Origin of the sequence: Pseudomonas sp. St316, assembly GCF_018325905.1 — a bacterium.
Lineage (GTDB): Bacteria > Pseudomonadota > Gammaproteobacteria > Pseudomonadales > Pseudomonadaceae > Aquipseudomonas.
The window spans coordinates 5,717,414-5,832,756 of sequence record NZ_AP021901.1; the positions used below are offsets into that span (position 1 = coordinate 5,717,414).

Here is a 115,343-nt window from a genome sequence, read left to right on the forward strand (position 1 = left end):
GCAGCCGCCGGGCCGGATGATTGCCGCGGCTGAAGAAACTCTTGTCCTGCACCGCGACCTTGAGCATCGGGATCTGCAGGCGGCCGATCAGGGCCTTGAAGGAGTCTGGCAGGTTATGGTCGTCGAGGATGAATTCGAACATCATCGAGATCAGGTTGATCACGTCTTCATCGGTGCCTTCAACCACGCGGGACTTGCCACTCCTGACGCTGACCCGGGTCAACAGTTGTTCGAGCTGACTACGCAAATCGAATTCGTCGTGAACGGTAGGCGCCGGCACGTATTGCTGCAAATGAGAGAGCAGCCGCAGCAGGTCACGGGTAGAGATCGGCTGGGGTGGCACGCTGGGCTCCAGGGTCGGCGCGACAGTACCACGCACCTGCATCAACAGCTTCTGCAAGGCGGCGAACACTTCCTGCACGCTGTCATCCACCTCGGCATCGCTGGGCTTGGCAGCCATCTCGGCGTTGGGCCTGGGGTTATCCTCGGTGCGATCCGACGCCCGGCGCGCCAGCGTAACCTTGAGCTCTGGCAGGATGCCTGTGGCGGCCAACAACTGGTTGGCCTCGGTATAGATTTGGTCGCAATCGCTGAGCACATAACGCTCGAACAGCTTGAGCAGGATCAGCTTGACCTTGATTCCCACGCCCAGGTTGCGCCCGGCCTGCAGGAATTTCTCGCACAGCAATGCCGGGCTCAGGGGGTTGTGCTGAATGGCCAGCGGTCGGGCCAGCAGCACACCGAGCCGGGCCGTCAGTTGCTCCAGCGACGCGCCATCGCGCCTGAGCACCCGAGTGACCATCGCCTCGACCGCCAGATGCCGCTCCAGTTCGTCCTGGGAACGCTGGGCTTGGCTGTCTGGCGCCAGGTTCGGCGCCAAGGTGGCGCGGGTCAGGTCGTATTGGGCGAGACTGACGAAGGTCTCGAAAAACTGCTCGATAAATTCACGTTCGATGCTTTTACGCTTCAGGCGCAGGTCCCGCATGGCCTCGAAGTACAGGTTCTGCTCGACGTCGTCGCGTGCCCGGTCGGCCATTTCAAACAAGGTGTCGTCGGCGTTATCGAACAACCCTTGCAAACCCAGGCGCAACTGTTGGGCGGCTTTATCACGAACCTGAAGCAGAATCACAGGCAGGCGGGCGAGCGGCGAGGAATTCGCCTGATCGGTAGCGACTTTGTGCAAAGGCACCACATTCCCGTCGTTGTGCATCCTGGCCTCCTGAAACGGCTTTGTGCGGCTCGTAACGTCAAAGCTATGACGTCAATCGAAAGGCGGATTATCGGGTAAAACAACCCTGTCGTACCAGCACACTCTGTGATCCATCTCGAAAGACGGCGCAATAAGTGACCTGGGAAATGAGGAAATGTTGCGAGGACACGACCAAATGCAGGTTTCGACACCCTATAATCAGGCCACTTTGTTTGTGGAGCCCGTTATGCCGAATCTACGTCTCGCCGATCTGACCGCCGAAATCGAAGCCAACGTGCGCCGTGCGCTGCTTGAAGACATCGGCAGCGGCGACATCACCGCGCAACTGATCCCCGCCGAACGCCTGGCCAAGGCCACCATCATTACCCGCGACGCGGCGATCATCAGTGGCACGGCCTGGGTCGATGCCGTGTTCCGGCAACTGGACCCGCGTGTCGCGGTGCATTGGCAAGTGCGCGACGGCGACCGGGTCAACCCCAATCAAGCGCTGTTCCATTTGGAAGGCCCGGCACGCTCGCTGCTGACCGGTGAACGCAGCGCGCTGAACTTCCTGCAAATGCTTTCCGGCGTTGCCACGCGGGCCCGTTACCTGGCCGACTTTGTCGCCGGCACCCAGGTCAAGCTGCTGGACACTCGCAAGACACTGCCCGGGTTGCGCCTGGCCCAGAAGTACGCGGTCACCTGCGGTGGCTGCCACAACCACCGCATCGGCCTGTACGATGCCTTCCTGATCAAGGAAAACCACATTGCCGCCTGCGGCGGAATCGCCCAGGCCATCGCTGCCGCCCACAAGATTGCCCCGGGCAAACCGGTGGAAGTCGAAGTGGAAAGCCTGGGGGAATTGAAAGAAGCGCTGGCGGCCGACGCCGACATCATCATGCTCGACGAACTGAGCCTGGACGACATGCGTGAAGCCGTGCGCCTCAATGGCGGCAAGGCTAAGCTGGAAGCCAGCGGCGGGATCAACGAAAGTACGTTGCGCCCGATTGCCGAGACCGGGGTGGACTACATCTCGATCGGCGCGATGACCAAGGATGTGAAGGCAGTGGACCTGTCGATGCGCTTGAGCCTCTGACAACAAAAAACGCCAGCCTCGAAAGGCTGGCGTTTTTTTCAGACCACCAGATTGTTCATCTCGCAGTACTCATCCCATTCCACGCCCAGCACCTCGGCCGCTTCCTTGTGCAGCGCAAGGCGCTGCACCTCGAACTCTTCAGGTGTGCTGGTGTACTTGAGCGTCAACTCCCAAGGCTGCAGGCCCTGGGCCTCGGCCTCGTCCTCGAACGCCCATTGGATCTGGTCTTTTTGATCATCGGCAGACAAGTCCTTGATCTCTTCCAGCAATTGGGGCGCATCCAACACGTACTTCTTCAGCGCTTCTTCGTGCCTGGCTTCCTGGGTCAATGCTTTAACAGTCATGGCGTTCTCGTTGATCTGGGGAATGGAAGATGGATCTGGATCATCAAGGATCTCTCTGACGCAAAAAACCGTTAAAAGCCCGGTTTATCTGGCCTTCAGAACCATTCGGGGATCATCTGAAAACTGCTGGGCGATGCACATGCAGGCAATGAATATAGGACGTTTTGTCGACGATTTACACGGTTCTTTACATCTATCCCACAAAAAACCATTCGCATCAGAAACCAGGGGAGCCTGGGAACATCTGTCAAAATAACCAGTCATAGCCATGTGCCATGCCGGCACTTCACAAGGAACCCCAGTGATGCGCAGCTTTTCGAAACGTTCGTTGACCCGGCTTGCTACCGCGACCTTGCTGCTTGGCAGCCTGACCTTGGCCGGCGTTGCCCAAGCGGCTGTTGAAGTCTCCTCCGATGGGCCATCTTCCGACGACGCCATTGCTGCCCTTCATCATGTAGATTTTGATAAGTACAAACTCCTCAAGACCAACGTCACCGCCAGCACCCTGGAAAACCTGCCAAAAGCCGTGAAGAACAACGCTGACGAACTGGAAAACCAGAAACGCACCCTCAGCGAACAGGCCCGCCAGATCGAAGAACTCAAGCGCAACGGTGGCTCCAGCACCAGTTCCAGCAAGGAGATCGAAGATCTCAAGCGCACGGTCAAGGAACAGGAACGCGACCTGAACGACCTTGGCAAGCAAGTGGAAGAACTCAAGCGCAACAGCGGCTCCAGTTCGAGTTCGAGCAACAGCGAGATGTCGTCCCTGAAACGGGAGCTCAGCGATCAGGATCGCGAGATGGATCAGCTCAAACGTACGGTCGAGGAGCTGAGCAGGAAAGTGAAATAACGAGGGATGGTGCCCGGGACAGGACCCTTACTCAGCGCACATGCCCAGCATTTACCGGGCATTACCGATGCTGTTCAGAAATGATGTGCTAGCTAATGTACTTTTTCATTGGCCCTGGGCGACATCAGGGGTGATGATTTTGGAGTCTACCAGACCACCGCCCTGCTAACTGCATCCTTGGCAAATGCCTTGAGGACGAAATCTGGCGTATTGCTGACCGTTCAACCCATTGCATGCCTGACCCCATTCAAAGCAGGCACGTGATCCGGTATGATTCGCCGCCTGTTATTTCCTGAGGCGACCGCTATGATGCGATCATTGCCGGCAATGGAATAGCTTGCAGATAGCGCCTGACAAATCAGGCTAATGTAGTCGACTGCCTGGTTTATGAAAGCTCAAAAAGGAGCGATTTGGCTTATGCATATATTTAATAACACAACGAAAAAAATAGCATTGATATTAGTTGGGCCACTTGGATGCTATATCACTTATCAGATACTTTTCATCGGCCGGTATCTCAGCATTGAAAAATACCCGGTACTGACTTCAACTTACATGAATGGCGCGACGATCATAGACTCGGTCTGCGCGCTTGCTGTCGCCGTACTTGGATTTTTACTTTCTCGTCGCCTAGGTCTTCTCGACGAATTCTCACCAAAATTTGAACGTCTATCAACACTGTCCCTTGCACTGATAACAACGGGAACTCTGGCTCTTCTGGCGCTGAGCATGTATCGAGTTTTTGGGACTCTCTCCCCAGGCCATGTCGTTAAAAACTACCACACGTACAGTTTCATGGTAACTAACGGCGGCGCCTGGATAGTTCTCGCAATGTATTCCGCACTGCTTCTTCAGCTAATGAACATGTACTTCAGTGGCGTCACTTTGAAGAATGGCACTTTCCTGCTACTGAGCCTGCTTATCGTGTCGTTCAGCGGTGGGCGCGGAATCCTAATTCTATTCGCGCTGATGTTCATTGTCATGCTGATGTTCCAGCGCGTGAGCCTCTTGAAGTTTTTGATCGCCTCCATTCTTGCAGTTGCCTCGATGGGAATCTCCTACGTTTTCATCACCAACATGCGTGCCCCCGTGGAGCCTATTGTGATTGCTCCCGTGGCGCCAATTGAGGCCATGGCGCGCGGAGATAAGCTCTCCGGATCCAAAAAATCGGTAGTAGTGGACCCCACGAACAGTTTTGAGGACCTGAACTACAATGCCGCATTCATTTCAGAGGATGTCTTGAGTGCAATCCGGAACAACAAGATTGAACCCAGGGCATATGCCATTGAAGATGCGATGACGCTATTCATACCTCGTCAGCTGATGCCAAGCAAACCAATCTCCACAGCTGAGACCCGCGCACTTTATCCTCAAGTGGCTATCCGTGGCACGAATATCACTTTCCCGCTTAAGGCGAACGTGCTGATGCACCTGGGAGGCTGGGCGTTCTATGCGGACTGGATCGTAGTATTGATCTGTCAGACTCTGATGATATTGGGCGTTTCCCGGCGCACTAGGGCGCCGAGCATTCTTGGTTTCGCCATGCTGTTCTGCGGTATCGGATTCACGCTAATCGCTCGCGGCGGAATATTCAACGCCCGTCTACTGGTGATCGTGCTGTGCGTATTCGCAGCCTATGCGGGATACCGCGCTTTGCTGCGCATCCAGACAGCTTTGTATGCGAGCAAACGCGATCGCCTTGCTGGCCCGCTTTCGCCCACCTGATGAACATCAGCCACAAAGACATGGGTAGCCACTGTCTTTGTGGACCTCTTCGCATAAGACCAGCCCACAGAATACGGAAAAACCTCTAGCGCCTTATCAGCATTACGTGAGTGCTAGTATCTGCGACTTCTTTTCCAGCCTGAAAAGGCCAGAATGAAACCGACAACAATCATCATCACTCCGGGAATTTCAATCTCTTTCGATCTCAATAAAAAGTTGATTGTTATCCCCATTCCGGCTAATGAAAGCAAAACTCCAGATATAAATACTCCACTTATAGGCGTCTTATACATTTCAATCCCCTTCCATGATTTTCCCCATTGTACACAAAGCAACTATTATGCAACCCGATAGCTGAAACTTACGGTCAGAGTAGTGTCCGAAAGCTGAGCGTTGGTCACGGGGACGCCGATAGTTGAGTAAAGCCATATGCCCCCAGGACTCGAGCATGCGCCGCTACGGCAGCGCTGGTGAATGAGATATTTGCCCCGCCCGTTTCTGGAAACCCTAATCCAGGCAGCGGCAGATCACCAAGTTTGAATGTAGCACCATCGGCGGTTGTCGGAATGGTAACCCTCATGTATCCAGAGACCCATTTCCCGTGCTGAACGTAATAGCCGCTTGTGCTGGTGAAGACCAGGCCAGCCCCGCTCGCGTCCACAGGGGTAACGGTGCCTTCGACGGCCTGCCGACCGCATATACCTATTCCATTACCCGATGAGAAGACATTCGATAGAGTACGAATCCCGGATGACCTGAATGCTTGATCGCTCAAAGAAAGATCCAAGGTTGCTTGGGTGATTCCAGCAACATCGACAATCCCACCTGGTGTTGCAAGCGCACTGTCAATTGCATCTGAAAACGGCAGGCCCCGAAGCGACCAGACGCCCCGTCAGATTTGATTACATAATCACGGTTCCCAAGGAATTTCACTCCCTCAACGATGATCTGATTAGGCCAGTTTGCAGTGCAGGGGGCTCCGAATCCTGGCGCAGTGAAATCGATTGGAGCCGTAACCGATGAGCCTTGAAAGATCACGTCCTTGAATACGCACGCGAACAACGTGCCTCATACGATTGCGCCGATTCCTCGATAAATGAGCGTGTTGTAAATACGGGCACCGAACACATTAAGTCCATAGCCTCGGTCGCCGGAAAATATCCCTCCCCCGAACGCTCCACTGCTTCCTGAAAAAGTGAGCTTGCCGCCGTTGAAGCTGCTGAAATTGAAAACGTTCGTCGAGCCATTGAGGGGCGAGCCGTTTTGCGGGTTTGAAAATTGCCCATCGATATTTAACGGGACGTCGACGTTACGCATCACCGGGTTGTGATAGTCGCCTTTTCCCAGGCGCCCGGCTCGATGATTGCCATGTTGGTTTCGTCCAGAATCGTGCCCAGCAGCTTGGTGGCGGCCTGGTCTTTGAGCCGTTGAGGGGTGGTTTTAAGCTGCTGCGCCAGCAGCACCAGATCAGCGCTCTGGATGCGGTAAATGCTGTTCGCGGTCAGCCCGTGTCGCCTGCTCCTGGCAAGTCCTCAGGCCGCGCCAGGCGCCCCACCGCCCAGTCCGTTTCGGTGACGCCCTGCCCGAGCAATCGCTTGCTGCCTGCTGGGTGCATGGCGGCAAGGGTGAGCGACTCTCCGCTGCCGGCATCGGGACTGATCGAACTTCCCCACTCGGTGATTCAGGAGCCTTACAACGCTGTCCTGGAGCCTGATGAGGAAGGGTTGTCGATACGCGCCAATCCACTGGTGACGATCGCAGAAGCGCTAGGTTACTTCGGTGGTGCGGGCGAGGTTGAGCACTGGCGAAACAGATCCGCGCGGTGGAAAGACCGCGTGTCGCAGCCAACCAATGAAAAAGCAGCCTGGATAGGCTGCTTGTGGGCGAGGGCGGACCCCTTCAGGAAGTGCTGGAACTTAGTCTGGTGCCCGAGACAGGAATCGAACCTGCGACCTTCGCGTTACGAGTGCGCTGCTCTACCGACTGAGCTACACGGGCGGAGGCTAAACCTAGCATCGTCCCCTGTGGCCCGGCAACCGGCGCCGGAAGATTTTTCGACCCACAGCAAAACGCCCCGAACCAGTCGGGGCGTTTGCTTGTTCAGCGCTCAGGTCACGGGGTGATTAAACGCCCGAAGCCTTGGCGGCTGCCACGTCCTTGATGGACAGCTTGATACGGCCGCGGTTGTCCACGTCCAGTACCAGCACTTCCACTTCCTGGCCTTCTTTGAGGATGTCGGTCACTTTCTCGACGCGAGCATCGCTCAGCATGGAGATGTGAACCAGACCGTCCTTGCCCGGCAGGATGTTGACGAACGCGCCGAAGTCGACGATGCGCTCGACCTTGCCGACGTAGATCTTGCCGATCTCGGCTTCTGCGGTGATGCCCAGGACGCGCTGGCGAGCAGCCTCTGCCGCTTCCTTGGTTTCGCCGAAGATCTTGATCGAACCGTCGTCTTCGATGTCGATCGAAGCCTTGGTTTCTTCGCAGATCGCACGGATGGTCGCGCCGCCTTTACCGATGACATCACGGATTTTGTCGGTGTCGATTTTCATCGCGATCATGGTCGGAGCGTTTTCCGACAGTTCGGTACGGGACTGACCGATGATCTGGTTCATCTGACCGAGGATGTTCAGGCGCGCTTCCAGGGCCTGGCCCAGGGCGATTTCCATGATCTCTTCGGTGATGCCCTTGATCTTGATGTCCATCTGCAGTGCGGTGACGCCTTTGGCGGTACCGGCCACTTTGAAGTCCATGTCGCCCAAGTGGTCTTCGTCACCGAGGATGTCGGTCAGGACGGCGAATTTCTCGCCCTCTTTAACCAGACCCATGGCGATACCGGCAACCGGCGCCTTCATCGGCACACCGGCGTCCATCAGGGCCAGGGAGGCGCCGCAGACCGAAGCCATCGAGCTCGAACCGTTGGACTCGGTGATTTCCGATACCACGCGAATGGTGTACGGGAACACGTCAGCGGCAGGCAGCATGGCCTGGACCGAACGACGGGCCAGACGGCCGTGACCGATTTCGCGGCGACCGGCGCCACCCATGCGGCCACACTCGCCCACCGAGAACGGAGGGAAGTTGTAGTGCAGCATGAACGGGTCTTTCTTTTCGCCTTCCAGGGTGTCCAGCAGTTGCGCGTCACGGGCGGTGCCCAGTGTTGCAACGACCAGCGCCTGGGTTTCGCCACGGGTGAACAGTGCCGAACCGTGGGTCTTTGGCAGAACGCCGACTTCGATGTTCAGCGGACGCACAGTGCGAGTGTCGCGACCGTCGATACGTGGCTTGCCGTTGACGATGTTTTCGCGAACGGTGCGGTATTCGATTTCACCGAAAGCAGCTTTCACTTCAGCGGAAGACGGCTGGCCTTCTTCGCCGGACAGCTTGGCAACGACCTGGTCTTTCAGCTCGCCCAGGCGTGCATAACGGTCGGCCTTGACGGTGATGGTGTAGGCCAGGGAGATCGCTTCGCCGAACTCGGCACGGATCGCGCCCAGCAGTTCGGTGGCTTCGGCTTGAGGAGCCCAGGTCCAGGTTGGCTTGGCGGCTTCGGCGGCCAGTTCCTTGACGGCGTTGATCACCACCTGGAACTCGTCGTGGGCGAACAGCACGGCGCCCAGCATCTGGTCTTCGGTCAGCTCTTTGGCTTCGGATTCAACCATCAGCACGGCTTCGGAAGTACCGGCCACGACCATGTCCAGGCTCGAGGCTTTCAGTTGCTCGTAGGTCGGGTTCAGCAGGTAGCCGGTGCTTTCGTGGAAAGCGACACGGGCAGCGCCGATCGGGCCATCGAAAGGAATGCCGGAGATCGCCAGGGCAGCCGAGGTACCGATCATCGCAGCGATGTCCGGATCGGTTTTCTTGCTGGTGGAAACGACGGTGCAGACAACCTGCACTTCGTTCATGAAACCTTCTGGGAACAGCGGACGGATCGGACGGTCGATCAGTCGGGAAGTCAGGGTTTCTTTCTCGGAAGGACGGCCTTCACGCTTGAAGAAACCGCCAGGGATCTTACCGGCAGCGTAAGTCTTTTCCTGGTAGTGAACAGACAGAGGGAAGAAGCCCTTGCCTGGATCGGCTTGCTTGGCACCGACAACGGTCACCAATACGCTGACGTCGTCGTCAACGGTGACCAGCACTGCGCCGGAGGCCTGACGGGCGATACGGCCAGTCTCGAGGGTAACGGTCGACTGACCGAACTGGAATTTTTTGATTACCGGGTTCACGGTGTCCTACCTTCTTTGTGGCTCTTGGGGAACTTGTCTTCTTGCGAAATTCTTGGGCAATGGCGGGAATCGGCCCGACGCCTGTCCAGGGTAAAACGTGTATCCAGATAAAACTTGAGGCTGGGAGCCTGCCATGCGCCAGCGGGAAACCCTCTGGCGTACGACAGACAACCAACCTCTAGCGCAATCGCTGATTAGCGACGCAGACCCAGGCGAGCGATCAGAGCGCTGTAACGGCTCACGTCCTTGCCTTTCAGGTAGTCCAGCAGCTTACGACGCTGGTTTACCATGCGGATCAGACCACGACGGGAGTGGTGATCTTTACCGTTGGCCTTGAAGTGACCTTGCAGTTTGTTGATGTTGTGGGTCAGCAGTGCAACTTGCACTTCTGGCGAACCAGTGTCACCAACAGCTTGCTGGTAGTCAGCTACGATTTGAGCTTTTTCTTGAACGTCGAGAGCCATGAGGCAATCCTTTTAGTCAGGAAACTGTTTCAAGGAAACAGCTTCAACAGGCCAGGGACAAATCCCTGTATCTATAAATGAGTAGTGACCGTGCCTGTTAACAGCCACACTCGCCAACCTGCTGTTACACAGGCTGGTTCCGGTCATTCCGACCGAATCAGTCGACGCGGCGCAATGCGCCCGTCTTCGCTCACTTCACCGATACCGATGAAGCGACCGTTATGATCCTGCACCCGGACCATGCCGAACTTCGGCGCATCCGGGGCACGTACCGGCTGGCCGTTGAGCCAGTAGAACGCACTGTGTTCCGAGAACTGCAACAGCGGCCAATCCAGCAACCCGCTGTCCGATGGCATCAGGAAACGGTCGACCGCTTCGTTGCCGCCTTCGGCATGTACCGCTTCAAGCTCTTCCAGCGTAACCGTCTGGGCCAACGTGAAAGGCCCGGCCTGGGTCCGTCGCAATTCTGCCACGTACGCGCCACAGCCGAGCTGTTCACCAATATCCTCCACCAGGGTCCGGATATAGGTGCCTTTGCTGCAATCCACGGCCAGCCGCGCAGTATTACCGTCAAAGGCCAGCAATTCCAAGCGCGCAATAGTAACAGAACGCGGTTCACGCTCCACTACTTCGCCTGCACGAGCCAGTTTATACAGCGGCTGGCCATCACGCTTCAGAGCCGAGTACATCGGTGGTATCTGACTGATTTGCCCGCGAAATTTCGGCAACACCGCTTCGACATCGGCCTGACCAACGGTCACCGGGCGCTCAAGCAAAACCTCACCTTCAGCATCCGCCGTGGTGGTGGTCTTACCCAGTTGCGCCAGGGTTTCATAACCCTTGTCGGAATCGAGCAGGTACTGGGAAAACTTGGTCGCCTCGCCAAAGCACAGCGGCAGCACGCCGGTGGCCAGCGGATCGAGGCTACCGGTGTGCCCGGCCTTTTCGGCATTGAGCAACCAGCGAACCTTCTGCAACGCCGCGTTGGAAGTGAACCCCAGCGGCTTGTCGAGCAGGATGATACCGCTGACGTTACGACGGATACGTTTGACCTGAGCCACCGACTACTCCTTGGTGTCTTCGGGTTCAGCGGCAACCGGGTGCTGACTGTCTTCAGCCACGGCGCGTTCGATCAGGGCCGACAGATGCGCACCACGCACGACGCTCTCGTCGTAGTGGAAATGCAGCTGTGGGACGCTGCGCAGCTTCATTTCCCGGGCCAACTGCATACGCAGGAAGCCGGCGGCCGAGTTGAGCACCTTGATGCTCTGGGCGATTTCTTCGGCGCTGTCCTGGCCCATCACGGTGATGAAAATCTTGGCGTGACCGACGTCACGGCTGACTTCCACTGCGGTAATGGTGACCAGGCCGACGCGCGGGTCTTTGACTTCGCGACGGATCAGTTGGGCCAGCTCACGCTGCATCTGATCGCCGATTCGTTGGGTACGGCTGTATTCTTTTGCCATGTCTTGTTACCTGTTACTGCCCCACGGTGAAACCCGCGAGGTCTGAAAGCGGCAAACGCCCGGCCTGGCAAAAGCCAGACCGGGCGTTGCGTTTAGAGTCCACCAGCCAGGCAGCGCATGTTCATGCGGCTACCCGGTGCAGCTCTTGAAGTGCGCGAGTCAGAGGCTGCGAGCAACCTGGACCTTCTCGAAGACTTCGATCTTGTCGCCGACCTTGACGTCGTTGTAGCTCTTGACGCCAATACCGCATTCCATGCCGGCACGTACTTCGGAAGCGTCATCCTTGAAGCGGCGCAGGGATTCCAGCTCGCCTTCGAAGATCACGATGTCTTCACGCAGTACACGGATCGGACGGTTACGGTGAACAACACCCTCGATCACCATGCAACCGGCGATGGCACCAAACTTCGGCGAACGGAATACGTCGCGAACTTCGGCCACACCCAGGATGTTCTCCCGGACGTCGCTGCCCAGCATACCGGTCAACGCTTTCTTGACGTCTTCGATGATGTCGTAGATCACGTTGTAGTAACGCATATCCAGGCCTTCCTGCTCGACGATCTTGCGAGCGCCGGCATCGGCACGCACGTTGAAGCCGAACAGTACAGCGTTGGAGGCCAGTGCCAGGTTGGCGTCGGACTCGGTGATACCACCGACACCGCCACCGACCACACGCACTTGCACTTCGTCGTTACCCAGGCCGTTCAAGGCACCGTTCAACGCTTCCAGCGAGCCACGGACGTCGGATTTGAGGACGATGTTGAGCGTCTTCTTCTCTTCCTGGCCCATGTTCTCGAAGATGTTTTCCAGCTTGCCAGCGTGAGCACGAGCCAGTTTGACTTCGCGGAACTTGCCTTGACGGAACAGAGCCACTTCACGGGCTTTCTTCTCGTCAGCCACAACGCTCATCTCGTCGCCAGCGTCCGGGGTGCCGTCCAGGCCGAGGATCTCGACCGGGATAGCCGGACCGGCTTCCTTGATTGGCTTGCCGTTCTCGTCGAGCATGGCGCGCACGCGGCCATAGTTGGAGCCGACCAGTACCATGTCGCCTTGACGCAGCGTACCGTCCTGAACCAGGACAGTCGCAACCGGGCCACGGCCCTTGTCGAGGCGCGATTCAACAACCACACCACGGCCAGGAGCCGAAGGTGTCGCGGTCAGTTCCAGGACCTCGGCTTGCAACAGAACGGCTTCGAGCAGTTCGTCAACGCCGGTACCCATCTTCGCCGAGACCGGAACGAATGGAGTGTCGCCACCCCACTCTTCGGAAGTCACGCCGTGAACCGACAGTTCGCTACGGATGCGATCGAGATCAGCGCCCGGCTTGTCGATCTTGTTCACCGCAACCACCAGAGGCACGCCAGCAGCCTTGGCATGCTGAACGGCTTCGATGGTTTGCGGCATCACGCCGTCGTCCGCTGCAACCACCAGGATCACGATGTCGGTCGCCTTGGCACCACGGGCACGCATCGCGGTAAACGCAGCGTGACCCGGGGTGTCGAGGAACGTCACCATGCCGCGGTCGGTTTCAACGTGGTAGGCGCCGATGTGCTGGGTAATACCGCCAGCCTCACCTGCCGCAACCTTCGCACGACGGATGTAGTCGAGCAGGGAAGTTTTACCGTGGTCGACGTGGCCCATGACGGTCACGACCGGAGCACGGGAAACCGCCTCACCTTCAAACTTCAGGGACTCGGCCAGGGAATCTTCCAGGGCGGTGTCGCTGACCAGGGTCACTTTGTGGCCCAGCTCTTCAGCAACCAGTTGGGCAGTTTCCTGGTCCAGTACCTGGTTGATGGTGGCTGGCGTACCCAGCTTGAACATGAACTTGATGATTTCAGCAGCCTTGACCGACATCTGCTGGGCCAGATCGCCCACAGTGATGGTCTCGCCGATCTTCACTTCACGCACGACAGGGCCGGTAGGGCTCTGGAAACCGTGGGCGTTGCGTTTTTTCAGCTTGGCCTTGCCGCGACCGCCGCGACGGAAGCCATCGCTTTCTTCATCGGTAGTACGTGGCGCAACACGGGGTGCTGGCGCCTTTTCCTTGACCGAAGCACGATGAGGCGCGTTCTTGCGCTCGCCATCGCCGCTGCCACGACGGTTGTCGTCGGCACGTGGTTTGTCCGGACGACGCTGTTCGTCGCGCTTGCGAGCGTCGGCTGGCGCCGGCGCTGCTGCCACCACTGGCGCCGCTTCGCGCACAGGTTCGGCTACCGGGGCCGCAGCCTCGACGGCTGCTACCGGAGCGGATTGCGCAGCAGCAGGCTGGCGACGCGCTTCTTCTTCGGCGCGACGCTTGGCTTCTTCTTCAGCCTTCTGACGTGCAGCATTTTCTACTGCGCGACGTTCTTCCTGTTCGCGTTTGCGCTCGGCTTCGATTTCTTCCGGGCTGCGCTGTACGAAGACTTTCTTCTTGCGTACTTCAACGCTGATGCTTTTACTACCGGCAACACGCAGGGTGCTGGTGGTTTTACGCTGCAGAGTAATCTTGCGTGGTTCTTCCACTTTCGCCTTGTGACTGCTCTTCAGGTGAGTCAGCAGGGACTGCTTCTCACTGTCGGTCACATGTTCCTCGGCGGCGGTGTGCGGCAGACCTGCCTCACGCATCTGCTGCAACAGGCGCTCTACCGGTGTTTTGACCTCATCGGCCAGTTGTTTCACCGTGACTTGCGTCATGCACTTCTCTCCTCAGGCCGCGCCTAATTACTCGAACCAGTGGGCTCGGGCGGCCATGATCAACTTGCCGGCACGATCATCGTCAATGCCGTCGATGTCGAGCAGATCGTCAATAGACTGCTCGGCCAGGTCTTCGCGGGTAATTACGCCGCGCACCGCCAGTTCCATCGCCAAATCCTTGTCCATGCCCTCAAGCGAGAGCAGGTCTTCGGCCGGATGGGCGTCTGCCAGCTTTTCCTCAGTAGCGATGGCTTTGGTCAACAAACGATCCTTGGCCCGAGCGCGAAGCTCGTTGACGATTTCCTCGTCAAAGCCGTCGATGTTGAGCATTTCCTCCACCGGTACGTAGGCAATCTCTTCCAGGCTGGTAAAGCCTTCGTCCACCAGCACCTGCGCCAGCTCTTCGTCGACTTCAAGCTCGTCGATGAAGTTGCGCAGGATGTCGCCGGTTTCAGCTTGCTGCTTAGCCTGGATGTCCGATTCGGTCATCACGTTCAGGGTCCAGCCAGTCAACTGGCTGGCCAGACGTACGTTCTGACCACCGCGACCGATGGCCTGAGCCAGATTGTCTGCGCCAACGGCGATGTCCATGGCGTGGGCATCTTCGTCGACGATAATTGCCGCCACTTCAGCAGGCGACATGGCATTGATCACGAACTGAGCCGGGTTGTCGTCCCACAGGACGATGTCCACGCGCTCGCCGCCCAACTCGCCGGATACGGCCTGGACACGCGAACCACGCATGCCGATGCATGCACCTTGCGGGTCGATGCGCTTGTCCTTGGAGCGGACCGCGATCTTGGCACGCGAACCCGGATCACGGGAGGCGGCCATGACTTCGATCAGGCCTTCAGCAATTTCCGGCACTTCGATGCGGAACAACTCGATCAGCATTTCCGGCGCTGTACGCGACAGGATCAGCTGTGGGCCGCGGTTCTCGGTGCGGATTTCCTTGAGCAGCGCACGCAAACGCACGCCAACCCGGAAAGTTTCGCGAGAGATGATGTCTTCGCGAGCCAGCAACGCTTCGGCGTTGTTGCCCAGGTCGACGATCACGTTGTCGCGGGTGACTTTTTTCACGGTGCCGGAGATGATTTCCCCCAGGCGCTCGCGATAAGCGTCAACGACTTGCGCGCGCTCGGCTTCGCGAACTTTCTGCACAATAACCTGCTTGGCAGTCTGTGCAGCGATGCGACCGAACTCAATGGACTCGATTTTTTCTTCTACTACATCACCAACCTTGGCGCCCGGATGCGTTTCTGCAACCTTGCTCGGCCAGGTTTCGATAGCAGGATCGTCCAGGTCGGCTTCCTCGACTACCGTCCAGCGACGGAAAGTCTCGTAGGCACCGGTGTGGCGATTGATTTCCACACGCAAATCAACTTCGTCTTCAAACCGCTTCTTGGTAGCAGTGGCCAGAGCCAGCTCCAGCGCTTCAAAAATAACGTTAGCCGGTACGCCCTTTTCATTGGATACCGACTCAACAACCAGCAGTACTTCTTTGCTCATCGTACGCCTCGCCTTTCGCAAGCCATTGGATCCGCGGGATCCGCAGTATCTGGCACGTATCAGTCAAAACTGGGAATAATGTTGGCCTTGTCGATCATATCGATCGGCAACAGGAACTCATGGTCATCTACCTGCACCACGACGTCCTGCTCTTCTACACCGCGCAGAAGGCCTTGGAAGTTGCGTCGACCTTCGAAAGGCGAGCGCAGCTTGATCTTCACTTGTTCACCGGCAAACGAAGCGAACTGTTCAATTGTGAACAGGGGGCGCTCCATGCCAGGCGAGGAAACTTCAAGGGTGTATTCGGAGGTGATTGGATCTTCAACATCCAGTACACCGCTGATCTGACGGCTGACGATGGCGCAATCATCCACCAACACGCCGCCTTCCTTATCGATATAAACGCGCAACAGTGAGTGGCGACCTTGAGCCGAGAACTCAATACCCCAGCATTCATAGCCAAGGGCCACGACCACCGGGGCCAACAAGGCCTGCAACTGTTCTAGCTTGCTCGACACCTGAACCCCCTCGTGCATGTTTGTGCATGCTGTGCAAATAAAAAAAAATGGGCGAATCGCCCATCCCTGAAACGCCGTCGAACAGCGGCGTTATAAAGTGTCCAGCTAACAAAAAGCCCCTTGGAAGGGGCCCCTGAAACTGGTTGCGGGAGCCGGATTTGAACCGACGACCTTCGGGTTATGAGCCCGACGAGCTACCAGACTGCTCCATCCCGCGACAAAGCTGGGGCGGAAGTATACGACCGATCCCTTACAGGGTCAATGTAACCCTTCCACCTACAAGAAAGCCCGCAATTGCGGGCTCTCCTGATAATTGGTACCGAGAAGGGGACTCGAACCCCTACACCCTATGGGCACAACCACCTCAAGGTTGCGTGTCTACCAATTCCACCACCTCGGCAATACAACGTTTGAAACCTTCTTACTTCTGCTCTTGAGCTGGAGGCACGTCAGTCGCCGGGTTGGCCGACTTTTGCTCTTGAAGCACCGGGACATCATCAGAAGCCGGTTGTTGCTTTGGCGCTTCCAGTACCGCTGGGTTTGGCAAACCTACTTGAGTCAGCTCGTGAGCTTTCTCTTTAGCAAAGTAACCTAACCCTAAGCTGGTCATGAAGAAACCGGCGGCAAGTATAGCAGTAAACTTACTAAGAAAGGTAGAGGAACCTTGGCTTCCGAACACAGTATTTGAAGCACCTGCACCGAAAGACGCACCAGCGTCCGCACCTTTACCCTGCTGCAGCAATACGAGAGCAACTACGCCCAGTGCACCCAGCAGATGAAAAACGACTACGACTGTTTCCAGCATTTTTTCAGTTTCCCGCGGCGCGACAAATCGCACCGAACTCATCTGCATTCAGGGACGCTCCACCAATGAGCCCCCCATCGATATCCGGCATGCCGAACAGTTCGACCGCATTGGCCGCCTTCACGCTGCCGCCGTATAGAAGCCGCACACCTCGTGCCACTTCAGAATTCTCTGCCGCCAACTGTGCGCGGATGGCTGCGTGCACATCCTGCGCCTGTTGCGGCGAAGCAGTCAGTCCGGTGCCAATGGCCCAGACTGGCTCGTAAGCAATGACTGCCTTTGCAAAAGCACCGACACCCAGGTCTTCGATGATGCTGCCCAGCTGACGCCCGACAACTTCAAGGGTCTTGCCGGCTTCACGCTGTTCGAGGGTTTCCCCTACACACAACACCGGAATCAGACCACAGGCCTGGGCCGCAGCAAACTTGCGGATCAAGGTCTTGTCCTGCTCGCCCATGATCTGGCGACGCTCGGAATGCCCGACCAGGACCAGGGAGCAACCTGCATCCACCAATTGACTCGGCGCAATCTCACCGGTCAATGCACCTTGCATGGATTCCACCGCAGAGTTCTGCGCGCCGACCGAAATCGACTTACCCTTCAAGCCATCAATCACTTGATTGATATACAAGCAAGGCGGGAATACCGCGACATCAACACCGCTTGGCAAGGCCAGATGACGAAGGCCATTGATCAGCTCAGCGACGCTGGCGCGGGTACCGTGCATCTTCCAGTTACCAGCTACCATAGGGCGACGCATGCTGTACCTCGTCGGTCAAAGTGGGCGCAGATGTTACCCAACCGATTCATGACTGGCAAGCCGAATTCAGGCAGAAACTTCAGTAACCAGTTTTGCCAGCTCTTCGGCATAACCGCGAACTTGCGTTTCATCCTCTCCTTCGACCATGACACGCACCAAAGGCTCTGTGCCGGACTTGCGCAACAACACGCGACCACGCCCGGCCATCGCCTGTGTCACACGTTCACTGGCCTGCTTGACCTTCGCGTGCTCGAGAGGATTTACACCGCCCCCGAAACGCACGTTGATCAACACTTGCGGGCATTTGCGCAATGCCTGGCGCGACTGTGCGAGCCCTTCGTTGCGCGCCTTGAGTGCCATCAGCACCTGCAGGGCCGCAATGATTGCATCACCCGTGGTGGTATGGTCGAAGCACACGATGTGGCCGGAGTTCTCGCCCCCGATCACCCAGTTGCGCTCCAGCAGCTCCGAGATCACGTAGCGGTCACCCACGTTAGCCCGCACGAACGGGATATCCAGGTCAGCCAGGGCCAGTTCAAGCCCGAGGTTGCTCATCAACGTACCGACCACGCCGCCCTGCAGCTTGCCGCGCCCATGCAAGTCGCGAGCAATGATGAACAGCAGCTCATCACCATCGACAACCGTGCCGGTGTGATCAACCATCAGGACCCGATCACCGTCGCCATCGAAGGCAATCCCGAGATCCGCCTGCTCAGCCAGCACCGCAGCCTGCAACGCCTCGGTATGGGTGGAGCCACAGTTATGGTTGATGTTCAGGCCATTAGGCTGGGCGGAAAGTACCACCACCTCGGCACCCAGCTCGCGAAAGACACTCGGCGCAACTTTATAGGTTGCCCCATGGGCGCAATCGACGACGACTTTCAGGCCGGAAAAACTGGTACCGGTCGGCACACTGCCCTTGCAAAATTCAATGTAGCGACCCGACGCATCGTTGATCCGCGACACTTTGCCGATCTTGCTCGACTCAACCACAGTCATCGGCGTGTCCAGCAGCTCTTCGATCATCAGCTCGATATCATCCGGCAGCTTGGTACCCTGGCCGGAGAAGAACTTGATGCCATTGTCATCATGAGGATTGTGCGAGGCACTGATCACGATACCTGCCTGGGCCTGGAACGTTCGCGTCAGGTAGGCAATGGCTGGCGTCGGCATCGGGCCCAGCAGCATCACATCGGCACCCGCCGACGTCAGGCCGGCTTCGAGCGCCGATTCGAACATATAGCCGGAAATTCGTGTGTCCTTGCCGACCAGCACCTTGCACGCGCCCATTTTGCGGAACGCCATGCCGGCCGCCCAGCCGAGCTTGAGCATGAAATCAGGGGTAATAGGGTATTCGCCGACCCGACCACGAATACCGTCGGTGCCAAAGTATTTCTTGCTCATAAGTGCTCCGTCATTCTTATTCGGCTGAATCCACAGCTGCGATCATCCGAACGACATCCATCGTTTCGGCTACATCATGCACGCGCAATATGCGTGCACCTTTGGCAAGGGCCAAGGCCGCAAGGGCGAGACCGCCATACAGGCGCTCACCCACCGGGCGGCCCAAGGCATTGCCTATCATGCTCTTTCGCGAGACCCCAACCAACAGGGGCCGCCCCAGGGCATGCAAGGCTTCCATATGTTTGAACAGGCTCAGGTTGTGAGCCAGGGTCTTGGCAAAGCCGAACCCGGGGTCAAGAATGATCCGCTCGGCGGGAATACCCGCGGCGGCACACTGGCCCAGACGCTCCACCAGGAACTCACCCACCGCCCTGGTCACATCCTCATAATGCGGGTCGTTCTGCATGGTCCCCGGCTCGCCGAGCATATGCATCAGGCACACCGGCAATCCGGTGGCCGCCGCCGCGTCCAGGGCACCATCGCGCTGCAAGGACCGAACATCATTGATCAGGCCCGCCCCCAGCCGCGCAGTCTCACGCATGACCGCAGGTGTGGACGTATCGACTGAGATAATGACATCAAGTTCGCGATGGATGCGCTCGACAATCGGCGCCACTCGCTCCAGCTCTTCGGTAGGCGAGACCGCACGTGCGCCCGGCCGGGTCGATTCGCCACCCACATCGATCAGCGTTGCGCCCGCCGCCACCATGGCCTCGGCATGCCGCAGCGCAGCATCGAGCTGGCTGAATCGACCACCGTCGGAAAAGGAATCAGGCGTGACATTGAGAATGCCCATGACATGCGCATGGGCCAAATCAAGAACCCGGTTGCCGCAAGGCAACCGGGTCGAGGACTGAACAGAAGTCATTTCAAGCCTTAGACATCAGCGGCCGGACCGCCAATTGGTGTTTCCGGACGCTCACCCTGTACCGCCGGAGGCGTACCGGAGGTGCCGGTACCACCCGACCAGTCACGAGGCTCGCGAGGTTCGCGACCCGACATGATGTCGTCGATTTGCTCGGCGTCGATGGTTTCGTACTTCATCAGGGCATCGGCCATGGCATCGAGCTTGTCACGGTTGTCCGTGAGAATCTGCCGGGCAGTGCCGTAGCACTGGTCAATGATGCTGCGCACTTCGGAATCGATCAGCTTGGCTGTCTCGCCGGAGAAGCTTGCATGCTGGCCACCGCCACCACGACCAAGGAACACCTCCCCCTCTTCTTCTGCATACATCAGCGGCCCCAGCTTCTCGGACAAGCCCCACTTGGTGACCATGTTCCGGGCGATCTGACTGGCACGCATGATGTCGTTGGACGCGCCGGTGGTCACACCGTCGAAGCCAAGCGTCATCTCTTCAGCGATACGACCGCCGTACAAGGAACAGATCTGGCTGATCAAGGCACGCTTGGACAGGCTGTAGCGATCCTCTTCCGGCAGGAACATGGTCACGCCAAGGGCACGACCGCGCGGGATGATCGAGACCTTGTAGACCGGATCATGCTCGGGCACGACACGACCGACAATCGCGTGACCGGCCTCGTGATAAGCGGTGTTCTGCTTTTCTTTCTCCGACATGACCATGGATTTGCGCTCTGCGCCCATCATGATCTTGTCCTTGGCCAGCTCGAATTCCTTCATTTCCACGACGCGCTTGCCGGTGCGAGCAGCGAACAGCGACGCCTCGTTGACCAGGTTTGCAAGGTCAGCACCGGAAAAGCCCGGCGTACCACGCGCGATGACTGCCGGAGCGACGTCGTCACCCATTGGCACCTTGCGCATATGAACCTTGAGGATCTGCTCACGGCCGCGAATATCCGGCAGCCCCACCACGACCTGGCGGTCGAAACGACCTGGACGCAACAGTGCGGGGTCGAGCACGTCAGGACGGTTGGTGGCGGCAATCACGATGATGCCGTCGTTCATTTCAAAGCCGTCCATCTCGACCAGCAACTGGTTGAGGGTCTGTTCACGCTCATCGTGACCGCCACCCATGCCGGCGCCACGGTGGCGACCGACGGCGTCGATTTCGTCGATGAAGATGATGCATGGCGCGTGTTTCTTGGCCTGCTCGAACATGTCGCGAACACGACTGGCGCCCACGCCGACGAACATCTCGACGAAGTCGGAACCGGAAATCGTGAAGAACGGCACCTTGGCTTCACCGGCGATTGCCTTGGCCAGCAAGGTTTTACCAGTACCTGGCGGGCCCACCATCAGCACGCCGCGCGGAATACGACCACCCAGGCGCTGGAACTTGCCCGGATCACGCAGGAACTCGACCAGCTCACCCACTTCTTCCTTGGCTTCGTCGCAACCCGCGACGTCAGCCAGGGTGGTTTTCACCTGGTCTTCGGAAAGCAGACGGGCCTTGCTCTTGCCAAAGCTCATCGGCCCGCCCTTGCCTCCACCGCCGCCCTGCATCTGGCGCATGAAGAACATGAACACGGCGATGATCACCAGGATCGGGAAGCTGGCGACCAGGAGCTGGGTCCAGATGCTTTGCTGCTCAGGCTGCTTGCCTTCGACCACGACATGGTTATCCACCAGGTCGCCGATCAGGCCATTGTCCTGGATCGCCGGACGAATGGTCTTGAAGCTGTCGCCATCGGTGCGCTTGCCGGTAATCACATAGCCATCAACGGCTACACGCTCGACCTTGCCATCCTTGACCTGCTGGATGAAGTCGGAATAGTTGAGGGTCTGCGGCTCGTTAGGGCTGGAGAAGTTGTTCATCACGGTCACCAGGACAGCGGCGATGATCAACCACAGGATCAGATTCTTTGCCATATCGTTCAATTAACTACCCTCTGAAGCAAGCTCCGCTACTGGCGCGCGCTTCGCATGATATTCACCGGCCTAACTTACTACATTACCTACGACTCTGGCAGGCGCCGTCTGTAACCCTTTGTGAAACACTTTCTACACAATATTCGCTAATGCTCACGGGACGAAATACGAAAAACCTATCGCCCCGGTCGAAAAACCTCTTATTCCTCACTGCGACCACGGAAGCCACGGCCCAGCAGGTACTGCTCACGGGAGCGATCACGCGATGATTTCGGCTTGCGCGTCGTGACCTTCTCGAACTGCTTGCGCACGCTCTTGTGGTATTCGTCGAAGCCTTCACCCTGGAAGACCTTGATCAAAAAATCACCACCTGGCTTCAACACCCGAGTCGCAAGATCCAGTGCCAACTCGCACAGGAACATCGATCGCGGCATATCAACAGATGCCAATCCACTCATATTGGGGGCCATATCGGAAATCACAAGGTCCACCTCGTTTTTTCCAACCGCCTCAAGGATCTGCGCCAGTACGGCGTCCTCGGTAAAGTCGCCCTGAATGAAGGTCACATCCGGGATGCTGTCCATTTCCAGGATATCGGAAGCGATCAGCGTGCCTTGCCCACCAATCAGACGACTGGTCACTTGGGACCAGCCACCCGGGGCGGCGCCCAAGTCGATCACGCTCATGCCTGGACGGATCAAACGGTCTCTTTCCTGAATCTCCAGCAGCTTGTAGCTGGCACGGGAACGATACCCGTCTTTTTGCGCCATTTTCACGAATGGATCGTTGAAATGCTCTTGCAGCCATTTAAGACTTGTCTTGGAACGGGCCACGGGCCACCTCAAAAATAAAACGGGTCGTGATTAAGTGGGCGGTCCCGGACTTGCTCGGGTAAACTGGCCGCCGCTTTTTACAAGATCAGACGCAGGGGTCAGATTATGCCGCTCACTCAAGAGCAGAAGAAACAATACAAATCCATTGGCCACCATCTGAAACCGGTTTTGACTGTGGCTGACAACGGTTTGACTGAAGGTGTCCTCGCCGAACTGGAACGCGCCTTGAGCGATCACGAGCTGATCAAGATCAAGCTCAACATCCTCGACCGCGAAGCCCGCCTGGCTGCCGTTGCCGAACTGTGCAAGACCGGCAAGGCAGACCTGGTGCAGGTCATCGGCAAGATGGCGCTGATTTATCGCAAGAATTTCAGCGTCAACAAGCAACTGTCGAACGTTCACCGCTTCAAGTGATGTCAAAGGGTCAAGGGTGTGCCTCGCACACCCTGCCGCTCCACCCGGGAACCGGCTGCAACACCAGTACCAATCCGGAAAAACCCAGCACCAGGTAACTGAATACCTGCCACTGGGTAGCCTCTGGCCAGCCGAGACGCACTGCAAAGAACATCCCGCACGCGTACAACGACATGAGCAACAATTGCCCACGAATGTCGCGCCATAGACTGGCAAGGCCCTCGGCCTGAACCAGCACCAAAGCCTGAAACATTACGCACGCCGCGCAAAAGCCCACCAGCAGCGTCGTCAGCATGCCTGCGATTTCATCGATGAGCAGCGGTGCCAGGCCGACTCGACCCAGCACCGGCAGCAAACCGACGTGCAACAACCAGACGCCGCCCACCCACAACATCTGGGTGAGCTGCCAGATCATGGCGCCCGCTCGCAGCGGGCGCCTTCGTTCAGATGTGACGGACTTCGACAATCTCATACTCGATGACACCACCTGGCGTCTTCACCACCACCACATCACCCTCTTCCTTGGCAATCAAGGCGCGAGCGATGGGCGAACCAACGGATATCTTGCCGAGCTTGATGTCTGCCTCGTCCTCACCAACGATCTGGTAAGTGACGCTTTCATCGGTCTCGACGTTGGCGATTTCCACGGTCGTGCCAAAGATCACCTTGCCGGTGTGCGGGATCGTCGTGACATCGATGATCACCGCATTCTGCATGCGACCTTCGATATCACGGACTCGCGCCTCGACCATCCCCTGCTCCTCTCGGGCAGCATGGTATTCAGCGTTTTCCTTGAGATCGCCCAGCTCACGCGCTTCACCAATCGCCTGGCTCAAGCGCGGGCGCTCGACCTTGGTCAGGAAAGCGTGCTCTTCTTCCAGGGCCTTCGCGCCCTGAACGGTCATCGGGTACTTGGTTATGCTCATGCCTTCAATCCTGCATGTAGATCCTGCAAGCGACGCACGGTCTTCTCGGGACCGAACTTGAGCGCTTCGCAGATCGCTTCGCCCGCAGCAATGGTCGTGGTGCAGTAGATCTTGTGCTGCAGCGCATTGCGACGAATGGAGTAGGAATCGGCGATCGACTGGCGACCTTCGGTGGTGTTGATGATCAGCGTGACTTCGTCATTCTTGATCATGTCGACCACGTGCGGACGCCCCTCAGTCACCTTGTTCACGCGGCGCACTTTCAGGCCTGCCGCTTCGATCAGCCTAGCAGTACCGGCAGTGGCGACCACTTCGAAGCCCAAGTTGATCAGATCACGGGCTACGCCTGCAACCAGTGGCTTGTCGTCATCACGCACGCTGATGAACGCCGTGCCGCCGGTCGGCAAGACTTCGCTGGCACCCATCTGGGCCTTGGCGAAGGCTTCACCGAAGGTATCGCCCACACCCATCACTTCACCGGTGGACTTCATCTCAGGGCCGAGGATCGGATCGACGCCAGGGAACTTGGCGAACGGGAACACCGCCTCTTTCACGCTGTAGAAGTTCGGAATGATTTCCTTGGTGAAATTCAGTTCCTTCAGGGTTTTACCCGCCATGACCCGTGCAGCGATCATCGCCAGGGAAACGCCGATGCACTTGGAAACGAACGGCACGGTCCGGGAAGCGCGCGGATTGACTTCGATGACGTAGATGTCTTCGCCCTGCAGGGCCAGCTGCACGTTCATCAGGCCGATAACGCCCAGTTCCAGGGCCATTTTCTTGACCTGCTCGCGCATCTCGTCCTGGATGTGCGCCGGCAGCGAGTAAGGCGGCAGCGAGCAAGCGGAGTCACCGGAGTGAACGCCCGCTTGTTCGATGTGCTGCATGATCGCGCCAATCACCACGTCCTTGCCGTCGCTGACCGCGTCCACGTCCATTTCGATGGCGCAGTTGAGGAAGTGGTCCAGCAGCACCGGGCTGTCGTTGGAGACCTGGACCGCTTCACGCAGGTAGCGCTTGAGCTCGTCTTCTTGATAGACGATTTCCATCGCACGGCCGCCCAGTACATAGGACGGACGCACCACCAGCGGGTAACCGATCTTGGCGGCGGCACGAATCGCTTCGTCTTCGCTGCGCACGGTGGCGTTTGGCGGCTGGCGCAGGTTCAGGCGCTCGACCATCTGCTGGAAGCGCTCACGGTCTTCGGCGCGGTCGATCGCATCCGGGCTGGTACCGATGATCGGCACGCCAGCGGCTTCAAGGGCGCGCGCCAGTTTCAGCGGGGTCTGGCCGCCGTACTGGACGATGACGCCTTTTGGCTTCTCGACGCGGACGATTTCCAGCACGTCTTCCAGGGTTACTGGTTCGAAGTACAGGCGATCGGAGGTGTCGTAGTCGGTGGACACGGTTTCCGGGTTGCAGTTGACCATGATGGTCTCGTAACCGTCGTCACGCAGAGCCAGTGCCGCGTGTACGCAGCAGTAGTCGAACTCGATACCCTGGCCGATCCGGTTAGGACCGCCACCCAGGATCATGATCTTGTCCCGGGTCGATGGTGCCGCTTCGCACTCTTCTTCGTACGTGGAGTACAGGTAGGCGGTGTCGGTGGCGAACTCGGCCGCGCAGGTGTCGACGCGCTTGTAGACCGGGAATATCTCCAGCTTATGACGATGAGCCCGCAGGCTCTTCTCGGTCACACCCAGCAGCTTGGCCAGGCGCATGTCGGAGAAACCCTTGCGCTTGAGGCGGAACATCGTGTCGTGGTCGATGCTCGACATGCTCAGTGTCTTGACCTTCTCTTCTTCCTTGATCAGATCTTCGATCTGCACCAGGAACCAAGGGTCGATCATGTTCATGCCGAAGATCTGCTCGACGGTCATGCCGGCACGGAAGGCGTCAGCCACGTACCAGATGCGCTCGGCACCCGGCACAGTCAGCTCGCGCTTGAGCACGCCCATGCTTTCCGGGTCGTTCAGGTCCAGCTTCGGATCGAGGCCGCAAACGCCCACTTCCAGGCCGCGAAGGGCTTTCTGCAGGGATTCCTGGAAGGTCCGGCCGATGGCCATGACTTCACCAACCGACTTCATTTGAGTCGTCAGGCGGGCATCGGCCTTGGCGAACTTCTCGAAGGCAAAGCGTGGCAGCTTGGTAACGACGTAGTCGATGGACGGTTCGAAGGACGCCGGGGTCTTGCCGCCGGTGATGTCGTTCGACAGCTCGTCCAGGGTGTAGCCCACGGCCAACTTGGCAGCGACCTTGGCAATCGGGAAACCGGTGGCCTTGGAGGCCAGGGCCGACGAACGGGATACCCGTGGGTTCATCTCGATGACCACCATGCGACCGGTGTTCGGGCAGATGCCGAACTGGACGTTGGAGCCACCGGTTTCCACGCCGATCTCACGCAATACCGCCAGGGAGGCGTTACGCAGGATCTGGTATTCCTTGTCGGTCAGGGTCTGGGCTGGTGCGACGGTGATCGAGTCACCGGTGTGCACGCCCATCGGGTCGAAGTTTTCGATAGAGCAGACGATGATGCAGTTGTCCTTTTTGTCACGGACAACTTCCATTTCATATTCTTTCCAGCCGATCAGGGATTCGTCGATCAGCAGTTCCTTGGTCGGCGACAAGTCGAGACCACGGGCGCAGATTTCTTCGAACTCTTCACGGTTGTAGGCGATGCCGCCACCCGTGCCGCCCATGGTGAAGGACGGACGGATGATGCACGGGAAGCCAAGGCGTTCCAGGACGGCGTTGGCCTCTTCCATGCTGTGGGCGATGCCCGAGCGTGGGCAGTCCAGGCCAATGGATTTCATCGCTTTGTCGAAGCGCGAACGGTCTTCGGCCTTGTCGATGGTGTCGGCGTTGGCGCCGATCATTTCCACACCGAACTTCTCCAGGACGCCTTCGCGCTCAAGATCCAGGGCGCAGTTCAGTGCGGTCTGGCCACCCATGGTCGGCAACAGCGCGTCCGGGCGTTCCTTCTCGATGATCTTGGCAACGGTCTGCCACTTGATCGGCTCGATGTAGGTGGCGTCGGCCATGGCCGGGTCGGTCATGATGGTGGCCGGGTTGGAGTTCACCAGGATGACGCGGTAGCCCTCTTCGCGCAGGGCTTTACAGGCCTGGGCGCCGGAGTAGTCGAATTCGCAGGCCTGGCCGATCACGATCGGGCCAGCGCCGAGAATCAGGATGCTTTTTATGTCTGTACGTTTTGGCATGGGTTTGTCACTCAAATCCGCAGGTCAGTCGGCTAGGCCGTCGAACAATCTTTGAAGCGCCCGAAGGGGCCGCCGTGCTCGGGGCCGCCCTCGGGCTTCTCGCGGTCAGCGTCGCTTGGCCATCTCGTTGATGAAGCGATCGAACAGCGGAGCCACATCGTTCGGGCCCGGGCTGGCTTCAGGGTGGCCCTGGAAGCTGAACGCGCTCTTGTCGGTACGCTCGATACCTTGCAGCGTGCCGTCGAACAGCGACTTGTGAATCGCGCGCACGTTGGCCGGCAGGGTGGCTTCGTCCACCGCGAAACCGTGGTTCTGGCTGGTGATCATCACCACGCCGGTATCCAGGTCCTGCACCGGGTGGTTGGCACCGTGGTGGCCGTGGCCCATCTTCAAGGTCTTGGCGCCCGAAGCGAGGGCCAGCAGTTGGTGACCGAGGCAGATACCAAATACCGGGATCTCGGTTTCCAGCACGTCCTTGATCGCCTGGATCGCGTAGTCGCAAGGCTCCGGGTCACCCGGGCCGTTGGACAGGAACACGCCGTCGGGCTTGAGGGCCAGGACGTCGGCGGCCGGGGTTTGGGCCGGCACCACGGTGACGCGGCAACCACGCTCGACCAGCATGCGCAGGATGTTCAGCTTGACGCCGTAGTCGTAGGCCACCACGTGGTAAGGCAGCTCGGAAGCTTCGATCGTCGCGTGACTGTCGGTCTTCAGGTCCCAGACCGTGGAGCGCCACTCGTACGGCTTCTTGGTGCTGACGACTTTCGCCAGGTCCATGCCCTTGAGGCCAGGGAAACCCTGGGCAGCCGCGATGGCGGCCTCTTCGGAAATGTTGTCGCCGGCCATGATGCAGCCGTTCTGCGCGCCTTTTTCCCGAAGGATGCGGGTCAGGCGACGGGTGTCGATACCGGCGATCGCCACGACGTTGTTGGCTTTCAGGTAATCGGACAGGGACATCGTGTTACGCCAGTTGCTCGCTACCAGCGGCAAGTCACGGATGACCAGGCCGGCGGACCAGACACGATCAGACTCGGCGTCTTCCGGCGTGGTGCCGGTGTTGCCGATGTGTGGGTAAGTCAGGGTAACGATTTGTTGGGCGTAGGAAGGATCGGTAAGAATTTCCTGATAGCCGGTCATTGCGGTGTTAAACACCACCTCACCAACGGTTTGACCGTCGGCTCCAATGGCTTCGCCGCGAAAAATGCTGCCATCAGCAAGGGCGAGTATGGCTGGCTTAGTCAAGAAGACCTCCCGTAAATAAAGCCTGAAAGGGCGATCGCAGGTTGTAAAAAAGCGGAGTGACGTATGGACACGTCACCCCGCTTGTTCACTGAATTATTCTGCGCGCTTTTAGTGGACACACTAAAGCTGTAGCTTACAGAAAAAGGCTTTTTTGGTCCACCGCTAATGAGCCTTAAAGGCAGGGGAATGCGACAGGCCGTCGCGAAGCGGTGTAAAACGGGGCTCAGTATAACCTGAACCCCGCGCTTAAGGGCATCAACGCAGGTCGAGAACGTCCTGCATGTCGTACAAACCAGGCTCGCGGCCATCCAGCCACAGCGCGGCACGTACAGCGCCCTTGGCGAACGTCATCCGGCTTGACGCCTTGTGGGTGATCTCCAGGCGCTCGCCTTCGGTGGCGAACAGCACGGTGTGGTCGCCCACCACATCACCGCCACGCACAGTGGCGAAACCGATGGTGCTGCGCTCACGAGCACCGGTGTGCCCCTGGCGCCCATACACAGCCACTTCCTGCAGATCGCGACCCAGCGCATCGGCAATCACTTCGCCCATGCGCAAGGCCGTTCCCGAAGGCGCGTCGATCTTGTGCCGGTGATGCGCCTCGATAATCTCGATATCCGCATCGTCACCCAAGACCCGGGCCGCCATGTCCAGCAGCTTCAGCGACAGGTTCACGCCGACGCTGAAGTTTGCAGCGAACACGATCGGAATGTCCTTGCCCGCATCGGCCAGCAATTGCTTTTGCGCGGCATCCAGGCCCGTCGTACCGATCACCATGGCTTTGCCGTGCTTGCGGCAGATCGCGAGGTTTTTCAGCATCACTTCCGGCAGGGTGAAATCGATCAGTACATCGAACTCGTCGAGCACTTTCTCCAGGCCGCCGGACATCGGCACGCCGATACGCCCCAGCGAGGCCAACTCGCCCGCATCGGCGCCGACCAGCGTGCTGTCGGGCCGAACGATGGCCGCGGTCAGGCCGGAAAGCGGCGAGCGCTGCTGCACCGCCTCGACCAGTGCCTTGCCCATGCGCCCCGCAGCGCCCATCACAGCTATACGTCGCATGCGAACTCCTTACAGGTCGCCGAAGAAGCGCTTCACGCCTTCGAACCAACCGGTGGTTTTCGGGGAGTGGCTGTTGTCATCCGCCAGCGAGTTGCGAAATTCCTCCAACAGCTCACGCTGACGCCGCCCCAGGTTGACCGGAGTCTCCACCGCCACACGGCACATCAGGTCACCCGCACCACCGCCACGCACTGGCGCGACACCTTTGCCGCGAATCCGGAACTGCTTGCCGGTCTGGGTGCCCTCGGGGATTTTCAGCTTGACGCGACCGTCCAGGGTCGGGATCTCAAGCTCACCACCCAAGGCCGCATCGACGAAGCTGATCGGCACTTCGCAGAACAGGTGCTTGCCGTCGCGTTGGAAAATTGCATGCTCGCGCACGTTGATGACCACATACAGGTCGCCAGTTGGGCCACCCTGGGCACCCGCCTCGCCTTCGCCGGACAGGCGAATGCGATCACCGGTATCGACACCGGCCGGCACTTTGACCGACAGCGTCTTGTACTCTTCGACACGCCCTTCGCCGTGGCAGGAGTCGCACGGATCGGAAATGATCTTGCCTTGGCCATGGCAACGCGGGCAGGTCTGCTGCACCGAGAAGAAGCCCTGCTGCATGCGGACCTGACCGATGCCACCACAGGTCGGGCACGTAACGGGCGAGGAGCCCTTCTTGGCACCCGAGCCATCGCACGGCTTGCAATTGACCAGTGTTGGAACACGGATATTGACGGTGGTACCACGCACCGCCTCTTCCAGGTTCAACTCCAGCGTGTAGCGCAGATCACTGCCACGCTGGGCGCCGCCACGGGCACCGCCACGACCGCCACCAAAGAAATCGCTGAACACATCACCGAAAATATCGGAAAAGTTCTGACCGCCGAAACCGGCACCGCCGCCGCCCATGCTTGGGTCGACGCCGGCATGACCATACTGGTCGTAAGCCGCGCGCTTGCTCGAATCGGACAGTACTTCGTAGGCCTCGTTGGCCTCCTTGAACATCTCTTCCGACGCTTTGTCGCCGGGATTACGGTCCGGGTGGTGCTTCATCGCCAGGCGACGATAGGCCTTTTTCAGGTCTGCCTCGCTGGCCCCCCGCTCGACACCCAATACTTCGTAAAAGTCACGCTTTGCCATTAGTCTTTGCACTCTTATAGGACGTCCGGCAAACCTCTCCTGAACCTTGCCAAACTCGTTGAGCCCCAATACAGGCCCGGACCCAACATACGTCAATTCAACGATCCTGGTCTTGGGCTTGCAGGAGAAGTGCCTGCGCGACGATCAGGCGGCGTTGAAAGCAGGCTCGAAATGCTCATCTACTAAAGTAAACTCCGCTTTCTCGCCTGCTTTCGCCTTGCCTGATCGCCGCTCGGCGACTTCTCCTACAAACCCTTATCTTTCAGCCAGGGCTCCGGCCAAAACGCGGCGTCCGTTGCTCGGAAAGCAGGAGCATTCCCGATCACACCGCCAGCATCCGAGCGTTGTCGCATGCTGTAAAAATTCACTGACTCCAGACACGCCAACGCGGGAGCAAGCTCCCGCGCGGCGACATCCTACCAGCCACCGCACAAATGCAGTCAACCGGCCGACCAACAAGCGATTACTTGTGGTCTTTCACTTCTTCGAACTCGGCGTCAACGACGTCGTCGGCTTTCTCGGCCGATTCGCCCTGCGCAGCCGCGCCTTCTGCAGGCTGAGCCTGTTCGGCGTACATCTTCTGAGCCACTGGCGCGGAGACCTTGGACAGCTCTTCGATCTTCGCTTCGATGGCGGCCTTGTCGTCGCCTTTGACGGCAGCTTCCAGGGCAACCACGGCCGCTTCGATGGCAGTTTTCTCTTCTGCAGTCACTTTTTCGCCAGCATCAGCGATCATTTTGCGAGTCGAGTGCACCAAGGCATCGCCCTGGTTGCGAGCACTGGCCAGCTCTTCGAACTTGCGGTCTTCCTCGGCGTTGACTTCAGCATCGCGAACCATCTGCTGAATTTCTTCCTCGGACAGACCGGAGTTGGCCTTGATCACAATCGACTGGGTCTTGCCAGTTGCCTTGTCCTTCGCGCCGACGTGCAGGATGCCGTTGGCGTCGATGTCGAAGGTCACTTCGATTTGTGGCACGCCACGTGGTGCTGGTGGAATCTCGGCCAGGTCGAACTTGCCCAGGGACTTGTTCTGTGCGGCTTGCTTACGCTCACCTTGCAGTACGTGAATGGTCACTGCGCCCTGGTTGTCGTCGGCCGTCGAGAACACTTGGGATTTCTTGGTAGGAATCGTGGTGTTTTTCTCGATCAGCGCGGTCATTACGCCGCCCATGGTTTCGATACCCAGGGTCAGCGGGCTGACGTCGAGCAGCAGAACGTCTTTCACGTCACCGGCCAATACCGCGCCCTGGATAGCAGCACCCATGGCAACAGCTTCGTCAGGGTTGACGTCTTTACGGGCTTCTTTGCCGAAGAAATCGGTCACCAGCTTCTGAACCAGTGGCATACGGGTCTGACCGCCAACCAGGATCACGTCGTTGATCGAGCCAACGTCGATACCGGCGTCTTTCATGGCGATGCGGCAAGGCTCGATGGTGCGCTGAACCAGGTCTTCCACCAGCGCTTCAAGCTTGGCGCGGGAGATTTTTACGTTCAGGTGCTTAGGACCGGTGGCGTCTGCAGTGATGTACGGCAGGTTCACGTCGGTCGACTGGCTCGAGGACAGTTCGATCTTGGCTTTTTCAGCGGCTTCTTTCAGGCGCTGCATGGCCAGCGGGTCACCCTTGAGGTTCATGCCGCTTTCTTTCTTGAACTCGTCGACGAGGTAGTCGATCAGGCGGATGTCGAAGTCTTCACCACCGAGGAACGTGTCGCCGTTGGTTGCCAATACTTCGAACTGATGCTCGCCGTCGACTTCAGCGATCTCGATCACGGAAACGTCGAAGGTACCGCCACCCAGGTCATAAACGATCACGGTGTGATCGCCCTTGGCCTTGTCCATACCGTAGGCCAGGGCAGCCGCGGTCGGTTCGTTGATGATACGTTTTACGTCCAGGCCCGCGATGCGGCCGGCGTCTTTGGTCGCCTGGCGCTGGCTGTCGTTGAAATAGGCAGGAACAGTAATGACCGCCTCAGTCACCGCTTCGCCGAGGTAATCTTCGGCGGTTTTCTTCATTTTCTTGAGGATTTCAGCCGAGATCTGTGGCGGCGCCATTTTCTGGCCATTCACTTCAACCCAGGCGTCGCCGTTATCAGCCTTGGCGATTTTGTAAGGCACCATCTTGATGTCTTTCTGGACGACGTCTTCGTCGAACTTGCGACCGATCAGACGCTTCACCGCGTACAGGGTGTTATGCGGATTGGTCACTGCCTGACGCTTGGCCGACTGGCCAACCAGAATCTCGCCATCATTGGCGTAAGCGATGATCGACGGCGTAGTACGCGCGCCTTCAGCGTTTTCGATGACTTTGGCCTTGCCGTTTTCCAGCACGGAGACGCACGAGTTGGTGGTCCCCAGGTCGATACCGATAATCTTGCCCATGTTAACTCTCCCGAAACTTGGATTTTGTTGCCGCAGCAGTGGTGGCTAACTGCGGTAGCACTTAAACGCTTGACTTATAGATGGGGCCGCTATGACCGATTTCAAGCCTGCTCATCAATAGAAGGCGAAACCGGCGCCGGCGCCTTGCTGACCACGACCATGGCCGGGCGCAGCAAACGACCGTTAAGCAAATAGCCCTTCTGGAAAACCTTCAGCACACTGTTTGGCTCGACGTCGGCACTTTCCTGCATCGCCATGGCCTGGTGGTGCTCGGCGTTGAAGGGTTCGCCATGCGGATCAAGGGTTTCGAGCTGATAACGCTTGAGGGTGTCCTGGAACATTTTCAGGGTCAGCTCGATGCCTTCACGCATCGGACGAATATTTTCGTCATCCGGGTTGGACAGCTCCAGGCCACGCTCCAGGCTGTCGATGATCGGCAGCAGATCGCCAGCGAAACGCTCCAGGGCGAATTTATGAGCCTTCTCTACATCTTGCTCGGCGCGACGGCGGACATTCTGCAGGTCGGCTGCTACACGCAACGCCTGATCCTGCGCACCGGCCAGTTGCTCCTCGAGCACTTGTACACGTGCCGCCAGGTCTTCACCGGAATCCTGGGAAGCCTGATTGGCGTCTAGATTTTGCGTGTCCTGCGTCTGTTCGTCAGCCATAGATTTCTCCTCTCAACTTCGTCCGCGAGCTCAACTCGCGCTTCTGCCCCGGTATATGGGGTCGGGTTTTGCAGCTTCAAGGGGCATCTGACGAATTAACCTTACAAAAAACAGCTGCATAACCATTCCCCGCCGCGCTAAGAAAATCACTTATCCAAGCAAATCGAGCTAAGCGAGGGCATTGTCAGGCCAAAACAAAACACTGTATAAATAACCAGACCTAAAGCCTGGGAGCGGCCTTTATGCTGGTGCACCTGTCCGTACACAACTACGCCATCGTCGAACACCTCGACCTCGAACTTGATCGAGGCATGAGTGTGATCACCGGTGAAACCGGCGCGGGCAAGTCGATCATGCTCGATGCCCTGGGCCTGACGCTGGGCGACCGCGCCGACAGTGGCGTGGTGCGCCCCGGAGCGGACAAAGCCGACATCCTGGCGACGTTCGACCTGGTCGACATCCCCGAGGCCAGCGCCTGGCTGGCCGAACGCGACCTGGACACCGACGGCCTGTGCATCCTGCGCCGGGTCATCACCGCTGAAGGCCGCTCCCGAGGCTACATCAACGGCACCCCGTGCCCATTGGGCGACCTCAAGGCCCTCGGCGAGCTGCTGATCGACATTCACAGCCAGCATGAACATCAATCCCTGCTCAAGACCGATACCCACCGTCGCCTGCTGGATGAGTACGCCGGCGCCACGGACCTGGCCCGACAGGTCCAACTGGCGGCCCAACGCTGGCGCCAAACCCGACAGGAACTGGATCGCCTCTCCAACTCCGGCGACGAACAGCGCGCACGTCACCAGTTATTGAGCTACCAGCTCGAAGAGCTGGAAAACCTGGCCCTGGGTGAAAATGAACTGGAAGAACTGGAGCAGGAACACAAGAACCTGACCAACGCCGAAACCCTGCTGGGCATTTGCCGGCAAGTGGTCGAACAATGCAGCGAGAGCGATTCAGGCAATGTGCTCAATGCCCTGACGGCGAGCTTGAACCGACTTTCCAGCGTGAACAATTCGGTAGGCGCCCTGAACGAAGCGACCAACCTGCTGACGAGTGCGCAGATCCAGGTCGAAGAAGCCGTCGGGGAACTGAACCGCTTCCTCGATCATTTCGATGCCGACCCCGCCCGCCTGCAGTACCTGGAAGAGCGCCTGGACACCATCTATACACTGGCGCGCAAGCACCGCATCCAGCCGACCGATGTTGCCGAACTCCAGCAGCGGCTGCTGGAAGAACTGGAAACCCTGAACGCCAACGATGAATCCATCGAGCGCCTGGCGGATGAACTGGCTTCTTATGCCCGTCATTACCAGGAAAAGGCCAAGGAGCTCAGTGAACTGCGGCAGCACGCCGCAACAGGGCTGGCCAGCGCCGTGGAGCAGGAAATCCAGCGCCTGGGCATGCCCGGCGGGCGCTTCACCATCGAATTGCGCCCCAACGCTGGCGACGAACTCCAGCCCAATGGCCTGGAGCAAGTGGAACTACTGGTCAGCGCCAACCCCGGGCAACCGCTCAAGGCCCTGGCCAAAGTCGCCTCCGGCGGCGAGCTGTCACGGATCAGCCTGGCCATCCAGGTCATCACCGCACAGACCTCTCGCGTGCCGACGCTGGTATTCGACGAAGTGGACGTGGGTATCGGTGGCCCAACCGCGGAAATTGTCGGCCAGTTGCTGCGCCGGCTGGGGGAGCGGGGCCAGGTGCTGACGGTGACTCACCTGCCCCAGGTCGCCGCCCAGGGACACCAGCATCTATTCGTGCACAAGGTGCGCGGCGAGGATGCCACTCGCACGGCCGTGTCCAAGCTCAACAAAAACGAGCGCGTGGAAGAAGTGGCGCGAATGCTCGGGGGCATCGACCTCACCAAGGAATCCCTGGCCCACGCGAAAAAAATGGTCGTTACCGCGAAAATCTGAGAACGGCGGAAAGCACGAAGGCGACCCGGGGGTCGCCTTCGTTCGTTTCGCGAACCTTGATAGTCCGCGCGACATGCTTACTTTTTCTTGCGTACGTACAGCACAAGATTGTGATCAACCATCTCGAAGCCATACTTGTCGACGATTGCTTTCTGCAGCCGCTCGATTTCTTCGTCGAAGAATTCAATCACTTCGCTGGTCTCGACGTTGACCATATGGTCGTGATGCTTGCCGTCGTCCAGTTCGAAGACCGCATGGCCTCCGTCGAAGTTGTGCCGCACCACAAGGCCAGCTGCCTCGAACTGAGTCAGAACACGGTAAACCGTGGCCAGACCGACGTCCTCACCAGCCTCCATCAGCGCCTTGTAGACATCCTCGGCACTCATGTGGCGTTGCTCGGCGGAGTCGAGCATTTGTAGAATCTTGACCCGTGGCAGGGTCACTTTGAGGCCGGCTTTGCGTAGTTCGCTATTTTCAACCATGGTCAGCTTTCTCGCGATGCTGCTTCGCAGCTTCTCTTAATGCGGGTATGATCGGCGTTTACGTTGTCCCAGCCAAGATAGTGGAAGTCGCCCACCGATGCAAAACACCAAGCTCTTGCTAACCAGTTTCACCTTTGTGGGACTGCTCGCACTCGCCGGTTGTTCATTCCCCGGGGTTTACAAAATCGACATCCAGCAGGGCAATGTCGTCACGCAGGACATGATAGACCAGTTACGCCCGGGAATGACCCGCCGGCAAGTACGGTTTATCATGGGCAACCCCCTGCTGACCGACACGTTCCATGCCGATCGCTGGGATTACCTGTACAGCTTGCAGCCAGGCGGCGGTGAGCGCCAGCAGGAACGCATCAGCGTTATCTTTAGCCCCAACGACCAACTCGTCAGCCTGTCGGGCGATTTCATGCCTGGCGTGAGCCGTGACGAAGCCATCCTGGGCAAGGACAGCGGCACGACCGTTACCGATCCGACCCAGAATACCGAACAGCCGAAACCGGAAAAACCGGCCAAGCCAGGTTCGCTGCTGGACCAGATCCAGAAGGACGTGGACAAAGTCGAGACCGTACCCGTCCCGACACCAGAGCCCCTGGACACCTCGCCGCAATAAATTGCGGCCTAAAAAACCCGGCATGCCGGGTTTTTTATTGCCTGCCATTCAAGCCAGGTTATTGCTCCGATTGACGCGCCTGGGCAGCCTTGGCCGCGCGCAAGCGACGAATTTCCTTCGGATCGGCCAACAGCGGTCGATAAATCTCCAGTCGATCAGCCGCCTGCACCACCTGGTGATCAGGATCGGCAACCACTTTGCCAAAAATCCCCACAGGGCAAGTCGCCAGATCCAGTTCCGGAAACACATCGGCAATACCCGATGCCGCCAGTGCGGCGCGAACACTCGTGCCTTCCTGCACCACGCAGGTGTGCAAGACTTGACGCTCCGCCGAGGCATACACCACTTCTATCTCAATCAACGCTTGAGCTCTGCATTCTGCTTGGCCCGCTGGCAGAACGCATCGACCAGTGTATTGGCGGCCTGATTGAACAGCGGCCCTAACGTCGCCCGCACCAGAGGACCGGCGTAGTCGAACGACAGGTCCAGGCTGATCTTGCAGGCCTTTTCACCCAGCGGCTTGAACACCCAGACACCGTGGAGCTGGTTGAAAGGCCCTTCTTCCAGGTTCATCTCGATGGACTGCCCCGGCACCAGCGTATTGCGCGTAACGAAGCGCTGGCTCAAGCCGCTCTTGGCAATGTTGAGGCTGGCGCGCATATGGGTTTCAGAGCTCTCCAGCACCTCGGCCGACGAGCACCACGGCAAAAACTCCGGGTAGCTCGCCACATCGTTGACCAGGTCATACAGCGCCTGCGCCGGGTAGGGCAGCAAGGCCGAGCGTTGAATATGTGTCGTCATGTAAGCGTCACTTCCACAGCTGGGCGGCAAACACTACAAGAATGCCAATGGGCGCCACGTAGCGCATCAAGAACAGGCTCAAACCAAACAATACCGGGCTGCGCAGCGACAGTTCATCACGCACCGCTTCACGTCCCATGATCCATCCTGCAAACACTACGAAACACAAACCACCCAATGGCAGCATGATTCGTGAGGTGAAGAAATCAATCACTCCGAAGAAGTCCAGCCCTCCGGTTGCTCCCCACTGGTAGAGATGGAACAGCCCACCTTCGTTCACGAAAAACTTCGCTTGTTTCCATATATTGAAGGAAAACACCGTACCCAGGCCGACAAACCAACAGGTGAAGGCCAACCAGAAGGTTACCCAGGCGCGGCTGAGCCGGGTCCGCTCAACCAGGTAAGCCACCATGGGTTCCAACAGGGAGATGGCGGAACTCCAGGCGGCGATCGCCACCAGCAGGAAAAACACCACGCCCATTATCTGGCCGAACGCCATGCTGCCGAAGGCAAAAGGCAGGCTGACGAACATCAGCCCCGGCCCCTCACTCGGGTTCAGGCCGGCAGCGAACACAATCGGAAACAATGCCACACCCGCCAGCAGCGACACGAAGGTGTCCAGCAGTGCGACGCCGAAGACGGTTCGGGTCAGGGAGGCATTCTTGGGCATGTAGGCGCCGTAGATCATGATCGAACCGACCCCGACACTCAGGGAGAAAAACGCATGCCCCATGGCCGGCAGCAGGCCGTCCAGGACTTTCTCCGGCTGGAAGTCGAACATGAAATGCACGCCTTCCATGAAATGCCCAGTGGTTATGCTGTAGCCCAGCAGCACCAGGATCATCACGAACAGCAGCGGCATCATGATCCGCAGGCTGCGCTCAAGCCCGGCCACCACGCCTCGGGCAATCACCACCGCCGAGAGCACCATGAAGATCGTGTGCCAGAGCGTCAGCCTCCAGGGATCGGAGATGACGTTGCCGAAGTAGGCGCCCACCTGATCTGGCGTGGCCCCTTGGAAATCCCCGCGCCCCATGTCGATGATGTAGTCCAGCGACCAGCCACCGACCACACTATAGAAAGACAGGATCAACAGCGCCGTGATCATCCCGGCGAAGGCGCCCCACGACCATTTGGCCGAATGCCCGGCTTCCACCGCCAGCACTTTCAGGGCATTGGCCGGGCTTTGCCGGGCCCGACGACCGATCAGGGTTTCGGCGAGCATCACCGGTGCGCCAATGAGCGCAATGCACGCCAGGAACATCAGTACGAAGGCGCCGCCACCGTAGACGCCAACCATGTAGGGGAATTTCCAGATACTGCCCAGCCCCACCGCTGAACCGGTTGCAGCGAATATAAAGACCCAGCGGCTAGCCCAACTGCCGTGGACAGAAACCTTGTCTGTCGACATCGTGATCACGCCCAGCGTTCGAAAAAGAGGCCGCATTGTCCGGGATTCACTCAACGTGCTCAAGCACGCAGCTTCACCGTAGCCGACACGCACGCAACTGCCTATAATGCCGCCCCTATGGCTAAACAGAAGAAACACCCCACAGGGACCATCGCGCAAAACAAAAAGGCGCGACACGATTACTTCATCGAACAACGTTTCGAGGCTGGCATGGTCCTGGCCGGCTGGGAAGTAAAGAGCTTGCGTGCCGGCAAGGCGCAACTGGTCGACAGCTATGTGCTGCTCAAGGACGGCGAAGCGTGGCTGCTAGGCAGTCATATCACGCCGCTGACCACCGCCAGCACTCACGTGATTGCCGATCCAGTACGTTCGCGCAAACTGCTGCTTAACAAGCGCGAGCTGGAGAAACTCTTCGCCTCCGTGCAGCAGAAGGGCTATACCTGCGTCTGCACGTCGTTGTACTGGAGCAAGCACTTGATCAAGTGCGAAATTGCCCTGGGCAAGGGCAAGAAGGAATACGACAAGCGCGATACCGAGCGCGAACGCGATGCTGGCCGCGAGCTGCAGCGCGCGGTGCGCAACAAGGGCAAGGAAGACTGATTCTTTCGCCTTGAGACCGCTTTCGCGAGCAAGCTCGCTCCCACACCCGATCTCGGCAATACACAGACCCTGTGTTCACTGAAGATCCACTGTGGGAGCTAGCTTGCTCGCGATGGCGTCGACACATCTGGCATTGATGCGTCAGACAGACCGCTTTCGCGAGCAAGCTCGCTCCCACACCCGATCCCGGCAGTACACAGATCCTGTGTTCACTGAAGTTCCACTGTGGGAGCGAGCTTGCTCGCGATAGCGTCGACGCATACTGCATTGATGCGTCAGACAGACCGCTTTCGCGAGCAAGCTCGCTCCCACACCCGATCCCGGCAATACGCAGATCCTGTGTTCACTGAAGATCCAATGTGGGAGCGAGCCTGCTCGCGATGGCATCGACCCATCCGGCATTGATGCGTCAGACAGACCGCTTTCGCGAGCAAGCTCGCCCCCACACCCGATCCCGGCAGTACACATATCCTGTGTTCCCTGAAGATCCACTGCGAGAGCGAGCTTGCTCGCGATGGCGTCGACACATCTGGCATTGATGCGTCAGACAGACCGCTTTCGCGAGCAAGCTCGCTCCCACACCCGATCCCGGCAATACACAAATCCTGTGTTCCCTGAAGATCCACTGTGGGAGCGATTACATTCCTTTGCGCCGCTCTGCACGCGCCACGCGCTGCACTTCCTGGCGCACCTCTTCCAAGACTTCCTGCACATACAAAATATGCCGGCTGGACACTTCCCGCGCTTGTTCGGCATGCCCGTCCATAATGGCCTGGTACAACTCCCGGTGCTGGCTGATCAACATGTCGCGGGTTTCAGTGCGCTGCTTGTACATGCCGCCAATATTGGTGACGACGTTGCGCTTGAGCAGGTCGAACAGGCCGCGGATGGTGTGCAGCAACACCGCGTTATGGCTGGCCTCGGCAATCGCCAGGTGAAACCGGGCATCCGCCGCACCCTCCTCCGCCCGGCTCACCTCGTCGTGGCGCGAGTAACAATCCTGCAGCTCTTCGAAGGCCGCCGTCAGACGCTCGCGATCCACCTCCGTGGCCCGCTGCGCCGCGTAATAAGCGCAAGACGCTTCCAGGGTGTGACGGAACTCCAACAAATCACGCTGCGCCTCGGGATTGCTTTCCAAAAGCTGCAGCAGCGGATCACTGAACGTCGAGCCCAGCGACTCCACCACATAGTTGCCGCCGCCCTGGCGACTGACCAACAAGCCTTTGGCCGCCAGTTTCTGAATCGCCTCGCGCAACGAAGGGCGTGACACACCGAATTGCTCAGCCAGGGTCCGCTCGGCCGGCAGCCGCTCACCGGACTTGAGCGTGCCCTCAAGGATCATGCCTTCAAGCCGCTCGACAATATCGTCAGACAAACGGCGCTGACGAATCTGATCAAACCCCATAACTCAGTTCTCCACGATCCCGACGGCTCGCCGGGCTCTCTATTCTGGCCCATCCGGGCCTTGTCCACACCCATCAAAAGCCGTTTTCACCACCGGATCAGATGCCATCTGCACCGCTTATTCGACGAAAGTTTCAGGGCGGCAAATTGACACACGACAACCAAGGCTTTTACCCTAGCCAACAGCGCTTGTAAATTGGTATTACCAATTATCCAAATCGCTGACCAGTGCCTGACCAACAACAATTAGGGGCCCACCCACTATGCAAACCTGGCAACAGCTCTACAGCCCGCTCGGCAGCCTCGGCTTGTCCGCACTCGCGGCCGTTATTCCCATCGTGTTTTTCTTCCTGGCCCTGGCGGTGTTTCGCCTCAAGGGGCACGTGGCCGGCAGCATCACCTTGGCGCTGGCGATTGCCGTGGCGATCTTTGCGTTCCAGATGCCCGCCGACATGGCCTTCGCCGCTGCCGGTTATGGCTTTGCCTATGGCCTGTGGCCCATCGCCTGGATCATCGTCGCCGCTGTGTTTCTCTACAAACTGACGGTCAAGAGCGGCCAGTTCGAGGTGATTCGCAGCTCGGTGCTGTCGATTACCGATGACCAACGCCTGCAAGTGCTGTTGATCGGCTTTTGCTTCGGTGCATTTTTGGAAGGTGCCGCCGGTTTCGGTGCTCCGGTGGCGATCACTGCCGCCCTGCTGGTCGGCCTGGGCTTCAACCCCCTGTACGCCGCCGGCCTGTGCCTGATCGCCAACACCGCCCCGGTAGCGTTCGGTGCGCTGGGCATTCCGATCATCGTCGCCGGCCAGGTCACCGGGATCGACGCCTTCAAGATCGGCGCCATGACCGGTCGCCAACTGCCCTTGCTGTCGTTGTTTGTGCCGTTCTGGCTGGTGTTCATGATGGACGGCCTGCGTGGCGTGCGGGAAACCTGGCCAGCTGCACTGGTGGCGGGTTTGAGCTTCGCCGTCACCCAGTACTTCACCTCCAACTTCATTGGCCCGGAACTGCCGGACATCACCTCCGCCCTGGCCAGCCTGATTTCCCTGACGCTGTTCCTGAAAGTCTGGCAGCCCAAACGCACCGCTGGCGCCCAGATTGCCGGCGCCACTTCCAGCACAGCGGTTACCGCCAGCGTCGGCGGTTTCGGCCAACCGCGCAGCACCGTGGCTTCGCCCTACAGCCTGGGGGAAATCATCAAGGCCTGGTCGCCGTTCCTGATCCTGACCGTGTTGGTGACGATCTGGACTCTCAAGCCGTTCAAGGCGATGTTCGCCGCTGGCGGTTCGATGTACAGCTGGGTGTTCAACTTCGCCATCCCGCACCTGGACCAGATGGTGATCAAGGTCGCGCCCATCGTGGTCAACCCCACGGCCATTCCGGCCGTGTTCAAGCTTGATCCGATTTCTGCCACCGGCACGGCGATTTTCTTCTCTGCATTGATCTCGATGCTGGTGCTGAAGATCAACATCAAAACTGGTCTTACCACTTTCAAAGAGACACTTTTCGAGCTGCGCTGGCCGATCCTGTCCATCGGCATGGTGCTGGCATTCGCCTTCGTCACCAACTACTCGGGCATGTCGTCGACCATGGCCCTGGTGCTGGCCGCCACGGGCGCGGCGTTCCCGTTCTTCTCGCCGTTCCTGGGTTGGCTGGGCGTGTTCCTGACCGGTTCCGATACGTCGTCCAACGCGCTGTTCAGCTCGCTGCAAGCCACCACCGCGCACCAGATCGGCGTCAACGACACCTTGCTCGTCGCGGCCAACACCAGCGGTGGCGTGACCGGCAAAATGATCTCGCCACAATCGATCGCGGTGGCCTGCGCCGCGACCGGGCTGGTGGGCAAAGAATCGGATCTGTTCCGTTTCACCCTCAAACACAGCCTATTCTTTGCAACGATTGTCGGCCTGATCACGCTGGCCCAGGCCTACTGGTTTACCGGCATGCTGGTTCATTGAGCCCTACACGCAATACTGAAAAAACCGACGCCGAACCGTGATTCGGCGTCTGCTATTCACCACCGGGTCTGCAAGGCTGCTGAAAGATTTCCTGTCTATATTCAGCAGCCTCAGCGGACGGATAACCGGGACCACCCGGAGACACGCCTGATGAGCGAGCTTTTTTACAACGCCGTGCCGAACGCGACCCGTGTCGCCCCGCCATTGCCCGAGCCTCGGCAGTACCCCAGCGAAAAACCGCAACGGGTCTACCTGTTCGGAACGTGTGTGGTGGATCTGTTCTATCCCGAAGCCGGGATGGATGCGATTCATCTGCTGGAGCGCGAAGGAATCCGGGTGGACTACCCGCAAGGGCAAAGTTGCTGCGGCCAACCGGCCTACACCTCGGGCTACACCGAGCAGGCGCGGACGGTGGCACGAGCGCAATTGGCCTTGTTTGCCGAAGACTATCCGGTAGTCGTGCCCTCGGGTTCCTGCGCCGGCATGCTGCGCGAACATTATGCCGACCTGTTCAAGGATGAGCCCGACACGCTCAAACAAGTCCAGGCCCTGGCGGCCCGGACTTATGAACTGGCCGAATTCCTGCTGTTTGTCTGCAAGGTGCAGTTGAACGACAGCGGTGCACCGGTAAAGATCGCGCTACACACGTCCTGCTCGGCACGACGTGAAATGAACACCCACCTGCACGGCCGCGCGTTGTTGGCGCAGTTGCGCAATGTGGAGCGAGTCGAACACAGCCACGAAAGCGAATGCTGTGGCTTTGGTGGGACGTTCAGCGTGCGCATGCCGGATATTTCCGGCGCGATGGTGGCCGACAAGACCCGAGCGCTGAAGGAATCCGGCGCGCACCAGGTCATCAGTGCCGATTGTGGCTGCCTGATGAACATCAACGGCGCACTGGAAAAACAGCAGGAGACGTTACGCGGCCAGCACCTGGCGAGCTTCCTGTGGCAGCGTAGCGGAGGTGTGGCATGAGCACGCCGACGCTGATCCCGACCGTTGCAGTGCAGGAAGATTTTCGCGCCCGAGCCCACAAGGCTTTGGACGACACGCAATTGCGAAACAACTTTCGCAGTGCGATGGATTCACTGATGACCAAACGGGCAGCGTCCTTTAGCGATGCCCACGAAAGAGAACACCTGCGAGTGCTGGGCAATGCTGTCCGCGCCCGCGCGTTATCCAAGCTGCCCGACCTGCTCGAGCAACTTGAAAGCAACCTGACCCGCAACGGTGTGAATGTGCACTGGGCGGAAACGGTGGACGAAGCCAATGGCATCGTCCTCTCGATCATCCGCGCTCACGAGGCACGGCAAGTGATCAAGGGCAAATCGATGGTCAGCGAAGAGATGGAGATGAACCATTTCCTCGAGGGTCGGGACATTGAATGTCTCGAATCCGACATGGGGGAATACATCGTCCAGCTCGACCACGAGAAGCCTTCACACATCATTATGCCGGCAATCCACAAGAATGCCGGTCAGGTCGCGTCCTTGTTCCACGACAAACTCGGCGTGGAGTACACCAAGGACGTTGACCAACTCATTCAGATCGGTCGCAAGGTATTGCGGCAGAAATTCTTCGAAGCCGACATCGGCGTCTCCGGTGTCAACTTCGCCGTGGCCGAAACCGGCACGCTGCTGCTGGTGGAAAACGAAGGCAACGGGCGGATGTCCACCACCGTGCCGCCCGTGCACATCGCCGTGACCGGCATCGAAAAAGTCGTCGAGAACCTGCGCGACGTCGTGCCACTGCTGTCGCTGCTGACCCGCTCGGCCCTGGGCCAGCCGATCACCACCTACGTCAACATGATCTCCGGCCCGCGCAAGGCTGGCGAACTGGACGGCCCCCAGGAAGTCCACCTGGTGCTGCTGGACAACGGTCGCAGCCAGGCGTTTGCCGACAGCGAATTGCGCCAGACCCTGAACTGCATTCGCTGCGGCGCCTGTATGAACCATTGCCCGGTCTATACCCGAATCGGCGGCCATGCCTACGGCGAGGTTTACCCGGGACCTATCGGAAAAATCATCACGCCACACATGGTCGGCTTGGCCAAGGTGCCGGACCACCCGAGCGCCTCTTCGCTGTGCGGTGCCTGCGGTGAAGTGTGTCCGGTGAAGATTCCGATCCCGGCCTTGCTGCGGCGGCTGCGGGAAGAAAACGTCAAGGCGCCGGACAGCCCCCATCAGGTGATGCGCGGCCAGGGCAGCAAGTACTCGCCCAAGGAACGCTTCATCTGGAATGCCTGGGCTCGGCTCAACAGTTCGCCACGGTTGTATCGGCTGTTCGGCTTCCTCGCCACGCGCCTGCGTGCCCTGACACCTAAGAACGTCGGCCCTTGGACCCAAAACCACAGCGCCCCCAAGCCCGCCGCCCGCTCATTGCATGACCTGGCCCGCGAACACCTGAACCAGCAGGGAGACCGTTGATGAGCGCCAAGGACAATATCCTCGCCAAGTTGCGTAAAAGCCTGACCGGCGCCACGCCCGTTGCCGACAACTTCGACGTCGAGCTGGTGACACAAACCTATCGCTATGCGCCCGAGGAACGTATCCCGCAATTGCGCAAACTGATGGAGGCGGTGCACACCGAAATCCATCTGACATCTGATGAAGGCTGGCCAGCCCTGCTCGCGCAATTGCTGCGCGACCGTCAATTGCCGAGCCTGCTCATCGCCCCGACCACCGCGCACGGGGAAAAAGTCACACAGTTCTGGGCGAACAATCCGGACCTGCCCCCCTTAAGGCCTACGACCGCCCGGTAGAAGAGTGGAAAGCCGAGTTGTTCAACGACACCCCCGCCAGCCTCACCGGAACCCTCGGCGCCATCGCCGCCACCGGCAGCCTGATCCTCTGGCCGACGCGAGAAGAGCCGCGACTGATGAGCCTGGTCCCTCCGGTGCATTTCGCCCTGCTCAAGGCCAGCCAAATCCGCGACAACTTCTATGAAGTGCAACAGGAATTCGAATGGGCCCAAGGCATGCCCACCAACGCCCTGCTGGTGTCCGGTCCATCGAAAACCGCCGACATCGAACAAGTCCTGGCCTACGGTGCCCATGGTCCGAAGGATCTGGTGGTTTTGATTCTGGAGGACCAATGACCCTTCCGGCCCCTTTCCTACACGACGTCCAACAACTGATCCCGCAGAAACGTCGTTTCGACGATCCGCTGTCGACTTTGGCCTTCGGCACCGACGCCAGTTTCTATCGGCTGATTCCGAAACTGGTGGTGCGCGTCGAATCCGAAGAGGAAGTGATTGCCCTGCTGAAACTGGCCCAGCGCGATCAGGTTCCGGTCACGTTCCGCGCCGCCGGCACCAGCCTGTCCGGGCAAGCCATCAGTGACTCGGTGCTGATCGTGCTTGGGGATAACTGGAACGGGCGTGAGATTCGTGGACAAGGCACGCAGATTCGGTTGCAGCCTGGCGTGATCGGCGCCCAGGCCAACGCCTGGCTGGCGCCGTTCGGGCGCAAGATCGGCCCCGATCCGGCGTCGATCAACGCCTGCAAAATCGGCGGCATCGTGGCCAACAACGCCAGCGGCATGTGCTGCGGCACCGCACAGAACACCTATCACACCCTCGCCGGTATCCGTCTGGTGCTGGCCGATGGCACGCGTCTGGACACTGAAGACGACAGCAGCGTGGCGGCTTTTCGTACAAGCCACGGCGAACTGCTGGAACGCCTCGCGACCCTGGGCCGCGAGACCCGCGCCAATACTGAATTGGCTGCCAGAATCCGGCATAAATACCGTCTGAAAAATACCACCGGCCTGTCACTCAATGCCTTGGTGGATTTCGACGAACCTGTGGATATCTTGAGCCACCTGCTGGTCGGCTCCGAAGGTACCCTCGGCTTTATCAGTGCGGTGACCTACAACACCGTCATCGACCATCCGAACAAAGCCTCTGCCCTGATCGTCTTCCCCGATGTGGAAACCTGCTGCAACGCCGTCACCGTGCTGAAAAGCCAACCCGTCTCGGCCGTGGAACTGCTGGACCGCCGCAGCCTGCGCTCGGTGCAGGACAAACCGGGCATGCCGGATTTCGTACAGCATCTGTCGACCAATGCCTGCGCCTTACTGATCGAATCCCGCGCCGCTTCCTCGTCTTTACTGCAGGAGCAACTGGCCCGGATCATGGCTTCACTGGCCGGTTTCCCGGTGGAGAAACAGGTCGACTTTACCGAGGATCCACGGGAAAACGCCCGGCTCTGGGCGATCCGCAAAGACACCTTCCCCGCCGTGGGTGCGGTACGCAAAACCGGCACCACGGTGATCATCGAAGACGTGACCTTTCCAGTAGAACAACTGGCCATCGGCGTGAACCGCCTGATCGAGCTGTTCGACAAACATCACTACGACGAAGCGATCCTTTTCGGACACGCACTGGAAGGCAATCTGCACTTCGTCTTCACCCAAGGCTTCAACAACCCCGAGGAAGTCGCACGCTACCAGGCGTTCATGGACGACGTGGCGCAGTTGGTGGCGGTGGAGTTCGGCGGTTCGCTCAAAGCCGAACACGGCACCGGGCGCAACATGGCGCCCTTCGTCGAACTGGAATGGGGCAGCGATGCCTACCAGTTGATGTGGCAGCTCAAGCGCCTGCTCGATCCCAACGGCATTCTCAACCCGGACGTGGTACTTAGCGAAGACCCGCAGATCCATCTCAAGCACCTCAAGCCACTGCCGGCCGCCGATGAGATCGTGGACAAGTGCATCGAGTGCGGTTTCTGCGAGCCGGTGTGCCCATCCAAGGACCTGACCTTGAGCCCGCGCCAGCGCATTGTGATCTGGCGCGACATTCAAGCGAAAAAACGCGCCGGCACCGACACCACGGAACTGGAACAGGCCTACCAATACCAGGGCATCGATACCTGCGCCGCCACGGGCCTGTGTGCACAACGTTGCCCGGTAGGCATCAATACCGGCGAGCTGGTGAAAAAACTGCGCAGCCGTGACGCGACGAAGACGAAAACCGCCAACTGGATTGAAGGAAATTTCGCCACCACGCTGCAAGGCGCGCGCTTCGCCCTGCACGTCGCCAACGGTGCGCGCATGCTGCTGGGCGCGCCTCGCCTGGCGAAACTGTCGGCCTCATTGACGCGCCTGTCCAAGGGCCAGGTGCCACAGTGGACAGGCGCCATGCCCCAGCCGGAAAAGGCAATCCGTTTCAGCCCCGCCGTGTCGGACGAACGTCCGAGAGTCGTGTACCTGGCGGCGTGCGTGTCGCGGGTCATGGGCCCGGCGGCAGCGGACAAGGAGCAGATGTCGCTGTACGACAAGACCCGCGGCCTGCTGGAAAAGGCCGGTTATCAGGTGGTCTTTCCAGACAACGTGGACAGCCTCTGCTGCGGCCAACCCTTTGCTTCCAAAGGCTACACCGAACAGGCCGAGCACAAGCGCCAGGAACTGATCGGTGCCCTGCTGCACGCCAGTCGCGGCGGGCTCGACCCTATCTACTGTGACACCAGCCCCTGCACATTGCGGCTGGTCCAGGACCTGGGCGAAGTGCGCCTGGACCTGTATGACCCGGTGCGCTTCATCCGTACCCACCTGATGGATCGGCTCGACTTCATTCCCCAAGAGGCACCCATCGCCGTGCACGTCACGTGCAGCACGCAGCACCTTGGCGAAAGCCAGGCGCTGATCGACCTGGTGCGCAAATGCAGTAAAAACGTGGTCATTCCGGAGGGCATTCACTGCTGTGGTTTCGCTGGCGACAAGGGCTTCACCACGCCGGAGTTGAATGCCCATTCGCTGCGCTCACTGAAGGACGCGGTACAGCATTGCAGCGAAGGGATTTCCACCAGCCGCACTTGTGAGATCGGTCTTACACAACATGGCGCAATCGACTACCACGGGCTGGTCTACCTGATCGATCGGGTGACCCAGGCCAGAGCGACCTGAAGAAAAATAGAACCCTGGCGCACGGTCACAGTCCACTGATCAAGTCCCGCAAACGCGGGACCTCCCCCAATGGGTAGCCGTACTGAAGGCCTGCAATACCTGGGCCTCAGTCCAAGGAGAGACACATGAAGCGCTCTGTACTGTTAGGTCTGTTCGTTACCGCCTCCATGCTGGCGTCGTCCTCGTTTGCCGCCGGCGGCTCGGACAATCTGTGCGACACCAACATTACGACTATTAAAAACCTCAAGACTCAGATTCAGGGTACGGCAATTGAAGGTCAGGTAGAGACCAGCCTCAATAGAGCTGAGGCCCTCAAGGCAGAGGGCACTGAGGAAAGCACCAAGACATGCATCACCGAAACCACGAAAACCCTGCAAGATATCCAAAAGACGGACAAGGGCGATAAAAGCTCATAAGCGTCATGGGCCAACCTTCGGGTTGGCCTCGGCCGCGTATTGGCGTACACTGCAAATGCCTGCCGCTTCAGCAGATACACGAAGCGACAGGTTCGGGGCCGTTTAGGATTCGACGCCGGTTGCGAAACTTTAGGTGCATGCCGAGTTGGTAACAGAACTCGTAAATCCACTGTTGCAACTTCTATAGTTGCCAATGACGAAAACTACGGCCAGGAATTCGCTATCGCTGCGTAAGCAGCCTTAGACCCTGAGCTTCTGGTACCTTCGGGTCCAGCAATCATTAGGGGATGTCTGTAAACCCAAAGTGATTGTCATATAGAACAGAATCGCCGTGCAGTACGTTGTGGACGAATCGGCTAAAACTTACACAACTCGCCCAAAGCACCCTGCCCGTCGGGTCGCTGAGGGTTAACTTAATAGACACGGCTACGCATGTAGTACCGACAGCGGAGTACTGGCGGACGGGGGTTCAAATCCCCCCGGCTCCACCACTTCATCATCTAAAGACGTCCACGGACGTCTTTTTTTGTGCCTTAAATCCAGTAAATACGGGGGTTTCAGGGCTACTGGGGGCTTTCCAGATTTTTTGAGTTCCAGGCGGTTTGGTATTCCCAATGGTATTCCCGACTCCCCGGCGCTAATCTTGGGAATACCAAAAGGTGTCATGGAGTACTTCTCATGTGCGCTCAAACCACCCGCCTCTCCGACCGCCAGCTCAAGGCGGTCAAACCGAAAGACAAGGATTACGTCCTCACGGATGGCGACGGGCTCCAGCTGCGAGTCAGGGTCAATCGCTCGATGCAGTGGAATTTCAACTACCGACATCCCGTCACCAAGAATCGAATCAACATGGCACTCGGCTCTTATCCCGAGGTTTCTCTTGCGCAAGCGAGGAAGAAAACCGTTGAGGCCAGAGAGCTCCTTGCACAGGGCATCGACCCAAAAGCTCAGCGAAATGAACTGCAAGAAGCCAAACGAGCGGAAACGGAACACACATTCGAGAACGTGGCCACCGCCTGGTTCGAATTGAAGAAGGATTCCGTCACACCAGCGTATGCCGAAGACATCTGGCGCTCGCTCACACTGCATGTTTTTCCAAGCATGAAATCAACGCCGTTATCGGAAGTAAACGCCCCGATGGTCATCAAGCTGCTTCGTCCGATTGAGGCCAAAGGCAGCCTCGAGACTGTTAAACGAGTGAGCCAGCGCCTTAACGAGATCATGACCTATGGAGTCAATTCCGGAATGATCTTCGCCAACCCTCTCAGCGGCATTCGAGCGGTGTTCAAGAAACCCAAGAAAGAGAATATGGCCGCGCTACCACCTGATGAGCTTCCGGAGCTCATGATGGAAATCGCGAACGCCAGCATCAAGCGGACGACCCGCTGCCTGATCGAATGGCAACTTCATACCATGACCCGCCCCGCTGAGGCGGCCACCACTCGATGGGCAGACATCGACTTCGACAAACGCATTTGGACCATCCCTCCGGAGCGAATGAAAAAGCGTCGTCCGCACACAATCCCGCTGACCGAACATGCACTCTCATTATTGGAGACGCTTAAGCCCCATAGCAGCCACAGGGAATATGTGTTCCCGTCAGATAGAAACCCGCGCACCCACGCGAATAGCCAGACAGCCAACATGGCATTGAAACGAATGGGTTTTCAGGATCGCTTGGTCAGCCACGGCATGCGCTCCATGGCCAGCACAATCCTGAACGAGCATGGGTGGGATCCGGAGCTAATCGAAGTCGCACTGGCGCATGTCGACAAGGACGAAGTCCGAAGCGCTTACAACCGAGCTGACTACATCGAACGCCGGCGTCCGATGATGGCTTGGTGGAGTGAGCACATCCAGAAAGCGGCCACTGGCAGCCTGTCGGTAGCTGCCATCAATGACACTAGGAACCGCAATATTGTGCCGATACGGTGAGCGGTCACCTGTTGGCGACAGCGGCGACAGACATGGCGACTGTCGCCAAGTACACCGCTGCTCTTACCCCAAAATCAAAGGCTTGAAATACCGGTAGTTACAGAGGTGCTTAAGACTTGTTTAGTCAGGCCGATAAGCAAAGAAATTGAAGCCTCGCGGCAGGGCTTCACGCGTCTCGACCACTTCGGCTTCACTGTGAAAATGATCGACTAAAATTTATATTAATCAGAGTTACGCACCTGCAGAGATTTCAGGGCCAGCACGGAAGAGGGGATAGCTCGTGGCGTATGAAGAAGATGTGGTCAATGGTGATAAGGATTTGCTATCGCTTTTTCAGGTGGCAGATGCTGCAGATGTAGGTTCACTCGTGGACTTTCTCACTGATTCTGGTGACGGGCGCCTGGCAATGGCTGCCGATGTCCGTAAAGCGCTGGTAGCCGCGAAGCAGAAGAACAAATACTCACGCGATACGCTGTTGCTACTGATCCGCGAACTCCAGCTCTTTGGAGGAAACAGCATTGCTAACTTAATCCGCCGGACTGGCGTCCCGTACGCAGAAATTGTGCGGGATGTCCTGAAATACGTCGGTGGCAGCGTAACGGGGAATGAGTCAGTCGAGGCGCTTGAATTGAAGGTTTTGGAGAAGCTCGTAACCAAGGTCTGGGAGAAGATGAGCGCACAAGAGCGTGCTGACTTTTCGCGGAAATTCCATGACGCCAATGGCGCGATTGATATAGGGCTGGCGGCAATACTCGCGGCAATACGCGGTGGAGGGCTCGGTGCGGCCAAAGCGGGCTTTATAGGAGTAAGTGGCATTGGCGCTTTGTTAGCTGAAGGCGCTTTCTCAGTAGGAGTGACTACGGTTGCTGGACGAGTAGCGACTGGGTTATTGGGCCCGGTCGGCGTGGCGCTGGCGGGGGCTGCCGGTGTACATCTTGCGGCCAAAGAGGCGTACAGAGTCACATTGCCATGTGTCGCGCAAATTGCGTACATTCGACAAAAGCACGCGGGCGCGTCCGCTGGGTAAGGGAAGGCAGACATGAAGTCAGTAAACGAATCCCCGCACTGCTCATTTGCAACCGATTTGGTAATCATCGGTGTGGATGGGGACAAGCCTTTGGTGACCCTGAGGTCATTGGATACCATACCCAGAGGCTCTACATCCATCGATAGATCCTCACTAGGCATCGATAAACTTTCGCCGCTATTGCAGGCTATCCCCAGTGCAGCGGTAGCCACAGAGGTTGCACAGTCGCGTCTGATGGAAGTTGTAATTGACGGCCCGCTTGCAAAGGTGGCCAACGGAGAGGGCTTCCGCGCTTTTACAATCGAGGGCGGCAAGATCAAAGAACATGCGAGCTTATTCGAGCCGGAGCGTCTTCAAAATCTGGTCAATTCCGCCGCGCTATTTCAAATCGCGTCGGTAGTCGTGGCGCAGAAGCACCTTGCCGATATCAGCGCCAAGCTCGACGAAATAAAAGCCGGCATTGATTCCATTGCGTCTTTTCTTGCAGATCAACGTAAATCCGAAATCACTGGATCGTTGAAGTATCTTCAGCAGGTCGCGGCCATGCTTCAACATGGGGAACGGGATGACGCTGCTCGCGCTCAGTTGGAGGCGATTGAGCTTAAGCTCAGCGGTATCAATGATCATCTCAGCCTTGAACTGCTCGGACTCAAGAGGAAGGTGGTCGAGTTTGATTCTCCAGGGCTTTTTGACACGTCATCTGGCTTAACGGCCAAATTGGCAGCTGAACAAGAAAAAGCCGAACGACTCGTCGAGGAATGGAAGCTGTGTATGAGCGGTCGATGGGTCGCTTGTAGCCTTCTTGGGAAGATCACGGGCAAGACTTCACTGTTAGCTAAACGTCAGCAGGATCTCGAAGCAGAGGTGCAGTCCTTTTTCGGCTCTAACGGCCCCTTGGAAACGTTCAAGGACGCCGTGGACAAGCGTATCGATACGCTGAGTGCTGTCTGGGAATGGCAGTCCACACTCCAGCTCAAACGCATCGAGTTGCGTCAATGGAAAGAGGAAAGGTTGCCTGAGCTGAAGAGTAACGCCCAGACTGAGATCCATCGAGCCCAGCAACTGCTGCTAGAAAGAGAAGCAAAGGTCACGCTCACTATCGAAATGCTTGATGGTCAATGCGTGGGGGCTTATCAGCTTTGATTCACAGCTCTGACAGACAGCACCATCTTGAATGAGCATGAGTGCGATCCGGAGCTGATTGAAATCGCGCTAGCGCATATCGACAAAGATGAAGTTCGGAGCGCCTACAACCGGGCGGATTACATCGAACGCCGGCGTCCGATGGTGGCCTGGAGGAGTGAGCATATCCAGAAGGCGGCCACCGGCAGCCTGTTAGCATCTGCGATCAATCAAACCAAGGACCGCAACGTCGTGCCTATACGCTAAAGGTCTCCCGGATAGCGCCGGTATGGGGATGCCACCCAGCGTGATCAGCGGCAGGCTCATCAATTGCTTCAGAGATGAAAAACCCCGCCGGGGCGGGTTTGATTGCTAAATAGGATCACCTGTCGAGTTGCGCTTGGGCTTCCTGCTCTTGATCGATGCAACCTGACAATATTTGGTAACTCCCGCCTACTGCTTTCGCTACTCGATCACAGTAAGCCAGTATCTTTGGCGAAGCGTTCTTGGCCGGGATCTCAGCCCGGGCATCTGCTTCTTGCTCTCGACAGCCGAGCTCAATCTGAGCACTACCGCCCACTGCATCCGAAACTTTTCCACAGTATTTTTTTATATCGTAATCAGCCGCTTGAGAGAGAGCAGGCAGGCAGGCAGCTAAGGCACAAAATCAGGGAAACTTTGCGGTACACAGTTGGAATCCTTTCGTTGGTGAGGCCAGACAGTGCCATCATTCGGCTGGGCATTTCAATGACCAGCTTATGACCTCACAGAAAATGCATTACGCGGGCATCCCACCTGGCCACTGATGGTGTCGGCTGCCTTGCCCCAATGGGTCATCTTGACGCTCTCACCTCCAGACAGCCTGATGACCGTTCCGCCCAGCAAAGAGTTGCCAGCCTGATCCGGCGCCCCGGCATGCAAAACCAGCCGCAAATGACGCCCCAGATGCTAAGGCAGTTCTGTTGGCAACAGCGGCGACACCGGCGACAACCCGCGTAATCCGTTGCCTGCAGCATGGCGACAGAAGTGGCGACTGTCGCCGTTGCAAGCTTCGCTCTTGGGCCTTGTTCGGCCAAGCCCATGCGGGCGGGAAGGCTCCGCATTCCCGCCCGCATGGGCTCACATTAAAAACCGACGAGCGACCACCCGGCCATGGAATGCCACCGATTTCCAAGATCTTCCAGCGCTACCGATTGGCGCAGAGTCGCCCCAAAAATACTGTTGACCGCGATCAGAACGAGCGCTAAACCAGAACTGTACAAGCGCTGTCCTCGACAGCACCCAGGTAGCTAGAACCTTTGAGGCTACGCCACATCGTGGTGGTTCACCCCAAGTGCGATTAGTGTCCGGCGGCTCGCACGGTCACAGCGATGTGATGGATGCCTACTTTTCAACTTTGCCCACTGCGGCAATTCAGGCCTTCTCCTGGCTGCCCTGCAGCAACTTATCCGCTTGGCCATTTCTTGCGCCAACCTGTTGCCCGTCTCTTTGCCGCCTAAAGAGACGGGCGCATATCAAACTGCTGTAGCCCTGATCGCACGGGCCTTTGCGGCTTTCCCCCTCGTGACAATCGGCGTGACAAACTCCGAACGCTCACTCGCCACAGCGATGCCGATGATGATGCCGCAGCCCACGCAATGGACTGCACCTGACTGACAGTCAGGCATGCCCCAGTCATCACCTTGCTGCCTTCACCCGACTCAGGATCTCGCGGAACCGGTCTCGTCAGCCAGTGCAGCCTCCACCCGCCCACCGCTATCGGTGTTCAGGAGGCCAGATCATGAGATGCCCAAGCTCCCGGCCGTAAGGAGCCGTCAGTCCCGCGTTAGTGGACAAACCTCACAGGTCGCAGGGGCCTTGATCCCTGATAACACTCAACAACCGTGGCGGGATGAGTGAGGACGAAGTCGATAATCTCAGGAGAATTGCGATGCAACTGTGCGAAGCGTTCGAGCCACCACAACCGTTGCTGGAATATCAGCAGGCGCCACTGTCCTACCCGGTCGAAGCACTGGGGGAATTGTTGGGCCCTGCGGTCGAACGACTGGCCGAGGTGATCGGCGTGCCCTGCGCCATGGCCGCGCAATCGGTGCTGGCCAGCGCTGCTCTGGTGAGCCAGGGTCATGCCAATGTCCAACTCGACGGCCGAACCTATCCGCTGTCCCTCTACCTACTGACGGTGGCGTCCTCGGGTGATCGCAAAAGCGCGGTGGACCATCTGGCACTGAAGGCCGCGCGTGACTGGGAACGACAGCAGTGGACCCTGTATGCGGAAAAGCTCAAAGCCTATCGCGCCGCTACCAACATCATGGCCAAACCCAAAACCTCAAAGAAACACGCGGAGGCGAAAGACGGTGAGCTATCCGAGCCGGTACCGCCAAGACTGATCATTGCAGAACCCACCATTGAGGCTCTGGTCAAAAGCCTGTGCCATGGTCTACCCAGCATGGGCTTGTTCAATGATGAAGGTGGCCAGTTCTTGGGCAGCAGCACCATGAGCAAAGAGAACCTGCTTAAGGCGATCACCACCTTGTCGACACTGTGGGATGGCAGCCCGATTGATCGGGCGCGCTCCATGGCCGGAGAAAGCCTGCGAGCCTATGACCGCCGCCTCAGCCTGCACCTGATGCTGCAACCCTACCTGGCCAACCAGCTGTTCAAAGACCCGGTGATCAATGGCCAAGGCATCCTCGGCCGTTGCCTGATCAGTTGGCCCGAGCGCCTGGTCGGCCAGCGGCTCTACAAGGCGATTGACCTGAGCCGGGATGCCAAAGTCCAGCGCTACCAACAACGGATCACCACCCTGCTGCAACAGCCTTGGTCGATTCACCAGGATGGTTCACTCAATCCCGCCACACTGGAGCTGACTGCCCGTGCCCGTCGTGCCTGGATTGATATTCACGACACCATCGAATGTCAGTCTGGCGAGTTCGGCGAGCTGGCCGGCATCCAGCCTGTCGCGGGCAAAGCCGCGGCGAATGTACTGCGTATCGCGGGTGTGCTGGCCATGGTTGAAGAGGCCAGTGCGTTGGACGAAGCACACATTCAGCGCGCCTCCACGTTGATGGATTACTACCTGGCCGAGATCCAACGCCTGACCGAACAGGAGCCGGTCAATAGCCGATGCGAAGAGGCAGATCGCCTGCTGCGCTGGCTGGTGCAGAAAGGCTGGACTCACTTCACCATTCGCGACGTCAATCGCAACGGCCCTCGTTTTGCCCGCAAGAGCGCTGACCATACCGCCTCTTTATTGGTCGTGCTGATCACTCATCGCTGGCTGAGCAGCCGCGACGGAAAAACTTTCGAGGTCCGCCATGTTTCGCCTCAATGACGCGGTGCGCCGCTACCAGGCGCAACATCGATCGCAACTAGAATCGCGGCGTGTCGCCGCCTCTGTCGCCACCCTGTCGCCACGCTCCAGGCCAGAAACGACCCGGATTGTCGCCACTGTCGCCGGTGTCGCCACACCACCCTTGGAGCCTACCAACCTCGCCCTGCTGATTGAGCAACTGCGTGAGGAAGGGGCACTGCTGCAACACCACGAGAACGCCCTCCTGATCCGCCCGACACACTGGCAGCAGGTGGACAGGCTCAGCCCTCACTGGAAAGCCTTGCTGCTCTTTCTGCAAACCAACGAAAACGGTGATGACGATGGCCCTGGTCGGTCGGCGTGAGGGTCGCAACTTTGGCTATGGCCGCCAGCTGAGCTACGCCGGCCCACAAGCGCTCAAGGATTTGTTTGCCGGTGGCCACTTCGCCACGGTCAAAGCGCATAGTGATCGCTGGCAAGCGTTCGTGCGTTGGTGTCGATCAGAGGACGGCCCCGGTTACAACGATGCGCGTCAGATCGATCGACGGACACTGCAAGACTACGCTGCGTATCTGCGCCAGCAGATCCAGCAAGGTGAACTCTGCATCGCGACCGCGCAGAACCGCCTAAGCAGCGTCAACCGTACCCTCGCTGCGCTGCGTGGTGATCAGGACGTGAGGATCGCCAGTCCGAGCCAGGCGTTAGGCCACCATCGCTCGAGCGTACGCACCCGCGTGCCGGATGGCCAAGATCGTCAACAGGTCCGGCGAGTGCTTGAGGTGCTTGGCGAACAGCAACACGAGCGGGTGGCCGCGATTGTCCTGTTGGCCCGAGCAACCGGTATGCGCCTGCGCGAAGCGATTCTGGCTGACCTGTCACGCTTGCACCGCGAAGCCGAGCACTTTGGCCGCATCAATATCCAGGACGGCACCAAAGGCGGCCGTTCAGGGGCATCAGCGCCGCGATGGGTTGTGGCCAATGACGCGGTGAAGGCGGCGCTGCAGTTGGCTCGCCATGTGTCGCCACCCCATAGCCGCAACTTGCTGGCCCGCGACGAAAGCTACGCCGCGTTCCTGCAACAGACCGTGCTCCCCGCCCGTGAAACGCTACATGAACACAGGCTGAAGGGTTTTCATGAACTGCGCGCGGCCTACGCCTGCGAGCGTTACGAGCAACTCACGGGCCACGCCGCACCGGTCAATGGTGGCCACTGCTATCGCCTTGACCGTGACCTTGATCAACAGGCGCGGAAACAGATCAGCCTTGAACTCGGGCATAACCGGATCGATGTAGTTTCGGCCTACATTGGAGGTCGAGCGTGACCAAGCCCTTCGATATGGCGCTGTTCCTGAGCGGTGTACTGAATGGCTCGCAGGCCACCCAGCAACGACACCTACGGCAAGCCCGAGCCATGCAAGCGGCCATTCAACAACGATGGCAGCGAGACAATCCCTGGACCTGGCAGCTCAAGCATTTGCGCTGGTTTCTCACTCAGCACCTGAAAGACCATTCCGACGCTACCCGGTATTACTATCAACTCACCGCTCTATTGATCTGGAAGCGATTAGGGAATGATAGAAAATACTGATCTACCGCTCGAATTTAGGTGATTTTTATCAAATTATTCTTGGCAATAAACGATGGGATGTATACCCGCTTCTTTAGCGGCATGCACGAACGACGATAAGATCCAGTAGAGCTGGGTTATGTTACCTGCCACACTCTTTCCTTTCTGGATTTTCTTGAACTCCCTCTCAATAATTTTCTTGGATATGAACGAACAGCAGATGATACACCTTCGATTGAATCGATAGTCCTGCCTGATCTTGTAAAGATAGTCTTCAAACTTGCCAGGAATACTTTTTCTCGTGCGATTCAAAAGACCACCACTATATTTCTTTTGAAGCTTTTCCTTGTACTTTTTTAGAAACAGCTTCGGGTCAACGTCCATATTACCGATGTTTTTTATGGCCTGGCCCACGACATCATGGAGATTACTGGCCGACTTGCTAGGCTTCCCATGTTTGGAGTGTATGAAAGACACGGAAAAATCAGTTTGGTTAAAAGTGATGTGATCCGCCCACTCATTGCCTAGATCATCGCAGAAAACGTAGTCGTCAGCACCATGAGCTATCTCAACGAGATCAAATACCGAGGTGGAATCAAACTTGGTTATCTTCTTTGTGATTTCACCTTTCTCAGAGGTCGCTGAGGCTAGCGTAGGTAGGACTTTTAAAGTCCGAAGCATTGAAGGGATTTCGTTGATCCCCGCACCATCCTCAAAGCACTGCCCCATAAAGTACATGTACCTTGGATCGGAGAATGTGATAGTTGCCAAACTCTGCTTCTTGATGTACGCCTGGAGTGTGATCCGTTTGCCGTTCTGCTCAAAATGAATATTTCGGAGTGCCCGGCTATTGACGGCAATCGAGTGAAGATTCTTTTTGAGTGTGGCCGCCCTAAAACTACCTAGGAGTTCGTAATCGGGCCCCGGACCAATTTCGTAAACCTGTTCCATTTCCGCAATCAAGGACTTGATCTGCTTAGATGTCATCTCAATAACACGACCATGTTTGGTTGTGTAAAAAACAGGAATACCTTGATCTATTACGTTTTCAACAAAAAACGAATATTCCAGCAGAATTGCGTTTGGCGCACTCGATTTCCAGACTAAATCAAGCTCGATAAATTTTGCGAAATTATTGAGAAAGTCTTTTTCAGTAGAAGGATTATGGATGTCGTGCAGTTGTGCCTTAGCCCATTCCACGGCGTGATGTACCGATTTCCGTTCCGATGCCTCGACCACGCGACCGCTTTGCGCGGAAATAGTTTTAGTACGCCCCTTCAATTTAAGCTTAAAGAAGTAGGGTATTGATCTCCCCGCAGCGTGTACAGACATAAGCCCTTTCAGATCTGAAGCTTCAAAGGCCCGGCCACGCATTGCTCGATCGGACACAGTCATGTTGCGGGTCGCCATCTTTTGATACTGCGCATCGACGTCGCTAAAAGCAGAGGTCAGCTCACTACTCCGAATTAGCATCGCATGCTTGTCCATGCTTTCCGTTATGCTGGCACAAGACTTTTTGAATATAGCGATACAGTCATCTATGGCAATGATCAAAATAAACGCATAGATCGTATCTTTGAGTGGCTGCTGCCAAAAATGTACATCACGGTCGGTCTTGAAGACGCGGAGGCTATAGGAGAACTTACTGCCGTCTGGAAGCGCATCATCCTGGTCCAGAATGTCCGCGATAAGCGCGCTACCAATAGTCATATTGGAGCTGGCAGCTTCGAGGACTACCGTGAGCGTAGCCTTAGTAAAAGGGGCCGTAGGGCGGTAGAATTGGGCATTCTGTGTAAGCAGGAGATCTTGCGACATCAAGCACCCTTCCGTGGAAATTCTGATAATGGGTAGCATAATGCCACTTATGACTTGGGGTCTACGGCATACAACTCTCGGCTTCACGTCGAAAGGTTGAGTCCGCCGCCAAAAAACACCACTAAATTTTTAGAATCGACCATCCCTCTGGATACCTGTCGCGGCCGGCAGGAAAGTACAGAGCCCCAAATTTTTAGGCTTCTTTGCCGATTGCCTAACGGCGTTGCTTCCTAGCCACCTTCACCCTGCCCTAGGGCACGATCCAAGATAAACGCACTGCAGGGACGACGTGAAACACTAGTCCTGCTATGGCCTCGGCTTATCTTGCCTACAACTCCATCACCAAAATCCGATCTTCCCCCGTGCCACTATTAAACAAGGTACATTTACACCCATCGAGCACGATCAGCAGTGCCGGAATGGAGCGACCAGGCCGGTTTGAAAGGGAATTGGGGTTATGGACAAAAAGTCGCTTTCCGAGCGGGATATCTGCAGCAAGTACATCGCGCCAGCCGTTCAGCAAGCTGGATGGGACATGCACAAGCAGGTGCGCGAGGAAGTCAGCTTTACCAAAGGCCGCATTATCGTCCGGGGAAAACTTCACAGCCGTGGCGAAGCACGCCGCGCAGACTTCATCCTCTACCACCAGGCCAACCTGCCTATCGCTGTGATCGAGGCAAAGGACAACAAGCACTCCGTTGGATCGGGCATGCAGCAAGCCCTGGGCTATGCAGAGGCGCTAGACGTACCGTTCGTGTTCTCCAGCAATGGCGATGGTTTCCTGTTTCACGACCGCAGTGGCACAGGCAGCCAGGTAGAAACCGAACTCACCCTTGATCAATTCCCCAGCCCTGCCGAACTTTGGCAGCGTTACTGCCAGTGGAAGGGGCTGGATAATACAGTCCAGCACAAGATCGAAGCGCCCTACTACGACGACGGCTCCGGACGCATGCCGCGCTATTACCAGATGAATGCCATCAACCGCACCGTCGAGGCTGTGGCGCGCGGCCAAGACCGTATCCTGCTGGTGATGGCCACGGGCACCGGCAAGACCTACACCGCCTTCCAAATCATCTGGCGGCTGTGGAAATCGAAACAGAAGAAACGCATCCTGTTTCTGGCCGACCGCAACATCTTGGTCGACCAGACTAAAAACAATGACTTCAAGCCCTTCGGCCAGGCGATGACCAAAATCGCCAAACGCCAGATCGATACCTCCTACGAAATCTACCTGTCGCTCTATCAGGCCGTCACCGGCACTGATGAAGAGATGAACATCTACAAGCAGTTCTCCCGCGACTTCTTCGACCTGATCGTGATCGACGAATGCCACCGTGGCAGCGCCGCCGAGGATTCAGCCTGGCGTGAAATCCTCGACTACTTCTCCAGCGCCACCCATGTCGGCCTTACTGCTACACCAAAGGAAACCAAAGAAGTATCCAGCATCACTTACTTCGGTGAACCGATTTACAGCTATACCTTGAAGCAAGGCATCGAAGACGGCTTTCTCGCCCCCTACAAAGTGGTGCGTATCGACTTCGATAAAGACCTGCAAGGCTGGCGGCCACCCAAAGGCATGCTCGATAAGAATGGCGAGCTGATCGAAGACCGCATCTACAACCTCAAGGATATGGATCGCACCCTGGTGATCGAGGCGCGCACCCAACTGGTGGCGCAGAAGGTCACCGAACTCCTCAAGGCCACCGATCCGTTTCAGAAAACCATCATCTTCTGCGACGACATCAACCACGCCGAGCGCATGCGCCAGGCACTGGTCAACCTCAACCCCGAGCGTATGGCCGAGAATCGCAAATACGTTATGCGTATCACCGGCGATGACCAGGAAGGCAAGGCCGAGCTGGATAACTTCATCAACCCGGAAGAGCGCTACCCGGTGATTGCCACCACCAGCAAGCTGATGACCACCGGCGTCGATGCTCAGACCTGCAAGTTGATCGTGCTCGACCAGCACATCAAATCGATGACCGAGTTCAAGCAAATCATCGGTCGCGGCACTCGCATCAACGAGGACTACGGCAAGTACTGGTTCACCATCATGGACTTCAAAAAGGCCACCGAGCTGTTTGCCGACCCGGCCTTCGACGGCGACCCAGTAGTGATCTACGCCCCAGAAGGCGATGACTCCCCCGTACCGCCGGATGACCCGCTTGCCGATGAAGATGGCATAAGCGCAGGCAACGATAACGAGGGCGATGACCTGGATTTCACCGGCGAAGATGAGGGCAAAAAACGCATCAAGTATGTCATCGACAACGTCCCGATTTACGTCGTCGCCGAGCGCGTGCAGTACTACGGTCCGGATGGACGACTCATTACCGAATCGCTCCACGACTACACCCGAACCTGTGTAAAAAAGCAGTTCACCTCGCTGGATGACTTCCTCCGCCGCTGGAGTGATGCCGAGCAAAAGAAAGTCATCATCGAGGAGATGGCCGCCCAGGGTGTGATGTGGGAAGCCTTGGCCGAAGAAGTGGAAAAGAAACAGGGCAAGCCGCTCGATCCGTTCGATCTGATCTGCCATGTAGCCTTCGATCAGCCAGCCCTGTCGCGCCGCGAGCGAGCCGAGCAGGTGAAAAAGCGCAACTATTTCGCCAAGTATTCCGGTGCCGCCCGCCAGGTCCTGGAGGCGTTGTTGGATAAATACGCCGATACCGGCATCGAGCACATTGAGGACATCAAAATCCTCCAGCTCGACCCTTTTAGCCAGTTCGGTGCCCCCATCGAGCTGGTCAAAGCCTTTGGCGGCAAGGCTGGCTACAACAAGGCTATCCACGAACTGGAAGACGAACTTTACGCAAGCTAAGGGCTAAGCACCGACGACATGCCAAAGCAGCCATCCACACTATCCGGTAGAATTTCGCCCCCTTGCGGTACGCGTTGAGAGAACTTCATGTCCATTAGCTCCACCATCAAGTCCATCCAGGACATTATGCGCAAAGACGTTGGCGTAGACGGCGACGCCCAGCGCATTGGCCAGTTAGTTTGGCTGCTGTTCCTGAAAATCTTCGATGACCGCGAGCTGGAATGGGAGCTGATGGACGACAACTACCGCTCGCCCATTCCCGACAGTTGCCGCTGGCGTACCTGGGCCGCCGACCCGGAAGGTATGACCGGCGAGGCGCTGAAAGACTTTATCGACAACAACCTGTTTCCCCAGTTGCAGAACCTGCACGAGTACAGCAACACGCCGTCAGCCTTCGTGGTGCGCAGTGTGTTTGAAGACGCCTATAACTACATGAAATCCGGCCAGCTGCTGCGCCAGGTGATCAACAAGATTCAGGAAGGCGTGGATTTCAACAAGGCCCAGGAGCGCCACGAGTTCGGCAACCTCTATGAGCAACTGCTGCGAGACCTACAGAACGCGGGTAATGCTGGCGAGTTCTACACCCCGCGCCCAGTCACCGAGTTTATGGTGCGTATGGTCGATCCGAAGTTAGACGAAAAGGTCATGGACCCGGCCTGCGGCACCGGCGGCTTCCTCACCTGTGCCATCGAACACAAACGCAGCCGCTATGTAAAAACCGCCGAAGACGAACGCACCCTGCAGGCCAGCATTTTCGGCGTGGAGAAAAAGCCGCTGCCGCACCTGCTGGCCACCACGAACATGATCCTGCACGGCATCGAGGTGCCCAACCAGATTCGCCACGACAATACCCTGAGCAAACCGCTGATCAGTTGGGGGCCAAGCGAGCGCGTGCACTGCATCGTCGCCAATCCGCCGTTCGGTGGCATGGAAGAAGACGGCATCGAAACCAACTTCCCTGCGGCCTTTCGCACTCGTGAGACCGCAGACCTGTTTTTAGTGCTGATCATGCAGCTGCTCAAAGACGGTGGCCGCGCCGCTGTGGTGCTGCCCGATGGCTTTCTGTTTGGCGAAGGCATCAAAAGCCGCATCAAGGAAAAGCTGCTCACCGAGTGCAACCTGCACACCATCGTTCGCCTGCCCAACGGCGTGTTCAATCCCTATACCGGCATCAAGACCAATCTGCTGTTCTTCACCAAAGGCACTCCAACCAAACAGGTGTGGTTCTACGAACACCAGTACCCGGCCGGCGTTAAGAACTACTCGAAAACCCGCCCCATGCGCATCGAAGAGTTCGTTGTGGAAGAAGCCTGGTGGGGCAACGAGGCCGATGGCTTTGCTGCACGGGTGGAAAACGAATTTGCCTGGAAGGTCAGCGTTGAAGAGCTGCAAGCACGCAACTGGAACCTCGACTGCAAAAACCCGCACATCGGCGAGCAGATATGCCACGACCCGGATGAACTGCTGCGCAGTTACGCCAGCCTGCAAGGCGAAATCAGCAACCTGCGCGACCAACTTAAGGTAGTGCTGGCCGAAGCCCTGGAGCGCCAGGTATGACGGCGTTGCTCACCGAGAGTTTGCAGCTGTTGGCCGGTGCGCCCAATGGAACCAAGAAGCTGCGCGAGCTGATTCTGGAACTGGCGGTGCGCGGCAAGTTGGTGCCGCAAGATCCCAGTGATGAGCCGGCCAGTGAGTTGCTCAAGCGAATAGCCGAAGAAAAGGCGCGGTTGGTGGCTGAGGGCAAGATCAAGAAGCAAAAGCCGCTGGCAGAGATTGCGGAGGATGAAAAGCCTTTTGAGCTACCTAGAGGCTGGCAGTGGTTCCGTTTAGCTAAAGGGGTAATCAAACTGACCGATGGTGAGCATCTATCACCTCCTAAAGCACCCTCTGGGATGCCTCTTTTGACGGCAAAGGACGTCACTGACTCCGGTGTGCTTTTTGAGAGCACCCAGTTCGTGACTGTTGAAAATGGACTCAAGTACCGTGAGCGCTGCAATCCTGCTCGAGGCGACATTCTAATCTGTAGTCGCGGCACTATTGGGCGATGCGCCGCAGTGGAGACTGATCAGGTTTTTTGCTTAATGGGAAGTGTCATCCTAGTAAAACCATCAGTGAACACTTTCTACAGGTACATGCTTCGGTATCTTCAGACGACGCTTGCTCAACTATGGATGCTGGGGGCTTCGTCGGCTACAGCTGTGTCTGCTTTGTATTTAAAAGATGTGGCGAATTGCTTAGTTCCGCTACCGCCCCTCGCCGAACAACACCGCATCGTCGCCAAAGTCGATGAACTGATGGCCCTGTGCGACCGACTGGAAACCCAGCAAGCCGGCGCCGAAAGCGCCCACGCCCAACTGGTGCAGGCACTGCTCGACAGTCTGACCCAAACCAGCGACGCCACCGAACTCGCCACCAACTGGGATCGCCTGGCCGAACACTTCCACACCCTGTTCACCACCGAATCCAGCATCGACAAACTCAAACAAACCCTGCTGCAACTGGCAGTGATGGGAAAACTGGTTCCACAAGAGCCTAGCGATGAGCCGGCCAATAAGTTGCTGAGGCGGATCTCAGAAGACAAGGCGCGGCTGGTAGAGGAAGGCAAGCTCAAGAAACAGAGGCCGCCAGCACAGATTACTGAGGCTGAAAAATCATTTGAGTTGCCAGAAAAGTGGGAGTGGGTACGCTTAGAGGAAATTGCGCAAGTCGGAACAGGCGCAACCCCACTCAGAACAAATCCAAAATATTTTGCGCCGGCAACGATTAACTGGGTGACGAGCGGCGAGACATCACAAGACTATATCCATGAGTCAGAACAGAAGGTTGCGCCTCTTGCGCTAACGGAGACAAACCTAACCGTTTACCCACCGCATACGCTGATCGTAGCCATGTACGGTCAAGGAAAAACACGAGGACAGATTTCTGAGTTATTGATAGATGCTTGTACGAATCAAGCATGTGCCGCAATTCAACTCCTTGATCAAAACGAGTCGCACCGGAAGTTTGTGAAGTATTTCTTCGTTAAGAGCTATGACGATATTCGTTTGCTCGCGGCTGGGGGCGCGCAGCCGAATCTGAACCTGGGAAAAATTAAAGAGACTGTTCTTCCTCTACCGCCAGTTATTGAACAACACCGCATCGTCGCCAAACTAGATCAACTGATGATCCTCTGCGACCAACTCAAAGCCCGGCTAACCCAGGCGCGGCAGCTCAACGAACAATTGGCCAGCACCCTCGTCGAACGAGCCCTTACCGAAGATAGCCAGTAGGCCCCCATGGCCACAGATCGGCAAATAGCTCGCACCCTACTCGCAGCAGAAATCACTCATCGTTTGCACAACCAACGCACGTTCGGCCAACGCAAGCTGCAAAAAGTAATTTACTTGGCCGAACACGCAGCCAGGCTTGCAGCTATCCAAGGTAACTACCTGCGCGACGCCGCCGGCCCCCACGATCGCCAGTTGATGAATAAGGTCGAAGACGAACTGCAAAACCATCAGTGGTATGAGCGCATCGAGCGCGAGACTGTTGGCAATGCTTACCGCCCGCTTTCCCAAGCAGGGCAGCATCGGCAGGGGTATCGCAGTGCCTGGTCGGCCGCTGAGCAGGCCACCATTGAGCAGGTCATTGAGCTAATGCGGGACTGGGATACGGACCATTGCGAAATGACTGTGACACTCTATGCCGCTTGGAACGACTTTATTCTCGAAGGCCGCCCGGTTTCCGATGACGCCATCGTGGACGAAGTCATGCATAGCTGGAACGACACCAAGCTGCGCTTTGGCAAAACCGAATGGTTGGCGGTAATTGCGGAGATGAAAAAACATAAGATCCTAATGCCCACCGGCTTTGGCAAGCGCACCACAGGCGGCATGCTCAGCTTGCCCGGCTTCGAGTAAACAGATGCCCCCTTGGCCGTCCTTTGCAAGATACAGAAACGAAGCATATTGCTCATTCCGGCTTCTCTCGGTATTCCAATCGGTATTCCAAAGAAATTTACAAACCAACATCAATCAATTAAATCAAATACTTAAGAACTCAGTTCAAATTACCCCGGCCCACCAACTCAACAAAAAAAGACGTCCACGGACGTCTTTTTTTGTGCCCTAACAAAACTCTCCCACGCCTGCTCCCGCCCTACGCGCCTCCAACCCGAGGGTATCCGCGGCGCGTGGCCAGAGGGAACGACCCACGTCGTTCCGGCGGCCGAGACCGACATCACGCCATTGATCGCATACACCAGTTGCCCATCGGCCAACATCGCCAGAGCTATACACGCAGCCCTATCCGCAAGGCACCACAACGCTCATCAAGCTGAGCAGCCCCAGGCGTGATGCGTGATTGACGGCGCTTGTCACCGCCTTGAGGGACGCCAGCAAGCTACTGCCGTCGCGCGCGGCGCCAAATAGCAGCCGGTTATTCACCCGGATCTCGACATAGGCAAGTGCTTCGGCCTGAGCCCCATCGCGAGCGGCGTGCTCATGATAATCGGCGATATCGAAGTGAACGCCACGCTGGGCAAATGCATCGACCAGCGCCGCCAGCGGACCGTTGCCTTCACCGCTGAGCTCGAACTGGGTGCCACCCATGTCGAGCACGCCCTCCAGGTAAGTCACAGCACCTTCACTGACCAATTTAGGCTGCAACAACGTGTAGGGCTTGCCCTCATCCAGATAGTGCCGGGTAAAGCATGCAAGGATCATCTCGCTACTGATCTCCTGGCCGGATCCATCCGCCTCTTGCTGGACCAGATTGCTGAACTCCATCTGCAACCGGCGCGGCATCACCACCCCATGCTGTTCAAGCAGATAGGCCACGCCGCCTTTGCCGGATTGGCTATTGACGCGGATGACCGCCTCATAACTGCGCCCCATGTCCGCCGGATCAATAGGCAGATAAGGCACTTCCCAGAAGCCATCGGGGTTGGCCTGGCGCACTGCAAACCCTTTTTTGATCGCGTCCTGATGCGACCCTGAAAAGGCCGTGAACACCAACTCGCCCGCGTAAGGATGGCGAGGATGCGTGGGCAACTGATTACAGTATTCCACCTCGCGCTGAACATGGATGATGTCCGAGAAATCCAACTGTGGATCGATTCCGCTGGTGTAGAGATTCATGGCCAGGGTGAGGATATCGACATTGCCGGTTCGCTCGCCGTTACCAAAAAGCGTGCCCTCGACCCGCTCGGCACCGGCCAGGCAGGCCTGCTCGGCGGTGGAAACTCCGGTGCCCCGGTCATTGTGCGGATGGACACTGATGATCACGCTGTCACGCCGGCTGAAATGCCGGCAAAACCATTCGATCTGATCGGCGAATACATTGGCCGTGGAGACTTCAACGGTAGTCGGCAGGTTCAGGATCATCTTGTTGGAAGGCGTTGGTGCAAAGACGTCCGTCACCGCCTCGCAGACTTGCAATGCAAAATCCAACTCGGTGAAACAAAAGGTCTCGGGTGAATACTGGAAGGTCCACTGCGTCTCGGGATGGTTGTCCATGTGCTGTTTGATTTCGCGAGTGGCCTGGGTGGCAATCTCGATGCACCCGGCGCGGTCAACACCGAATACCACGTCTCGAAACACCGGCGCGGTCGCGTTGTACACGTGCACGATAGCGCGGGGAGCGCCCTTCAATGCCTCAAACGTGCGCTCGATGAGATGGCTGCGCGCTTGCGTCATGACCTGAATCGTCACGTCATCGGGAATCGCACCCTGTTCGATGAGTTCGCGCACGTAGTCGAAATCGGTCTGCGAAGCGGCTGGAAAGCCTACTTCGATTTCCTTGAAACCGACCTTGACCAACAGATCGAAAAAACGACGCTTGCGTTCGGCATTCATCGGTTCAATCAAGGCCTGATTGCCATCGCGCATATCGACGCTGCACCAGCCAGGCGCAACGGACTGGACCTGACTGGGCCATGCGCGGTCCGGCAGATCCACCGTGGTGAAATGTCGATACTTGCTGGAAGGATCCTTCAGCATCATGGCGTTGCTCCTCTTTATACCGTCCGTAGGTGGGCAGGCTCGGCATCTGACGCCACCGAACATTGGATCCAATCATAAAGGAGCACAACTTGATGCAAATTGCGTTTTCTCATCAAAGCGCTGATAAAAAACACAAAAACGACCAATAATATTTAATATTTTGGTTATTTATGCTTAGTCTCTTATTTTTTAAGCAATTTAAGCTCTTGCAGGATAGGGGTAATCCAGCCCCCCTAATGCGATGAACATAAACAGGCGACTCAGCGCCGCACGCATCGGCCCAAGCCACAGAAGACGTCCAAGGACATCTTTTTGCGCCTGGAGTCTTGCTCCCGCAAGACACCCCGGTATCCTGCCAAGTGCCTCTCAATAACAAGGACCGTTCGTTATGCAAACCCACTTCAGCAAAGGCGTGATCTTTGCCCTCTGCGCCGCCGCGCTGAACGCCACCATCGGTGTACTCAGTAAAGTGTTGATGAGCAGCGGCTTCACGGCGAGCAGCGTCGCCGTCATCAAGACCGTGCTGGGGTGCTTGTTGCTCTCGGTCCTGCTGTTTTTTCTCAAGGGGCCGGCGACGAAGGCCAAGTGGTGGCAGGCGGCGATTTGCGCGTTTCTCGGCATTTTCGTGCTGTTTCACTTCGAAACCGCCGCGTATCGGCATTATGCGGCGGCAGGTGTGGTCGTGATGCTGATGGCGAGCGCGTCCATTTCCTCGATTCTCTTGGGGCGTCTGTTCCTGAAGGATGCGATCACGGCGAACGCGACGGTCGGCGCGGCACTGGCCATTGCCGGGATCGCGGTGATTTTCGGCGCCGATCTCCAGCAGGGCTTTACGCTACAAGGCGCGGCGCTCGCCTCAATGGCTGGCTGTGGTTATGGCGCGTTTTCGGTGGCGATGAAAGGCATGGGCGTGTCGGGAGGGCTGCACTTCACTCGTCAATTGCTGTTTTTCGGCAGCCTTTACCTGCTGATGCCGGCCGCGGCGGATGGCTTCGTGATCGGAGAGCTGTCCGTCCTGGCGATTGCCGCGCTGTTGGCTCTGGCCGCGCTGCCGACCATCCTGGGCTTCTTCTGCACCACCAAAGCCATCGAGTACCTCAAACCCTCCCAAGTGCAGGCACTGGAACTGACTGAACCGCTGTTCGCCGCGCTGCTGGCCTTTGTGGTGCTCAATGAAGTGCCGAGGGAAAGCCTGTACGCGGGCGCGGGGCTGATTGTCCTCGGGCTGTGTTTCTCCAATGAACTGATCCGCCTGGGCAAACGCTTACCCGCTGCGTCTCACTCATGAGCGAGACCCGGTAAACCAGGCACTTGGCGGTGATCGACAGCGCCTTTTTCGTGCCCGTGTCAGATACCGGGCCCCACCACTCGAGCGGGCAACCGGGCCAGGCGATCCCAGCCCTGCGCGCAGATTCCAGCGCCGTTTCGCAAGGACAATCGTTGCAGCGGCAACCGCTCCAACACGGGGATGATGGCGGACGTCAGCTGCGATTCGCCGGGGCCTGCCTCAAGCGTCAGGTCCCGCAACGGCAGATGCGCCAGGTGCGCGACGCCGGCATCCGTGAGCCAGGGGCTTTCGTACAGGCCGAGGCGCTGCAGCGGCAGATGGCGCAGGCAGGCCAGGTCATCGTCGCGCAAATCCAGACCGCTGATCTCAAGCTGCTCCAACGGCAGCCCCAAGTCGACGAGCTTGCGCAAGACCTTGCCATCGACGCCCTGGCAAAAACTCAGGGCCAGCCGCTTCAGCGGCAGGCCGGCCAATTGTTTCAGATCCTTCCACGTGATGTCGTTCAAGGACAGGTCCAGGGACTCCAACTCCAACCCACGCAGATCACTCAACGTACTGGCGCAGACACCTTGCACGTCGGAGAGACCCAATCGCTTGAGGGGAAACCCGTGTAGCACATCGAGCCGCTCGATCACCTGCCGTAGGCATTTGAGGTCCAGCTCCGCGAGCGGCATTCCCTCCAGCACTTCAAGATCGTCTTCGCAGATGAACGCAGAGTGCAGCGAAAGCTTTTCCAGAGGCAGGCCCCGAATCGCCTGCAACACGCTCTCGCTTGCATAACAGTCATCCAGACTCAGCGAGCGCAATCCCGTCAGGTCGCGAAGCCAGGAAGGATCGTCCAGGATCGCGCCGCTGCCACTGAGGGACAACTGTTCAAGGGGATGACTTGCCAAGTGCGCCATGCCACGAGACGTTAGCTCGCCCACGCGCTGCAAGGTCAGGGATCGCAGCTTGAGGCGTGACAGTGCGCGAAAGCCGTCGTCGGTGATGTCATCGCAACGGTTCAACGACAGTTCCTGCAACGGGCTGTCGCTCAGTTGGCGGAGGAAACTATCGTCAAAGTCTTCGCCGTAGGTTTGCAACTTCAGCCGACGCAAGCGTGCGAGCGACGGGAGGCAGTGGGCGTTATCGTCGCGGGAGAAATTACTGACCTCCAAGGTTTCGAGGGCATTGGCGGGCAAACGCTGCCACATCTCTGGCCCACAGATAAACCTCGGGCTGTTGAGCACCAACGTGCGCAAGGGCAGCCCGGCCAGGGCGTCACACCACTGCGGCTCGGCGTTGTTCAACTCCAGATGGTCGACCGGCAGGCCGCGCAGTTGCGACAGCCATGGCCCGGGGCGATTTGTGTGGGCGGTGGTGTTCAGTTGAGTCATCACCACCTTAGCCGCCGGATCGCCCAGGCCCGCCGCGACGCGTAAACCTTCCAGTGATACCTCCCCGGTATCGAGCAGATCGCGATAGAGCGAAGCGCGCGTGGTGGTGTCATCGGGGTTGGCGGCGAGTTGGGTGATCAGAGCGTTGCGGTTGGGGGTGTGCACGGTCTGGGAATCTGCGAAAGGGATTGAAGGGTGATATGGCCGTTAGGAAAGCATAAAACAAAGTATTGCTGAAGAGGTTGCAGGGTTAGGTAGCCATATCGCTTCCACCCTGTGGCGAGGGAGCTTGCCCCAGGAGCCGTTCTGCACACCACGCCCGTGGGATCTGCGATTTCCCTGAACCCGCCTGGCGTGTCAAATCAGCTCGCAACCGACCTCACTATTTGGATGTGCTAGAAAAAAACGCACTAAGCCCTACTTGCCTACCGCTCGCCAACACCACCCGTCCGTCATTTTTCCCGTGCAGCTTCACTGCACTTTCTATTTCTGAATACAGCACCGGTTTGAATTCGATGACGGCTTCCCGGTCGCCAGCGAAGATAAACCTATTTATGTTTTTGCTGAACCATTGCTGGTTCGCCAGCGAGCTTTTGACAAAGTTGTAGACATCCTTCAGAGGGTCTCCTTGGGTGATGTTGCTGAGGTCGAACAGGATGACCTGATCGACGGATCCATCGATAATTCCTCGACGATAATCCAGCTCATCTTTCACGCTTCGCGAGTCATGGAACCTGCGCGCCTGCATGAAGTAATCGGACAGGAAACTGGAGAGCTTCGCGCAGCGAGGGGTCTTCAATTCTATGGCGAAAACCCGGTTGTCCAGCTTCACGTAATAGTCAGGATAGGTGATGTTGCCTTTCTGGAAATAAAGAGAGCCATCCCCGTTGCAAATCTCATCTCGCCCTAGAACAACCTGATGCCCCTGCCGGTTGCCGCAGGCAGTTTTCGACTTTACCAGGCCCGGTTCAGGAACTGTTTCGTCATCGCGGAAGCTGCCGGTATTGGCTCGATAAGCCTTGAACTGTCCGTCCCTGGCGAGAAAAAGGTAATTGGCCTCGTGGAGTTTCTGATACATCCGCGCCTGCGACTGTGCTTCCACCACCAAGAGATTTCCCTGGTGCAATGAACTGCTGAACTCGTCGTAGGCATTGCTGGCCGAGACTTTCTGTTCGAGCGTAGGTACGGGTGAAGAGGCCACGGATGTGTTGGTGAACATAGGGAACACTACCGGTGATCCCGGTAGCGATTGAGAGGAGAACGGTGACGTCGCAGGAGAGAACGAAGAACCGAAAGAAGCAACAGGTGAAGATGGTGGGGAAAAGGACGGAACAGCAACAGTCGATTGCATGACCATGGGGGCAGAGGTGGTGCCGGAGTCGCTTCTGTCTTGCGTCCCGAAAAGACGGGTAATGGGCACCTTCGCTCGCGGATGGTACTCGGACTTGAGTACCGGATGATCCGAGACATAAGTTGCCCGCGCAAAGGTGGCCTTCAGCTTGCTGCCGCAAGCCGGGCAGACTCTATGCACCAACATGCGCGGCGTGAGCTTTTTTTCTGAGCGACTGAGATGCGCCATATCGCAAATGAAAAAATATGACATCGATGCTCCTTATCGAATTTTCCAGATGCCAATATGGGTTCACGACCAATGGATAAACGAAGAAGACCATCGCAGTGTAGTCAGCCCTCCACAATTTCGCGCAAATGATCTGGGCAACTCGTGGAAGCGAATAAAGCCGTTGTGAACAGGGCCGCGCCCGCGTTGGTAAGGATCCCCCAGCACCTTTAGCTAGCTCCCCCACTTAAACGCTGTTCGCCTCCCCTGCGGCGAGGGAGCTTGCGCCCGCTGGGCTGCGCAGCAGCCCCACACCAACGTAGCAAAATACCGTCGCCGACAGGCTAAACGCCCTACATCAAGCTCGGAAAGTGGCGTCTTTTTAGCTCCGAGATAAAGCGGCCTATATTCCGTCGTCGCCCTGATGGCGACTCGGGTTTGGCGACTCGATTAACGAGGTAGCTCCTTTCAATTGAATGAGGTACTACCCATGAACCGATACATGCCCATCACCGGCATCGACTGCGCCCCCGCCACCCTGCTCATCGACACCGAAGCCTCGCTCGACGTCCTCTTCGAAACCGCCGACTACCGCATCCGCACCGTGACTCAATTGCTGGAAAACATCGCGTTCCGCTCGGACATCAGCTCCGACACGCTGGTGCTTTCCGACTTTTGCAAAATGCTGACGATATCGCGGCGCGATGGGTGTGATGTGATGGATGTGCTGGGTAGACGATTGCGGGCGCAGGCGGTTGAATGAAAGAGACGGGCGACCTTGGGTCGCCCGCTTGACGTTCCAATAGAAGAGGCACATCCGCCGGCGCCCCAGCCAATGGTTCTCCGGATACACTGGGCCCGCGTCACGAGCCCAAATCTACTCACATTCAGTTCATGGATCGAATGAAAACATATCTCACAATTCCGATAGGAAAAACGGGGGACAGACCACGTTTCCTCTACTCCTCATACTTCCAGAAACCGTGGTCTGTCCCCGTTTCCTCCAGGAACAAATTGCGTATAGTCGCGCCCGCCGCCCTTACGGCAATCTGTTTTGGCAGCCCACTACCTCTGAAGGAGCATGAGTTTTGTACAAGAAAATTACAGGGATCGTTTTTCTGCTATTGAGCGGCTGCTCACTGCATCCGTATACCAAGGACGAGCTGCTGAACACTGGCGTAACCAGCCCCGAATACTGCCTGACGCAAGAGCGGGCGGTGGTCGAAGAACGAGTGCAAGGCTACCTGAACCACTGCTTTCACCCGCAAGTGACCGAGCTCACGACAGGTGGGAGACTCGTCAATACCATCCAATTGAAAGTCGACAGCAATGCCGAAAGAAGCGACATGCTGCTATGGGCGCCGACAATCTACGGCAGCCAGTTCTATATGAACGTGATCGTCTCGGAAAAGAACCCCGCCTGCAAAACCACCATGACGGCCGTAGCCTCAGGCTGGGGATTTGAGCGAAATTTTCCGAAGATCCTGGAAAGCGCGAATGGAGGAGACCCGTGGTGCCCGCTGTAAACTCGTTGTACGCAACTACGGAACACCCAAGGCGCGGCAGGACGAAGAAGAAGGGGACAGCAAAATAAACCGGCCCATGGTGAGCGATCAACAATCCGGCTTTTGTGGCGAGGGAGCTTGCCCCATCGCCACAATGAAATTATTGGACCGCCTGCCCGGCTGATCCAGATGGCGTCGTTGTGACGGCCGGCTCTATGACTTTCGCGGAACGCCCTGTCTCGACATCGCGAACTTCGTAATACCACCATTTCATCGAAGACACGCCATAAAGACCATAGGTACGGCCACCGACCAAATCCACGGTCATTTCAATTGGACGTGAGTATTCGGTTCCAATAGCGTACTGAACGGAAAGCTTATGCCTTCCCGCGCCGAGTCGATAGTCGGTTTGGCGGGCTAGCCAATATAGCGATGTATCGTCATCGATCTTGTCTATCGATAAATGCTTGTCAAACTGCCGAATTGTCGCGACCTCGTCCCAGGGCTTTCCTTCTGCGCTTTTATGCTCGTAATGAATACATCCGGTCAGTGTGAGGCAAAACAAAATCACTGCAATAAATCGTAGAAAAACATCGTGTCGCATCAATGGCCCTCCAAGGCACGTTCTCATCTCGTCTCAGTAAAACAACGAGCCCTTTTTGCTTCCAAAATAAACTTTCCCCTTTTCGTTTTTTTCGTTTAAAACCATGGTCGCTTTCAAGAGCCCCGCCGGCCTCACAAAAACGTGACCTGCCCCCGCCTTCCTCAATTCAACAACCTATCCATCAGGCTCGGCGAACCGATAAATAAAAGCGCCCTTTCACCATCATCAAACTCACCGAGCTTTTTAAAAAGTAGGCCTTCCCCCTTACTAACAAGATGATAAAAGTCTTGGTCTCGATTCAACTCCCCCGTCCACCCCCTATTGAGAATGGCAGAAACACCAAAGTCCTTAGGCAGCGCCACGATATAGGAGCAACGCTCTATTTCAAGCACCCTAGCGACAGTGCCTATCGAAGATTTTGAAAAACGTAGCGCTCCAAAAAACTTTACTTTTCCTTCTGCCTCGACAACATGTTCTTGCGAATCACTGCCGTCTACAATTTCCAGTCCTCTGAACTTCAACGCCCCCCACAATTTTCTATAGCGAATAATTCGGGCATCTTGTTGCCATGCAGGGCTACCCAAGAAGATCCATAACTTGTGCTCGGAAAACCTTAGACCAATTAGCTCATAAAGAAAATTCAACACCGAGGCCACGGACTCGCTTTCCAAACCATTAGTTGCGAATTTGGCAACCGAAAGCACCTCGCCCTCTTTCGCGCCCTCAAGGTTAAACACGTCGTTATCTAAAAAAATATTAGTTGCACTAGCAATCTTAATGTCAGTAGTCATAGTGATTTCAGAAGAAAAGGGGACAGATTTATTTATACCAGCGTTCCTGCCCCCTCGGCGGACCACAAAATAAATCTGTCCCCTTTTCGCTCTGTTCCCTTTTCGCTCTTTCGCTCACGCTCCAAAATAAATCTGTCCCCTTTTCGCTCAAAACTAACCATTTCCAAGTAACACCCGGACAACAGAGAAATATCAAAATTATCTGGCAGCACGTACACAAGTCACCGAAATCAAAGCTTAAATTCAACGACGAACTGGCGGTACAGTATCGGGAACAGAGGAACATGTGTAGTGCGATGAATCAATTTGCGATCCTTTATGGGGACCGCTTCACCAGACCGACCTTGTCATACCATGGTTCGTCAGGGGACGAGCCGTAATGGCCCGAACACAAAAAGTCTGACACTCCCCTTGACGAGACCGACTAATGGGTGCCCCCCCCCCTTTCGCACCTTTTCGCAGATCTGCCTCCTTCCCACTATCATTAATCTATTTTAGCTCCACAAAATTCAAGTCAGTATCACGGGATTTGGAGGTCTTCAAAAAACCTAAAAATTTATCCAAAAGAATTTGCACATTGCTATCAAACTTGGATGGGGCTAGATCGAGCACATCCTCCAACTCACAACAGTTCATTATCAACTCAAAAATCTCGGGCGAAATGCCTTTCTCTTTCAAAACTCTTGAGCTTCTTGGCGAAAAAATAAGCCGCTCAGCCTCCTCTAACGTCATTGCGCCGCGTTGAACAGACACCAACAAGCCTATCGACAAAGCAGATATAAACCTAGCTGCCTCTTCGACTTCAAAAACTTCTAACATCAAAGACATATCTTTCATTTAGTTATTGCTCCAGCCCGGTTTGGTTTTAACGTTAAAAACCTTACCACTTTCACTTTGGAAATAATGAACAGACACCCTAGATCCATTTGAGTCATAGCCATCTTTGTAAATTTTTGTCCATTTTCCAGATTCAACTTGCCGCAGGTCAGCTAGCGCGTCGGTGTTCTTCACGGCATTCTTTGTCGTTCCACCATTTTTTCCCTAAAGCCTTCTGGGTACAGAGGAGCCTTCTTTATAGATTCATAGACATTCTTTATTCCAGAACCATTAGCACTTCCTGAAACAACCCCAACCTTAACCCCGGTTGTACCACCCTTCCCCCCAGCCGTCGACGAGAACAAATCCCGATCAGGACTCAACCCATCCGCCGCAAGCTCCGCCAATAGTGCAGGCCCATCGCCTTTTTCAGTGCGCGTCTTCTCAACGATGCCGGTGTTGATCGCCCGCTCGTTGCCTTGAGTAATCTCCCAAAGCGCTATCGAGCGACCGAGCCCGGCGCCTCTGCCGTCATGCAGCAATTTCTCATTGGCTGGAATCTCATCCACCAGTTGCTCGGTTACTTGCAAACACGCCGACGGGTTGTTCCGGCAGTACTGGCCGAACTCTTTATTGCGAGTCGCGTCGAGGTTGTTGTAATGGTCCCTGACGGCTTGGCAATCCGCTGGGGACGCGCAGGTGTTGAGTTTCTGTTCCCTTTCGAGCAGCTCGGCATGGAACAGGTAGTTAAATGTCGTCGCTTTCTCGGCGATCTTCGAGCCTGTATTCAGGTCGCCATCAACCGCAGCTGCGGCCAATAGGCCTGTCAGTTGCGACAGCATCAGCTGCAGATCTTTGTTTTCACCCGCCACCTTGGCCATACCAGGGATCAGCGCTTCGTTCAAACCGGCGGCGACCGCGCCAGTCTTGAAGTCGCTGCCCGTCAGTTCAGCCAGCAGGCCACCCATGATCGCGTGGGCAACAATTTTCTGTGGGCCGCCATGGAAAAAGGGGACAGATTTATTTACGCCCCAATGATCCTATCCCCTCGGCGCATCACAAAATAAATCCGTCCCCTTTTCCCTGAATGCTGCGCTAAAAAGGCAGATAGCGGCCCTCAACGGCATTCCCATGCACTCATTGTTCGGCTACTCCATAACGCCGCAGCCTGCTTCACAGATATTCACACCGGAACCGCAAAAGAACTACCTCATTGAAACGGTGATCGCGGATAACTACCTTATGAAAATTTATGAAATTTCCACGACGGGTGAACGCAAAGAGGTGAGTGTGACTGTTGGCGCCGATGAAGATCTAACCCAACCAGCCGGTTGAAATCTAACTCAGAGAAAAACGGTATAACGGGCTCAGTCAGGCAGGTTGAAATAAAGGGGAACCCTACAGTTAAAAGCTGCAGGGCGAGTTGGCTTTTAGCCTTGACTTGAGACCGGCTAATGGGTGTCCCCTTTTCGCTCCTTTGCCCCCACCGACGGCTCTAGAACTTGACTTTAGCCCGGTCAATGGGAGTCCGAACAACACCTGTCCGAGTCGTACCAAAAGTAACGACAGGCGCTGGAGGCAAAACTTCGCCTGTCGCTTTTGCACAACTAATTCACTCTATAGTAACTATAAAGATCTGCATCAGGCCAAAGCTCATCATATGCGGTCAATGTACTTCGCAGTGCCTCACTGCGAGGATCCTCCGAAGGATTCATCTTTATAATTACAAACTCTTTAATTTCGGGCCACTGAAGTTCACGCATGCAAAATGCCACAACTTCAAATGGTGAGTTACCAGATACTAAAATAGCTTTAAATTTTTCTACAAAATCCTGTTTATAGTCCGGATGCTTTTTTACAAACTCCAAAATATTTAACAGTGACATCTCATAGGAAATCTCTTGCTCTTCACCAAAAGCGGCCATCGCCACATCGCAAAGCATATCAAACTCTTCAATGACGTCATTCATTTCGGTACCCAGGCATCTTTTTTAGAAGAGGGGGACAGATTTACTTAAGCAAATCAACGGCCCCGCGCCCTTAGCCCAAAATAAATCTGTCCCCTTTTCCTCCCTTTTCCTCAGTCCCCTTTTCCTCAGGGCGAGTTGGCTTTTAGCCTTAACTTGAGACCGGCTAATGGGTGTCCCCTTTTTCTTTGCACCGTTCCATCAATCTAAAAATTAAAGCGCACGACCGAAAATTTCTTGAAAATCATCGACTAAATCACCAAGCTCTATATTAGGATTAAGTACAATTAGCTGGTCCTCGGTCACATCTAGCGATGCAAATACTTCCTCAAGTACGGTTGCATCGATATTTTTTTCGTAATAGTCCTCAGCTAGACTCTGATAAGCCGCAATACCTCCCACAAAAAAACCTAGCAGTGGATACTCTTTCAGCCCATCCGGCGACGCGCACCACGATGGCTGCTTGATACCTCGCCAAAAAAACAGACTAGCATTATCCGTAGAAAACGCTGGCTCAACTTTAAATCGCTGAAACGCCTCGGGCATCGCACTCAAACACTCAGATACATTGGGCAAAGGAGAACCACATATAACTTTTCCTGCAACACCGGCATCGGTAAAATGCAAAAAATACTCAGCACCAGAACCGTCCCTCATTGAGCCCATCATTTCTTTCCCCGCCCCATCCCAATTACAGTTGAATGAGAAATATCTATACTGCCACTCGGGCATTATTATGGCATCCAACAATGCCAGCCCCTGAGCCACATGTTTAACGCGATCAACTGAAGGCAGTTCATTTATATTTGGAATCGAATTATTCATCTAGTAGCACCTATTTGTCAGATTTAGCTCTATTCTCTTGTCGAGAAAGAATCTGAAGGTTTGAGCTGCAATTTGTACCATCGCAATTTTTTTGGCTTTATATGGTCAAACTGCCACTCGTTAGGATCTGGAGTTACGCCGCGCTGGCTTTTTTGTGGTTTGACTAACACCGTACCACTGGAATCAGATTTTACTACACCGTCGTTGGCTGCTTTATTCAACTCCAATGCCTCTTGTTTTTGCCGCAAAGTGAAATCTTTACCGGGACCAACATTTGGCGGATCTTCAATACTTGAATAATCGACTTTTGCATGAGCGCCTGTCTCTTTTGCACCACGACCTGGCGAACTAAACTCCCCATCTACCCGCGACTGTGGCGTATCCCACCTCGGAGTACCAGCCTCGGCCATCGGTTCTTTTGTCAGACTGCTTGGCTTTGCTCCCGCCGTGCCAACACTTCCAGCACCACCTCCGGGAAGCATTCCGGGCACGACGTTGATCCCAAACGGATTGAATCCAGTTTGATCGAGATAAGCTCCCGCTTCGCTCATCCAAGCCGAATCACCATTCAGCCACATGTTGGCAATTTGATCCAGGTGGAGAGACCCCGCTTTGGTCCACTCTTGTTCATTAACCGTGCGGTAGCCTGCCATGAGGTCATTGCTGGAGCCGCCTGGATCAAGCGGTTCAGTTCGCTCTACGGACGCAACGATCGCTTTTGACCCCCCGTCCAACTCAGCTCGAATCTCTGCGCAATTGTTCGTTGTTCGACAGTTATCCAAACGAGCCAGATTCGCAGCGCTGCGCTTATCGAATTCGTGCTTGACTTGATCGCAGGTGCCTCGGGTATGGCACTCTTTCTCTGCGACCTCCAATTCCAGAACATCCAAGTGATTTAGGAAGTTGTATTGCGTAGCGTTCCTCGCCACCCAAACACCTTTATCCAGCTTGCTGGTATCTCCATCCGCCTGCGAAGCAGCCGCAAGCAACCCAACCATCTGGGAGCTCATGCTCAGTAGGTTTTGATCACCCTTAACCAGATCGTTGAGGTGCCCAACTAGAGCCTCGTTAGCCCCAGCTGCCAAGGCTCCGACTTTGAAATCACCGCCTGTAGCTTCGGCGAGAAGCCCCCCACCATTGCATGGATCACAATTTTCTGAGGCGTACCGGTGGCGTAAACACCCTTCGTGTAGTCGCCCATCGCGTTGAAGCTCGCTGCTGCCAAGGTGTTGAACAGCGCGTTTTTCAACGCATCGCTGGCACTGCCTCCCTGCCCGAGCGCTTTGCTCAGCAACATAGAGGTACTGTTCTGCAATGCCTGGTTGGCAGCGAACTGACCAACACCGTTCCAAGTGCTCAGCGAACTCGACGTAACAACTTTCTCAGTTGCCGTGCTCGTTTCAGTTCCAGTCCAGCCATCAAAATAAGCGGCCGTCAGTCCTGCCGTAACACCGGCGATGGCATACCCCTTCATTGCATCCGAAGAGGTCACATCCTTGAACACTGCGCCAAGATTGCCGCGATTATTGACAACGCTGACGGTAGCGTTTGTTGCTGCTCCCGCTGCAACGGCGCCTGCCGCGGCTGAAATACCCGCAGCCGTCTCCGCAGTAATTGTTCCGGCAGCAACCATCCCTCCAGTCGCGGTTCCCATTGCGCCTGCCGCTAACGGTCCAACGACCGCTGCCATCAAAATCGCAATGATGATCTGCGAAGCCGGCCCCAAGCCGGAGTTGCTGTATTTGAAGCTGTCGTGGATCTCTTTGACTTGACGCCAGTCCACATCTCCGCGTTTTTCTGCATCCTTAAGCCACGCCAACTGCGGATCTGCCTTGACCATCGCATCGATGGATTGGCTGACGGTTTGCTGATTGACCTGATTGATATCGATCTTCAAACCGTTGACGGCTTTGATCGCAACATTGCCCTCAGCAATAAACTGGCTTTGGCGCAAGGTTTCATCGGTCTTGCCCTTACCTTTGGACGAGACCCAGAACGCGTTGTTGTCGGTCTTCTCGTGGCTCTCCTGATGGAGATCCTTCACGCCTTCGAAGGTAATGGAACCGCTACCGTCCAGCGTGATGTCCTTGCCACTCTGCAGTTTCGCCACTTGATACCGCTGGTCGCCGCCGCTGACCAATCGCAGGTCGCCCCCGGCAGTGATTTCACTGCCGATGTTTTTCACATCGGTTACTTCATCCCGCTGAGTTTTCTTACTCCCCCAACCACCTTTCTTCTTCATGTCGTACAGCGAATAGTCGCTGTCTTGCGCAGCCAGCAGTTCAAGCTTGCCACCCGCCACGAAATAGGCCTCATTTGCAGCGTTGACCTTGCTGGCGATCATCGCCAAATCCTGCCCCGCGCTCAGTACAACGTTGCGTCCCGCATTAACCGTAGAGGCCACCTGACTGACGTGATCCTCTTGGCTAGTGACCTTCTTGCTCTTGCCATAGGAATGCTGCTCATCCGCCGCCGAGGCGAAGGTCAAGTTTCCTTGGGCGGCCATGGCAACGTCGCGCTTGGCATCGATCTGAGTGCCGACAACGGTGAGGTTGCGACCAGCGTTGACGGTCAGGTCGCGGCCGCTGTCGAGGCTGGACCCGTATTGCTTGATGTCTTGGTCGCGATGCCTGCCGCGAGTGCCGCTGGTGATGCGTTCGGCGGCGATGAGATTGACATCGCGCGTGGCGTTTAGGGTGGTGTCGGCGCCACTTTTCAGCACACCGCCGACGCTGTTGATGTCACGCCCTGCGCTGATGTTCAGGTTGTTGCCGGCTTCGATACGAGCGGCGCTATCGATGAAGTCGGTGCGTTCGCTGCGGTAGCCGCTGTCGCTTTCGTGGGTAGTAACGGTACGCTCGTTAGTCACATCGCCAGTCAGAGCAACAACACTGACATCTCCTCCGGCAATAACCCCACCAGCCCGGTTAGTCAGATCATTACCCGCCAACGCCTCCAGCCGATTCCCAGCCTCCAGTAACCCGCTGTTAACCAGACTGTCACCCGCCGTCGCCCTCAAATGACTGGACGCACGCAAGGTGCCGGCATTGTTCAGGTTCTTACCCGCGATCAGGCTGACATCCGAACCCTGAATCAACGCCCCATTGGCCGCCAGACGATTGTTGGCCTGGGCCAGATAAAGCACCGGCACCAGCACCTGTTCGTTGTTCACCGTCCGAGTTTCCATCCAGACGATGTCATGGGTCAGCGCCGCCACCTGTTCAGCGGTCAGGCTGACGCCCAACGACAGGTTGAGGGCGTCCTTGCTGGCGATGGCGTTGTTCATCAGGTACTTGAACATGCCGTCGTCGGAGGTCTGGCCGTCGAGGAAACGTTGGCCGGTGCGGGCGATCACGGCTTGTTGGATCAGGCGCTGTTCATAGAAGCCGTCACCCAAACGCTTGGCGGCGTCGTCCGGGTCGTAGCCGAGGTTGCTCAGCAGGTAATCCGAGCTCATGAACCGACGCATGTCGGTCAGCGCCGGGTTGGTTTCGATCAGGTATTTTTGCGGGTTGGCCTGGAACGAGCGGTCCGGCAGGCCGCGCACTTGGGTCAGCCCCGTGCCTTGGGTCGGCGTGGCCGAGCCGTCGCCGCTCATGCGGAACAGGCCGTTTTGCCCGGTGGGCAAGTCGAAGCCCGGCAAGGCCAGCGGATCGACTTGTTGCTGGGTCAGGCTCGGAGGTAGCTGTCGGTTGACGGTGACGCGGGTTGAGAATGCACCATCGGCCCCCGTGTCGGTGCGTGGGCCAGCGCCGACGTAGTTATAGCCGCCTCGTACCACACCGTTATTGGCGGTGCCTTGGGTGCGGATATCGACCGCACCACCCGATTGGATAATCGCGGCGTAGGTCTGGCTGTCGGTGGTGGCTGTCTGAGAGCCAAGCCCTGGGATCTCGCGCTCGGTCATGCCGATGAAGCGGCCCATCGCTGCTTCAAGGCCGCCCAAGTCGTCGGCATTGTAGCCTGGGCTCTGTAACCAGTATTTGTTGGTGAAGTCATTCGCGGCGGCGCGCCAGCCACCCGGGCTGCGCGTGCGCTCGGACATGAAGGTGCGCGAGGTTTCGGTCTCGCCGGTCTCGATGCCGATGTTGTTCAGGCTGACGAGGTTGGCGGTCAATGCACCGCCGACGCCGATGCTGCTGCTCCGGTTGGTCAGGCTGTCGCCCTGGATATCCAGGTTGCCGCCCGTGGTGATGCTGGAGGCGGCACTGGCAGCGGTGACTTCAAACTTGTCGCGCTGGACGATCTGCCAGACGTGGTTTTCCTTGCCGCCGCTGCAATCACCGGCGTTGACGCCTTCGATGCAGGCCACTTCCCTGATCGAGGCGGTGTAGATGCCTGCATCGTGGGTGGTCAAGACCTCGCGGACGTTGTCGATCGTGCTGGCCGCCAGGCGCATGTTGCCGTCGCTTTGCAGCGTGCTGGAGCTGTTGAGGATGCGACTGGCACGGGTGCCGAGGCCGTCGCGATCGATGCTCAGATCACCCAGGCTGTAGATATCGGCATAGCGGTTGGTCAGGCTATTGACGCGCAGGTTGGTATTACCGCCACTGAAGATCAAACCGTGCTCGTTGAGCAAATCACCGGTCGTGACGCCCAGCGTACCGGCACTGCCCAGGGTGCCGTAGTTGTTGATCGTAGCGGCCGTGACGCTCAGGTCCGCAGCCGAGGTCAGGCGACCGTAGCTGTTGAGGACGCCATCGACCACGACGCTTGTGTTGCCGCCGCCAGCGATGCTGCCGTTTTGTTCCAGATTGATCAGCGCGGCCTTGAGGCCCAAGGTGCCGAGGCTGCTCAAGCGGCCGTTGCCGGCATAGGCGCCGGTCAGTTGCAGGTCGATCGCCCCATCGCTGCCGATCAGGCCGTCGACGCGCCAGTTGCTGCCACGGCCCACCATGCTGTCGGTGCTGAGCAACTGGCCGGTGGCCGTCTGCGTCAACTGGTCGACATCCACGACCAGGTGCCCGGCCTGGATCGCCGTATTGTTGGTCCAACGATCAGCCGTCACCGTCAGGTTGCCGTAGGTCACCAACTGACCGCCGGCCTGCCCCAGGTTGGCCTGGCTGATGCCGAACAATCCCAGGCCAGTGTGCAGCAGCTTGCCACCCACGTTCTGGAGGCTGCCGGTGTCCAGGCCCACATTCTGGCTGGCGGTTTCCAGGGTGCCGTCGTTATTGTCGAACAGGCCTCCGATGCTGAACACCGTCGTGCTGTTCTGGCCCAGGGTGCGCAGTTGGCCTTTCTGGTTGCTCAGGCTGGCGGCGAGAACATCCAGGCTGTCCTGGCTTTCGATGATGCCCGCGTTGTTGTTCAGCGCACCAGAAAGGTCAAAGTCGATGCGACTGGCACTGACCTGCCCGCCGCCGCTGTTGTCCATCTGCCGGCCAATGACCTGGACCTTGCCCGTGGCATACATCCCGCCATTGCGGTTGTTGATATCCGCAGCCGGGTTGTTGATCACGATGTCGCCGGCTTGCGCGGCCATGCGCCCGCCGTCGTTGTACAGCCCGGCCAAGGCTTTGATGTTCAGCCCCTGGGCCTGGATCGTGCCGCCCACGCGATTCACGTCGTAGCCGTTTTTCAATACGCCAGTGGTACGCGCCTCCAGCGCGGCCTTGACGCTGGACAGCACGCCACCGCGGTTGTCCAGGTTGCTCGCGAAGACACCCAGCTTGGCGTCCTGGGCGATGATGCTGCCGCCCTGGTTATCGATATCGCCCGTTACATTCACCGTCACCAGGCCCTTGCCTTGCAACGTGCCTTTGGCGTTATTCAGGCTGGCAGCACCGAATTCAACCTCGGCGGCTCGGCTGGCGATCAGGCCTTTGTCGGCGTTGCTGACCGCGCCGGTAGCGCTGACCACCAACTTGCCATTGGCGGCGACGGTGCCTTTGTTGCTGTTGTCCAGGCTGGCGCTGCGCACGGTCATGACACCTTGGCTGGACAATTCGCCGCCCTGGTTGTTGATCGCGCCGGTATTGGTGATGTCGAGGTTTTTGCCGGCCATGACCAGGCCGGTCAGGTTGTCCAGGCTGCCGAGGATCAGCGTCGCGCTGTTCAGGCTCGACAGTTCACCTGCATTGTTTTCCAGATGACCCAGGGTGGCAGTCAAAATGCCCTGGCTATTGATCAGACCGCCCTGGCTGTTCAAGACCTGATTGGCGGTCAGGTGCAATTCGGTGCCGCCGAGGATCCGGCCTTTGTTGCGGTTATCCACGACGTTGCCGGTGACGGTGGTCTTGCGCTGCCCGCTGAGGGTGCCGCCCTGGTTGTTCAGCCCGACGGTGGTCGTGACGTTCAGGTCTTGGCTGGCGATGACGGTTTTGCCACCGTTGTTCAGTTGCTTGGCCGTGAGGGTGACATCACCCGTGGCATTGCGGCTGTTATCGGCGTTGACCCCGGCTTCGATAATGCCGTTGTTGCTCAACGTGCCGCCGCTGTCCAGGTGAACGCTGTCGCGCGCCACCAGGTTGTTCCGGCTGGTCAGGTCGCCCTGGGTTTTCACGTCCAAGCGGCTACCGGCGTACACCTGGCCGCGGGTTTCCAGGCTGTTGGCCTGGATGTTGACGGCACCGGCAGCAGCCGTCTGCGCCAAACTCAAATGCCCATTGGCATCGAGCTGAATATCCCCACCACTGGCAACCATCTGGCCGTCCAGCTTCACACCAACCCCAGCCTCGGTCCCCACCAGTTTGATCGCACCTGCGTACATCCCGCCCAAGGCCGAGGAGTCGATGGCCAGTTCCGGTTTAGCACTGCCGTCATCCGCACGGGCGGTGGCGTTGAGGGTGTTGGCATTAACGTCGTTGCGCCCCGCCACGATGGTCAGGTTCTTGGCCTGGATTTCGGCGTTGATCTTGGCGCTGCGGGTGATGATTTCGAAGCGGTCGACGTTGTTGGCGTTAAGGCCTGCGCCTTCAATGGACACGCTGCCTTGGTCGACCTGATAGCTCTTGAGCTGACCATTTTCGAGCACCGGCTTGCCGGTAGTCAGCGTCGCCTTCGGCGTATTGATAAACCCGCAACCATTGCAGGTGATGCCATAAGGGTTGGCGACAATGACGTGGGCCGACTGCCCCGCCACCTCGGTGTAGCCGCGCAGTTGGCTGGGGTTGCCGCCATTGACTTCGTTGAGGATGGTCGTGGCGGCTGTGCCCTGGAGGTTCGGGTTACCGAGAATGATCCCACCCAGTTGCGTCGCCTGGGCGGTATTGGTGGCGTTGTTGAGGATCACGCCGCTGCTGCCGACGTTGTAGTCCTTGAACTGGTTGTGGGACAGGCCACTGCCATTGGGCTTGGCGATGTTGACCACCGGTACGCCATTGCCCGCCTGGCCGAGACTGGTGCCCGGCGCGCTGACCACGATGCCGTCGGCCTGGGCCCACATGGGCTGCCAGAACATGACGTTGGCCAACAGGAACGCCAGGCCGCGCTTGGGCATGCCCCAGAAGGCGTCACGAGTTTTCAGGGCAGCCGAAGGCTGGCGGGCCAGGAAGGCGTATTGGCGGTCGTCCATGATCAGGTCTCGTTACAGCAGCGTTAAATAGATACATCCAAGCGGAAGTAGATCGGCGCTTCGCGCTCGGTCAGGGCATCCGGACGTTCCAGGGAGTGGGCGAAGGTCACGCTGGCGCTCAGGTGCTCGCCGCGGGCGAACAACTCCAGCGAGTTGCTCGACATACGCCCGTGCTCGTCGCCGTTATAGCGATTGCCGCGAATCACGCCCTGGTCATAACCGAGGCTGGTGCCGTATTCGGCGAACACCGGGCGCAGCCATTCCAGGGTCACCGGGCGGCTCCAGCGCAGGTCGTTGCGCCAGTAGCCGCCGCTGTCACCGGACAATGTCTGGTCCTTGTAGCCGCGAATCGACGAAAGGCCGCCCAGGCTCATGCGCTGCGAGCTGTACAGCGCATCCTCGCTGCGCTGGCCGGTCATCAGGCTGCTGAAACTGAAGGACTCGCCGCCCAACGTGAAGGGCTGCAAGTAGCTGAGGGTGGCGGTGTATTTGCGATAGCGCGCATCCGGCAGCCCTGGCCCGGGGTCGTGATCGCCTTGGGCATCGAGGGCTCCGATACCCTCCTGCAAGCCCAAGTCGAGGTTGACGAAGGCATTGCCGACCCGTCGTCCATGGTTGATGCCGAACTGCATTTCGCTGATGCGATTGCTGCTTTCAGCGAGCTTGCTGTCTTCGATGAAGTTGTTGGTGCGCAGGTACGAAAGGCCAGTGTTGAGCGAGGTTTTGCTCACCGCGTCGCGATGCACCACCCGTTCCAGGCGCACCTGATGGTTCTGGCTGTCGCCGCTCTGCTTGAAATTGAAGCCGTTGGCCTGGCCCAGCGCGCGGTACTCGCTCTGGCTGTAGGTGTAACTCAGGTTCCACCAGCCAAACGGCAGGTTGTAATAGAGCATGCCGTTGCGCGAGGTTTTCTGGTGGTCGCTGATGGCATCGTGGCCGCCGCGCAAGGCCAATTGGTCAGCCAGGCCCAGGGGACTGTCCCAGTCCAGGGAGGCGCCCCATTGCTGTTCGCCCGTGCTTTTCTGCCCGTCGTTATGCCGTGACAGGCCGGCGCGCCAAGGTTTTTGCGGGGTGTTATTGACCAGCACCTGGCTGCCGCCGATGTTCTGCCCCGGGGTCAGTTCCATTTGCGCGCGGTTGGACGGCAACCGGTTCAGTTGATCGACCATCTGCTCCATCTCACGCAGGTTGAGCAGGTCGCCGGTTTTGCCGGGAAACGTCATCGCCAACTCGCGCTCCGACAGCTGGCTGTTCTCGGCACCTTTGAGGCCTTCCAGGCGGCCCTCGACGACCAGCACTTGCAGATGGCCGCTGGACAGGTCCTGTTGCGGCAAATAGGCGCGACTGGTGACCAGGCCTTTGTCGAGATAATGGTCGGTAATGACTTTGAGCAGCTCGTTCAGCTGTGGCACGCCCAGGCATTGGCCGATGTAGGGCTTGAGCAGGCGTTCGCGCTCCGCATTGGACAAAGCATCGGCGCCCTTGAGCTCGATGGTCTTGATCGGGAAGCAACGGGTATCGACAGGGGCCGTCGGCTGGGCCGGCTTCGCCTCCTTGCCGGGCAGGTCCTTGAGTTCTTCAAGACGTCGGCGCTGCTCTTCGAGCAAGCGATCCTGGCGTTCACGAATCAGGTCCGTGTCACCGGGGGTTGGCGCGGCGACGGCGATGTTCATCGCTAGAAAACACAGCGACGCAACGACTAGCCTCGTCCCTAAGGCAAATACGGACATGTTCGATCCCTCGATACAGAAATGACAGCAGGCATGCACAGCAATGCGCGCACACCAGACCCTGCTTATCGCTTTCGGTTCAAGAGAGCGGGAATTTTCCACTCAAAAAAGAGACGCGTCTCACAGACAGCGTCGACAATCACAACGAAAAAACACGTCTGCAAGACACGAGCAGGTCAGCGCCTTTACCGTTTCCCCCTCGCGAATCAAGGCTTTTAACCCCGTTGCCAAGCAAGGTGGGCGACTCCCCAGTGATCTCGCCCAGCAGCGCCGTCACAACGTTGCCCTCGACCATGCCTCGCGCTTGCAGAAGGCCCGCCAGCGCACACACAGCCGGCCAGTAACGGTGCACCAGGCAACTGCAACGCGCGATGGCCAGGGCTTGGGCGTCGAGCAGTTTGCGCGCAGGCAACAGGCTGATCAATTCGTGCCCTCGGTCCAGGTCACCGCGACCGCTGCCCCTGATCAGCCGGTCCGACCTGCGATGCCGATAGACCGCTTCGGCCACGGGCCCCGCGAAGCAATGGAGCAGGTCACGTTCAATGGCATCGACCATCGAGGGCAGGTATTCAGCGATCCCCGGCGCGTCGAAGGCGGGGCGTGGGACAAGGTAGTCCGCTTCGACCAAGCCTTCTGCGTATTGCGGGTTGCCGCGCAAGTCGAACAGGGGTCCCGTGCAGGCTTGAGCCTTGGTACGCACGATGATGCGTTTTATCGGTTGACCGTTCCACCAAAAGGCCAGGGCATGACCCGCTTCGTGGAAGGCCGTGCTGCGCGGGCATTTGTTCATGATCGGGTCCGTCGGCAGGCGACACTCATATCATCTGCCTCGCCGTTTGGCTTCGGTGAAAGTTTATCCCTATCGACTGTTAATACTGCGCCTATTAGCTATCTGGCAAAGGGGGACTAGCCTGAGTTCAGGCTGGTGTAATCCGGCCCGTGAAACCTGACAAAGAGATACGAAGCGTTCAGAAACGTATTGGGCTTGCCGTGGGCCACCGTACTGGCAACGGGACCGCTTTCTCGCGTTGCCGTGTGGTCATGACGATCAGTTGAGCGAACTGTGAGCCCTGCGCCCTGTGTCATTTATTTCGCCTGTCGCTATTCAGAGCCCGGCCGGGCCGGATAGCTGGATGAATACGACCAAAGGTAGCTTCTCATGGCAAATGAATCGAAATGCCCGTTTAATCACGCCGCTGGCGGCGGTACGACGAACCGCGACTGGTGGCCGAACCAGCTGAATCTGAAAATCCTGCACCAGCACTCCTCGTTGTCCGACCCCATGGGCGAGGATTTCAACTACGCCCAAGCGTTCAAGCGCCTGGACTTCCAGGCCCTGAAACAAGACCTGAATGCACTGATGACCGACTCGCAAGACTGGTGGCCGGCGGACTTCGGTCACTATGGGCCGCTCTTCGTCCGCATGGCCTGGCACAGTGCCGGCACCTATCGCACCGGTGACGGGCGCGGTGGGGCGGGTTCCGGCCAGCAGCGGTTTGCACCGCTCAACAGCTGGCCAGACAACGTCAGCCTCGACAAGGCCCGTCGGCTGCTGTGGCCGATCAAGCAGAAGTATGGCCGCAACATCTCCTGGGCCGACCTGATCGTCCTCACCGGTAACGTCGCGCTGGAGTCCATGGGGTTCAAGACCTTCGGTTTTTCCGGTGGCCGCGCCGATGTCTGGGAGCCGGATGAAGACGTCTACTGGGGTTCCGAAAACAAATGGCTGGGGGGCGATGTTCGCTACGGCAAGCCCGATAAAGCCGCCATGCAAGACCCCGGTGAAGGACAACTGGTGGCAGAACCGGGCAATGAAGAAAGCCGCACTGATGAAGGACGCAACCTGGAGAACCCGCTGGCCGCCGTGCAGATGGGGCTGATCTACGTCAACCCGGAAGGCCCCGAGGGTCAGCCGGACCCGGTCGCCGCCGGGCTGGACATCCGCGAAACCTTCGCCCGCATGGCGATGAACGACGAAGAAACCGTGGCATTGATTGCCGGCGGCCACGCCTTCGGCAAGACCCACGGTGCAGGCCCTGCGGACAACGTCGGTGCCGAGCCCGAAGCCGCTGGCCTGGAGCTGCAAGGCCTGGGCTGGAAGAGCACCTTCGGCACCGGCAAAGGCGCCGACACCATCACCAGTGGCCTGGAAGTGACCTGGACCACCACGCCTACGCGCTGGAGCAATAATTACCTGGAGAACCTGTTCGGCTTCGAGTGGGAACTGACCAAGAGCCCGGCAGGCGCGCATCAGTGGACGCCGAAAAATGGCGCGGGCGCAGGCATCATCCCCGATGCCCATGATCCGTCCAAACGGCGCAACCCAACGATGCTGACCACCGACCTGGCGCTGCGCTTCGACCCGATCTACGAAAAGATCTCCCGGCGCTTCCTGGAAAACCCGGAGCAGTTGTCCGACGCCTTCGCCCGCGCCTGGTTCAAGCTGATCCACCGCGACATGGGCCCGCTCTCGCGCTACCTCGGCCCGGAACTGCCCAATGAAGAGCTGCTGTGGCAAGACCCTATCCCAGCGGTGGACCATGCCCTGGTCAACGACAGCGACATCGCTGCCCTCAAAGGCAAGCTGCTGGCCTCGGGCCTGTCGGTTTCACAGCTGGTATCGACTGCCTGGGCCGCGGCATCCACCTTCCGCGGCTCCGACAAGCGCGGTGGCGCCAACGGTGGCCGCCTGCGCCTGGCCCCGCAGAAAGACTGGCCGGCCAACCAGCCGGAGCAACTGGCGCAAGTGCTGACGACCCTGGACAAGGTCCGGAACGAGTTCAACAGCGCCCAGTCCGGTGGCAAGAAAATCTCCCTGGCGGACTTGATCGTGCTGGCCGGCAGCGCCGGTATTGAACAAGCCGCGAAAAATGCCGGGTTCAGCGTGACGGTGCCTTTCTCGCCGGGACGCATGGACGCAAGCCAGGAGCAGACGGACGTCGAGTCGTTCGGTTTTCTGGAGCCTATCGCCGATGGCTTTCGCAACTACCTCAAGGGCCGGTACCGCGTGTCTGCCGAGGCACTGCTGATCGACAAGGCACAACTGCTGACCCTCAGTGCACCGCAGATGACGGCGCTGATTGGCGGCCTGCGGGTACTGGACACCAACGTCGGCCACACGGCGCACGGTGTCTTTACCCAACGGCCAGGGACGTTGACCAATGACTTCTTCGTCAACCTGCTCGACATGGGCGTGGAATGGAAGGCCCTGTCCGACACCCAGGAAACCTTCGAAGCCCGCGATCGCAAGACCGGCCAGGCCAAATGGACCGGCACCCGTGCCGACCTGGTCTTCGGCTCCAACGCCCAGCTACGGGCCTTGGCCGAAGTCTATGCCAGCCCGGATGCGCAGGAGCAGTTCGTCAAGGACTTCATCGCGGCGTGGGTCAAGGTGATGAACCTGGATCGGTTTGATCTCAGGTGAGCAGCGTCCGAGGGCATGAGGTCTGGCAAGGAGGCCACCTCATGAACTTTTCTTCACCCCAGGCCTGCGTGTGATTGGGTACAGTCGCCTCGCTCATTCAAGAAACTAAGGTTTTAGCCCGCTCTCCCAGCGGGCTTTTTTTTGCCTGGCATTCACGCTGGCGACCGCGCACTGCCCAACTCAGCCATGCCAGGCTCCACCGTCGCGGACCTGGCGTTCAGGACCGGCTGTTGCAAGGCCTCCCGGCCATAAAACACCAGGGCCACCAGCCAACACGTCAACCAGACGAAAATCCCCGCCCAGAATGTATGGGACATGTAATGCCAGCCCTGCAGGACCCGCGTCGTGCCGTAGACAAACCCCAAGACCAGCGCCCCATGCATCAAGGCTTTGGAATGACGCCAACGGTAGCGGCGGGCGACGAAATACAGCGCCAGCATCGTGAAGCCGCCGGAGGCATGACCGCCGGGCCAGCAGCGACCGTCACCGGCAACTTTCAGCAGGTCGAAATTCTGGTACCACTCCTTGTGCTCGATCTTGCCGGCGTACTGGGTGGTTTCCACTGGGCAGTAAACGCTGGTGTGGCCCTTGAGGTAATGGATCACCCCAGTGCAGAGGGAAAAGGCGAAGACCACATAGAGGAAATCGCGGCGGTGCTTGTGGGCAAAACGCAGTGGTTTGGTCAGCCGGGTCTTGTCCAGCAGGCGAAGCACCCCGGCCCGTTTTTCCGGCTTGAGGATCGGCCAGACAAACGACAACAACGCACCAATGATCGCCGCCTCACCTGTCCAGTTCGGAATGACCCGCGCCCATTTGTGGGTGATTTTCTCGAACAGGTGCACGTGCTCCAACGGGAACAGCTGTTGCACCGGATCGTAGAAAAAATCGCTGATGGCGATGTCGATGCGCGTCATGTCGAACAACAAGAACACAACGGCGGCGCAGAGCAGGGGAATTCCAAGGTTGAGCCCGTAGAAACGGGCGCGAGCAGACGTCAGCATGGGCGGTCCTAATCGTAGGAAAAATTACTGAAACGCCACCGAGCGCCAGTCAGATGCTTCGATAAAACCGAGCAACTGCGGCGCTTGTGGCTGGGCGGTGGAGACGAACAGCGAAGCGCCGTAGCCAAACACCGAGGTGGGTCGTTGGAGTTCGGTTTCCAGGGCCTGCATGCATTCGCTGTGGGTGACCAGAATCAGGTTGCGGCCGGGCACCTTGTGGGCCAGGGCGTTACGCAGCAGGTCATGTCGGCAATTGGCCAACCAGTCATCGCCCGTGCTGACCTTATTGAACATGTACCCTGCCGTCTGGGCCGTGCGCAGCAACGGGCTGTTGTAGAGGTCGGCGTTGTCCAGGCCCAGTTGTTCGAACCGCGCACCGAGGCCCACCGCAACGGCACGGGCCCGGTCGGTGATGCCTTCGCGATCGTTCAGGCACGCGGCCTTGGCGTGATCACAGCGCTCGACATGGCGAACCAGCACGATCATCTCGCCCTTGGCCCAGCCATCGGCCAAGGCCCGGGCGCCGGCAACATTGCCATGGGCCAGGTCCGGCACTGCCGCCGGGCTGAGCAGCCAGAGGGTCAACGGGATGACCAGCAGCGCCGACGCCAGCACGACCACGGCGTTTTGGTAACGGGCAAAGCGGCGCGTATCGATCGAGCGCCTCAGGCCGAAAAGGCTCAGTCTCAGTTCCACATCAAGCCGCCCCGACGGCATCCACCCAGTCATTCGATGGCGCGACAGTAGAGAGGCCGACGTGGGCAGGCGGTGAAACCAATGTGAAAAAAGTCTTCAGATCCAGGTCCCCCCGCCGATACAGCCCTGCTACATGCTCTTGCTGGCTCTTAACAACAACAATCTTCCAGCCTACCGACGATCAAGCAGCACAACGTTCCTGGAGGAATTTGATGAATAGCTGGTTTGGCAACATTAGCGTCAACATGAAATTGGGCCTGGGCTTCGGCCTGGTGCTGGTACTGACCTGCCTGCTGGCCCTGACCAGTTGGACCAGCCTCGGCGGGCTGATCGACCGCAGCAACTGGATGAGCGACATCACCCAACTCAACGCCGGCCTGACCAAACTTCGAGTTACGCGCCTGCAATACATGTTGACCAACGGTGACGAGACCGCCGCCCAAAACGTGCAAACCACCCTCGATGGTTTCGTGGCGCAACAGAATGCCCTGCTCAGCAGCTTCAAGAGCCCGGAAAACGTCAAGTTGCTCAAGGAGCAGAGCGCAGTCATCAGCGCCTACCAGGTGTCCCTGAACAAAATGCGCAGTGCCTACCGCACGGGCAATACCGCCCGCGATGCCATGGGCGCTAACGCCGAGATCGCCTACAAGCTGATCGAGACCCTGGATTCGGACGTGCGCAAAATGGCCCCCGGCGATGAGCGTTTCGCCCAGTTCCAGGCCATCACCCAGGCCAAGCAGGACTTCATGCTGGCCCGCTATGAAGTGCGCGGCTACACCGCCAACAGCAACGCCGACACCGAACGCCAGGCCGTCACCCAGCTAGACGCCGCCATCGCGTCGCTCAAGCCGCTGAACGAGCATTTCTCCAGCACCCGCCAGGATGAACTGCGCCAGCTGGAAAACGCCCTCACCCAATACCGCAGCGCCCTGCAGGCCTTCAAGCTGGTAACCGCCGACGCGGTACAGGCACGCAAGGAAATGACTGACCAGGGCGCGACCATCGTGACCTTGAGCGAGCAGCTGTACCAGATCCAACTCGACCGCCGCGACGCCGAAAGTGCCCAGGCGCGCACCCTGCAACTGGTCAGCACCCTGTTGGCATTGCTGGTCGGCGTCATTGCGGCCGTGATCATCACGCGCCAGATCACCGGCCCGCTGCGCGATACCCTGGCCGTGGTCGAGCGCATTGCCAGCGGCGACCTCTCGCACACGGTCATCGTCACCCGCCGCGATGAACTGGGCGTGCTGCAACAAGGCATCGCGCGCATGGGCGTGACCCTGCGCGACTTGATCAGCGGCATCCGCGATGGCGTGACCCAGATCGCCAGCGCCGCCGAAGAGCTGTCCGCCGTCACCGAGCAGACCAGCGCCGGGGTCAACAGCCAGAAAGTCGAGACCGATCAGGTCGCGACCGCCATGCACGAGATGACCGCCACCGTTCAGGAAGTGGCGCGCAATGCCGAAGAAGCCTCTCAGGCAGCCGCCGCCGCTGACGGCGAAGCCCGTGCCGGCGACAAAGTGGTCAACGAAGCCATCGCCCAGATCGAGCGCCTGGCCAGCGAAGTGGCGCGCTCCACCGACGCCATGACCGTGCTGCAACAGGAAAGCGACAAGATCGGCAGCGTCATGGACGTGATCAAGGCCGTGGCCGAGCAAACCAACCTGCTGGCGCTCAACGCGGCTATCGAAGCGGCCCGCGCCGGTGAAGCCGGTCGTGGGTTCGCCGTGGTAGCCGACGAAGTCCGTGGCCTGGCCCAGCGCACGCAGAAATCCACCGAGGAAATCGAAGGCCTGGTGGCCGGCCTGCAGAACGGCACCCAACAAGTGGCCGCCGTGATGAACAACAGCCGCAGCCTCACCGACAGCAGCGTGGCCTTGACCCGCAAGGCCGGCGTCTCCCTGGAAAACATCACCCGGACCGTGTCGAACATCCAGTCGATGAACCAGCAGATCGCCACCGCCGCCGAACAACAAAGCGCTGTAGCCGAGGAAATCAGCCGCAGCATCATCAACGTGCGCGACGTCTCCGAACAGACCGCCGCCGCCAGCGAAGAAACCGCGGCCTCCAGCGTTGAACTGGCACGGTTGGGCAATCAGTTGCAGATGATGGTCAGCCACTTCCGGGTTTGATCATGACAAACGCCCGTTTCCGGTAGGAGGTGGGCGTTTTGTGTGAGGCCTGACTCAAGCGTTCCAGGGGTTGATAACCTCAACACCTGGAAACTCGAAATCCTTTGTATTGCGAGTTGCAATCAGAGCGCCGTGGGTACGGCCAATAGCTGCAATTTGCGCATCGGCCATGCCTGCCGCCCTCCCCTTGGCCTCGCATGATGCAACAAGGGTTGCGTACTCAACCGCTGCGTGAGCATCGAAGGGCAGGATCCTGCCGGCAAAATCCTCTTCGAACATTGCCATGGCATGGGACTGGAGTTTTTGCTTGCGCTTGCCGAACGGCAGGCGGGCAATGCCATGAAGAATCTCAGCAACCGTGACCGCGCAAATGACCAGCTCCATGGCAGGCTGCGAATCGATCCAGGCCAGGACGTTCGCGTCTGGCTCGGCACGCATGAACTCTGAAATAACGTTGGTATCGAGCAGTATCATTCAGAAAGATCCACTGCCTTGGCTTTTTCGTCACGTGAAGGCAGATCCAGCTCAACGCCCCCCAGGTCGCTAAACCTGTTTCTGATGCGACTCCCCAATCCTCCCGCAGGGCTGACCGTCGCCAATGCGCGCGCCAAAATCAGACGAGCCTCCTCCTCCATGGAGTGACCGTTGTGAGCCGCAGTGATACGCAGTTGTTCCTTGATTTGATCATCAAGGTTTCGAATAGTGATGCTGGCCATAATGCCTCCGCAATCAATGCAATCATTGATTTCAGGCTAGGTCAAAACCGGCCACGTTGTCCAGCCACGGTGTATCGCCCCTGACGAGCAGAAACAAGCAACGCATCGCCCTTTCGTACAAATCCTCCGCCCTCGTCCTACCGCCTTTCGTTGCACGCTCCTGTACGGTTTCGCTTGAACAAGCACATTCCGTTCGAATAGGAGATGGACAACTCATGGACGTAAGCGACGACTCACTGCTGCATAGGCTCATCGAAGCGCCCATCGGCAAAGACAACACCCGCGCCGATTTCAGAACCGCCCTGCAGCGCATGGGACTGAACTCGGTATTCGACATCATGCGCATGGGCAAGGCGCAGTTCGCCCTCGAGCTGGGCAAGCACACGGACACCGATGCCGGGCAGGTCTATGACAACGCGGCGTGTTATGCCGGCCAGATCGCTCGCCTGTATCAGGAGCAGCAAATAGCCTCCAGCGACGCCGGCCAGCGCGTGCGACGCAGCCTGGGCTCGAGCACGCTATCGGAATCCACCCGCTATCAGGCGCTGTTCAAAGAGAACTGGGATCAGTTCTGCAAGGAAGGCGATATCGCCGCATTCGACTCACCCGTAGCCTATCTGCGGGCGCTGTATCTGTTTGCCGGGCAGTTGGAAAAAGCCTCCCAGTCCGCCGACAAAATCACCCTGGAACAACGGCGCCAGGATCTCGGGCAGTTGAAAATCAATCGGCAGAGTGCCTTCGTTACACAACCGATGCTCGGTATCGTCAACGAAACCTTGCGCAGCCAGATCCAGGCGCACCTGGCAACCAGCGACAAGACCGTCCACGAGGTACTGGCCAGCGAACACTACCCCTTCTCCCTGCCCTATGACCTGCATCATCACCAATGCCTGCTTGGGCTGGGCGCAGACAAACCGGCCCTCGGCGAATTGAATTATCGGACGAGCCTGAAGTTGCCGTTTGCCCCAGGCGACACCGCTTACGGGGTCGTTTCGCAGTTTCGTACCGAGGCGCAAAAGCTGATGTCCGGGCTCAGTCCAGGACAGCAGAAACTGCTGCTCGCAGCGCCTGGCCTGGATGCCAACCTCAGTACCCTGAAGAAAAGCTACGGCACTGAAGAGATCAATCGGCTGCATGATCCCGAGTTCTTCAAGGCCCGCACCGGGCTTGCGACCGAACAGCTCGAGCAACTGCTGGCGCAAGGCATCTATACCCCTCGCACCTCAGCCAACAGTCCAGCGTCCACGCATTCCAATTATGGTGCCGGGTACATCAACTGGCCGGCCTCGACGCCAGCCCTGGCAATCCTCAAGCCTGGGAATAGCTTTACCAACGCCTCCCGCGAGCGTTTCGCCCGCCTGCAGCGAATGATCCGGCTGCACCGCTGGAGCGGTATTCCCGTTGCCGAACTGGATACGCTGATCGTCAATGCGTTTCGCGCCGAAGACAACACAACAATGACGTTCAACAGCAATACCTTGCGCACGCTGGGTGTCTATCGATACCTGAATCAACGCCATGGCATCGCGCCTGAAGAGTTTGCATCGCTGCTGCATGACATGCCGACCCGTGCTTGCGGTGAACGGGTTGCGTTGTTCGATCAAGTCTTCAATCACACCCAACTGCTTGAACACCCTCAGGTAGAAGACCTTGCCATCACGGACCTCAAGACCTTCAGCTATCTCAGTGCCGGCCTTGGGCTTGCCATCACGCAGGATTCGCTGTTGTTGCTCGCCAAGCAGACCGAGAAACACCTCTCATCGTTGAAACATGATTTATCCACTGTCTCGTCACTCTATCGCCAGGCCCGTATCGCGCGGATGTTCGGGCTCACGCCCTTGGAATGCACAAGACTGGCTCATTTACTGGGCGGGGAACATTTCTGCAAAACCTTGGTGACCGGGTCACTGCACACGTTTAAATCCATGGCGAGCGCCGACATTCTCGATGTGCTGATGGCATTGGATTGGGCCGTCGGCTGGCTCAGGCAAAACAACCGCGATGTGCTGCAATGGTGTCGCCTGTTCGACACCGCGGAAAATGACTTGCCGCTGAATCAGAACCTGGAACAGCGCCTGGCGATACGGCTGGCGGATGCCGACCTTGCCGATGAGCGACGCCTGGTGGAAACCCTGCTGCACGACATGGCGGACGTGTCTGCCGAATACGTTCCCGCCGTGCTGCTGATGGCCGACACCAGCGCCATGGCGATTGTCGAGGCCATCAAGGCCTCGCCGGGAAAAATGCCGTCCCTGTTGGCGACAGTGCTTCGCGCGGCCCAGGCATGCCATGGATTGCACCTGGGTAGCAGCACGCTCCAGCAGTTGCTGAGCAAGCCAAAGTGGCTGACCTCCAAGAGCCCGGGAACGTTGACGCCGCACACGCTGTACCTGCTCGAACGCTTCAGTCACTGCGCTCGCCATCACGCACAGTCAGAAGAAAACCTGCTGCATTACTTGCACCTTGCCAACCAGCGTACGCAGGACCCGGAGGAGGATGCCAACAGCCTGCTGGCCAGGCTGCTGGACTGGAGCACCGACGAAGTGAGCTGCCTGACTGCGCAGTTGCAGCACAAACGCGCCACATCAATGGAAGTCGTGGATTGGGTCATGCGTTGCCAGGCGTGCTGCCAAAAAACCGGGCTATCGGCCAGCATCCTACTCAAGGCAACCGCATTGAACGCCGACAGCGCGACCTCGGACTGGAAGACCGTCGGTGAAGCACTGATCGCGGCCTGCCACTGACCTCCACCCCCTCTTCGACATTCAAGGATTGAATATGACCGTTGCCCTTAAAAAGCAGCTTGATGAACACCTGCGCGATGCACAGTTGGCGTTCTACCTGCACAAGGTCGTGCCCAATAACGCCACGACAATGAACCTGAAGCTCAAGACGGCCCAGGACCTCTACGAATACTGGTTGCTCGACGTGCTGGTCAGCCAGGATGTGCCCACCACGCCTGTGGCGTGCGCCATTGCCAGCCTGCAGCAATACATCCATCGCATCCTGTTGAACCTGGAGCCCGGTTACGACTCGGACGACATAAGCGCCGAACACCTGCGCACGTGGCGCAACGAGATGCATCAGTATCCCACCTGGGCGGCCCATCAAAAGCTGCTCTATTTTCCCGCCACGTATCTGGAGCCATCGCTCAGGGCCAACAAGAGCGACAACTTCCGGCAACTGGAAAACGACCTCAACCAGCATCGGCTCCAACCCGAAGCGGTTCAGTCGGCAGTCTTGGCATACCTGAGCCGACTCGAAGAAGTCGCCAACCTGAATATTCTCAATGGCTACGTCGACGGCGAGGACCTTGCCAACAGCACCTATTACTTCATTGCCAAATCAAGGTCCGAGAACACCTACTTCTGGCGTTCCCTGGACATGGCTCAACGCCCCCTCGACGGTACCCCGCCGCAATCGCCCGCAACCCCACCCAAGCTTGACTCGCCGGCCCCATACGCCTGGTCGGACTGGGAAAAAGCCGACGTGCCCATCCCCGACAGCGCGGCCGAACACTCGATACGGCCGGTCTGGTTCAACAATCGCCTGTTCGTCATATGGGCAGAATGCATCCACCAGGATCCGGCCACCCGCATTGCCCACGTGGACTCCAGCACAACCCAGCCAGGCCCCAGTGCTCCGCTGTTGCGCCTGAGCCTGTGTTACAAAAAACAGGATGGCAGTTGGAGCACCCCGCGTGTTTGCCTGCAAGGTTATTGCCAGGACAAAGCGCTGCGAGACAAGGACGTGCAAGCCATCAAGCCGCTGTTGGGTAGCGTTGCAACACACCAGCGCAAAGGTTCGCACCACTTACTCTTTCTCGCGTTGTGTGTCAGGGGCTACCAGGCCGACTCGGCCAGCCACTTCATTTTCATTGAATCGACTCGCATCGATAAAAACCTCGGCCACGCAGTTGACCGTTCAGACACAGCAAAAGCACCAGGGGCCAAAAAGTACCTTCAGTACCCAAGCGCTGAGCAAGCGCTTCTGGACAGCAGTGCCCATCGCATTCAAGCAAAGGTCCCCCTGCAAGCGAAAGAAGAGACGCCGGCCACTGATGTCTACGCCAGTGCACAAGGCACGCTTGCTGTCACCGATGTCTACTCCAGCACGCAAACCGAGGCCGCAGCCACTGGCGTTCATCGCGACACAAAAGACGCGAGTGCTGTAACGGCAACGCAAACGGGTATCTCCTTGGGACAGGATCCTCCCGCCAAGCGCCTCACACCCGACATCACCTACGTGACGTCAAGCCTGGGCACCAGCCAACTGCTGGACTTTTCCAACTCCGCGATCAGTGACAGCGACGCCAAAGACCAACCACGCCAGCCGATCAGGTTGAACACCGTGTTCGCCGCCGAACTGATCCGGCGAACCGAAAACAGCCTGGATGAACTGTTCGATTGGGAGACGCAACACCTGCCGGAACCCGGCTTGCCAGGTGCTCCCAGCACGCGGATGGACTTCCATGGGGCTTATGGTCGTTACTTCACAGAGCTATTTCTCTACGTACCTTGGTTGGTCGCCGAGCGGTTGAGCAGCGAGCACCGCTACGAGGAGGCCGAACGCTGGCTGCGCCATGTCTTCGATCCGGGGCGTGGGAGTGATGGGTGCTGGAAGAGTGTTCCGTTGGTCGGCACCCACACCTCTGCCTATGCCGATCAGGCCCCCCACGACCCACACCAGATTGCCCTCAGTCATCCGGTGCACTTTCGCAAGGCCCTGTACTTTCTTTACCTGGATATCCTGATCAACCGTGGCGACGTCGCCTACCGCGAGCAGACCGCCGATAGCCTGAGCGAGGCAAAGCTATGGTATGTGCGAGCACTGGACCTGTTGGGGCCACGTCCAGTCGTGCAGCCGGTCGATCAGTGGAGCACCATCAGCCTGCAAACGTTGAGCGAAACAACCAACAAACACCTGCGCGCATTTGAACGATCACTGGCCCGCTCAAGCGCCACCCCCACGTTGCTGATTCGTGAAGACAGTTCACCGCCCAACTTGCCGAGCGTCGACAGTCCGCAGCTGCGTTTGCCGTTCAACCCCGAGTTGCTCAAGCGCTGGGACATGACCGAAAGTCGCTTGTACAACCTGCGGCATAACCTCGATATCGCCGGCAAGCCGCTGCATTTGCCGATATTCGCGACTGCATCGGACCCTCGCGCCTTGTCCGGCGCCAACGCCCTGAACATCCCGGGCCATGCCGCACAAGACCTGCCGGACGCACACCTTGCGCACTATCGTTTCACGGTCATGCAGAGTAAGGCCCTGGGCGCGGTTGAAACCCTCAGCCAGTTCGGCGCCACGCTGCTATCGCTGATCGAACGCAAAGAACAAGTGCAACTGCAGGAGCTTCAACAACAGCAAGCCTGGGACCTGGCTAAAATCACCGTCGACCTGCAACGCCAGGCGTTGAACATCGACCGTCATAACCGCCAGGCGCTGTTGGCCAGTAAAGCGATCATCCGGAACCGGGCCAGCCACTACCATCACTTGCTGGAGCAAGGCATCAGTGAGGCCGAGCGCCAAGCCAGTCACCTGTACCTGCGCAGCGGCGCATTCGAGCTCGATGCATCCCGCGCCCAGGTCGTGGCGGGCGGACTCATGGTGACGCCGAACATTTTCGGCTTCAGCAATGGCGGCTGTCGCTGGGAAGGTGCGCTGCACGCGACCACGGCCCTCGCCCAAGGCGCCGCCGTCGCCCATCGGACCTCGGCGGCCCATCTCGACCGTACGGCGCAGTTCAGTCGTCGCCGGGAAGAGTGGATCCTGGCTCGCCACCAGGCCCTGCTCGAGCTGAACCAGATCGATGCACAACTGGCGCATTTCGCCGAGCAGGAAACGGCCACGCGCCTGCAACTACGCCTGGCCGAATCGAGCCTGAGCCAGGCCAAGGCCCACTACGATTTTTTCAGCAAGCGCTTTACCAAAACGCAGTTGTACCAATGGTTGAACAGCCAATTTGCCACGCTCTACCGCCAAGCCTACGACGCCACACTGGCGCTGTGCCTGGCCGCCGAAGCCTGTTGGCAATATGAATTGGCGGACTTCAACAGGCGCTTCATTCAACCCGGCGGCTGGAATGCAACCTATCGAGGGCTCGGCGCGGGCGAGCAGTTGAAACTGAACCTGTTGAACATGCAGGCCGAGTACTTGCGAGCTAACGTGCGCGAGCTGGAAATTCGCAAGACGGTATCGCTGCGTCAGTTGAAGCGCAAAACCGCCACCAGCACGATCAACAAAGACTGGGCACCGCTTCACGCCGACCTGATGGCAGGACAGTGCGAATTCGAGCTGACCCACGAGCTGTTCGAAGACGACTACAAGGATCAGCAGCATTACCTGCGACGCATCAAAACCATCAGCGTCTCCTTGCCGGCCATCGTCAGCCCTTATGAAAACATCCGGGCCACGCTGACCCAGACGGCCAGCAAAGTGTTGCTGTCCCCAAAGGGCCCGGCCCTGGAAAGCCACCGCGCCAACCAGCAGATCGCGCTTTCCACGGGGGTCGACGACAACGGCCTGTTCACCCTGGGCTTCAACGATGAACGCTACCTGCCCTTCGAGTACACCGGGGCTGTCTCCACCTGGTGCCTGACCTTCCCTAACCCCGAAGCCCAAAAGGAGCTGCTTGAGTCGCTGACCGACATCATCGTGCACGTGAGCTACACGGCCAGGGCCGGCGGAGGTTCGCTATGAGTGAGCCCAATGCATTGCCTGTCACCACCCCGGCGCTGCCCAAGGGCGGCGGTGCGATCCAGAGCATTGGCAAAGGCTGGGGCACTGTCGGCGCCCACGGTACGGCGTCGTATGCGATCGCCCTGCCGATTTCGCCGGGGCGCGGTTTTGCGCCCGCCTTATCGCTGGGGTATGCCAGCTCGGCCGGCAACGGCGTATTCGGCCTCGGCTGGGGGCTATCACTCCCCAGCGTGGCGCGCCGCACCAGCCACGGTGTACCGGCCTATGCCGAAGATGACGAGATCCTCGGCCCAAGCGGCGTGGTGTGGCTGCCCGAACAAGATCCACAAGGCGTCATCCACTCAACCCGTATCGACCGCTACAACACGCTTGACCTGGGCCAGACCTACACGGTGACACGCCACTTCCCAAGCGTTGAAAGCTGCTTCGACCGCATTGAGCGCTGGACATCGGAGCATGACAAAGCGGGGTTCTGGCTGGTGCACGGCGCCGACGGCAGCCTCCACATGTTAGGAAAGAATCCGGCATCGCGCCGAGCCGACCCCGAGGACGCCAATCGGGTAGGCGAATGGTTATTGGAGGAAAGCCTGAACGCCCACGGCGAGCACATCCTCTATCAATACCAGGCAGACGCAACGGCTCAGCGCTACCTGAGCCGGGTGAGCTATGGCAATTTCGAGGCCGATGCGCACCTCTATTCGTGGACAAGCGAACGGTTGAAGCCGGTGCAATGGCACTTCGAATTGCTGTTCGACTATGGCGAGCGCGACACGGAGTACTCACAGGTACCGCGCTATGAAGGCCAACAATGGCACCCCCGCAGCGACGCGTTTTCCAGCTTCGCCTACGGCTTTGAACTACGCACACAACGGTTGTGCCGCCAGGTGTTGATGTTCCACCGCTTCCCCGACGAGTTGGGGACGGCCCCCGTCCTGGTGCGCCGCCTGCTGCTCGAGTACCACCAGACGCCGCTGGGCTATCACCACCTGATCGCGGCCCATGACCAGGCGTTCGACGACTCGCAGGGCATGGCTAATCGTCCCCCTGTCGAGTTCAGCTACAGCGAGTTCAAGCTGCGGTGTGAAACCCCGTCTTGGCACGACATGCCGCGGCTCAACGAAGCGCAAGGCTATCAACTGGTGGATCTGTATGGCGAAGGCCTGCCGGGCGTGCTCTGTCGAGGCGATGCCGGTTGGTATTACCGCGAACCCATGCGGGCCAAGCCCCACAGCGATGAAGTGGCTTACGACCAATGGCGGTCGTTGCCGCGCATTCCTGTGGCCGACTCGGCCAAACCCATGGGCCAGTCACTGAGTGACCTGACCGGCGATGGTCGATTGGATTGGGTCATCGCCGAGCCGGGGTTGAGCGGTTTTTTCTCCCTTGGGCCCCATCGAGACTGGTCAGGCTTCGCCGCGTTCAAGGCATTCCCTGCGGAGTTTTTCCAGCCACAAGGGCAGTTGGCCGATCTGATGGGTGCCGGCCTCAGCGACCTGGCGTTGATCGGCCCGCGCAGCGTGCGTCTGTACGCCAATCAGCGCGAGCATGGGTTTGCGCCAGCGCAAGAGGTGCACCGCGACGCGGATGACGACGCCCTGGCGCTGCTCAGCCCTTCGCCCAGCGAGCTGGTGGCCTTCAGCGACCTGCTGGGCAGTGGACAGCCGCACCTGGTGCGCATTCGTCATGACGAAGTGAAGTGCTGGCCCAACCTGGGCCGTGGACGTTTCGGCAGAGGCATCGTGTTGGGCTCGCCGGGCCTTGCCTACGAAAACTTCGATGCCGCGCGGATCCGCCTGGCGGACCTGGATGGCTCCGGCGCCACCGACCTGATCTACCTGCAAGCCAATCAGGCGCTGATCTTCATGAACCGCGGCGGCAACGGCTTCAGTCCTCCCGTCGCGCTGCCCTGGCCGAAGGGACTGCGCTACGACCGCTTGTGCCAGGTGAGCATCGCCGATCTACAAGGGCTCGGCTGTTCCAGCCTGATCCTGAGCGCGCCGCACATGACACCTCAACAACATTGGCGCTACGACTTCGTCAGGGAAAAACCGTATCTGCTCACCGGCACCCACAACAATATGGGCGCCGCCAACAGCATCCGCTACCGCAGCTCGGCGCAGGAATGGCTGGATGAAAAGGCCGAAAGATCAGCAACCAACATGCCCCCTGTCTGTCATGTCCCACTGGTCCTGCACCTGGTTTCGAGCCAGACCCAGGTGGATGAAATTACCGGCAATCGCCTGTCGCAGACATTCGCTTATCGCCAAGGCTACTACGACGGTGCGCAACGGGAATTTCGCGGCTTTGGCCTCCTGTTGCAAAACGACGCAGAAACCAGCCCTGACGATGCCGGCTCATCAGGCTTCAGCGCGCCTTGCCTGACCAAAACCTGGTTTCACACCGGGCAAGCACTGGACCCGCCTCGAGTCGGTTACAGCCGGGTCGACCCATTGGCCGTGGCATTGGGCAAGACCGTGCCTTGCCAGTACCAGCCTGAAACCGGCAATGACACGTTCATGGCCTCGCCCACCGCGGCGACGACCCGGGAAATGTCCCGCGCCCTGAGCGGTCATTGGCTGCGAAGCGAGGTATTCGGAGTCGATCCTCACCAGAACAGCAGCACGTTGTATTCAGTCCAGGAAAACCGCTACGCGATACGTTTGCTCCAGGCGCCCGGCGACACACAACGCTATGCCCGGATGTTGCCACTGCTGCTGGAGTCCATTCACTACCAGTACGAAGGCCTGAGCGACGATCCGCAATGCCAGCACACCTTCAACCTGCAACACGACCTGTTTGGCTCGCTGACTCACAGCGTCAACGTCCATTACGCCCGACGCAAAACCGCCAGCGACACCCCGCCGTTCAGCGATGTCGACCAACAGCAGTGGTGGCGCGACGCCCATGATCCGGCGCAACAGGTCTACTACCTGGACGAAACCCGCACCGAATTCATCCATCTGCAAGCCCCTCAGGGTTGGCGACTGGGCCTGCCCTATCGCCAGCGGACGAATGCCCTGGAACGCCCCAAGGCCCCCGAGGCCGGCGGGCTGGCCACGCAAGACATGACGTATGAGATGCTCATCGAACTCACCCGGGAAACCACCTGGACCACCCAAAGTGTTCTGACAGGCCTGTCCGTGCAACGCTACAAGGACGCCACAACCGCAGAAACCCTGCCGGACGGCGTCGCTCACTTCGAGGCCCTGGGCGATCATCTGGAAAGCGCCGAGCTGGACGAAACCACCCTCAAAGCCTTTCATCTGTTGCCGCAGGACTCCCGCCCCAAGGGAAAACTGCTGGAAAGACTGGGCTATCACCGCTTGGACAGCTTCCTGCCGGCGACCCCGTCGCTTAAAAAACTCTGGTCGGTCAAAAGCGGTTTCGCGACCTACGCCCCCTTGCAGGGTTTCTACAAAATCCAGACCTTGCAAGCGAGTGAAAGCCATGGCGTGACCGCGTTCAGCTACGACAACTGCCACTGTTTTATCACCGAGTTCAAACAGCCCGATGGCTGTGCCACCCGGGCGCTCCACGACTACCGCTCACTCCAGCCACGACGCATTACCGATCCCAACGGCAACGTACAGGAAGGCCTGGTCGATGCCTTCGGCCAAGTCCTGGCCACGACGTTCTACGGCAACGAGAACAACGCACCGGTCGGTTTCAAACCCATCGCGCAGTTCAAACGGCCGCTATCGGACAGTCCGACAGAGGCGATCAAACACAGCGAGGACGCTCTGCAGTGTGCCGCCAGCGCGTTTTACTACGCGCCCTTCAGCTGGATGGGGCGTGTATCGAATGCCGCGTTGGCCGACACCGACTGGCTGGCGCGGTGCGTGACCAACCGTTACCTGCTGCCCAGCGGGCACATCCGCGCGGCCGCGCGAACCCGGCTGACGGCGCTTGCAACCCACTCTGCCGACGAGGTGAAACTGAAAGCGCAAGTGGAGGCGTCGGTACGCGAACCAGTGCACATCGCCGTACTGGTCGCCGACCGTTACCCCGACGACGAGCATCGGCAAATCCGCATTGCGCTGACCTGCTTCGACGGTTTCGGTCGGACGCTGCAAAGCAAGCAACAGGTCGAGCCGGGTACGGCCTACGTCGTCAACGCCCGGGGAGCACTGGCGCTCAAGGACGGAAAACCACTGGAGCAGACCGCCGCTAAACGCTGGCGTGTCAGCGAACGGGTGGAATACAACAACAAGGGTTTGCCGATCCGCCGCTACCGGCCTTACTTCGCCGACCAGCCTCGCTACATCAATGACGAGTCCTTGCGCCAGTTCGGCCATTGCGACCAGCAGTTCTACGATGCGCTGGGCCGCCCCACCCGCACGCGCCTTGCCGCACAGGATGGTCGCAGCCCTATGCGGCGGTGTACCCGCCATGCCTGGTACATCCTGGACGAGGATGAAAACGACACGCTGGAAGAAGCCATGTCCACCGGAGGTGAAGCATGAACCCACGCCTTCATCGCAAGACGCCCACGATCAGCGTTGTCGACAGCCGAGGCCGGCCTGTGCGGCAGGTCGCTTATTGCCGGCGCAGCGCAGACGAAACCGCCCAAGCGCGCATCACCCGCCAACGCCACGACACGACGGGCCGGCAAGTTGAGCAGTGGGACCCTCGACGGTCTGGCGCCACGTTGGAGGCGAATCTGACGACGGTCTACAGCCTCTGCGGCAAGCCACTGCTGGTCAACAGTGTCGACGCTGGCTGGCGCCTGAACCTGCCTGGCACTGCCGGACAGATCCTGCGCAGTTGGGATCAGCGCGGCACCCAATGGCGAACCACCTACGACAATCAGTTGAGGCCGACCGCTATCCACGAGCAAGTGCCTGGTCAAGATCCGCGTCGAGTCGAATGCCTGCGCTACGGCGACAGTTCGCCAGAATCGGCGGCGCGCAATGTGTGCGGTGCACTGACCCGTCACGATGACAGCGCGGGCAGCCTGCTGACCGAGGAATATGCACTGTGTGGCAAACCGCTTGACCAGACCAGGCACTTCCTCGTCGATGTCACCCAGCCGGACTGGCCCGACGATGAGAAAGATCGCACTGCGTTGCTGGAAAAGGGGCATGGCTACACGACGCGCTGGCGCTACGACGCCCTCGCAGAGCCTCTCGTGCAATTCGACGCCGCCCAGAACCAGCAACGTTATTCGTTTGATGTCGCAGGCCAACTCAAGTCGGTGAGCCTGAAGCTAAAAGACGCGGCGACCGCGAAAATCATCGTCAAAGATCTGGTCTACAACGCCTTTGGCCAAGTCGAATCCCAGGTGGCCGGCAATGGCGTGGTCAGTCGCGCCGTGTTCGATCCAGCCAGCGGTCGACTGACCTCGCTCAGCGCGGCGGTGTCTGGCAGCGCCTTGCAAGACCTGCACTACAGCTACGACGCCGTGGGGAACGTGACGCAAATCGAGGACCGGGCCCAACCGGTGCAGTTCGGCAGTAACCAACGGGTCGACGCCACCTGTACATTCACCTACGACAGCCTCTACCAGTTGATCAGCGCGACAGGCCGTGAAGCGGCGGGGCTGACCAGCAACCCCGATATTCCCACCTTCAGCCGAACACCCTTCGACGCCCGGCAACTGTTCAAGTTTACCGAGCATTACGAGTACGACGCCGGAGGCAACCTGATCGAACTGCGCCATGTTCGCGAGCGTAACAACTACACCCGGACACTGAACATTGCCGCCCAAAGCAATCGCCTCCTGTCCTGGAACAAGGGCCACTCAATGCCCGACGTGCCCACGAACTTCGATGTCCACGGCAATCAGCAAATGCTCTCTCCAGGCCAGGCGTTGCAATGGAACACCCGCAACCAACTCGCCAGCGTGGTCTTGGTCCACCGCGAAGATGGCCGCGATGACATTGAGCGCTATGGCTATGACAACGCGGGTCAACGGGTGCGCAAGGTACAAACGAGCTACGCGTCGGCCGTGACTCACACCCGGGAAGTCCGCTATTTGCCGGGCCTCGAAATCCGCACCCGGCCTAACGAGCGCCTGGAAGTCATTACCCTGCAAGCCGGCCGCTGCAACGTCCGTTATCTGCACTGGACTGAAGGTCGACCGTCCGGCATCGCCGCCAACCCGCTGCGCTACAGCCTCGAAGATCACCTGGGTTCCAGCTCACTGGAACTCGACGACCAGGCGTGGCTGATCAGCCAGGAAAGCTATTTGCCTTATGGTGGAACCGCCTGGGCGGCCTCCCGTTCGGCCGTGGAGGCCGACTACCGGACCCTTCGCTACTGCGGCAAGGAACGCGACGCCAGCGGCCTGTATTACTACGGGCACAGGTACTACGCGCCGTGGTTGCAGCGCTGGATCAGCCCAGATCCGGCGGGGGCGGTTGACGGCTTGAACTTGTATCGCATGGTGGGGAACAACCCGTTGCGCTACACCGATCCAAACGGCCACGACAAAGAAGATTTCAACGACCTCAAGGCCGAAATAGCCGCCTATCCGGGTATTCTGACCGAGGTGAACAACCGGGTCGGCACGCTGAATTATCAGCTCTACAACAGCATGCGCACCAAGGACATCACCAAAAGGGTTTTTCAAACCTACGCCTACAACGCACTCACCAACCTGATCTCGCTGGGCGCCGGCGCGCTGGCAGCACCCGCCGGATTGCCCGCCGCCTGGGCCGCCATGAGCGGCAGCTCCCTGGCGATTAGTACGATCGCCAGCAAAATGGAGGCAACACGGCACCTGCCGGTGTCGATCTATCCACAGACCAGCCGACTGGACCCCGAGGATATAGAGCATGCAGGCAGGACCGCCTTCTATGACCTGAACACGAAGTCGCGCAAGGCCATAAAGGACCTGAACCCACGCACCGCCACAGGACAAAAAAAACTGTCGTTGATGGCAACCAGTTTTATCCTGACCAAAGTCCTTCGGGTCCCAGGCGCGTGGATCGCGAACTTCGAAGCGTCGACCCAGGCAAGCAAAAACTCGAACGGTGTCCCGGGACAAAAAATCGAACGATTGAACGATGCCTTGCTTAAGCTCGATGACTATCTGGAGCATGACGCCAGCGCCATCAATGCGGCGTTCGATAGCCTTGGCGTGGAGCAATTCTATGCCCCCGGTGCAAAAGGATCCCTGGATCGAACCCTGGACCGGATGACCAACAGGGCGGGTGCCCGCACGCTAAGCCGCTCGGAAATACAAAGCGAGATCCACGCCACCCGGGCGACGATACAACATGGACGGGAACTGCTGTGGCGGCTTAACAAATACAACCAATCGTTAGGCCGATACGCCATTCCCTAGCCTTCATGAGCGGTCCAACCAGGAGATGATCAATCCGTCATTCAAGCGTTCCACGGATTGATCATCTGGTCACTAGACACAGATCCCATTGGTAAACACCAACCGATTGCCAAATGGATCGACCACGGTCATGTCCTGGCTGCCCCAGGGCATGGCCTGGATTTGCGGGCGGGCGAAGGCGTATTGCTTGGCCTGCAGTTGCGCCTGGAAGGCTTCCAGTTCATCGGTCTCGATCCGCAGCGCCGAGCCCGGCGTGCAATCGCCATGGTGTTCGGACAGGTGCAGCACGCAGTCACCACGGGAGACTTGAAGGTACAGCGGAAAGTCGTCGCCGAAACGATGTTGCCAGTCGACGGTAAACCCCAGGAAGTCGACATAGAAGGCCAACGCCTTGGCTTCATCGAAGATCCGCAGGATCGGAGTGGTTTTACCGAAGCTCATGGGTTGCTCCCTGGCTGAAAAGACCCAGTGTAGATGGGTTGACCCCAATGCTTCGGCTTTGAACCCGGCTTCTTTAGTGTCGCAGTGCCATTATTGTGACGCCAATTAACAATTTCAGCCGCCAATACGCCATCAAACGCTGTCCGATGGGCTGAATCCCCTGCGCAGATCGCCTTCGCGCGCCAGGAACCGCCCTTCCCGATGCCCGTTGGCCTGCCCTTCGCGATAGCTCAAGACACCATTGACCCACACGCCATCAATCCCTTCGGCAGCTCGTTGAGGTTCGTTGAAATCGGCCACGTCGCGAATGGTGTGCGGATTGAACAACACCAGGTCCGCCCAATGGCCTTCACGAATTTCACCACGCTCCTTCAGGCCAAAACGCGCCGCTGAAAGGCCGGTCATTTTGTGCACGGCGGTGTGCAACGGAAAAAGCCCGATGTCACGACTGAAATGTCCCAGTACCCGTGGGAATGCGCCCCACAAGCGCGGATGGGGAAACGGGTCCTCGGGCAAACCGTCGGAGCCGACCATGGACAGCGGATGAGCGAGGATGCGTCGTACGTCGCCTTCGTCCATGCCGTAGTACACCGCGCCGGCCGGTTGCAGGCGACCCGCGGCGTCCAGCAGCGACACGTCCCATTCGCGGGCAATGTCGGCGAGATCGCGACCGCCCATGTGCGGATGAGGGGTCGACCAGGTGATCGTGATGCGATGGGCATCGGTCACCTGCTTGAGATCCAGCGTCGAGGAGCTGGCCGCGTAGGGATAACAATCACAACCGACAGGATGGTTTTTTGCAGCGTTTTCCAGCGCCGCCAACACCTGTGGACTACGCCCCCAATTACCGGCGCCCGCACATTTGAGGTGGGAAATGATCACTGGGCTTTGGGCGTGACGGCCAATCCGGAACGCCTCGTCCATGGCTTCGAGCACCGGCTCGAATTCGCTGCGCAGGTGGGTGGTGTAGATCGCACCGAAGGCCTTCAACTCTTCGCTCAGTTGCATGACTTCGTCGGTGGAAGCCGAAAACGCGTTGGCATAGGCCAGGCCGGTGGACAGGCCAAGTGCACCAGCCTCCAGGCTTTCGCGCAGTTGCCCGCGCATGGCGGTGATTTCTGCCACGCTGGCGGTGCGCAATAAATCGTCCATGTGGTTGCTGCGCAATGCGGTGTGGCCCACCAATGCGGCTACGTTGACTGCAGGCGTGGCCGCCTCCACCGCCCTGCGATAATCCGCGAAGCGCGGATAGGCGAACGCCTGGGCAGTGCCGAGCAGGTTCATCGGGTCCGGCGGATCGCCGCGCAAGCTGACCGGCGCAGCACTGATGCCGCAGTTGCCGACAATGACCGTGGTCACGCCCTGGCTGAGCTTGGGCAACATTTGCGGCTGGCCAATGACCACCGTGTCGTCATGGGTGTGCACATCGATGAACCCGGGCGCCAGCACACGGCCGGCGGCGTCGACTTCTTCAATCGCCCGGGCATCGCCCAGGTCGCCGATACGCTCGATGCGCCCGCCGCGAATCGCCACGTCGGCGTTGTAGCCGGGACAGTCGCTGCCATCGATGAGCAGCGCGTTGCGGATAAGGGTGTCGTACGGCATGTCAGTCTCCCAGCGGCAAGTGATCGTCGCCGCCACGGTAATCGTCCAGGGCGAGCTTGACCCGCCGCAGGCGTTCTTGATTGTCTTCAGGGTGAGCCAACGCCAGCTCGGTGGCGAGTACGTCAATGGCCAGCAGCATGCCGTAGCGCGCCGCCGTGGGTTTATAGATGAACGAGGTTTCAGCGCCTTGCAGGGGCACCACCACATCCGCCAGCCGGGCCAGCGGCGTGTCGGCACGGGTGATGGCCAGGATCGCTGCACCGTAGCTGCGGGCCAGTTCCACCGCGCCGAGCAATTCCGGAGTGATACCGGTGAGCGAGCAGGCAATGACCAGATGATGTTCACTCAGGGACGTGGCCGTGATGCGCATCATCACCGGGTCGCGGCACGCGGCAATCGGGTAGCCGAAACGCACCAGCCGCACTTGCAACTCCTCGCCGCACAAAGCCGACCAGCCACCGAGGCCGAACGCATGGACCATCCGCGCCTTGCCGATCATCCGTACGGCGTCGCCGAACCGCGACTCTTCGAACCCTGACAGGTGCTGGCGCAAGGTTGACTCGATATCGCCGACGATCTGCCCATAAAACGCCGACTGTTCCGGCGCCCCGGCCGGGTCGAGAAAACGGCTGCCGACGCCGCTGGCCTGGGCCAGTTGCAGGCGCAAGTCGCGAAGGTCGCGGCAACCGACGGTACGGGCGAAACGCGACAACGTGGCGCTGCTGACTTCGGCCCGTTGGGCCAGTTCATCGAGGCTGGCGGAGGCGGCAAAACCTACGTCGTCGAGCATCACGCGAGCGATCCGGCCTTCGCCGGCGCTGAAGGAATCCTGGCGGGAGCGGATCTGGTAAAGGATGTCCATGGCGGCTCCTGTGGCGTTACGGTGCGCTCAGAGCAAGCGCGACAGCCCGAGGGTCAAGGCGAACGCGACCAGGGAGATCAGCGTTTCCAATACCGTCCAGGTCTTGAAGGTTTGGGCAACGGTCATATTGAAGTATTCCTTGATCAGCCAGAAGCCGCCGTCATTGACGTGGGAAAAGATCACCGAGCCGGCCCCAGTGGCCAACACCAGCAATTCGGGATGGGGGTAACCCAGGCCGATTGCCACGGGCGCGACAATCCCCGAGGCCGTGGTCATCGCCACCGTGGCCGAGCCCGTGGCGACGCGCATCAGGGCAGCGAACAACCAGCCCATGACCAATGGCGACAGCTGGAATTCCTGGGCCAGGCCGACGATCTGTTGCGTGACACCGGCATCCACCAGGATCCGGTTCAAGCCGCCGCCGGCACCGACCAGCAAGGTGATGCTGGCGGTCGGTGCCAGGCATTCGTTGGTGAACTTGAGGATCGACTCACGGTTGAAGCCTTGGGCCAGGCCGAGGGTCCAGAAGCTGAGGATGGTCGCCAGCAACAAGGCGATCACCGAGTTGCCGATGAACAGCAAAAACTGGTTGAAACCGCTGCCCGGCGTGGAAATCAGGTTGGCCCAGCCGCCGATCAACATCAGGATCACTGGCAGCAGGATGGTCCCCAGGGTCACGCCGAAGCCCGGTAGGTTGGCCCGAGGCTCGCGGTCGAGGAATTGCCGCTCCAGCGGGTTGTCGGCGGGCAGTTGGATGCGCGGCACGATGAACTTGGCGTACACGGGGCCTGCGATGATCGCAGTAGGGATGCCAATCAGGATCGCGTACAACAACGTCTGCCCCACCGAGGCCTGGAACGCCTGCACCGCCAGCATCGCCGCCGGGTGCGGAGGGACAAGGGCGTGGACCACCGAAAGCCCGGCGACCATCGGCAACCCCACCATCAGGATCGACACGCCCACGCGCCGGGCGATGGTGAACGCGATGGGCACCAGCAACACAAAACCGACCTCGAAGAACAACGGCAGCCCGACCAGGAACGCAATGCACACCATCGCCCAATGGGCATTGCGCTCGCCGAAACGCTCGATCAGCGTCTGCGCCATCCGCTGCGCCCCACCGGACTCGGCCATCATCTTGCCGAGCATCGTGCCCAAGGCCACCACCAGTGCGATATGCCCCAGCGTCTTGCCGACACCGGCCTCATAAGCGCCCACCACACCTGACGGCGGCATCCCCGCCAGCAATGCCAGGCCAATGGAAACCAGGGTAATCACGATGAACGGATTGAGCCTATAACGGGCGATCAGAACGATCAGCGCAATGATCGCGATGGCCGCGTAGACCAATAGCCAATAACCGAAAGCAGGTGCCATGCGTTACTCCTCGAATGGGGTCACGACGATGTGTTGTGAAACTCATAAATCATTTCGAGGGGAAATCTTCAAACCCGCTGAAAGTAATTTTCGCGCACAGACAAAAATTGTCGCTGACAGCTATTACCATGCAGGCCCGATGAAAATTCACCGTCAAACTTTCATCCCCGTGCGAGCTTGCTCGCGATAGCGGCAGGCCAGGGCAATGCAGCTGTCGCCTGACCAACCGCGATCGCGAGCAAGCTCGCTCCCACAGGTTCACTGTTCTTGCGCCCTGCAATTTCGTACTATCGCCCCCTGTTTTCTTGCACCACATCCCCCGGC

The 115,343-nt window shown here is 58.3% G+C and carries 86 protein-coding genes, 3 tRNA genes, 1 other RNA gene and 3 pseudogenes (1 of these 93 cut by a window edge); 37 read left to right on the top strand and 56 right to left on the bottom strand.

The genetic code is table 11. From position 1 onward, the window contains the following. Positions 1 to 1,210, bottom strand: the 5' portion of a protein-coding gene (locus tag KI237_RS25600) for a DUF1631 domain-containing protein (RefSeq protein ID WP_212797578.1). 1,004 nt of this gene lie to the left of the window's left edge; only the first 1,210 of its 2,214 coding nucleotides appear in the window; it begins with the start codon at positions 1,208 to 1,210; the stop codon falls past the left edge of the window. A 226-nt stretch (positions 1,211 to 1,436) separates the two neighbouring features. Here KI237_RS25600 and nadC point away from each other — a divergent pair, with 226 nt between their 5' ends. Beyond that, a complete protein-coding gene (nadC, locus tag KI237_RS25605; RefSeq protein WP_212797579.1) occupies positions 1,437 to 2,285 on the top strand; it encodes a carboxylating nicotinate-nucleotide diphosphorylase in 849 nt (282 codons plus the stop codon). A 38-nt stretch (positions 2,286 to 2,323) separates the two neighbouring features. Here nadC and KI237_RS25610 read toward each other — a convergent pair whose 3' ends face one another. After that, a complete protein-coding gene (locus KI237_RS25610; RefSeq protein ID WP_192263063.1) occupies positions 2,324 to 2,629 on the bottom strand; it encodes a DUF6388 family protein in 306 nt (101 codons plus the stop codon). 304 nt (positions 2,630 to 2,933) lie between these two features. Between KI237_RS25610 and KI237_RS25615 the strand changes: the two genes are divergently transcribed. Together KI237_RS25615 and KI237_RS25620 are read left to right on the top strand one after the other, a co-directional pair. Beyond that, positions 2,934 to 3,479, top strand: a complete 546-nt coding sequence (locus KI237_RS25615; RefSeq protein ID WP_212797580.1) for a hypothetical protein — start codon at positions 2,934 to 2,936, stop codon at positions 3,477 to 3,479. Positions 3,480 to 3,896: 417 nt separating this feature from the next. Further along, positions 3,897 to 5,204 carry a hypothetical protein gene (locus KI237_RS25620; protein ID WP_212797581.1) on the top strand — a complete coding sequence of 436 codons (1,308 nt, stop codon included), beginning with the start codon at positions 3,897 to 3,899 and terminating at the stop codon, positions 5,202 to 5,204. Between the two features lie 113 nt (positions 5,205 to 5,317). On the opposite strand, the gene KI237_RS25625 is transcribed toward KI237_RS25620, so the two are convergent. The 19 genes from KI237_RS25625 to rlmE all read right to left on the bottom strand — a co-directional run bounded on the left by KI237_RS25625 (position 5,318) and on the right by rlmE (position 22,658). Further along, positions 5,318 to 5,497, bottom strand: coding sequence for a hypothetical protein (locus KI237_RS25625; RefSeq protein WP_212797582.1), 180 nt, complete (start codon positions 5,495 to 5,497; stop codon positions 5,318 to 5,320). A 775-nt stretch (positions 5,498 to 6,272) separates the two neighbouring features. After that, positions 6,273 to 6,521 (bottom strand): hypothetical protein, encoded by a 249-nt coding sequence (locus tag KI237_RS25630; protein WP_212797583.1) that lies wholly within the window; start codon positions 6,519 to 6,521, stop codon positions 6,273 to 6,275. Then, the gene (locus KI237_RS25635) at positions 6,521 to 6,667 is read right to left on the bottom strand and encodes a hypothetical protein (protein WP_212797584.1); all 147 of its coding nucleotides are present in this window, start codon (positions 6,665 to 6,667) and stop codon (positions 6,521 to 6,523) included. The genes KI237_RS25630 and KI237_RS25635 overlap by 1 nt, the downstream gene beginning before the upstream one ends. Positions 6,668 to 7,126: 459 nt before the next feature. Further along, a tRNA-Thr gene (locus tag KI237_RS25640) sits at positions 7,127 to 7,202 on the bottom strand. A gap of 125 nt (positions 7,203 to 7,327) precedes the next feature. Next, entirely contained in the window at positions 7,328 to 9,433 is a 2,106-nt protein-coding gene (gene pnp / locus KI237_RS25645) for a polyribonucleotide nucleotidyltransferase (protein ID WP_212797585.1), read from the bottom strand. A gap of 194 nt (positions 9,434 to 9,627) precedes the next feature. Next, the gene (gene rpsO, locus KI237_RS25650) at positions 9,628 to 9,897 is read right to left on the bottom strand and encodes a 30S ribosomal protein S15 (RefSeq protein ID WP_003197723.1); all 270 of its coding nucleotides are present in this window, start codon (positions 9,895 to 9,897) and stop codon (positions 9,628 to 9,630) included. 143 nt (positions 9,898 to 10,040) lie between these two features. After that, positions 10,041 to 10,958, bottom strand: a complete 918-nt coding sequence (gene truB / locus KI237_RS25655; protein ID WP_030139793.1) for a tRNA pseudouridine(55) synthase TruB — start codon at positions 10,956 to 10,958, stop codon at positions 10,041 to 10,043. A gap of 3 nt (positions 10,959 to 10,961) precedes the next feature. Next, entirely contained in the window at positions 10,962 to 11,363 is a 402-nt protein-coding gene (gene rbfA, locus KI237_RS25660) for a 30S ribosome-binding factor RbfA (RefSeq protein WP_003177871.1), read from the bottom strand. 159 nt (positions 11,364 to 11,522) lie between these two features. After that, positions 11,523 to 14,042, bottom strand: a complete 2,520-nt coding sequence (gene infB / locus KI237_RS25665) for a translation initiation factor IF-2 (protein ID WP_212797586.1) — start codon at positions 14,040 to 14,042, stop codon at positions 11,523 to 11,525. A gap of 27 nt (positions 14,043 to 14,069) precedes the next feature. Beyond that, the gene (gene nusA / locus KI237_RS25670) at positions 14,070 to 15,551 is read right to left on the bottom strand and encodes a transcription termination factor NusA (protein ID WP_003197716.1); all 1,482 of its coding nucleotides are present in this window, start codon (positions 15,549 to 15,551) and stop codon (positions 14,070 to 14,072) included. A gap of 59 nt (positions 15,552 to 15,610) precedes the next feature. After that, entirely contained in the window at positions 15,611 to 16,069 is a 459-nt protein-coding gene (rimP, locus tag KI237_RS25675; RefSeq protein WP_024617718.1) for a ribosome maturation factor RimP, read from the bottom strand. Between the two features lie 140 nt (positions 16,070 to 16,209). After that, positions 16,210 to 16,286, bottom strand: a tRNA-Met gene (locus KI237_RS25680). A 97-nt stretch (positions 16,287 to 16,383) separates the two neighbouring features. Further along, positions 16,384 to 16,469, bottom strand: a tRNA-Leu gene (locus KI237_RS25685). A gap of 21 nt (positions 16,470 to 16,490) precedes the next feature. Next, positions 16,491 to 16,874, bottom strand: a complete 384-nt coding sequence (gene secG, locus KI237_RS25690; RefSeq protein ID WP_003197714.1) for a preprotein translocase subunit SecG — start codon at positions 16,872 to 16,874, stop codon at positions 16,491 to 16,493. A 4-nt stretch (positions 16,875 to 16,878) separates the two neighbouring features. Further along, complete coding sequence (gene tpiA, locus KI237_RS25695) at positions 16,879 to 17,634, bottom strand: triose-phosphate isomerase (protein WP_212797587.1); 756 nt, start codon at positions 17,632 to 17,634, stop codon at positions 16,879 to 16,881. Positions 17,635 to 17,700: 66 nt separating this feature from the next. Beyond that, positions 17,701 to 19,038 carry a phosphoglucosamine mutase gene (glmM, locus tag KI237_RS25700; RefSeq protein ID WP_212797588.1) on the bottom strand — a complete coding sequence of 446 codons (1,338 nt, stop codon included), beginning with the start codon at positions 19,036 to 19,038 and terminating at the stop codon, positions 17,701 to 17,703. Positions 19,039 to 19,054: 16 nt separating this feature from the next. Continuing rightward, positions 19,055 to 19,906, bottom strand: a complete 852-nt coding sequence (gene folP, locus KI237_RS25705; RefSeq protein ID WP_212797589.1) for a dihydropteroate synthase — start codon at positions 19,904 to 19,906, stop codon at positions 19,055 to 19,057. Between the two features lie 8 nt (positions 19,907 to 19,914). Then, on the bottom strand, positions 19,915 to 21,825 hold the full coding sequence (gene ftsH, locus KI237_RS25710) for an ATP-dependent zinc metalloprotease FtsH (protein ID WP_212797590.1): 1,911 nt from the start codon (positions 21,823 to 21,825) through the stop codon (positions 19,915 to 19,917). Between the two features lie 200 nt (positions 21,826 to 22,025). Continuing rightward, positions 22,026 to 22,658 (bottom strand): 23S rRNA (uridine(2552)-2'-O)-methyltransferase RlmE, encoded by a 633-nt coding sequence (rlmE, locus tag KI237_RS25715; protein WP_003177853.1) that lies wholly within the window; start codon positions 22,656 to 22,658, stop codon positions 22,026 to 22,028. Between the two features lie 105 nt (positions 22,659 to 22,763). Here rlmE and KI237_RS25720 point away from each other — a divergent pair, with 105 nt between their 5' ends. After that, positions 22,764 to 23,072, top strand: a complete 309-nt coding sequence (locus tag KI237_RS25720) for a YhbY family RNA-binding protein (protein WP_003197704.1) — start codon at positions 22,764 to 22,766, stop codon at positions 23,070 to 23,072. Positions 23,073 to 23,082: 10 nt separating this feature from the next. Here the strand turns inward: KI237_RS25720 and KI237_RS25725 are convergent, their stop codons facing one another. The 8 genes from KI237_RS25725 to grpE form a co-directional block, all read right to left on the bottom strand. Then, positions 23,083 to 23,487, bottom strand: coding sequence for an MFS transporter (locus KI237_RS25725; RefSeq protein WP_212797591.1), 405 nt, complete (start codon positions 23,485 to 23,487; stop codon positions 23,083 to 23,085). 28 nt (positions 23,488 to 23,515) lie between these two features. Further along, on the bottom strand, positions 23,516 to 23,992 hold the full coding sequence (gene greA / locus KI237_RS25730) for a transcription elongation factor GreA (RefSeq protein WP_027911987.1): 477 nt from the start codon (positions 23,990 to 23,992) through the stop codon (positions 23,516 to 23,518). Between the two features lie 2 nt (positions 23,993 to 23,994). Next, a complete protein-coding gene (carB, locus tag KI237_RS25735; protein WP_212797592.1) occupies positions 23,995 to 27,216 on the bottom strand; it encodes a carbamoyl-phosphate synthase large subunit in 3,222 nt (1,073 codons plus the stop codon). A 105-nt stretch (positions 27,217 to 27,321) separates the two neighbouring features. Next, the gene (gene carA / locus KI237_RS25740) at positions 27,322 to 28,458 is read right to left on the bottom strand and encodes a glutamine-hydrolyzing carbamoyl-phosphate synthase small subunit (protein WP_025211781.1); all 1,137 of its coding nucleotides are present in this window, start codon (positions 28,456 to 28,458) and stop codon (positions 27,322 to 27,324) included. Between the two features lie 255 nt (positions 28,459 to 28,713). Further along, the gene (gene dapB / locus KI237_RS25745; RefSeq protein WP_003197696.1) at positions 28,714 to 29,520 is read right to left on the bottom strand and encodes a 4-hydroxy-tetrahydrodipicolinate reductase; all 807 of its coding nucleotides are present in this window, start codon (positions 29,518 to 29,520) and stop codon (positions 28,714 to 28,716) included. Positions 29,521 to 29,529: 9 nt separating this feature from the next. Next, a complete protein-coding gene (gene dnaJ / locus KI237_RS25750) occupies positions 29,530 to 30,654 on the bottom strand; it encodes a molecular chaperone DnaJ (RefSeq protein ID WP_003197693.1) in 1,125 nt (374 codons plus the stop codon). A gap of 463 nt (positions 30,655 to 31,117) precedes the next feature. After that, positions 31,118 to 33,034 (bottom strand): molecular chaperone DnaK, encoded by a 1,917-nt coding sequence (dnaK, locus tag KI237_RS25755; protein WP_212797593.1) that lies wholly within the window; start codon positions 33,032 to 33,034, stop codon positions 31,118 to 31,120. A gap of 101 nt (positions 33,035 to 33,135) precedes the next feature. Then, complete coding sequence (gene grpE / locus KI237_RS25760; protein WP_053118337.1) at positions 33,136 to 33,702, bottom strand: nucleotide exchange factor GrpE; 567 nt, start codon at positions 33,700 to 33,702, stop codon at positions 33,136 to 33,138. 242 nt (positions 33,703 to 33,944) lie between these two features. On the opposite strand from grpE, the gene recN reads away from it, so the two are divergent. Beyond that, positions 33,945 to 35,618 (top strand): DNA repair protein RecN, encoded by a 1,674-nt coding sequence (gene recN / locus KI237_RS25765; protein WP_212797594.1) that lies wholly within the window; start codon positions 33,945 to 33,947, stop codon positions 35,616 to 35,618. 77 nt (positions 35,619 to 35,695) lie between these two features. Here the strand turns inward: recN and fur are convergent, their stop codons facing one another. Beyond that, a complete protein-coding gene (gene fur, locus KI237_RS25770) occupies positions 35,696 to 36,100 on the bottom strand; it encodes a ferric iron uptake transcriptional regulator (RefSeq protein WP_003197684.1) in 405 nt (134 codons plus the stop codon). 97 nt (positions 36,101 to 36,197) lie between these two features. On the opposite strand from fur, the gene KI237_RS25775 reads away from it, so the two are divergent. Beyond that, complete coding sequence (locus KI237_RS25775) at positions 36,198 to 36,725, top strand: outer membrane protein assembly factor BamE (protein ID WP_212797595.1); 528 nt, start codon at positions 36,198 to 36,200, stop codon at positions 36,723 to 36,725. 58 nt (positions 36,726 to 36,783) lie between these two features. Here KI237_RS25775 and KI237_RS25780 read toward each other — a convergent pair whose 3' ends face one another. Genes KI237_RS25780 through KI237_RS25790 form a run of 3 tightly spaced genes read right to left on the bottom strand, consistent with a single transcriptional unit; the run spans position 36,784 to position 38,937 of the window. Further along, complete coding sequence (locus KI237_RS25780; protein WP_212797596.1) at positions 36,784 to 37,086, bottom strand: RnfH family protein; 303 nt, start codon at positions 37,084 to 37,086, stop codon at positions 36,784 to 36,786. Beyond that, complete coding sequence (locus tag KI237_RS25785; RefSeq protein WP_024617726.1) at positions 37,083 to 37,526, bottom strand: type II toxin-antitoxin system RatA family toxin; 444 nt, start codon at positions 37,524 to 37,526, stop codon at positions 37,083 to 37,085. The genes KI237_RS25780 and KI237_RS25785 overlap by 4 nt, the downstream gene beginning before the upstream one ends. A 7-nt stretch (positions 37,527 to 37,533) precedes the next feature. Continuing rightward, a complete protein-coding gene (locus KI237_RS25790) occupies positions 37,534 to 38,937 on the bottom strand; it encodes a sodium-dependent transporter (protein ID WP_212797597.1) in 1,404 nt (467 codons plus the stop codon). A gap of 117 nt (positions 38,938 to 39,054) precedes the next feature. Here KI237_RS25790 and smpB point away from each other — a divergent pair, with 117 nt between their 5' ends. Beyond that, positions 39,055 to 39,537 carry an SsrA-binding protein SmpB gene (smpB, locus tag KI237_RS25795; protein WP_042730880.1) on the top strand — a complete coding sequence of 161 codons (483 nt, stop codon included), beginning with the start codon at positions 39,055 to 39,057 and terminating at the stop codon, positions 39,535 to 39,537. Positions 39,538 to 40,174: 637 nt separating this feature from the next. Here smpB and KI237_RS25800 read toward each other — a convergent pair. After that, positions 40,175 to 40,942, bottom strand: a complete 768-nt coding sequence (locus tag KI237_RS25800) for an FCD domain-containing protein (protein ID WP_212797598.1) — start codon at positions 40,940 to 40,942, stop codon at positions 40,175 to 40,177. Positions 40,943 to 41,204: 262 nt separating this feature from the next. Here KI237_RS25800 and KI237_RS25805 point away from each other — a divergent pair, with 262 nt between their 5' ends. From KI237_RS25805 to KI237_RS25875, 15 genes and pseudogenes are all read left to right on the top strand, one after another. Then, the gene (locus tag KI237_RS25805; protein ID WP_212797599.1) at positions 41,205 to 42,899 is read left to right on the top strand and encodes a lactate permease LctP family transporter; all 1,695 of its coding nucleotides are present in this window, start codon (positions 41,205 to 41,207) and stop codon (positions 42,897 to 42,899) included. A 150-nt stretch (positions 42,900 to 43,049) separates the two neighbouring features. Further along, on the top strand, positions 43,050 to 43,874 hold the full coding sequence (locus tag KI237_RS25810) for a (Fe-S)-binding protein (protein WP_212797600.1): 825 nt from the start codon (positions 43,050 to 43,052) through the stop codon (positions 43,872 to 43,874). Next, entirely contained in the window at positions 43,871 to 45,325 is a 1,455-nt protein-coding gene (locus KI237_RS25815; protein WP_212797601.1) for a LutB/LldF family L-lactate oxidation iron-sulfur protein, read from the top strand. The genes KI237_RS25810 and KI237_RS25815 overlap by 4 nt, the downstream gene beginning before the upstream one ends. Beyond that, positions 45,325 to 45,995, top strand: a pseudogene (locus KI237_RS25820) (LutC/YkgG family protein). The gene KI237_RS25815 and the pseudogene KI237_RS25820 overlap by 1 nt, the downstream one beginning before the upstream one ends. Then, on the top strand, positions 45,992 to 48,802 hold the full coding sequence (locus KI237_RS25825) for an FAD-binding and (Fe-S)-binding domain-containing protein (RefSeq protein WP_212797602.1): 2,811 nt from the start codon (positions 45,992 to 45,994) through the stop codon (positions 48,800 to 48,802). The pseudogene KI237_RS25820 and the gene KI237_RS25825 overlap by 4 nt, the downstream one beginning before the upstream one ends. A gap of 125 nt (positions 48,803 to 48,927) precedes the next feature. Next, entirely contained in the window at positions 48,928 to 49,218 is a 291-nt protein-coding gene (locus KI237_RS25830) for a PA2433 domain-containing protein (RefSeq protein WP_212797603.1), read from the top strand. Between the two features lie 94 nt (positions 49,219 to 49,312). After that, positions 49,313 to 49,709: a transfer-messenger RNA gene (gene ssrA, locus KI237_RS25835) on the top strand. 187 nt (positions 49,710 to 49,896) lie between these two features. Continuing rightward, entirely contained in the window at positions 49,897 to 51,153 is a 1,257-nt protein-coding gene (locus KI237_RS25840) for an integrase domain-containing protein (protein WP_212797604.1), read from the top strand. A 280-nt stretch (positions 51,154 to 51,433) separates the two neighbouring features. Then, the gene (locus KI237_RS25845) at positions 51,434 to 52,180 is read left to right on the top strand and encodes a YaaW family protein (protein ID WP_212797605.1); all 747 of its coding nucleotides are present in this window, start codon (positions 51,434 to 51,436) and stop codon (positions 52,178 to 52,180) included. A gap of 12 nt (positions 52,181 to 52,192) precedes the next feature. Next, a complete protein-coding gene (locus KI237_RS25850; RefSeq protein ID WP_212797606.1) occupies positions 52,193 to 53,323 on the top strand; it encodes a hypothetical protein in 1,131 nt (376 codons plus the stop codon). Positions 53,324 to 53,341: 18 nt separating this feature from the next. Continuing rightward, a pseudogene (locus KI237_RS25855) lies at positions 53,342 to 53,569 on the top strand (integrase); the annotation flags it as partial. A 1,663-nt stretch (positions 53,570 to 55,232) separates the two neighbouring features. Then, positions 55,233 to 56,633 (top strand): YfjI family protein, encoded by a 1,401-nt coding sequence (locus KI237_RS25860; RefSeq protein WP_212797607.1) that lies wholly within the window; start codon positions 55,233 to 55,235, stop codon positions 56,631 to 56,633. After that, positions 56,617 to 56,976, top strand: coding sequence for a hypothetical protein (locus KI237_RS25865; protein ID WP_212797608.1), 360 nt, complete (start codon positions 56,617 to 56,619; stop codon positions 56,974 to 56,976). The genes KI237_RS25860 and KI237_RS25865 overlap by 17 nt, the downstream gene beginning before the upstream one ends. Continuing rightward, the gene (locus tag KI237_RS25870; protein WP_212800696.1) at positions 56,954 to 57,934 is read left to right on the top strand and encodes an integrase domain-containing protein; all 981 of its coding nucleotides are present in this window, start codon (positions 56,954 to 56,956) and stop codon (positions 57,932 to 57,934) included. The genes KI237_RS25865 and KI237_RS25870 overlap by 23 nt, the downstream gene beginning before the upstream one ends. Further along, complete coding sequence (locus tag KI237_RS25875; protein WP_212797609.1) at positions 57,931 to 58,200, top strand: hypothetical protein; 270 nt, start codon at positions 57,931 to 57,933, stop codon at positions 58,198 to 58,200. Before KI237_RS25870 ends, KI237_RS25875 begins: the two co-directional genes overlap by 4 nt. Positions 58,201 to 58,233: 33 nt before the next feature. Here the strand turns inward: KI237_RS25875 and KI237_RS25880 are convergent, their stop codons facing one another. Next, positions 58,234 to 59,994, bottom strand: a complete 1,761-nt coding sequence (locus KI237_RS25880; RefSeq protein ID WP_212797610.1) for a hypothetical protein — start codon at positions 59,992 to 59,994, stop codon at positions 58,234 to 58,236. Positions 59,995 to 60,451: 457 nt separating this feature from the next. Here KI237_RS25880 and hsdR point away from each other — a divergent pair, with 457 nt between their 5' ends. From hsdR to KI237_RS31155, 4 genes are all read left to right on the top strand, one after another. Further along, positions 60,452 to 62,818: an EcoAI/FtnUII family type I restriction enzme subunit R gene (gene hsdR, locus KI237_RS25885; protein ID WP_212797611.1), complete on the top strand. Its 2,367-nt coding sequence runs from the start codon at positions 60,452 to 60,454 to the stop codon at positions 62,816 to 62,818. 87 nt (positions 62,819 to 62,905) lie between these two features. Continuing rightward, positions 62,906 to 64,375 carry a type I restriction-modification system subunit M gene (locus KI237_RS25890; RefSeq protein ID WP_212797612.1) on the top strand — a complete coding sequence of 490 codons (1,470 nt, stop codon included), beginning with the start codon at positions 62,906 to 62,908 and terminating at the stop codon, positions 64,373 to 64,375. Next, positions 64,372 to 66,087: a restriction endonuclease subunit S gene (locus tag KI237_RS25895; RefSeq protein ID WP_212797613.1), complete on the top strand. Its 1,716-nt coding sequence runs from the start codon at positions 64,372 to 64,374 to the stop codon at positions 66,085 to 66,087. The genes KI237_RS25890 and KI237_RS25895 overlap by 4 nt, the downstream gene beginning before the upstream one ends. A 6-nt stretch (positions 66,088 to 66,093) precedes the next feature. Beyond that, positions 66,094 to 66,717, top strand: a complete 624-nt coding sequence (locus KI237_RS31155) for a hypothetical protein (protein WP_212797614.1) — start codon at positions 66,094 to 66,096, stop codon at positions 66,715 to 66,717. A gap of 384 nt (positions 66,718 to 67,101) precedes the next feature. Here the strand turns inward: KI237_RS31155 and leuA are convergent, their stop codons facing one another. Continuing rightward, positions 67,102 to 68,799 (bottom strand): 2-isopropylmalate synthase, encoded by a 1,698-nt coding sequence (gene leuA / locus KI237_RS25905; protein WP_212797615.1) that lies wholly within the window; start codon positions 68,797 to 68,799, stop codon positions 67,102 to 67,104. A 388-nt stretch (positions 68,800 to 69,187) separates the two neighbouring features. Here leuA and KI237_RS25910 point away from each other — a divergent pair, with 388 nt between their 5' ends. After that, positions 69,188 to 70,087: a DMT family transporter gene (locus KI237_RS25910; RefSeq protein WP_212797616.1), complete on the top strand. Its 900-nt coding sequence runs from the start codon at positions 69,188 to 69,190 to the stop codon at positions 70,085 to 70,087. A 59-nt stretch (positions 70,088 to 70,146) separates the two neighbouring features. On the opposite strand, the gene KI237_RS25915 is transcribed toward KI237_RS25910, so the two are convergent. Continuing rightward, entirely contained in the window at positions 70,147 to 71,628 is a 1,482-nt protein-coding gene (locus KI237_RS25915; protein ID WP_212797617.1) for a leucine-rich repeat domain-containing protein, read from the bottom strand. Positions 71,629 to 71,845: 217 nt separating this feature from the next. Next, entirely contained in the window at positions 71,846 to 73,066 is a 1,221-nt protein-coding gene (locus KI237_RS25920; protein ID WP_212797618.1) for a hypothetical protein, read from the bottom strand. 445 nt (positions 73,067 to 73,511) lie between these two features. On the opposite strand from KI237_RS25920, the gene KI237_RS25925 reads away from it, so the two are divergent. Both KI237_RS25925 and KI237_RS25930 read left to right on the top strand, forming a co-directional pair. Then, complete coding sequence (locus KI237_RS25925; protein ID WP_212797619.1) at positions 73,512 to 73,784, top strand: hypothetical protein; 273 nt, start codon at positions 73,512 to 73,514, stop codon at positions 73,782 to 73,784. Between the two features lie 325 nt (positions 73,785 to 74,109). Continuing rightward, the gene (locus KI237_RS25930; protein ID WP_212797620.1) at positions 74,110 to 74,547 is read left to right on the top strand and encodes a hypothetical protein; all 438 of its coding nucleotides are present in this window, start codon (positions 74,110 to 74,112) and stop codon (positions 74,545 to 74,547) included. Positions 74,548 to 74,686: 139 nt separating this feature from the next. On the opposite strand, the gene KI237_RS25935 is transcribed toward KI237_RS25930, so the two are convergent. From KI237_RS25935 to KI237_RS25950, 4 genes are all read right to left on the bottom strand, one after another. Continuing rightward, entirely contained in the window at positions 74,687 to 75,130 is a 444-nt protein-coding gene (locus tag KI237_RS25935) for a hypothetical protein (protein WP_212797621.1), read from the bottom strand. A gap of 161 nt (positions 75,131 to 75,291) precedes the next feature. Next, entirely contained in the window at positions 75,292 to 75,921 is a 630-nt protein-coding gene (locus KI237_RS25940) for a hypothetical protein (RefSeq protein ID WP_212797622.1), read from the bottom strand. Between the two features lie 489 nt (positions 75,922 to 76,410). Beyond that, positions 76,411 to 76,758 (bottom strand): DUF3969 family protein, encoded by a 348-nt coding sequence (locus KI237_RS25945; protein ID WP_212797623.1) that lies wholly within the window; start codon positions 76,756 to 76,758, stop codon positions 76,411 to 76,413. A gap of 170 nt (positions 76,759 to 76,928) precedes the next feature. Continuing rightward, positions 76,929 to 77,705 carry a VENN motif pre-toxin domain-containing protein gene (locus tag KI237_RS25950; RefSeq protein WP_212797624.1) on the bottom strand — a complete coding sequence of 259 codons (777 nt, stop codon included), beginning with the start codon at positions 77,703 to 77,705 and terminating at the stop codon, positions 76,929 to 76,931. Between the two features lie 163 nt (positions 77,706 to 77,868). On the opposite strand from KI237_RS25950, the gene KI237_RS25955 reads away from it, so the two are divergent. Then, positions 77,869 to 78,072, top strand: a complete 204-nt coding sequence (locus KI237_RS25955; protein WP_212797625.1) for a hypothetical protein — start codon at positions 77,869 to 77,871, stop codon at positions 78,070 to 78,072. A 272-nt stretch (positions 78,073 to 78,344) separates the two neighbouring features. On the opposite strand, the gene KI237_RS25960 is transcribed toward KI237_RS25955, so the two are convergent. From KI237_RS25960 to KI237_RS25985, 6 genes are all read right to left on the bottom strand, one after another. After that, on the bottom strand, positions 78,345 to 78,707 hold the full coding sequence (locus tag KI237_RS25960) for a hypothetical protein (protein ID WP_212797626.1): 363 nt from the start codon (positions 78,705 to 78,707) through the stop codon (positions 78,345 to 78,347). A 210-nt stretch (positions 78,708 to 78,917) separates the two neighbouring features. Beyond that, positions 78,918 to 79,529 (bottom strand): hypothetical protein, encoded by a 612-nt coding sequence (locus KI237_RS25965; protein WP_212797627.1) that lies wholly within the window; start codon positions 79,527 to 79,529, stop codon positions 78,918 to 78,920. Positions 79,530 to 79,558: 29 nt separating this feature from the next. Then, on the bottom strand, positions 79,559 to 80,527 hold the full coding sequence (locus KI237_RS25970) for a hypothetical protein (RefSeq protein WP_212797628.1): 969 nt from the start codon (positions 80,525 to 80,527) through the stop codon (positions 79,559 to 79,561). A gap of 59 nt (positions 80,528 to 80,586) precedes the next feature. After that, positions 80,587 to 87,045, bottom strand: a complete 6,459-nt coding sequence (locus KI237_RS25975) for a two-partner secretion domain-containing protein (protein WP_212797629.1) — start codon at positions 87,043 to 87,045, stop codon at positions 80,587 to 80,589. Between the two features lie 23 nt (positions 87,046 to 87,068). Continuing rightward, positions 87,069 to 88,775, bottom strand: coding sequence for a ShlB/FhaC/HecB family hemolysin secretion/activation protein (locus KI237_RS25980; protein ID WP_212797630.1), 1,707 nt, complete (start codon positions 88,773 to 88,775; stop codon positions 87,069 to 87,071). 139 nt (positions 88,776 to 88,914) lie between these two features. Next, a complete protein-coding gene (locus KI237_RS25985; RefSeq protein ID WP_212797631.1) occupies positions 88,915 to 89,565 on the bottom strand; it encodes a hypothetical protein in 651 nt (216 codons plus the stop codon). A 369-nt stretch (positions 89,566 to 89,934) separates the two neighbouring features. On the opposite strand from KI237_RS25985, the gene katG reads away from it, so the two are divergent. After that, on the top strand, positions 89,935 to 92,199 hold the full coding sequence (katG, locus tag KI237_RS25990; RefSeq protein WP_212797632.1) for a catalase/peroxidase HPI: 2,265 nt from the start codon (positions 89,935 to 89,937) through the stop codon (positions 92,197 to 92,199). A 152-nt stretch (positions 92,200 to 92,351) separates the two neighbouring features. Here katG and KI237_RS25995 read toward each other — a convergent pair whose 3' ends face one another. Both KI237_RS25995 and pmrG read right to left on the bottom strand, forming a co-directional pair. After that, positions 92,352 to 93,200 carry a phosphatase PAP2 family protein gene (locus tag KI237_RS25995; protein WP_212797633.1) on the bottom strand — a complete coding sequence of 283 codons (849 nt, stop codon included), beginning with the start codon at positions 93,198 to 93,200 and terminating at the stop codon, positions 92,352 to 92,354. A gap of 24 nt (positions 93,201 to 93,224) precedes the next feature. Then, positions 93,225 to 93,896: a lipopolysaccharide core heptose(II)-phosphate phosphatase PmrG gene (pmrG, locus tag KI237_RS26000; protein ID WP_212797634.1), complete on the bottom strand. Its 672-nt coding sequence runs from the start codon at positions 93,894 to 93,896 to the stop codon at positions 93,225 to 93,227. Between the two features lie 347 nt (positions 93,897 to 94,243). Here pmrG and KI237_RS31160 point away from each other — a divergent pair. Further along, positions 94,244 to 95,122: pseudogene (locus KI237_RS31160) on the top strand (methyl-accepting chemotaxis protein); the annotation flags it as partial. A gap of 201 nt (positions 95,123 to 95,323) precedes the next feature. After that, on the top strand, positions 95,324 to 96,028 hold the full coding sequence (locus KI237_RS31165) for a methyl-accepting chemotaxis protein (protein ID WP_502937141.1): 705 nt from the start codon (positions 95,324 to 95,326) through the stop codon (positions 96,026 to 96,028). 54 nt (positions 96,029 to 96,082) lie between these two features. Here the strand turns inward: KI237_RS31165 and KI237_RS26010 are convergent, their stop codons facing one another. Together KI237_RS26010 and KI237_RS26015 are read right to left on the bottom strand one after the other, a co-directional pair. Continuing rightward, a complete protein-coding gene (locus KI237_RS26010; protein ID WP_212797636.1) occupies positions 96,083 to 96,502 on the bottom strand; it encodes a type II toxin-antitoxin system VapC family toxin in 420 nt (139 codons plus the stop codon). Continuing rightward, positions 96,499 to 96,744 carry a FitA-like ribbon-helix-helix domain-containing protein gene (locus KI237_RS26015; RefSeq protein WP_212797637.1) on the bottom strand — a complete coding sequence of 82 codons (246 nt, stop codon included), beginning with the start codon at positions 96,742 to 96,744 and terminating at the stop codon, positions 96,499 to 96,501. The genes KI237_RS26010 and KI237_RS26015 overlap by 4 nt, the downstream gene beginning before the upstream one ends. Before the next feature lie 215 nt (positions 96,745 to 96,959). Between KI237_RS26015 and KI237_RS26020 the strand changes: the two genes are divergently transcribed. Genes KI237_RS26020 through KI237_RS26035 form a run of 4 tightly spaced genes read left to right on the top strand, consistent with a single transcriptional unit; the run spans position 96,960 to position 110,734 of the window. Next, positions 96,960 to 99,488 carry a Tc toxin subunit A gene (locus KI237_RS26020; protein ID WP_212797638.1) on the top strand — a complete coding sequence of 843 codons (2,529 nt, stop codon included), beginning with the start codon at positions 96,960 to 96,962 and terminating at the stop codon, positions 99,486 to 99,488. 34 nt (positions 99,489 to 99,522) lie between these two features. Beyond that, positions 99,523 to 103,446, top strand: a complete 3,924-nt coding sequence (locus tag KI237_RS26025) for a Tc toxin subunit A-related protein (protein ID WP_249410667.1) — start codon at positions 99,523 to 99,525, stop codon at positions 103,444 to 103,446. Further along, the gene (locus tag KI237_RS26030) at positions 103,443 to 107,909 is read left to right on the top strand and encodes a SpvB/TcaC N-terminal domain-containing protein (RefSeq protein ID WP_212797639.1); all 4,467 of its coding nucleotides are present in this window, start codon (positions 103,443 to 103,445) and stop codon (positions 107,907 to 107,909) included. Before KI237_RS26025 ends, KI237_RS26030 begins: the two co-directional genes overlap by 4 nt. Then, complete coding sequence (locus KI237_RS26035) at positions 107,906 to 110,734, top strand: RHS repeat domain-containing protein (protein ID WP_212797640.1); 2,829 nt, start codon at positions 107,906 to 107,908, stop codon at positions 110,732 to 110,734. Before KI237_RS26030 ends, KI237_RS26035 begins: the two co-directional genes overlap by 4 nt. A 72-nt stretch (positions 110,735 to 110,806) precedes the next feature. On the opposite strand, the gene KI237_RS26040 is transcribed toward KI237_RS26035, so the two are convergent. The 4 genes from KI237_RS26040 to KI237_RS26055 form a co-directional block, all read right to left on the bottom strand. Beyond that, entirely contained in the window at positions 110,807 to 111,175 is a 369-nt protein-coding gene (locus tag KI237_RS26040; RefSeq protein WP_212797641.1) for a glyoxalase superfamily protein, read from the bottom strand. Positions 111,176 to 111,307: 132 nt separating this feature from the next. Then, complete coding sequence (locus KI237_RS26045) at positions 111,308 to 112,780, bottom strand: N-acyl-D-amino-acid deacylase family protein (RefSeq protein WP_212797642.1); 1,473 nt, start codon at positions 112,778 to 112,780, stop codon at positions 111,308 to 111,310. Position 112,781: 1 nt separating this feature from the next. Beyond that, positions 112,782 to 113,642, bottom strand: a complete 861-nt coding sequence (locus KI237_RS26050; RefSeq protein ID WP_212797643.1) for a MurR/RpiR family transcriptional regulator — start codon at positions 113,640 to 113,642, stop codon at positions 112,782 to 112,784. A gap of 27 nt (positions 113,643 to 113,669) precedes the next feature. Beyond that, positions 113,670 to 115,019, bottom strand: a complete 1,350-nt coding sequence (locus KI237_RS26055) for a GntT/GntP/DsdX family permease (RefSeq protein ID WP_212797644.1) — start codon at positions 115,017 to 115,019, stop codon at positions 113,670 to 113,672. Between the last annotated feature and the right edge of the window lie 324 nt (positions 115,020 to 115,343).

What these genes read in the sequence shown, in the direction of transcription:
- nadC (WP_212797579.1), top strand. Translation starts at nt 1,437, where the DNA reads ATGCCGAATCTACGTCTCGCCGATCTGACCGCCGAAATCGAAGCCAAC.
- KI237_RS25610 (WP_192263063.1), bottom strand. Translation starts at nt 2,629, where the DNA reads ATGACTGTTAAAGCATTGACCCAGGAAGCCAGGCACGAAGAAGCGCTG.
- KI237_RS25615 (WP_212797580.1), top strand. Translation starts at nt 2,934, where the DNA reads ATGCGCAGCTTTTCGAAACGTTCGTTGACCCGGCTTGCTACCGCGACC.
- KI237_RS25620 (WP_212797581.1), top strand. Translation starts at nt 3,897, where the DNA reads ATGCATATATTTAATAACACAACGAAAAAAATAGCATTGATATTAGTT.
- KI237_RS25625 (WP_212797582.1), bottom strand. Translation starts at nt 5,497, where the DNA reads ATGTATAAGACGCCTATAAGTGGAGTATTTATATCTGGAGTTTTGCTT.
- KI237_RS25630 (WP_212797583.1), bottom strand. Translation starts at nt 6,521, where the DNA reads ATGCGTAACGTCGACGTCCCGTTAAATATCGATGGGCAATTTTCAAAC.
- rpsO (WP_003197723.1), bottom strand. Translation starts at nt 9,897, where the DNA reads ATGGCTCTCGACGTTCAAGAAAAAGCTCAAATCGTAGCTGACTACCAG.
- rbfA (WP_003177871.1), bottom strand. Translation starts at nt 11,363, where the DNA reads ATGGCAAAAGAATACAGCCGTACCCAACGAATCGGCGATCAGATGCAG.
- infB (WP_212797586.1), bottom strand. Translation starts at nt 14,042, where the DNA reads ATGACGCAAGTCACGGTGAAACAACTGGCCGATGAGGTCAAAACACCG.
- nusA (WP_003197716.1), bottom strand. Translation starts at nt 15,551, where the DNA reads ATGAGCAAAGAAGTACTGCTGGTTGTTGAGTCGGTATCCAATGAAAAG.
- secG (WP_003197714.1), bottom strand. Translation starts at nt 16,874, where the DNA reads ATGCTGGAAACAGTCGTAGTCGTTTTTCATCTGCTGGGTGCACTGGGC.
- tpiA (WP_212797587.1), bottom strand. Translation starts at nt 17,634, where the DNA reads ATGCGTCGCCCTATGGTAGCTGGTAACTGGAAGATGCACGGTACCCGC.
- glmM (WP_212797588.1), bottom strand. Translation starts at nt 19,038, where the DNA reads ATGAGCAAGAAATACTTTGGCACCGACGGTATTCGTGGTCGGGTCGGC.
- folP (WP_212797589.1), bottom strand. Translation starts at nt 19,906, where the DNA reads ATGACTTCTGTTCAGTCCTCGACCCGGTTGCCTTGCGGCAACCGGGTT.
- ftsH (WP_212797590.1), bottom strand. Translation starts at nt 21,825, where the DNA reads ATGGCAAAGAATCTGATCCTGTGGTTGATCATCGCCGCTGTCCTGGTG.
- KI237_RS25720 (WP_003197704.1), top strand. Translation starts at nt 22,764, where the DNA reads ATGCCGCTCACTCAAGAGCAGAAGAAACAATACAAATCCATTGGCCAC.
- KI237_RS25725 (WP_212797591.1), bottom strand. Translation starts at nt 23,487, where the DNA reads ATGATCTGGCAGCTCACCCAGATGTTGTGGGTGGGCGGCGTCTGGTTG.
- carB (WP_212797592.1), bottom strand. Translation starts at nt 27,216, where the DNA reads ATGCCAAAACGTACAGACATAAAAAGCATCCTGATTCTCGGCGCTGGC.
- dapB (WP_003197696.1), bottom strand. Translation starts at nt 29,520, where the DNA reads ATGCGACGTATAGCTGTGATGGGCGCTGCGGGGCGCATGGGCAAGGCA.
- dnaJ (WP_003197693.1), bottom strand. Translation starts at nt 30,654, where the DNA reads ATGGCAAAGCGTGACTTTTACGAAGTATTGGGTGTCGAGCGGGGGGCC.
- dnaK (WP_212797593.1), bottom strand. Translation starts at nt 33,034, where the DNA reads ATGGGCAAGATTATCGGTATCGACCTGGGGACCACCAACTCGTGCGTC.
- grpE (WP_053118337.1), bottom strand. Translation starts at nt 33,702, where the DNA reads ATGGCTGACGAACAGACGCAGGACACGCAAAATCTAGACGCCAATCAG.
- recN (WP_212797594.1), top strand. Translation starts at nt 33,945, where the DNA reads ATGCTGGTGCACCTGTCCGTACACAACTACGCCATCGTCGAACACCTC.
- fur (WP_003197684.1), bottom strand. Translation starts at nt 36,100, where the DNA reads ATGGTTGAAAATAGCGAACTACGCAAAGCCGGCCTCAAAGTGACCCTG.
- KI237_RS25775 (WP_212797595.1), top strand. Translation starts at nt 36,198, where the DNA reads ATGCAAAACACCAAGCTCTTGCTAACCAGTTTCACCTTTGTGGGACTG.
- KI237_RS25785 (WP_024617726.1), bottom strand. Translation starts at nt 37,526, where the DNA reads ATGACGACACATATTCAACGCTCGGCCTTGCTGCCCTACCCGGCGCAG.
- KI237_RS25790 (WP_212797597.1), bottom strand. Translation starts at nt 38,937, where the DNA reads ATGTCGACAGACAAGGTTTCTGTCCACGGCAGTTGGGCTAGCCGCTGG.
- smpB (WP_042730880.1), top strand. Translation starts at nt 39,055, where the DNA reads ATGGCTAAACAGAAGAAACACCCCACAGGGACCATCGCGCAAAACAAA.
- KI237_RS25800 (WP_212797598.1), bottom strand. Translation starts at nt 40,942, where the DNA reads ATGGGGTTTGATCAGATTCGTCAGCGCCGTTTGTCTGACGATATTGTC.
- KI237_RS25805 (WP_212797599.1), top strand. Translation starts at nt 41,205, where the DNA reads ATGCAAACCTGGCAACAGCTCTACAGCCCGCTCGGCAGCCTCGGCTTG.
- KI237_RS25810 (WP_212797600.1), top strand. Translation starts at nt 43,050, where the DNA reads ATGAGCGAGCTTTTTTACAACGCCGTGCCGAACGCGACCCGTGTCGCC.
- KI237_RS25815 (WP_212797601.1), top strand. Translation starts at nt 43,871, where the DNA reads ATGAGCACGCCGACGCTGATCCCGACCGTTGCAGTGCAGGAAGATTTT.
- KI237_RS25825 (WP_212797602.1), top strand. Translation starts at nt 45,992, where the DNA reads ATGACCCTTCCGGCCCCTTTCCTACACGACGTCCAACAACTGATCCCG.
- KI237_RS25830 (WP_212797603.1), top strand. Translation starts at nt 48,928, where the DNA reads ATGAAGCGCTCTGTACTGTTAGGTCTGTTCGTTACCGCCTCCATGCTG.
- KI237_RS25840 (WP_212797604.1), top strand. Translation starts at nt 49,897, where the DNA reads ATGTGCGCTCAAACCACCCGCCTCTCCGACCGCCAGCTCAAGGCGGTC.
- KI237_RS25850 (WP_212797606.1), top strand. Translation starts at nt 52,193, where the DNA reads ATGAAGTCAGTAAACGAATCCCCGCACTGCTCATTTGCAACCGATTTG.
- KI237_RS25860 (WP_212797607.1), top strand. Translation starts at nt 55,233, where the DNA reads ATGCAACTGTGCGAAGCGTTCGAGCCACCACAACCGTTGCTGGAATAT.
- KI237_RS25865 (WP_212797608.1), top strand. Translation starts at nt 56,617, where the DNA reads ATGTTTCGCCTCAATGACGCGGTGCGCCGCTACCAGGCGCAACATCGA.
- KI237_RS25870 (WP_212800696.1), top strand. Translation starts at nt 56,954, where the DNA reads ATGGCCCTGGTCGGTCGGCGTGAGGGTCGCAACTTTGGCTATGGCCGC.
- KI237_RS25880 (WP_212797610.1), bottom strand. Translation starts at nt 59,994, where the DNA reads ATGTCGCAAGATCTCCTGCTTACACAGAATGCCCAATTCTACCGCCCT.
- hsdR (WP_212797611.1), top strand. Translation starts at nt 60,452, where the DNA reads ATGGACAAAAAGTCGCTTTCCGAGCGGGATATCTGCAGCAAGTACATC.
- KI237_RS25890 (WP_212797612.1), top strand. Translation starts at nt 62,906, where the DNA reads ATGTCCATTAGCTCCACCATCAAGTCCATCCAGGACATTATGCGCAAA.
- KI237_RS25895 (WP_212797613.1), top strand. Translation starts at nt 64,372, where the DNA reads ATGACGGCGTTGCTCACCGAGAGTTTGCAGCTGTTGGCCGGTGCGCCC.
- KI237_RS31155 (WP_212797614.1), top strand. Translation starts at nt 66,094, where the DNA reads ATGGCCACAGATCGGCAAATAGCTCGCACCCTACTCGCAGCAGAAATC.
- leuA (WP_212797615.1), bottom strand. Translation starts at nt 68,799, where the DNA reads ATGATGCTGAAGGATCCTTCCAGCAAGTATCGACATTTCACCACGGTG.
- KI237_RS25910 (WP_212797616.1), top strand. Translation starts at nt 69,188, where the DNA reads ATGCAAACCCACTTCAGCAAAGGCGTGATCTTTGCCCTCTGCGCCGCC.
- KI237_RS25920 (WP_212797618.1), bottom strand. Translation starts at nt 73,066, where the DNA reads ATGTCATATTTTTTCATTTGCGATATGGCGCATCTCAGTCGCTCAGAA.
- KI237_RS25925 (WP_212797619.1), top strand. Translation starts at nt 73,512, where the DNA reads ATGAACCGATACATGCCCATCACCGGCATCGACTGCGCCCCCGCCACC.
- KI237_RS25935 (WP_212797621.1), bottom strand. Translation starts at nt 75,130, where the DNA reads ATGCGACACGATGTTTTTCTACGATTTATTGCAGTGATTTTGTTTTGC.
- KI237_RS25940 (WP_212797622.1), bottom strand. Translation starts at nt 75,921, where the DNA reads ATGACTACTGACATTAAGATTGCTAGTGCAACTAATATTTTTTTAGAT.
- KI237_RS25945 (WP_212797623.1), bottom strand. Translation starts at nt 76,758, where the DNA reads ATGAAAGATATGTCTTTGATGTTAGAAGTTTTTGAAGTCGAAGAGGCA.
- KI237_RS25950 (WP_212797624.1), bottom strand. Translation starts at nt 77,705, where the DNA reads ATGGGTGGCCTGCTGGCTGAACTGACGGGCAGCGACTTCAAGACTGGC.
- KI237_RS25955 (WP_212797625.1), top strand. Translation starts at nt 77,869, where the DNA reads ATGCACTCATTGTTCGGCTACTCCATAACGCCGCAGCCTGCTTCACAG.
- KI237_RS25960 (WP_212797626.1), bottom strand. Translation starts at nt 78,707, where the DNA reads ATGAATGACGTCATTGAAGAGTTTGATATGCTTTGCGATGTGGCGATG.
- KI237_RS25965 (WP_212797627.1), bottom strand. Translation starts at nt 79,529, where the DNA reads ATGAATAATTCGATTCCAAATATAAATGAACTGCCTTCAGTTGATCGC.
- KI237_RS25970 (WP_212797628.1), bottom strand. Translation starts at nt 80,527, where the DNA reads ATGGTTGGGTTGCTTGCGGCTGCTTCGCAGGCGGATGGAGATACCAGC.
- KI237_RS25975 (WP_212797629.1), bottom strand. Translation starts at nt 87,045, where the DNA reads ATGGACGACCGCCAATACGCCTTCCTGGCCCGCCAGCCTTCGGCTGCC.
- KI237_RS25980 (WP_212797630.1), bottom strand. Translation starts at nt 88,775, where the DNA reads ATGTCCGTATTTGCCTTAGGGACGAGGCTAGTCGTTGCGTCGCTGTGT.
- KI237_RS25985 (WP_212797631.1), bottom strand. Translation starts at nt 89,565, where the DNA reads ATGAACAAATGCCCGCGCAGCACGGCCTTCCACGAAGCGGGTCATGCC.
- katG (WP_212797632.1), top strand. Translation starts at nt 89,935, where the DNA reads ATGGCAAATGAATCGAAATGCCCGTTTAATCACGCCGCTGGCGGCGGT.
- KI237_RS25995 (WP_212797633.1), bottom strand. Translation starts at nt 93,200, where the DNA reads ATGCTGACGTCTGCTCGCGCCCGTTTCTACGGGCTCAACCTTGGAATT.
- KI237_RS31165 (WP_502937141.1), top strand. Translation starts at nt 95,324, where the DNA reads ATGACCGCCACCGTTCAGGAAGTGGCGCGCAATGCCGAAGAAGCCTCT.
- KI237_RS26010 (WP_212797636.1), bottom strand. Translation starts at nt 96,502, where the DNA reads ATGATACTGCTCGATACCAACGTTATTTCAGAGTTCATGCGTGCCGAG.
- KI237_RS26015 (WP_212797637.1), bottom strand. Translation starts at nt 96,744, where the DNA reads ATGGCCAGCATCACTATTCGAAACCTTGATGATCAAATCAAGGAACAA.
- KI237_RS26020 (WP_212797638.1), top strand. Translation starts at nt 96,960, where the DNA reads ATGGACGTAAGCGACGACTCACTGCTGCATAGGCTCATCGAAGCGCCC.
- KI237_RS26025 (WP_249410667.1), top strand. Translation starts at nt 99,523, where the DNA reads ATGACCGTTGCCCTTAAAAAGCAGCTTGATGAACACCTGCGCGATGCA.
- KI237_RS26030 (WP_212797639.1), top strand. Translation starts at nt 103,443, where the DNA reads ATGAGTGAGCCCAATGCATTGCCTGTCACCACCCCGGCGCTGCCCAAG.
- KI237_RS26035 (WP_212797640.1), top strand. Translation starts at nt 107,906, where the DNA reads ATGAACCCACGCCTTCATCGCAAGACGCCCACGATCAGCGTTGTCGAC.
- KI237_RS26040 (WP_212797641.1), bottom strand. Translation starts at nt 111,175, where the DNA reads ATGAGCTTCGGTAAAACCACTCCGATCCTGCGGATCTTCGATGAAGCC.
- KI237_RS26045 (WP_212797642.1), bottom strand. Translation starts at nt 112,780, where the DNA reads ATGCCGTACGACACCCTTATCCGCAACGCGCTGCTCATCGATGGCAGC.
- KI237_RS26050 (WP_212797643.1), bottom strand. Translation starts at nt 113,642, where the DNA reads ATGGACATCCTTTACCAGATCCGCTCCCGCCAGGATTCCTTCAGCGCC.
- KI237_RS26055 (WP_212797644.1), bottom strand. Translation starts at nt 115,019, where the DNA reads ATGGCACCTGCTTTCGGTTATTGGCTATTGGTCTACGCGGCCATCGCG.